At 59.5% G+C, this 113,245-nt stretch carries 106 protein-coding genes, 1 tRNA gene and 3 pseudogenes (1 of these 110 only partly in view); 49 read left to right on the forward strand and 61 right to left on the reverse strand.

Annotation, left to right across the window (positions count from 1 at the left end; genetic code table 11):
- Positions 1-451: 451 nt before the first annotated feature.
- The 5 genes from ACIPL2_RS12895 to ACIPL2_RS12915 form a co-directional block, all read right to left on the reverse strand.
- Positions 452-1,294, reverse strand: a complete 843-nt coding sequence (locus ACIPL2_RS12895; RefSeq protein WP_401356735.1) for an oxidoreductase — start codon at positions 1,292-1,294, stop codon at positions 452-454.
- 66 nt (positions 1,295-1,360) lie between these two features.
- The gene (locus tag ACIPL2_RS12900; protein WP_059406390.1) at positions 1,361-2,071 is read right to left on the reverse strand and encodes an SDR family NAD(P)-dependent oxidoreductase; all 711 of its coding nucleotides are present in this window, start codon (positions 2,069-2,071) and stop codon (positions 1,361-1,363) included.
- A 43-nt stretch (positions 2,072-2,114) separates the two neighbouring features.
- A complete protein-coding gene (locus ACIPL2_RS12905) occupies positions 2,115-2,771 on the reverse strand; it encodes a DsbA family oxidoreductase (RefSeq protein ID WP_401356738.1) in 657 nt (218 codons plus the stop codon).
- A complete protein-coding gene (locus tag ACIPL2_RS12910; protein ID WP_401356740.1) occupies positions 2,768-2,989 on the reverse strand; it encodes a 4-oxalocrotonate tautomerase family protein in 222 nt (73 codons plus the stop codon). Before ACIPL2_RS12910 ends, ACIPL2_RS12905 begins: the two co-directional genes overlap by 4 nt.
- A 369-nt stretch (positions 2,990-3,358) precedes the next feature.
- Positions 3,359-3,943 carry a PBECR2 nuclease fold domain-containing protein gene (locus tag ACIPL2_RS12915; RefSeq protein WP_401356742.1) on the reverse strand — a complete coding sequence of 195 codons (585 nt, stop codon included), beginning with the start codon at positions 3,941-3,943 and terminating at the stop codon, positions 3,359-3,361.
- A 182-nt stretch (positions 3,944-4,125) separates the two neighbouring features.
- Between ACIPL2_RS12915 and ACIPL2_RS12920 the strand changes: the two genes are divergently transcribed.
- Positions 4,126-4,449 (forward strand): helix-turn-helix domain-containing protein, encoded by a 324-nt coding sequence (locus tag ACIPL2_RS12920; RefSeq protein ID WP_401357041.1) that lies wholly within the window; start codon positions 4,126-4,128, stop codon positions 4,447-4,449.
- 372 nt (positions 4,450-4,821) lie between these two features.
- Here ACIPL2_RS12920 and ACIPL2_RS12925 read toward each other — a convergent pair whose 3' ends face one another.
- The 5 genes from ACIPL2_RS12925 to ACIPL2_RS12945 all read right to left on the reverse strand — a co-directional run bounded on the left by ACIPL2_RS12925 (position 4,822) and on the right by ACIPL2_RS12945 (position 10,529).
- Entirely contained in the window at positions 4,822-5,595 is a 774-nt protein-coding gene (locus ACIPL2_RS12925) for a DeoR/GlpR family DNA-binding transcription regulator (protein ID WP_401356744.1), read from the reverse strand.
- Positions 5,596-5,650: 55 nt separating this feature from the next.
- Entirely contained in the window at positions 5,651-6,652 is a 1,002-nt protein-coding gene (gene pdxA / locus ACIPL2_RS12930) for a 4-hydroxythreonine-4-phosphate dehydrogenase PdxA (RefSeq protein ID WP_401357043.1), read from the reverse strand.
- 5 nt (positions 6,653-6,657) lie between these two features.
- Entirely contained in the window at positions 6,658-7,938 is a 1,281-nt protein-coding gene (locus ACIPL2_RS12935) for a four-carbon acid sugar kinase family protein (protein WP_401356747.1), read from the reverse strand.
- The gene (locus ACIPL2_RS12940; RefSeq protein WP_401356749.1) at positions 7,935-8,948 is read right to left on the reverse strand and encodes a 2-keto-3-deoxygluconate permease; all 1,014 of its coding nucleotides are present in this window, start codon (positions 8,946-8,948) and stop codon (positions 7,935-7,937) included. The genes ACIPL2_RS12935 and ACIPL2_RS12940 overlap by 4 nt, the downstream gene beginning before the upstream one ends.
- A gap of 294 nt (positions 8,949-9,242) precedes the next feature.
- Entirely contained in the window at positions 9,243-10,529 is a 1,287-nt protein-coding gene (locus tag ACIPL2_RS12945; RefSeq protein WP_401356751.1) for an OprD family porin, read from the reverse strand.
- 421 nt (positions 10,530-10,950) lie between these two features.
- Between ACIPL2_RS12945 and ACIPL2_RS12950 the strand changes: the two genes are divergently transcribed.
- Positions 10,951-13,044 carry a TonB-dependent receptor gene (locus ACIPL2_RS12950; protein ID WP_401356753.1) on the forward strand — a complete coding sequence of 698 codons (2,094 nt, stop codon included), beginning with the start codon at positions 10,951-10,953 and terminating at the stop codon, positions 13,042-13,044.
- Between the two features lie 194 nt (positions 13,045-13,238).
- Here the strand turns inward: ACIPL2_RS12950 and ACIPL2_RS12955 are convergent, their stop codons facing one another.
- From ACIPL2_RS12955 to ACIPL2_RS12970, 4 genes are all read right to left on the reverse strand, one after another.
- Positions 13,239-13,451, reverse strand: coding sequence for a hypothetical protein (locus tag ACIPL2_RS12955; protein WP_401356755.1), 213 nt, complete (start codon positions 13,449-13,451; stop codon positions 13,239-13,241).
- A 244-nt stretch (positions 13,452-13,695) separates the two neighbouring features.
- Entirely contained in the window at positions 13,696-14,802 is a 1,107-nt protein-coding gene (aguA, locus tag ACIPL2_RS12960) for an agmatine deiminase (RefSeq protein WP_401356758.1), read from the reverse strand.
- Positions 14,803-14,807: 5 nt separating this feature from the next.
- Positions 14,808-15,686, reverse strand: a complete 879-nt coding sequence (gene aguB / locus ACIPL2_RS12965; RefSeq protein ID WP_401356760.1) for an N-carbamoylputrescine amidase — start codon at positions 15,684-15,686, stop codon at positions 14,808-14,810.
- Between the two features lie 296 nt (positions 15,687-15,982).
- Positions 15,983-18,895, reverse strand: a complete 2,913-nt coding sequence (locus tag ACIPL2_RS12970; RefSeq protein WP_401356763.1) for an aminotransferase — start codon at positions 18,893-18,895, stop codon at positions 15,983-15,985.
- A 284-nt stretch (positions 18,896-19,179) separates the two neighbouring features.
- Between ACIPL2_RS12970 and rfbC the strand changes: the two genes are divergently transcribed.
- From rfbC to ACIPL2_RS12990, 4 genes are all read left to right on the forward strand, one after another.
- Positions 19,180-19,725, forward strand: coding sequence for a dTDP-4-dehydrorhamnose 3,5-epimerase (gene rfbC / locus ACIPL2_RS12975; RefSeq protein ID WP_401356765.1), 546 nt, complete (start codon positions 19,180-19,182; stop codon positions 19,723-19,725).
- A 104-nt stretch (positions 19,726-19,829) separates the two neighbouring features.
- Positions 19,830-21,638 (forward strand): ATP-binding protein, encoded by a 1,809-nt coding sequence (locus tag ACIPL2_RS12980; protein WP_401356767.1) that lies wholly within the window; start codon positions 19,830-19,832, stop codon positions 21,636-21,638.
- Positions 21,635-23,029 carry a sigma-54-dependent transcriptional regulator gene (locus ACIPL2_RS12985; RefSeq protein WP_401356769.1) on the forward strand — a complete coding sequence of 465 codons (1,395 nt, stop codon included), beginning with the start codon at positions 21,635-21,637 and terminating at the stop codon, positions 23,027-23,029. Before ACIPL2_RS12980 ends, ACIPL2_RS12985 begins: the two co-directional genes overlap by 4 nt.
- A gap of 40 nt (positions 23,030-23,069) precedes the next feature.
- Complete coding sequence (locus ACIPL2_RS12990) at positions 23,070-23,525, forward strand: YiiD C-terminal domain-containing protein (RefSeq protein WP_401356771.1); 456 nt, start codon at positions 23,070-23,072, stop codon at positions 23,523-23,525.
- A gap of 26 nt (positions 23,526-23,551) precedes the next feature.
- Here ACIPL2_RS12990 and cysQ read toward each other — a convergent pair whose 3' ends face one another.
- Both cysQ and nudE read right to left on the reverse strand, forming a co-directional pair.
- Positions 23,552-24,379, reverse strand: coding sequence for a 3'(2'),5'-bisphosphate nucleotidase CysQ (gene cysQ, locus ACIPL2_RS12995; protein WP_401356774.1), 828 nt, complete (start codon positions 24,377-24,379; stop codon positions 23,552-23,554).
- The gene (gene nudE / locus ACIPL2_RS13000; RefSeq protein WP_401356776.1) at positions 24,376-24,942 is read right to left on the reverse strand and encodes an ADP compounds hydrolase NudE; all 567 of its coding nucleotides are present in this window, start codon (positions 24,940-24,942) and stop codon (positions 24,376-24,378) included. The genes cysQ and nudE overlap by 4 nt, the downstream gene beginning before the upstream one ends.
- Before the next feature lie 90 nt (positions 24,943-25,032).
- Here nudE and yrfG point away from each other — a divergent pair, with 90 nt between their 5' ends.
- Positions 25,033-25,695, forward strand: a complete 663-nt coding sequence (yrfG, locus tag ACIPL2_RS13005) for a GMP/IMP nucleotidase (RefSeq protein ID WP_401356779.1) — start codon at positions 25,033-25,035, stop codon at positions 25,693-25,695.
- A gap of 110 nt (positions 25,696-25,805) precedes the next feature.
- Here the strand turns inward: yrfG and lysM are convergent, their stop codons facing one another.
- Positions 25,806-26,246: a peptidoglycan-binding protein LysM gene (lysM, locus tag ACIPL2_RS13010; protein WP_401356781.1), complete on the reverse strand. Its 441-nt coding sequence runs from the start codon at positions 26,244-26,246 to the stop codon at positions 25,806-25,808.
- Between the two features lie 136 nt (positions 26,247-26,382).
- Between lysM and ACIPL2_RS13015 the strand changes: the two genes are divergently transcribed.
- The 4 genes from ACIPL2_RS13015 to ACIPL2_RS13030 all read left to right on the forward strand — a co-directional run bounded on the left by ACIPL2_RS13015 (position 26,383) and on the right by ACIPL2_RS13030 (position 31,390).
- The gene (locus ACIPL2_RS13015; RefSeq protein ID WP_401356784.1) at positions 26,383-27,270 is read left to right on the forward strand and encodes a LysR family transcriptional regulator; all 888 of its coding nucleotides are present in this window, start codon (positions 26,383-26,385) and stop codon (positions 27,268-27,270) included.
- 92 nt (positions 27,271-27,362) lie between these two features.
- Positions 27,363-28,202 (forward strand): formate dehydrogenase accessory sulfurtransferase FdhD, encoded by an 840-nt coding sequence (gene fdhD, locus ACIPL2_RS13020; RefSeq protein ID WP_401356787.1) that lies wholly within the window; start codon positions 27,363-27,365, stop codon positions 28,200-28,202.
- Positions 28,199-30,547, forward strand: a complete 2,349-nt coding sequence (locus ACIPL2_RS13025; RefSeq protein WP_401356790.1) for an FdhF/YdeP family oxidoreductase — start codon at positions 28,199-28,201, stop codon at positions 30,545-30,547. Before fdhD ends, ACIPL2_RS13025 begins: the two co-directional genes overlap by 4 nt.
- 357 nt (positions 30,548-30,904) lie before the next feature.
- Positions 30,905-31,390 carry a glycine zipper domain-containing protein gene (locus tag ACIPL2_RS13030; RefSeq protein ID WP_401356792.1) on the forward strand — a complete coding sequence of 162 codons (486 nt, stop codon included), beginning with the start codon at positions 30,905-30,907 and terminating at the stop codon, positions 31,388-31,390.
- Between the two features lie 68 nt (positions 31,391-31,458).
- On the opposite strand, the gene ACIPL2_RS13035 is transcribed toward ACIPL2_RS13030, so the two are convergent.
- The 3 genes from ACIPL2_RS13035 to ACIPL2_RS13045 all read right to left on the reverse strand — a co-directional run bounded on the left by ACIPL2_RS13035 (position 31,459) and on the right by ACIPL2_RS13045 (position 35,458).
- On the reverse strand, positions 31,459-31,890 hold the full coding sequence (locus ACIPL2_RS13035; RefSeq protein ID WP_401356793.1) for an acyl-CoA thioesterase: 432 nt from the start codon (positions 31,888-31,890) through the stop codon (positions 31,459-31,461).
- A 175-nt stretch (positions 31,891-32,065) separates the two neighbouring features.
- Entirely contained in the window at positions 32,066-33,292 is a 1,227-nt protein-coding gene (locus tag ACIPL2_RS13040) for a 3-hydroxyacyl-CoA dehydrogenase NAD-binding domain-containing protein (RefSeq protein WP_401356795.1), read from the reverse strand.
- Between the two features lie 231 nt (positions 33,293-33,523).
- Positions 33,524-35,458 carry an ATP-dependent DNA helicase RecQ gene (locus tag ACIPL2_RS13045; protein WP_401356797.1) on the reverse strand — a complete coding sequence of 645 codons (1,935 nt, stop codon included), beginning with the start codon at positions 35,456-35,458 and terminating at the stop codon, positions 33,524-33,526.
- 548 nt (positions 35,459-36,006) lie between these two features.
- Here ACIPL2_RS13045 and ACIPL2_RS13050 point away from each other — a divergent pair.
- The 4 genes and pseudogenes from ACIPL2_RS13050 to ACIPL2_RS13065 all read left to right on the forward strand — a co-directional run bounded on the left by ACIPL2_RS13050 (position 36,007) and on the right by ACIPL2_RS13065 (position 37,510).
- The gene (locus ACIPL2_RS13050; RefSeq protein ID WP_401356799.1) at positions 36,007-36,300 is read left to right on the forward strand and encodes a hypothetical protein; all 294 of its coding nucleotides are present in this window, start codon (positions 36,007-36,009) and stop codon (positions 36,298-36,300) included.
- 31 nt (positions 36,301-36,331) lie between these two features.
- Entirely contained in the window at positions 36,332-36,532 is a 201-nt protein-coding gene (locus ACIPL2_RS13055; RefSeq protein ID WP_059406355.1) for a hypothetical protein, read from the forward strand.
- A 333-nt stretch (positions 36,533-36,865) separates the two neighbouring features.
- Positions 36,866-37,162 (forward strand): hypothetical protein, encoded by a 297-nt coding sequence (locus ACIPL2_RS13060; protein WP_401356803.1) that lies wholly within the window; start codon positions 36,866-36,868, stop codon positions 37,160-37,162.
- A gap of 56 nt (positions 37,163-37,218) precedes the next feature.
- Positions 37,219-37,510, forward strand: a pseudogene (locus tag ACIPL2_RS13065) (transcriptional regulator).
- 8 nt (positions 37,511-37,518) lie between these two features.
- Here ACIPL2_RS13065 and ACIPL2_RS13070 read toward each other — a convergent pair.
- Genes ACIPL2_RS13070 through ACIPL2_RS13085 form a run of 4 tightly spaced genes read right to left on the reverse strand, consistent with a single transcriptional unit; the run spans position 37,519 to position 39,465 of the window.
- Positions 37,519-37,749, reverse strand: a complete 231-nt coding sequence (locus ACIPL2_RS13070; RefSeq protein ID WP_401356805.1) for a hypothetical protein — start codon at positions 37,747-37,749, stop codon at positions 37,519-37,521.
- Entirely contained in the window at positions 37,746-37,973 is a 228-nt protein-coding gene (locus tag ACIPL2_RS13075) for a pyocin S6 family toxin immunity protein (protein ID WP_401356808.1), read from the reverse strand. The genes ACIPL2_RS13070 and ACIPL2_RS13075 overlap by 4 nt, the downstream gene beginning before the upstream one ends.
- Before the next feature lie 22 nt (positions 37,974-37,995).
- Positions 37,996-38,235 (reverse strand): pyocin S6 family toxin immunity protein, encoded by a 240-nt coding sequence (locus ACIPL2_RS13080; protein WP_401356811.1) that lies wholly within the window; start codon positions 38,233-38,235, stop codon positions 37,996-37,998.
- Positions 38,236-38,250: 15 nt separating this feature from the next.
- Entirely contained in the window at positions 38,251-39,465 is a 1,215-nt protein-coding gene (locus ACIPL2_RS13085; RefSeq protein WP_401356813.1) for an S-type pyocin domain-containing protein, read from the reverse strand.
- A 202-nt stretch (positions 39,466-39,667) separates the two neighbouring features.
- Here ACIPL2_RS13085 and ACIPL2_RS13090 point away from each other — a divergent pair, with 202 nt between their 5' ends.
- The 4 genes and pseudogenes from ACIPL2_RS13090 to ACIPL2_RS13105 all read left to right on the forward strand — a co-directional run bounded on the left by ACIPL2_RS13090 (position 39,668) and on the right by ACIPL2_RS13105 (position 41,697).
- Complete coding sequence (locus ACIPL2_RS13090) at positions 39,668-40,021, forward strand: DUF1493 family protein (protein WP_401356815.1); 354 nt, start codon at positions 39,668-39,670, stop codon at positions 40,019-40,021.
- Between the two features lie 83 nt (positions 40,022-40,104).
- A pseudogene (locus ACIPL2_RS13095) lies at positions 40,105-40,393 on the forward strand (helix-turn-helix domain-containing protein); the annotation flags it as partial.
- A gap of 220 nt (positions 40,394-40,613) precedes the next feature.
- Positions 40,614-40,799 (forward strand): annotated as a pseudogene (locus tag ACIPL2_RS13100) (hypothetical protein); the annotation flags it as partial.
- 43 nt (positions 40,800-40,842) lie between these two features.
- Positions 40,843-41,697 (forward strand): EamA family transporter, encoded by an 855-nt coding sequence (locus ACIPL2_RS13105; RefSeq protein WP_401357046.1) that lies wholly within the window; start codon positions 40,843-40,845, stop codon positions 41,695-41,697.
- Positions 41,698-41,758: 61 nt separating this feature from the next.
- Here the strand turns inward: ACIPL2_RS13105 and ACIPL2_RS13110 are convergent, their stop codons facing one another.
- Positions 41,759-43,300, reverse strand: coding sequence for a phosphoenolpyruvate carboxykinase (locus tag ACIPL2_RS13110; RefSeq protein WP_059404060.1), 1,542 nt, complete (start codon positions 43,298-43,300; stop codon positions 41,759-41,761).
- A 182-nt stretch (positions 43,301-43,482) separates the two neighbouring features.
- Positions 43,483-44,385, reverse strand: a complete 903-nt coding sequence (gene hslO / locus ACIPL2_RS13115) for an Hsp33 family molecular chaperone HslO (protein ID WP_401356818.1) — start codon at positions 44,383-44,385, stop codon at positions 43,483-43,485.
- A 100-nt stretch (positions 44,386-44,485) separates the two neighbouring features.
- Between hslO and ACIPL2_RS13120 the strand changes: the two genes are divergently transcribed.
- Positions 44,486-45,286 carry a phosphatase PAP2 family protein gene (locus ACIPL2_RS13120; RefSeq protein WP_401356821.1) on the forward strand — a complete coding sequence of 267 codons (801 nt, stop codon included), beginning with the start codon at positions 44,486-44,488 and terminating at the stop codon, positions 45,284-45,286.
- 131 nt (positions 45,287-45,417) lie between these two features.
- On the opposite strand, the gene ACIPL2_RS13125 is transcribed toward ACIPL2_RS13120, so the two are convergent.
- A complete protein-coding gene (locus tag ACIPL2_RS13125; protein ID WP_401356824.1) occupies positions 45,418-45,825 on the reverse strand; it encodes an RNA-binding S4 domain-containing protein in 408 nt (135 codons plus the stop codon).
- A 232-nt stretch (positions 45,826-46,057) separates the two neighbouring features.
- Here ACIPL2_RS13125 and ACIPL2_RS13130 point away from each other — a divergent pair, with 232 nt between their 5' ends.
- Both ACIPL2_RS13130 and rimK read left to right on the forward strand, forming a co-directional pair.
- Positions 46,058-46,519, forward strand: a complete 462-nt coding sequence (locus ACIPL2_RS13130; RefSeq protein WP_177333643.1) for an ATP-dependent zinc protease — start codon at positions 46,058-46,060, stop codon at positions 46,517-46,519.
- Complete coding sequence (gene rimK / locus ACIPL2_RS13135) at positions 46,516-47,421, forward strand: 30S ribosomal protein S6--L-glutamate ligase (protein ID WP_020795792.1); 906 nt, start codon at positions 46,516-46,518, stop codon at positions 47,419-47,421. Before ACIPL2_RS13130 ends, rimK begins: the two co-directional genes overlap by 4 nt.
- Before the next feature lie 130 nt (positions 47,422-47,551).
- Here the strand turns inward: rimK and ACIPL2_RS13140 are convergent, their stop codons facing one another.
- Positions 47,552-48,865 (reverse strand): ATP-binding protein, encoded by a 1,314-nt coding sequence (locus ACIPL2_RS13140; protein WP_401356827.1) that lies wholly within the window; start codon positions 48,863-48,865, stop codon positions 47,552-47,554.
- A 103-nt stretch (positions 48,866-48,968) separates the two neighbouring features.
- On the reverse strand, positions 48,969-49,709 hold the full coding sequence (gene ompR, locus ACIPL2_RS13145; RefSeq protein ID WP_059404068.1) for a two-component system response regulator OmpR: 741 nt from the start codon (positions 49,707-49,709) through the stop codon (positions 48,969-48,971).
- Positions 49,710-50,070: 361 nt separating this feature from the next.
- Between ompR and ACIPL2_RS13150 the strand changes: the two genes are divergently transcribed.
- The 7 genes from ACIPL2_RS13150 to tauD all read left to right on the forward strand — a co-directional run bounded on the left by ACIPL2_RS13150 (position 50,071) and on the right by tauD (position 58,499).
- A complete protein-coding gene (locus ACIPL2_RS13150; protein WP_401356830.1) occupies positions 50,071-52,395 on the forward strand; it encodes a Tex family protein in 2,325 nt (774 codons plus the stop codon).
- Positions 52,395-52,778 carry a PaaI family thioesterase gene (locus ACIPL2_RS13155; protein ID WP_401356833.1) on the forward strand — a complete coding sequence of 128 codons (384 nt, stop codon included), beginning with the start codon at positions 52,395-52,397 and terminating at the stop codon, positions 52,776-52,778. The genes ACIPL2_RS13150 and ACIPL2_RS13155 overlap by 1 nt, the downstream gene beginning before the upstream one ends.
- Before the next feature lie 259 nt (positions 52,779-53,037).
- Positions 53,038-54,621 carry a glutamate--cysteine ligase gene (gene gshA / locus ACIPL2_RS13160; RefSeq protein WP_401356836.1) on the forward strand — a complete coding sequence of 528 codons (1,584 nt, stop codon included), beginning with the start codon at positions 53,038-53,040 and terminating at the stop codon, positions 54,619-54,621.
- Positions 54,622-54,868: 247 nt separating this feature from the next.
- Positions 54,869-55,846, forward strand: coding sequence for a taurine ABC transporter substrate-binding protein (gene tauA, locus ACIPL2_RS13165; RefSeq protein WP_401356837.1), 978 nt, complete (start codon positions 54,869-54,871; stop codon positions 55,844-55,846).
- A 15-nt stretch (positions 55,847-55,861) separates the two neighbouring features.
- Entirely contained in the window at positions 55,862-56,656 is a 795-nt protein-coding gene (gene tauB, locus ACIPL2_RS13170) for a taurine ABC transporter ATP-binding subunit (RefSeq protein ID WP_008032266.1), read from the forward strand.
- The gene (gene tauC, locus ACIPL2_RS13175) at positions 56,653-57,486 is read left to right on the forward strand and encodes a taurine ABC transporter permease TauC (RefSeq protein ID WP_401356840.1); all 834 of its coding nucleotides are present in this window, start codon (positions 56,653-56,655) and stop codon (positions 57,484-57,486) included. Before tauB ends, tauC begins: the two co-directional genes overlap by 4 nt.
- 170 nt (positions 57,487-57,656) lie before the next feature.
- Positions 57,657-58,499, forward strand: a complete 843-nt coding sequence (gene tauD, locus ACIPL2_RS13180; RefSeq protein ID WP_401356842.1) for a taurine dioxygenase — start codon at positions 57,657-57,659, stop codon at positions 58,497-58,499.
- 153 nt (positions 58,500-58,652) lie between these two features.
- On the opposite strand, the gene mgrA is transcribed toward tauD, so the two are convergent.
- Both mgrA and ACIPL2_RS13190 read right to left on the reverse strand, forming a co-directional pair.
- Positions 58,653-59,690, reverse strand: a complete 1,038-nt coding sequence (gene mgrA / locus ACIPL2_RS13185; RefSeq protein ID WP_401356844.1) for an L-glyceraldehyde 3-phosphate reductase — start codon at positions 59,688-59,690, stop codon at positions 58,653-58,655.
- 179 nt (positions 59,691-59,869) lie between these two features.
- Positions 59,870-60,760 (reverse strand): LysR family transcriptional regulator, encoded by an 891-nt coding sequence (locus tag ACIPL2_RS13190; protein ID WP_401356846.1) that lies wholly within the window; start codon positions 60,758-60,760, stop codon positions 59,870-59,872.
- Between the two features lie 129 nt (positions 60,761-60,889).
- On the opposite strand from ACIPL2_RS13190, the gene ACIPL2_RS13195 reads away from it, so the two are divergent.
- Together ACIPL2_RS13195 and ACIPL2_RS13200 are read left to right on the forward strand one after the other, a co-directional pair.
- Entirely contained in the window at positions 60,890-61,630 is a 741-nt protein-coding gene (locus tag ACIPL2_RS13195; protein ID WP_401356847.1) for an SDR family oxidoreductase, read from the forward strand.
- 166 nt (positions 61,631-61,796) lie between these two features.
- Complete coding sequence (locus tag ACIPL2_RS13200) at positions 61,797-62,057, forward strand: hypothetical protein (protein WP_059404078.1); 261 nt, start codon at positions 61,797-61,799, stop codon at positions 62,055-62,057.
- 8 nt (positions 62,058-62,065) lie between these two features.
- Here ACIPL2_RS13200 and betT read toward each other — a convergent pair whose 3' ends face one another.
- Together betT and epsC are read right to left on the reverse strand one after the other, a co-directional pair.
- Positions 62,066-64,060, reverse strand: coding sequence for a choline transporter BetT (gene betT, locus ACIPL2_RS13205; RefSeq protein WP_401356849.1), 1,995 nt, complete (start codon positions 64,058-64,060; stop codon positions 62,066-62,068).
- 387 nt (positions 64,061-64,447) lie between these two features.
- Complete coding sequence (gene epsC / locus ACIPL2_RS13210; RefSeq protein WP_401356851.1) at positions 64,448-65,374, reverse strand: serine O-acetyltransferase EpsC; 927 nt, start codon at positions 65,372-65,374, stop codon at positions 64,448-64,450.
- A 190-nt stretch (positions 65,375-65,564) separates the two neighbouring features.
- On the opposite strand from epsC, the gene ACIPL2_RS13215 reads away from it, so the two are divergent.
- The 12 genes from ACIPL2_RS13215 (at position 65,565) to ACIPL2_RS13270 (ending at position 77,931) form a co-directional block, all read left to right on the forward strand.
- The gene (locus tag ACIPL2_RS13215; RefSeq protein WP_401356853.1) at positions 65,565-66,557 is read left to right on the forward strand and encodes a D-cysteine desulfhydrase; all 993 of its coding nucleotides are present in this window, start codon (positions 65,565-65,567) and stop codon (positions 66,555-66,557) included.
- 308 nt (positions 66,558-66,865) lie between these two features.
- The gene (tcyJ, locus tag ACIPL2_RS13220) at positions 66,866-67,660 is read left to right on the forward strand and encodes a cystine ABC transporter substrate-binding protein (RefSeq protein WP_401356856.1); all 795 of its coding nucleotides are present in this window, start codon (positions 66,866-66,868) and stop codon (positions 67,658-67,660) included.
- Positions 67,660-68,325, forward strand: coding sequence for a cystine ABC transporter permease (gene tcyL, locus ACIPL2_RS13225; RefSeq protein WP_401356859.1), 666 nt, complete (start codon positions 67,660-67,662; stop codon positions 68,323-68,325). Before tcyJ ends, tcyL begins: the two co-directional genes overlap by 1 nt.
- 4 nt (positions 68,326-68,329) lie before the next feature.
- Positions 68,330-69,085 carry an L-cystine ABC transporter ATP-binding protein TcyN gene (tcyN, locus tag ACIPL2_RS13230; RefSeq protein ID WP_401356862.1) on the forward strand — a complete coding sequence of 252 codons (756 nt, stop codon included), beginning with the start codon at positions 68,330-68,332 and terminating at the stop codon, positions 69,083-69,085.
- A gap of 471 nt (positions 69,086-69,556) precedes the next feature.
- Positions 69,557-70,303, forward strand: coding sequence for a hypothetical protein (locus ACIPL2_RS13235; protein WP_401356864.1), 747 nt, complete (start codon positions 69,557-69,559; stop codon positions 70,301-70,303).
- 321 nt (positions 70,304-70,624) lie between these two features.
- A complete protein-coding gene (locus ACIPL2_RS13240; protein WP_401356866.1) occupies positions 70,625-71,866 on the forward strand; it encodes an SfnB family sulfur acquisition oxidoreductase in 1,242 nt (413 codons plus the stop codon).
- Positions 71,867-71,904: 38 nt separating this feature from the next.
- Complete coding sequence (locus tag ACIPL2_RS13245) at positions 71,905-73,098, forward strand: SfnB family sulfur acquisition oxidoreductase (protein WP_401356868.1); 1,194 nt, start codon at positions 71,905-71,907, stop codon at positions 73,096-73,098.
- A complete protein-coding gene (locus ACIPL2_RS13250; protein WP_401356871.1) occupies positions 73,098-74,456 on the forward strand; it encodes an LLM class flavin-dependent oxidoreductase in 1,359 nt (452 codons plus the stop codon). Before ACIPL2_RS13245 ends, ACIPL2_RS13250 begins: the two co-directional genes overlap by 1 nt.
- Before the next feature lie 118 nt (positions 74,457-74,574).
- Positions 74,575-75,384, forward strand: a complete 810-nt coding sequence (locus ACIPL2_RS13255; protein WP_401356874.1) for a MetQ/NlpA family ABC transporter substrate-binding protein — start codon at positions 74,575-74,577, stop codon at positions 75,382-75,384.
- 2 nt (positions 75,385-75,386) lie between these two features.
- On the forward strand, positions 75,387-76,508 hold the full coding sequence (locus ACIPL2_RS13260) for a methionine ABC transporter ATP-binding protein (RefSeq protein ID WP_401356877.1): 1,122 nt from the start codon (positions 75,387-75,389) through the stop codon (positions 76,506-76,508).
- Positions 76,498-77,142 carry a methionine ABC transporter permease gene (locus ACIPL2_RS13265; RefSeq protein WP_157709931.1) on the forward strand — a complete coding sequence of 215 codons (645 nt, stop codon included), beginning with the start codon at positions 76,498-76,500 and terminating at the stop codon, positions 77,140-77,142. The genes ACIPL2_RS13260 and ACIPL2_RS13265 overlap by 11 nt, the downstream gene beginning before the upstream one ends.
- A 159-nt stretch (positions 77,143-77,301) precedes the next feature.
- Positions 77,302-77,931, forward strand: a complete 630-nt coding sequence (locus ACIPL2_RS13270; RefSeq protein ID WP_401356880.1) for a class I SAM-dependent methyltransferase — start codon at positions 77,302-77,304, stop codon at positions 77,929-77,931.
- A 173-nt stretch (positions 77,932-78,104) separates the two neighbouring features.
- Here ACIPL2_RS13270 and ACIPL2_RS13275 read toward each other — a convergent pair whose 3' ends face one another.
- The 3 genes from ACIPL2_RS13275 to ACIPL2_RS13285 are packed head-to-tail and all read right to left on the reverse strand — an operon-like array spanning position 78,105 to position 83,322.
- Complete coding sequence (locus ACIPL2_RS13275; RefSeq protein WP_401356881.1) at positions 78,105-81,158, reverse strand: efflux RND transporter permease subunit; 3,054 nt, start codon at positions 81,156-81,158, stop codon at positions 78,105-78,107.
- On the reverse strand, positions 81,155-82,222 hold the full coding sequence (locus ACIPL2_RS13280) for an efflux RND transporter periplasmic adaptor subunit (protein WP_401356883.1): 1,068 nt from the start codon (positions 82,220-82,222) through the stop codon (positions 81,155-81,157). The genes ACIPL2_RS13275 and ACIPL2_RS13280 overlap by 4 nt, the downstream gene beginning before the upstream one ends.
- Positions 82,219-83,322 (reverse strand): efflux RND transporter periplasmic adaptor subunit, encoded by a 1,104-nt coding sequence (locus tag ACIPL2_RS13285; RefSeq protein WP_401356885.1) that lies wholly within the window; start codon positions 83,320-83,322, stop codon positions 82,219-82,221. The genes ACIPL2_RS13280 and ACIPL2_RS13285 overlap by 4 nt, the downstream gene beginning before the upstream one ends.
- 345 nt (positions 83,323-83,667) lie before the next feature.
- On the opposite strand from ACIPL2_RS13285, the gene ACIPL2_RS13290 reads away from it, so the two are divergent.
- Positions 83,668-84,864, forward strand: a complete 1,197-nt coding sequence (locus ACIPL2_RS13290; protein WP_401356887.1) for an AAA family ATPase — start codon at positions 83,668-83,670, stop codon at positions 84,862-84,864.
- 135 nt (positions 84,865-84,999) lie between these two features.
- Here the strand turns inward: ACIPL2_RS13290 and ACIPL2_RS13295 are convergent, their stop codons facing one another.
- The 8 genes from ACIPL2_RS13295 to ACIPL2_RS13330 all read right to left on the reverse strand — a co-directional run bounded on the left by ACIPL2_RS13295 (position 85,000) and on the right by ACIPL2_RS13330 (position 92,659).
- Entirely contained in the window at positions 85,000-85,881 is an 882-nt protein-coding gene (locus tag ACIPL2_RS13295; RefSeq protein WP_401356890.1) for a transporter substrate-binding domain-containing protein, read from the reverse strand.
- Positions 85,878-86,660, reverse strand: coding sequence for an amino acid ABC transporter ATP-binding protein (locus ACIPL2_RS13300; RefSeq protein ID WP_401356893.1), 783 nt, complete (start codon positions 86,658-86,660; stop codon positions 85,878-85,880). The genes ACIPL2_RS13295 and ACIPL2_RS13300 overlap by 4 nt, the downstream gene beginning before the upstream one ends.
- On the reverse strand, positions 86,657-87,316 hold the full coding sequence (locus ACIPL2_RS13305) for an amino acid ABC transporter permease (protein ID WP_046047295.1): 660 nt from the start codon (positions 87,314-87,316) through the stop codon (positions 86,657-86,659). Before ACIPL2_RS13305 ends, ACIPL2_RS13300 begins: the two co-directional genes overlap by 4 nt.
- Positions 87,297-87,962, reverse strand: a complete 666-nt coding sequence (locus ACIPL2_RS13310; protein WP_008148239.1) for an amino acid ABC transporter permease — start codon at positions 87,960-87,962, stop codon at positions 87,297-87,299. Before ACIPL2_RS13310 ends, ACIPL2_RS13305 begins: the two co-directional genes overlap by 20 nt.
- Before the next feature lie 553 nt (positions 87,963-88,515).
- Positions 88,516-89,298: a MetQ/NlpA family ABC transporter substrate-binding protein gene (locus ACIPL2_RS13315; RefSeq protein ID WP_027922262.1), complete on the reverse strand. Its 783-nt coding sequence runs from the start codon at positions 89,296-89,298 to the stop codon at positions 88,516-88,518.
- Between the two features lie 253 nt (positions 89,299-89,551).
- A complete protein-coding gene (locus tag ACIPL2_RS13320) occupies positions 89,552-90,481 on the reverse strand; it encodes a sigma 54-interacting transcriptional regulator (RefSeq protein WP_401356897.1) in 930 nt (309 codons plus the stop codon).
- 59 nt (positions 90,482-90,540) lie between these two features.
- Entirely contained in the window at positions 90,541-91,122 is a 582-nt protein-coding gene (locus ACIPL2_RS13325; protein WP_401356899.1) for an alpha/beta hydrolase, read from the reverse strand.
- A 463-nt stretch (positions 91,123-91,585) separates the two neighbouring features.
- Positions 91,586-92,659, reverse strand: a complete 1,074-nt coding sequence (locus tag ACIPL2_RS13330; protein WP_401356900.1) for a fatty acid desaturase — start codon at positions 92,657-92,659, stop codon at positions 91,586-91,588.
- Positions 92,660-92,759: 100 nt separating this feature from the next.
- Between ACIPL2_RS13330 and ACIPL2_RS13335 the strand changes: the two genes are divergently transcribed.
- Positions 92,760-93,764, forward strand: coding sequence for an AraC family transcriptional regulator (locus ACIPL2_RS13335; RefSeq protein WP_401356903.1), 1,005 nt, complete (start codon positions 92,760-92,762; stop codon positions 93,762-93,764).
- Here ACIPL2_RS13335 and ACIPL2_RS13340 read toward each other — a convergent pair whose 3' ends face one another.
- From ACIPL2_RS13340 to ACIPL2_RS13355, 4 genes are all read right to left on the reverse strand, one after another.
- Positions 93,765-94,997 (reverse strand): type II toxin-antitoxin system HipA family toxin, encoded by a 1,233-nt coding sequence (locus ACIPL2_RS13340; RefSeq protein WP_401356905.1) that lies wholly within the window; start codon positions 94,995-94,997, stop codon positions 93,765-93,767. It lies immediately after the preceding gene.
- On the reverse strand, positions 94,990-95,238 hold the full coding sequence (locus tag ACIPL2_RS13345) for a helix-turn-helix domain-containing protein (protein ID WP_401356906.1): 249 nt from the start codon (positions 95,236-95,238) through the stop codon (positions 94,990-94,992). Before ACIPL2_RS13345 ends, ACIPL2_RS13340 begins: the two co-directional genes overlap by 8 nt.
- A 113-nt stretch (positions 95,239-95,351) precedes the next feature.
- Positions 95,352-95,717 carry a response regulator gene (locus ACIPL2_RS13350; protein WP_401356908.1) on the reverse strand — a complete coding sequence of 122 codons (366 nt, stop codon included), beginning with the start codon at positions 95,715-95,717 and terminating at the stop codon, positions 95,352-95,354.
- An 80-nt stretch (positions 95,718-95,797) separates the two neighbouring features.
- Positions 95,798-96,484: a Crp/Fnr family transcriptional regulator gene (locus tag ACIPL2_RS13355; protein ID WP_401356910.1), complete on the reverse strand. Its 687-nt coding sequence runs from the start codon at positions 96,482-96,484 to the stop codon at positions 95,798-95,800.
- A gap of 84 nt (positions 96,485-96,568) precedes the next feature.
- Here ACIPL2_RS13355 and ACIPL2_RS13360 point away from each other — a divergent pair, with 84 nt between their 5' ends.
- Complete coding sequence (locus ACIPL2_RS13360; protein ID WP_401356913.1) at positions 96,569-97,090, forward strand: DUF962 domain-containing protein; 522 nt, start codon at positions 96,569-96,571, stop codon at positions 97,088-97,090.
- Between the two features lie 92 nt (positions 97,091-97,182).
- Here ACIPL2_RS13360 and ACIPL2_RS13365 read toward each other — a convergent pair whose 3' ends face one another.
- From ACIPL2_RS13365 to dibA, 6 genes are all read right to left on the reverse strand, one after another.
- Positions 97,183-98,172 carry a sulfate/molybdate ABC transporter ATP-binding protein gene (locus ACIPL2_RS13365; RefSeq protein WP_401356915.1) on the reverse strand — a complete coding sequence of 330 codons (990 nt, stop codon included), beginning with the start codon at positions 98,170-98,172 and terminating at the stop codon, positions 97,183-97,185.
- Between the two features lie 3 nt (positions 98,173-98,175).
- Positions 98,176-99,048 (reverse strand): sulfate ABC transporter permease subunit CysW, encoded by an 873-nt coding sequence (gene cysW, locus ACIPL2_RS13370; RefSeq protein WP_133840051.1) that lies wholly within the window; start codon positions 99,046-99,048, stop codon positions 98,176-98,178.
- 13 nt (positions 99,049-99,061) lie between these two features.
- A complete protein-coding gene (gene cysT, locus ACIPL2_RS13375; protein ID WP_401356917.1) occupies positions 99,062-99,880 on the reverse strand; it encodes a sulfate ABC transporter permease subunit CysT in 819 nt (272 codons plus the stop codon).
- 177 nt (positions 99,881-100,057) lie between these two features.
- Positions 100,058-101,071: a sulfate ABC transporter substrate-binding protein gene (locus ACIPL2_RS13380; RefSeq protein ID WP_401356919.1), complete on the reverse strand. Its 1,014-nt coding sequence runs from the start codon at positions 101,069-101,071 to the stop codon at positions 100,058-100,060.
- A gap of 82 nt (positions 101,072-101,153) precedes the next feature.
- A complete protein-coding gene (gene oscA, locus ACIPL2_RS13385) occupies positions 101,154-101,336 on the reverse strand; it encodes a sulfur starvation response protein OscA (RefSeq protein ID WP_059404116.1) in 183 nt (60 codons plus the stop codon).
- A gap of 243 nt (positions 101,337-101,579) precedes the next feature.
- On the reverse strand, positions 101,580-103,499 hold the full coding sequence (gene dibA, locus ACIPL2_RS13390) for a phosphodiesterase DibA (protein ID WP_401356921.1): 1,920 nt from the start codon (positions 103,497-103,499) through the stop codon (positions 101,580-101,582).
- 147 nt (positions 103,500-103,646) lie between these two features.
- On the opposite strand from dibA, the gene desA reads away from it, so the two are divergent.
- Both desA and ACIPL2_RS13400 read left to right on the forward strand, forming a co-directional pair.
- The gene (desA, locus tag ACIPL2_RS13395; protein ID WP_123367102.1) at positions 103,647-104,831 is read left to right on the forward strand and encodes a delta-9 fatty acid desaturase DesA; all 1,185 of its coding nucleotides are present in this window, start codon (positions 103,647-103,649) and stop codon (positions 104,829-104,831) included.
- A gap of 225 nt (positions 104,832-105,056) precedes the next feature.
- The gene (locus ACIPL2_RS13400) at positions 105,057-106,046 is read left to right on the forward strand and encodes a GGDEF domain-containing protein (RefSeq protein WP_401356924.1); all 990 of its coding nucleotides are present in this window, start codon (positions 105,057-105,059) and stop codon (positions 106,044-106,046) included.
- A 114-nt stretch (positions 106,047-106,160) separates the two neighbouring features.
- Here the strand turns inward: ACIPL2_RS13400 and ACIPL2_RS13405 are convergent, their stop codons facing one another.
- The 3 genes from ACIPL2_RS13405 to gabD all read right to left on the reverse strand — a co-directional run bounded on the left by ACIPL2_RS13405 (position 106,161) and on the right by gabD (position 110,421).
- Positions 106,161-107,375, reverse strand: a complete 1,215-nt coding sequence (locus tag ACIPL2_RS13405) for an HDOD domain-containing protein (RefSeq protein WP_401356926.1) — start codon at positions 107,373-107,375, stop codon at positions 106,161-106,163.
- 140 nt (positions 107,376-107,515) lie between these two features.
- Positions 107,516-108,793 carry a 4-aminobutyrate--2-oxoglutarate transaminase gene (gene gabT / locus ACIPL2_RS13410; protein WP_008148205.1) on the reverse strand — a complete coding sequence of 426 codons (1,278 nt, stop codon included), beginning with the start codon at positions 108,791-108,793 and terminating at the stop codon, positions 107,516-107,518.
- Positions 108,794-108,978: 185 nt separating this feature from the next.
- Positions 108,979-110,421, reverse strand: a complete 1,443-nt coding sequence (gabD, locus tag ACIPL2_RS13415; RefSeq protein ID WP_008148203.1) for an NADP-dependent succinate-semialdehyde dehydrogenase — start codon at positions 110,419-110,421, stop codon at positions 108,979-108,981.
- A gap of 349 nt (positions 110,422-110,770) precedes the next feature.
- Here gabD and ACIPL2_RS13420 point away from each other — a divergent pair.
- Positions 110,771-110,847 (forward strand) — tRNA-Arg (locus ACIPL2_RS13420).
- A 166-nt stretch (positions 110,848-111,013) separates the two neighbouring features.
- Here ACIPL2_RS13420 and ACIPL2_RS13425 read toward each other — a convergent pair.
- The 4 genes in view from ACIPL2_RS13425 to ACIPL2_RS13440 are tightly spaced (at most 20 nt apart) and all read right to left on the reverse strand, a layout consistent with a single transcriptional unit that may run on beyond the window.
- Positions 111,014-111,283 carry a hypothetical protein gene (locus tag ACIPL2_RS13425; protein WP_401356930.1) on the reverse strand — a complete coding sequence of 90 codons (270 nt, stop codon included), beginning with the start codon at positions 111,281-111,283 and terminating at the stop codon, positions 111,014-111,016.
- 20 nt (positions 111,284-111,303) lie between these two features.
- Positions 111,304-111,906 (reverse strand): hypothetical protein, encoded by a 603-nt coding sequence (locus ACIPL2_RS13430; protein ID WP_401356933.1) that lies wholly within the window; start codon positions 111,904-111,906, stop codon positions 111,304-111,306.
- Positions 111,903-112,469, reverse strand: a complete 567-nt coding sequence (locus ACIPL2_RS13435) for an RNA polymerase sigma factor (protein WP_401356935.1) — start codon at positions 112,467-112,469, stop codon at positions 111,903-111,905. Before ACIPL2_RS13435 ends, ACIPL2_RS13430 begins: the two co-directional genes overlap by 4 nt.
- Position 112,470: 1 nt before the next feature.
- Positions 112,471-113,245: the 3' portion of a von Willebrand factor type A domain-containing protein gene (locus tag ACIPL2_RS13440; RefSeq protein WP_401356938.1), read on the reverse strand. 914 nt of this gene lie beyond the right edge of the window; only the last 775 of its 1,689 coding nucleotides appear in the window; its start codon lies off the right edge, out of view; its stop codon occupies positions 112,471-112,473.

The raw sequence follows: 113,245 nt of genomic DNA on the forward strand, positions 1-113,245 counted from the left end.
TGTAGAGTTAGGCATCACTGTCGGAATCGTATTCGCCATGCTGCTTTTGAATATTATCTACATGACGTATTTGATGTTCTACAAGTTGGAAACGGCAGAACACTACTTGATCAAATCCGACTGGATACGCAACAACAAAGCGAACCTTAAGAAAACCGGATGGATAGGAGCTATTTATAGACTTAACGCCATAGCAATAGTGTTATTAATGCCAAAACTCAGCCAAAAAAGAAAATTAATTTCTCTTCCTGAAGTCCAGGCATTCCCGAAAAATATTAAGATAATGATACTGAGCAATTACTTTTTTTTGATTTTATTGTTGCTCTGTCTAATGACTCTTGTAACGTTATCAAAAATTTAGTGTGCTGCCCGCCTGACAGAACAAAGCCCTCGGAGATACGAAGGCTTTGTTGTTTCTCGGGTTTGAGTTTCTATACGGCGAGCATGTCGATCAATCGAACTCCGTCGACCCCGAAAGATGCTCCCAAGCATCAATCTCCGCCTGAAGGCCGGCAATCTTTTCGCGCACCAACCTCACCGCATCCTTACCCAGCAACAGATGAACCGGTGGCTTCTCAGCAGCGACCAACGCCAACAATGCCAGCGCCGCTTTATGCGGATCGCCAGCCTGCTTGCCACTCTTCTCTTCACGTGCCTTGCGGACCGGATCGAACACCGGGTCGTAGTCACTCAAGGTGCGGCCCGAACGGACCATCGAGCGACCTGCCCATTCGGTTCGAAATGAGCCCGGCGCCACGGCTGTCACGTGAATCCCCAGACTCTCCACTTCTTTGGCTAGCGCTTCACTGACACCTTCGAGGGCGAATTTGCTGCCGCTGTAGTAGGCGATGCCCGGCAAGGTGATGAAGCCGGCCATGGAGGTGATGTTGATGATGTGCCCGCTACGCCGCTCGCGCATGCCGGGCAGAACCGCCTTGATCATGGCCACTGCGCCAAAGACGTTGACGTCGAACTGGCGCTGCATCTCCATCAGCGCTGACTCTTCGAGAATGCCTTCATGACCATAACCGGCGTTGTTCACTAATACGTCGATCTGGCCCACCTCGCGCAGGATTTCGGCCACCAGCGGTTCGATCGCCGGGTAATCGGTGACGTCGAGCACGAACGCTTTGGCGCGATCGGCGTCCAGTGCTTCGAACGCGGCTCGCTCGGATTCGCGCCGCACCGTGCCCACCACTGTGTGCCCCGCCGCCAGCGCGGCTTGCGAAAAAGCCAGGCCGAAGCCTGAACTGACGCCAGTAATCAGGAAAACCTTGTGAACGTGGTTGGTCATGGTGCGCTCTCCAAATGAAAACGCCGTCGACAGGTCGACGGCGTTGTGGACAGGTCAAGTCAGGTCTTAGTGACCAGCGCTCTGACCACCATCGACGTGCAGGATTTCGCCGGTGACGAAGTTGGCGTTGTCCAGGTACACGACCGCTTGCGCGATGTCGCTGATTTCGCCCATGTGCCCGACCGGATGCAGGTTCCCCAGTGCTTCATGGGTTTCTTCGCCGTGCATCGGCGTCTTGATGATGCCTGGGGACACCGCGTTTACGCGGATGCCGCGCTTGGCGTATTCGATGGCCAGGGATTTGGTCGCGGCGTTCAGGCCACCTTTGGTCAGCGAAGCCAGTACCGACGGCACGCCATCGATCGCGTGGTCCACCAGGCTGGTGGTGATGTTGACGACGTGGCCACTGCCTTGTTTTTCCATCTCGGCGATGGCGAGTTGGGTGATGTAGAAGAAGCCATTCAGGTTGACCGACAGCACGGCGGCGTAGTCTTCCTGGGTGTAAGCGGTGAATGGTTTGGCGACGAAGATCCCGGCGTTGTTGACCAGGGAATCGATGCGGCCGAAACGGGCGATGGTTTCACGGATCACTTGCTGGGCGACCGCCGGGTCGCCGATGTCGCCGGCCACGGTGAGGATGTCCGGGTCGGTGGACGGTTTGATCGAACGCGACGTGGCGACAACTTTGTAATCCAGGTCACGGAAAGCCTTGACCATGCCTGCGCCGAGACCTTGGGATGCGCCGGTGATAACGATGACTTTTTTCGAATTGCTCATGATGAACCTCTACTAATAAATGATGGTTTAAAAAAGTAAGTAATCAGGCTTCGGCGGGGGCCGTCGCCATTTGTCTCAACATCTGTTCGTAGTACGCGACCGACTGCGAACCGGACACCAGGTGACGACCGTTCAGGACCATGGCCGGTACCGAGTTGATGCCGTGCTGGCGGTAAAACGCTTCAAGCTCACGCACTTCCTTGGCAAACGCTCCGGACGCCAAGACCTCTTGAGCAGCTTCCGCATTCAGTCCCGCGTCAGCAGCCAGACGAACCAGCGTCTCGCGATCGCTCGGGTTCTGGCCTTCGCTGAAGTAAGTCCGCAGCAGGATCTTCTTCAGCTCGACTTGCCGACCTTCCTGCAGTGCCCACAACAACAGCCGGTGAGCATCGAAGGTGTTGTAGAAGTGAGTGCGCTTCTCCAGATCAAACGTGAAACCGAGGGCTGCGCCGCGCTCGATCTGCATGGCTTTGCCGGCAGCGACGTCCTCGGCTGTGCGTCCATACTTGCGCATCAAATGCTCGACCGCTTTTTCGCCGACTGCCGGCATGTCCGGGTTCAATTCGAAGGGCTTGTAGGTCAGCTCCACCGACACTTCACCGGCTACGTTCGCTATCGCTTGCTCCAACGCCGTCGCGCCCAACGCGCACCACGGGCACACCACATCGGAAACAAAATCGATGGTGACGGTGGAAGTCATGACTTCCCCTCCGCCTCAGCCAGCTGCTTGCGGTACTGGGTGGTGCTGATGCCCGCGTAGCCCCAGTTATCGGTGTCGACTTCTTCGATCACGATGTGGGTCAGGTGCGGATCCTTTTTGAGGACGCGTTCCAGTGTTTCAGTGATTTCGGCGATCACCTGAGCTTTCTGCTCAGAGGTAACGCCATCGCGGGTAATGCGTACGCTTACGAAAGGCATGAGGAATCTCCAGTGACCTTCCCTTCGGAATGAATGGGTCGGCGTTGGAGCTCAATGTAGGGAGTTAGGTAGAGGGGATAAAGGTGGGGGCGGGAACATCATTAGTTACGTTGTGTAATGAGTGCTTAGCGGCAGGCAAAACAAACGCTGTTTCAACTCAATGTCGACGCGAGCTGAACGGTCGGGTTGACATATAAGTCATTGGTAACAGAGAATCGGCCCAAGAGCGCGAAACCGACTGCCTTCAGGTGGCGATAGTCGGCGTTAGGAACCCCGTTGATGACCTGAATATCAGCGTTCGGGTGAGACCTCTTCTCCCCCGCTTGAGGGAGCACAATATCAAGCAACCTTTTCAAGAAAGCAGCCTAATCAAGGCTGCTTTTTTTGTTTTGGCCCCTCGCAACGTTGATAGACCAACTCGCCATGTCGGTGCTTGTTTAGTGCCTTTTTCTCACAATTCATGAAATTCCAAAGCAAGTTTCCATGGTCAACATGGATGACTACTAGCATCTGGTATTTCGTGTTGTACAACCCAATGAATGCCAGACGATGGGAACCGTCGCTGTAGGAAACTCGCCAGATTTCCAAGGGATTGCGGACCGTGTCCACAGCGAAATCGGTAAAGCGTTCTCGGGCGTTTGGACGTTTTTCTACGATGTGAAAAAGATGATGGCGCCAAATGGTGATCGGTACGTACGGCGTTTCAATCAGCACGGCGTCAATTCCTTGCTGTAATCCAAAACCCAGCGCGACCTGCTCGACGGCGGAGTGGAAATCGGCTGCACCTGGTAGCTCGCGTAATGCGGGAGTCGAAAGCGTTACAGAAATATCCCGCAGATCAGGCAAGCCTAGATCCTTCCAGTTTTCTTGATCCGGAGCCTCCTTTACCCTTGGAACACACATTCGAAAATCTCTTTCGGCATCAACCGCTATTTCAGCCAGTTGAAGCGTCATGAGAAATCAGGTGGATCCCGTTTTCCCCTCGGAGATTTCTGACAATCTTGCAGGTTATCGCCATCGCAAAAGGGGTAGATTTAATTTTGACCGGCACAAAAAACAATTGCATCAAAAACGGCCAATCGTCTAATCTGCATTTATCGTAAATTTTAGATAATTACTAAAAAAGGTGAATGCTCATCGCCATTCAATTCTTTGATAGCCCGTTCCATGTCACACACGACGAGGAAGTCGCCAGCAAAATGGCACTAAAAATGGAGCTATCAATCTTCATCTCCGACTGCATCAAAAAGCTGGGGCTCAAACAAAGTGAAGCCGCCGCCAGGCTGAACGTGACCCAATCGCGCGTCTCAGAGCTCACCACTGGCAAGATCGAGAAATTTACGATCGATGCAATGGTGGACATGCTGGACAGACTTGGCTTTCGCGCCAACTTTACTTTGCCGTCTGACGATGCGGGTGCGTTGCCGCAGATTGTCATTTCACAAGCACGTGCCTGCTAGACGTTGAAACCCAACTTTCGAATCTCTCTTTTCCGCTCCTTCAACCAATCTTCCGCAACCACCATTGCGTGACGATCGGTTCGTCGTTTTGATGAACGAATGAAGGACAAAAAATGGTTTTCGCATACTTCGCGATGTAGATGCATCGGTATGCCGGGCCGCCATTGATGATCAACTCAATAACGCCCGCCCCCACTGTGCTCGGCTGCTCTACGCATCAAAAGCCCCACAATCAATCGATGACATCTAGGAGCGAGCCTGCTCGCGATGGTCTCAAGAGCGCCGCGTTTCGCCAGTAGGCACGCGTTATCGTTAACGACCATCGCGAGCAAGCTCGCTCCTACAGCGGGCTGTATCTTGAGGGAAACGCAATCAGCCAACGTCCACCGTTTCTACGGTGATTTGCTTGAGGGCATAAAACGGCGCAAGCGCCGCCTCATCCGCCGTTGCACCGGTGATCAACCGCCACTCCCGCTCAATCGGCGTCCAGTGCTGTTGCCTTGCACGACCCAGTTTATCGGTGTCAGCCAGTACGACAATCTGCGCCGCCCGCTTGATGATGCATTCCTTCAAATACGCCTGCTGCGCACTCGCCTCGCACAATCCAAACTCCGCGACCACACCGTCCGCGCCGAGGAAGGCTTTGTCGACGCTCAACCGGCTCAATGTCAGCTCCGCCAACGGTCCCAACGTGCTCATGCTCGAACCGCGCAGGTCGCCGCCGATCAAGGTCAGCCGCACGCCCGGCGCGTTGGCCAGGGTCATCACCGCGAGCAGGTTGTTGGTGACCACGTGCACGTCTTGTCGCGAGCACAAATGATGGGCCAGTGCGGCGCAGGTGGTGCCGCCGTCGAGCAGTACGGTGTCGCCGTCCTGGACGTGGGCCGCCGCCGCTTGGGCGATGGCATCTTTCTGCTCCCACTGCGAGGTCTTGCGTTCTTCCAGTGAAGCTTCCGGCTCATGGACCCCGACCACGGCAGTCGCGCCGCCGTAGGTGCGTACCAGGTGCCGCTGTTTGGCGAGCATGGTCAGGTCGCGTCGCACCGTGGCTTCCGAGACCCCGAGCGCCGCGCTCAATTGCTCGACGTTGGCATCGCCAATGCGTACGAGATCGAGGATGGCGCGGTGGCGTTCGGAGGCTTTCATGGCGGGTCTCGGGCTGTGGGCGGTGGTCGATCTTACACGACAGCGCCCGTGCGCCTCATCCCCGTCGCGTGGCAAGCTCCGCACCCTGGCGCAGCGCTTCGAGCAGGCTGCGTTCATCGGCGATGCCCTTGCCGGCGATGTCGAACGCGGTGCCGTGGTCGACCGAGGTGCGGATCACGTCCAGGCCGACGGTCACGTTTACGCCCGCTTCAAGTCCCAACACTTTGACCGGGCCGTGGCCCTGGTCGTGGTACATCGCGACCACCAGATCGAAGTCGCCACGACCTGCGCGGAAAAACAGCGTATCAGCAGGCAACGGACCCGTGACATCGAGGCCGCGTTCCTGCAACAGCTTCACCGCAGGAATGATTTTTTCTTCCTCTTCGCCATACCCGAACAAACCGTTTTCACCAGCATGCGGATTGATCCCGCACACGCCAATGCGTGGCTTGGCGATACCAGCCTTGATCAGTGTCGCGTTACCACGTTCGATGGTGCGCTGGACCAGGCCCGGTTCGATCTTGCGGATCGCGTCGATGATGCCGATGTGGGTCGTGACGTGGATCACCCGCAGTTGCGGCGCCACCAGCATCATCGACACTTCGTCGACGTTGGTCAGGTGCGCGAGCATTTCGGTATGGCCAGGGTATTTGTGGCCACCGGCGTGCAACGCTTCCTTATTCAGCGGCGCGGTGCAGATCGCGTCGATCTGGCTGGCCTCGGCAAGTTGCACGGCACGGGCGATGTATTGATAAGCCGCGTCACCGGCGATGGGTGACAACTCGCCGAACGGCAGGTCCTCGGGAATCAAATCGAGGTCGATGCAATCTATGGTGCCGGCCTCGTATTGCGCCTCGGAGGCGTCCTTGATGCGGCGCACTTTGGCGCTACCACCGACGATGACATTGGCCTGCTCAAGACGACGGGCATCGCCGATCACCAGTGGCCGACATTGTTGATAGACGACGTCGTGAGTCAGGCTCTTGACGATGATTTCCGGACCGACACCTGTAGCGTCGCCCATGGTGATGCCGATGATGGGGAGGTAGTTGCTCATAATGTTCATTCGAGTCCTTGGATTCGTGTGCGTTTGGGCTGGGAGCGATCGGCGCTGTCGCTCAAGTGTTGCCATGCCGCATACAACGCGTGATCGGTGCCGAACGCGCCTGCCTTGGTAACAATGCCGGGTCGATGGCCCTGGCGGGAAACGGTCGGGCGGGCGTAGGCCACGCCGGCTTCGATTTCCGTCAGCAGTTGCAGGCTGTCGATGCCGACGGTGGTCAATATGGCCCGCGCCGTCTCGCCGCCCGTGGCGATCAGACCGCCGACCTTGGCGAAGTGTGGTTCCACCAGCGCGGCCAGCAGGGTCGAAAGTTGCGCGCCCTCCTGCGGATCGAACGCCTCGTCGCGGCCGATGCGCAGCAGCAGGTCACTCCAGCCGTCCAGTTGCTCGCCGATGCGCGCTTGCCAGAGCGGCCAATCGCTATGGGTTGTGCCTTGGCGCAGGACTTCTGGCGGGATGACCAATTCGCTGACCCCGCCACGTTCCTTGAGCAGAGCGCACTGACGCTCGCAGACACCGGACAGGCTGCCCACAAGGATCAGAATCGGCGCCTGACTTTTTTCGATGGCCTCGGAATCGAGGTTCGCGAAACGTGCTTCGGAGAAATCAGGAAGACCGGCAATTTCTCGCGCAAGGCCACCGGAACCGATCCAGAACAATGGCTGATCCATCGACGCGGTCATCCGCGCCAGCGTCAGCAAGTCATCTTCAGTTTGCGCGTCGACGATCAATGCTTGCGTGCCGCTGCGGGCGACCTCGGCAATGCGGTTTGCGAGTGCGTTTTCATTGCCGCGCAAGGTGTCGAGGTCGAGCTTCGCGGTACTCAGGCCAGCGTCGATGAGCATCGCTTCGACGTCGGCCGGGCGGTCGGCGTTTTCCAGTTTCCAGGTGTCGGTGGTTTCCAGCGGCTGGCCGTTCACGAACACTCGACCGCCGCGTAGCGTGCGCCCGGTGGCAGGGAACGCCGGGGCGACGATGGCCAGGCCGGCCAACGGTTGCAGGGCAGCGACTTCCGCCGCCCAGTTGCCGCGCAAAGTCGAATCGATTTTCTTGTACAGCCGCTGCCCGGGTTGATGCAGCGCCTTGAACGCGGCGACGGTGCGCTCGGCGGCATGCGCCGGTGACAGGCGCCGGGTGTCTGTATCGGCGGCGATCACTTGCGCGTCAGCCTTGTCATTCAACGGGTCGAGCGTGACCACCGTTTGCAGGCCAGCGCTCGCGAAGCCGATGGCGCAATCCGCCGCGCCCGACAGGTCGTCTGCGATGATCAGAATCCTCATCGCAAGGCCTCCTGCTTTTGCGGCTCGATCTCCGGGTCCGGGATGACGACGGAATTACGCTGCTGCACACGCTTGGCGACGGCGGCGGTGAGCAGCGGTGCGAGGATCGCAGTCACTACGACGCACGCTGCTACCAGAATGGTCGCGCTCTTGGCGGCTTCGGCGTACACCGGATTGGCCGCCGCGATCAACGCAGGCACGGCTGCGGCATTCCCCGCGGTAGTGGCCGCAGCAACACCGGCGACGCCAGTGCCACCGGTCAAACGATCGGCGAAGAACAGCGGGATACCGGTCAGCACAACCACCGCAACGCCCATGCCGAGACCCAGCAAACCGGCTTGCCAGACGTTATGCAAATCCAGGCTGGCGCCGAGTGCCAGGGCGAAGAACGGGATCATCACCGGAACGGCCTTGGCCAGAAAGTCGCGCATGTCACGGTCGAGATTACCCAGCAGCATGCCGAGCGCCAGCGGCAGAATGCTGCCCACCAGCGTTGGCCATGGGAATGCCGACAGGCCGGCGATGCCCAGCGTCACCATCGTCAGAAACGGACCCGACTCCAGCGACATGACCGAGTACGCGCCGACATCTTCAGAGCGACCGTATTGCCCCATCAGCGCCATGTACAAGCCGCCGTTGGTGTCGTTCATTGCAGCGACCACCGCCAGCGTTGAAATGCCGGCGAAAAGACCCGACGAAATCGGCTGCTCGCCCAGAAAGTGCCCAAGCACAATCCCGATAAGCACCGCGATGCCGACCTTGGTCGCCAGCAGCGTTCCGCCCTTTTTCAGCAGGTAAGGCGTGGATTTGATGTTGATGCTCGCGCCCATGCAGACGTAGAACACCGCGAGGATAGGTAACGCCCCGGTGAACAGTGCATTGGTGAATGAGCCGAAAAACTTCGGCGTGTCAGGCAGGAATGTTGCCACCAGCGAACCAATCAGCAGGGGCACGATCATCATGCCGCCCGGAATGCGTTCAATGGTGCGCTTGATAGGGATCTGGGCCACGAGGGTCTCCTTTTATAATTGTTGGGTAAGACGTGCTTCACCTCGAAACTGACTGAACCGATCACTCAATGATTATTTCAGTCAAATTTATCTTAGGGTATCGGTTTAATTTGCGCAAACCAATCATTCAAATGATCGTTTCGATCATTCTGGGTGGATAATTTGCGACGTGGTACGCGACTCGAATCGTTCGGTGACGCAGGCTAGAGCCTTGCAGCGCGCATAAAAAAGCCCCAAACCAGTCGGGGCTTTTTTTCTCAGCCTTGAATCAGGCCTCGATGCTTTAACCGATCATCAGAAAATATTGATCGGGTAATCCACGAACACGCGCACTTCGTTACCGCTGACGTTGTACTCGCTCGACTTCTGCGACACGCGCAGGATCGAGCTGCGCAGTTTCACGCTGAGGTCTTTGGCCGGGCCGCTTTGCACGACGTATTTGAACTGGTTGAAGATTTCGCGCTCGGTACCGCCTTCGCTGGTGGACGTGGTGATGTTGTCACCGCGTACGTAGGCGAAGTTGTAGCTCAGGCCTGGCACACCGAAGGTGCTGAAGTCGAGGCCGTAGCCCAGCTGCCAGCTGCGTTCGTCTTCGGCGTTGAAGTCGGACCAGTAGGAGTTGGCCAGGTAGATGGTGTTGCCGCCGTCGCCGACGCGGTTTTGGTCTTTCTGGTAGCCGCCGTACGGGTAGCCCAGGTTGCTATCGCCGGTGCTGCGCTGGTGGGCGAGCGTGAACGAGTGCGGGCCGGTGGCGAAAGTGGCCGCCAGGCTCCAGATCTTGTTGTCGTCGCCGGTGATACCGTTGTCGCGGACGTAGGAATCGTCCAGCTTGGTACGGTAGCCGTTGAAGTCCAGGGACAGGGATTGATCCTTGTCGATCGGGAATACGTAGTTGGCGTTCACGTATTGTTTCTTCAACACGTCTTCGACATCGGACGCGTAAATGGCAGCCTTGAACTGTTCGGTGAACTGGTAGCTACCGCCCAAGACGTTGATCGACTTCAAGCCACCGCTGTCACGGCCTTCAGCGCTTTTGCGCGATTCGGCGGTGAAGCGACCGGCGTTCAGTTCCAGGCCTTTGATCTCCTTGGAGGTGATCAGGGTGCCGGTGTAGCTTTCCGGCAGCAGTCGCACGTTGTCGTAGCTCAATACTGGCAGGACCGGCATCTGGTCGCCGTAGGTCAGCGTGGTGCTGGACAGGCGGAATTTGACTGCCGCGCCAGCCTTGGCCAAGTCATCTGCCGGTTCGCCGCTCGCGCCTTTCTTGAAAAAGTCGATGCCTTGCGCGCCGCTACGGTCTTCACTGCGCTCCAGATTGAGTGCGTACAAACCGAAAGCATCCACACCCACACCCACGGTGCCCTGGGTGAAGCCGGACGAGAACGTACCGATGGCCGCTTGGCCCCACTCGGATTTATCCGGGTTGCCGTCTTTGAAGTCACGGTTCATGTAGGCATTGCGCAGCAGCACTTTGAGGCTGCTGTCTTCAACAAATCCCTTGGATTCGGCCTGGTCGTTAGCCATGGCCTGTGTAGCGCTCAATATCCCCAGAGCGATCAGACTGATTCGCTTGTTCAACATTTTGTTTTTTTCCTTATTTCCGGTTGATACGCGCTGTGTCGAACGGCTGAAACGGCGCTATCGCACTCTTTTTTCACCCCAAACAAAAAGGCCCGCCCACGAGGAAATCGTGGCGGGCCTTTTTCTTATTTTATGAGTCATGGCGGTTAGCCACAGGCGTAGGACGGAATCGTAGCCGCGCCTTTAACGATGTGTCAATTTCATGAATCGTCTGTAAATAGGTGAAAATCGTCTAAGAAATGACTTGTTCAGTGGAATCGATTGACGAATCGGTCGAAGGACCTTCCGCTCTTCTGTAACAACCTAGACATAATTGGAAACACTCCAATCGTGGAACTTCTCAAGAATAATTAACGAAAGTAAATAGTAAGCATTATCATTCGCGCCCTCGAACTTCTCCACCCTTTCGGATGCGCTTCAGATGCCTGCCCCCTTCCGCCTTACGCCCGTTACCCTTGGGCTTTCTGCATTTCTGTCTGCCGGTTTTTCCTACGCTGCACCCACCACGTTACCGGCCACGTCCGTCAGCGCCGAAGCCGAAGCCGATGACCCACGCGTCAAGGAAACCAGCACCGCGACGCGCACCGCCACGCCCGTGCGCTACGTGCCACAAGCCATCGACTCGATCAAAATCGCGAACGTCATGGATTACGGCACCAACGATCTGGGCACCGCGCTGAGCGGGATCCCCAACGTCAGCAGCGGCGCCGACACTCGCTTCGACAGCTTGCGCATCCGTGGCTTCGACGCCAGCAACGACTTCTACCTCGATGGCATTCGTGACGACAGCCAATACGTACGCGACCTGCACAACATCGAACGCATCGAAGTCCTCAAGGGCCCGGCCGCTGTGCTGTACGGTCGTGGCAGCCAGGGCGGGATCGTCAATCGGGTCAGCAAACTGCCGGAGTTCGGCCGCCGCTCGACCATCGAAGCCCAAGGCGGCAGCGAAGATTTGCGCAGCCTTTACGCTGACCTGAGCACCGACCCGAGCGAAAACATCAGCCTGCGTCTGAACATGGGCAACATGGATGAGAACAGTTTCCGCGATGGCGTAAGCGGCAATCGCCAACTGTTCGCACCGTCGATGAGCTGGCAACTGACGCCGGACCTGAACTGGCTGGTGCAGTACGAATACAGCCGTTACAACCGCACGCCGGATCGTGGCGTTCCTGGGGTCAACGGACGCCCCGCAGACGTAGGACGCGATACCACCTACGGCAGCGAGCACGATTTCATCGACGACAAGTCGCAATCCCTGCGCTCGAAACTCAGCTACGAACTCAGCGACAACTGGCAGCTGCGCCATACCCTCGGCGTGTTCAAGCTCGACAGCGATTTCGACAACACCTACCAGACCGGCTACACCCCGGCGACCAACCAGGTTACGCGCCAGCACTGGCAGCAGGACCTGACCACCCGCAACGTCTACAACAACGTTGAGCTGGAAGGTGGTTTCGACACCTTCGGCCTTGAGCATCGTCTGTTGACCGGCATCGAAATCGGTAGCCAGCGTCGCGATCCCACGTTGTACAACGCCGCCACGTCCGGCCCGGGCAGCTCACCGGTGCCGTCGCTGGACCTGAACAACCCGAATCGTGATTTGCGCCACACCGGACGCATGCAGGTGTCCAGCGACAACCGCACCGAAGTCGAAAGCCGTGCGGTGTATGTGCAGGACCAACTGCGCCTGAACGATCAATGGCAACTGTTGGCCGGCCTGCGTTACGACACGTTCGATATCGAGTCGACCAACAAGCTGCGGGGCATTTCCGAAGACCGCGACAGCCACAGCACCAGCCCACGTGTAGGACTGGTCTGGACACCGCTGCAGAATCATTCCTTCTACGCCTCCTGGACCAAGACCTTTTCCCCGGTCGGTGGCGGCTTGATCGGCATCACCCCGGGCGCTGCCGGCAACAGCAACGACCTGAGTCCAGAGCTGACCAAGCAGAAAGAAATCGGCGTGAAGAGCGACTGGCTGGATGATCGCCTGAGCACCACGCTGGCGATCTACGAACTGGAACTCTACAACCGCCGCACCAGTGATCCGAACGATCCCACCGTGACCTTGCTCAGTGGCCTGCAACGTTCCCGCGGGATTGAGTTGACCGGCACCGGCAAGATTGCCGGCAACTGGTACGTGCGCGGTGGCGTGGGTGTGCAGGACGCAACCGTGGAAAAGGACAACAACGGCTTTGAAGGCAAACGCATCAGCGACGTGGCCAAGCACAACGGCAGCCTGTTCCTGACCTGGAAACCGGAGATGGGCTGGTATGCAGAAACTGGTTTGACCCTGGTGGGCCAGCGTTACGCCGATAACCTCAACACCACGGTCCTGCCGGGTTATGGCCGTTGGGATGCGTTGGCCGGGTTCCGGCAAAAGGATTGGGATTTGCGCGCGGCGCTGAACAACATCAGCGACAAAACCTATTACTCTTCGGCCACCAGTGCGGCGCAGATTCAACCGGGTGCGCCACGAAGCCTGGTCGTGACGGGAACCTACAGCTTCTAAATTCACTGCGATTTAGTGTGGGAGCGGGCTTGCTCGCGAAGGCGGTCGATCATTCAACATTAATGTCGACTGACACACCGCCTTCGCGAGCAAGCCCGCTCCCACATTTGATCTCCAGTGATCAGGAAAACACTCGTGCATAAAAAAAGCGCCGCCATCCCGGCAGCGCTTTTATCAATCCGTTGTTTTTCTTCTTATCCTTCCATCACATCCCACAACGCTTCCAGCTCCGCCTCGCTGAATAGACCAGCGGGGTAACGCTCGATCATCGTCCGGCGCGGATCACTCTCTGTGATCTGACGCGTTCCTTTGGACTTCAACCAGTGCGCCAGGACCTGGAGCGATTCGCTATTTACTGCCAGGGGATGCAACGCCCGCTCGCTCACTGCATTCATTTCGGCGTTCATTTCCGCGCTCTCTCCTGGTACGTGAGCGGCTAACTTATCCAAGGTTTATGACAGAACATCGCAGTTCTCCCCTCCCTGTTTTACACCATGAGAGATACAAGAGCTGTGCCAAGGTGTCTGAACCGTCGACGAGTGGATACAAAAAAGCCCGCAGTCCTGACGGGCTGCGGGCTTCTCGAGAGGCGAGGAGGGAAAACTTTTGCCTGATCGATTTTGCAATCAACTCAAGCTGTTACAACCTCACTCACTCCTTGTGCGGTGCTGGCTGTTGTTGGGTAAGGCAGTGGATGTTGCCGCCGCCCAGTAACAGTTCGCGGCCCGGCACCATCACCACTTCATGCTGCGGGAACAGCGCCTGCAGAATCTCTTTGGCCGGACCGTCCAGCGGATCGTCGAAGCTCGGCGCGATGATGCCGCCATTGACGATCAGAAAGTTCACGTAGGAACCGGCCAGACGCACGGTCGGATTTCGTTCCTGAGTGCCGTCCACCGGATCAACACCGGCGCATTCCTCTTCGGTGGCATACAGCGGCCCCGGAATCGGCATCTTGTGCACCGTGAATGGGCGACCTTTAGCGTCGGTGCTGCTTTCGAGCACTTTCATCGCCGCCTGGCAGCGCGGGTAGTTCGGGTCTTGCGGATCATCGGTCCAGGCCAACAGCACTTCACCCGGACGCACGTAGCAACAGAAGTTATCCACATGGCCGTCGGTTTCGTCGTTGAACAAACCGTCCGGCAGCCAGATGATTTTATCCACAGCCAAGTGGGCGCTGAGCACCGCTTCGATCTCCGCACGGCTCATGTGTGGATTGCGATTGCGGTTGAGCAGGCATTCCTCGGTGGTGATCAGCGTGCCTTCGCCATCGACGTGGATCGAACCGCCTTCGAGCACGAAACCTTCGGTGCGATAGCGCTGGCTGCGCTCGATCTCAAGGATCTTGCCGCCCACCTGCGAGTCACGGTTCCACGGCGAATACAGGCCGCCGTCGAAACCGCCCCATGCGTTGAAATCCCAGTTCACACCACGGACTTCGCCACTGTTATTGATGACGAACGTCGGGCCGGTGTCCCGGACCCAGGCGTCATCGCTGGACATCTCGACGACGCGAATATTCGGCACATCGAGACGCGCACGGGCGTTCTCGTACTGGCCAGCGGAAACAGCCACGGTTACCGGCTCAAAACGGGCGATGGCCTTGGCCACCGCCACGTGCGCGGCTTGCGCCGGTTTGCCACCCAGGCGCCAGTTGTCCGGGCGCTCGGGCCAGATCATCCAGGCTTGCGTTTGGGGTGCCCACTCGGCTGGCATGTAGAAGCCATCGGCGCGAGGGGTGCTGTTCAAAGTGGTCATAGCAATCAGGACTCCAGGGAACCGTCGAGGGTTTTCAGCGCGCCGTACAGGTTCGGGCGTCGATCACGGAACGAGCCCCACGCGCTGCGAATATGCTCCAGCTCGTCAAGGTCGAAACTGTGCACCAGAATACCTTCTTCGGTTTTATCGAGCTCCTGAACTTTGTCACCAAACTGGTTGGCGATGAACGACGAGCCGTAGAAGGTGATGTCGTAGCCGTCCTGTTCCTCGTTGCCGATGCGGTTGCTGGCGATCAGCGGCATCAGGTTGGCGCCGGCATGGCCTTGTTGCACGCGCTGCCAGTGGTCACGGGAAGAAATGGTTTTGTCGTGTGGCTCGCTGCCGATGGCGGTCGGGTAGAACAGGATTTCCGCGCCGAGCAACGCCATGCTGCGCGCGCACTCAGGGAACCACTGATCCCAGCAGATGCCCACGCCGATTTTCGCGTAACGGGTTTTCCACACTTTGAAACCAGTGTCGCCCGGGTTGAAGTAGTACTTTTCGTGGTAGCCAGGGCCGTCCGGGATGTGGCTTTTACGATAAATCCCGAGGTTGGAGCCGTCGGCATCGATGATCGCGATGCTGTTGAAACGCGCGCGGCCTGCCAGTTCATAGAAGCTGATCGGCAGTACGACCTGCAGTTCTTTGGCGACTTTCTGGAAGTGCTTGATGGCGACGTTGTCTTCAACCGTCGTGGCCAGTTGCAGGTAATCCGGGTTCGGCTTCTGGCAGAAGTACGGCGCCTCGAACAATTCCTGGATCAGAATGATCTGCGCGCCTTTGGCTGCGGCCTCACGGACCAGCTTTTCAGCGGTCTCGATGTTGGCTTCAAGGTCCCAGGAACAGGCCATCTGGGTCGCGGCGACGGTAACGATACGGCTCATGAATCATCTCCGGGTAAACGCTGTGGGTCGAGTGTGGCCTCGACCGATGACAGAAAGAGGAAGCGCCGGGCGTGGTGAGACACGCCGTGGGTATGGGCGACTTTATAGCCGATAAAAATCGGCTTTTAAAGCTGAAAATATTCTTTCCGTCGGAAATAGTGCGATTAAACCCGATAACAATCGATATTTTTCGATGTGTTTGATGGCGCCTTCGCGGGCAAGCCTCGCTCCTACAGGTGCGAGGAACGACCCGGATTTGTAGGAGCGAGGCTTGCCCGCGAAGGCGATATCAAATTTTATAAACCTTCGTGCAACACCTTCGAAAGCATGTCGACAAAGAAATCCACACTCCGGCGCGAGGTGACCATCGGCGGTTTGATCTTGAGGACGTTCAGGTAATCGCCGGTCGGCTGCATGAAAATCCCCAGCTCACGGAGGCGATCACACAGCGCCGTGGTTTCTTCGGTCGCCGGCTCCAGGGTTTCGCGGTTGCGGATCAGCTCGACGCCCAGGTAGAAACCGGACCCGTGCACCGCGCCCACCAGCGGATGACTATCGATCAGCGCTTCCAGCCGTTCCTTGAAATACCCGCCCACCACCTGGGCGTTTTCCCAGAGCTTTTCTTCTTCCATCACATCCAGCACGGCCATGCCGATCTGGCAGCTGACCGGGCTGCCGCCCGCCGACGAGAAGAAGTAACCCTCGGCCTCCAGCGCTTCGGCTATTTCCCGGCGCGTGATCACCGCGCCCAGCGGCTGACCGTTGCCCATGCCCTTGGCCATGGTGATGATGTCCGGCACCACGCCCTGCTCTTCAAAGCCCCAGAAGAAATGGCCCATGCGCCCGTAACCGACCTGCACTTCGTCGGCGATGCACACGCCGCCCTGGGCGCGGACCAGCGCATACACCTGCTTCAAATAGCCCGGCGGCAGCGAGATACCGCCGGCATTGCCGTACACCGGCTCGCAGATGAAACCGGCCAGTTGGCGTTTCTGCTCGGCGATTTTCGCCAGGTGGTGTTCGACGCTGCGCACGTAGTACGGCGCGCTGTCCAGACCACGGAATTCGCCGCGATAGGTGTTCGGCGCGATGACCGGATGCACCCAATCGGGACGGCTGCTCAAGGCCTTGGGATTGTCGGCGATCGAGGTCGATACCGCGTCCGCGCCCACCGTCCAGCCGTGGTAGGCCTCGAGCACACTGAGCATGTCGCGCCCGCCGCTGTAGGCCCACGCCAGACGGATTGCCAGATCGTTGGCCTCGCTGCCGCTGTTGACCAGGAAGACCCGGTCCATGGAGTCCGGTGCCAGCTTCAGCAAGCGCTCGGAGAACTCGGCCACGGCGGCGTAGTTGAACCGCGAATTGGTGTTGAGCAGCGACCACTGGCGGCTGGCGACTGCGGCCATGCGCGGGTGACCGTGACCGAGCACCGCGACGTTGTTGAGCATGTCGAGGAAGGAGCGGCCCTGCATGTCGATCAGGTGGTTGCGCCAGCCGCGCTCGATGCGCGGCGGGTCGACGTAATAGTGTTTTTGCGTACGGGCGAAACTGGCGTCGCGACGAGCCAGCAAGGTTTGTGAATCGAGTTCCTCTTCAGCATCGCAGGCCAGCCCCAGCAGCATCGCCGGTGACGGACACAACGCTTGCCAGGCGGCCGCACGGGAAGGCGTGCAAAACAGCGGCGCATTCAACGATGCGCCGCGACTCAGCTGCACGATCAGCGGCCCGCTGACCGAACCCAATACCTGGCCTTTGACCAGCGCCGCGCCGGTATGCAGCGACGGCGTCACGCCCCACAGCCGCACGCTCAATTGCGGGCCATCCAGTTGCAGCACGCCAGGCGCCGGCTGGTGGACAACGCCGGCAAACGGCGACTCAACCGCCGTGCCGTGGGGCACGCGCAACTCGACGTGCAATGGGCAAGTGTCGGGTTCGGTGGCGATGTCGGGCCGGGTGCGAGACAAGCGATATTGACCATAACGACTGGCGGCCAACCCATGAGCCGCCGCAGCCTCGGTCAGCAGACGCTGATCGACGCCCTCCTGCTCCCAGTTACCGGCCTCGAAATGCGGACTGAGCACGCCCAGATCGATCAAGGCAAACTCACGGCCGACCAGGCTCGGCAACAGCGGCGCAAAACCTTCGCTACCGATGCTCGGCAGGCTCTGGCCGACGGCGGTCAGAATCGCCGCCTCCATCAACTCCAACGGCACCGAGGTGGCCACGCGGAAAATTTCCCACTCGTGGGTGAGGTTGTCGCGGCTGTATTCGTTACCCGGATCGATGCTGACCTGCTGCTCGCCGCTGAGCACCAGCACCGCCGCACGGGCGACGATCAGCGGCCACAGCGCCAGCAGTTCTGCATGCGTCAGCGGGTTGACCGCGTGGTAGGCCTGGACCGCCGGCAAAATGTAGAAAGGATCGCCATCGGCATGATGCAGCAGCGCCGCGCACGTCACCGACAGATCGGTGATGCGCCAGGTGCGGACCAGATCGCCGAAATCGATCACGCCCTGCAATTGCCATTGACGTTGCGAATCCCGCTGCCACACCACGTTGTCGTCGGTGATGTCCATGTGAATGGCCTGCACCGGCAGCTTATCCACCAGCGGCTGCAAATGGCGCTCGGCGCGTTCCGCCGCATCGGCGATCAACCGGCGTTGCTGATCGTCCTTGATCACCGGCAGCAAATGCGCGATCAACGCGTAGGCATGGCGCGCATCCCATTGCAGCGTTCGCTCCAATCCTGGGTGGTCGAAACGGGCCAGGGCCAGGTCCATTTCGCCACAGAGGCGACCGAAGCCAGCCACCACGGCCCCCGGCAGATGATCGAGGTGCGTGAGCGACGTGCCTTCGATGTAATCGAGCAGGCGCACATGCACCGCTTGGCCGTCGACGTCCAGGGTCAGCAGGTCTGCGCCGTTCTTCGCGGGAATCACTCGCGGCACCTGCACGCCGGCATGTTCGCCCAAATGCTTGAGCCCGGCATGCTGGGCCAGCAGTTCCAGCGCCGAGTAATCGCCACGGCAGATTTTCAGGACAAAACGGCCCTGGTCGCTGTCGACGCGATAGTTGAGATCCTGCTGGCTGCCGAGGGCCTGCAAGCGTCCGCTCAACCCGTAATGCGCTTCGAGCAGCTCTAGTGCTTGCTTCGCAGACACCTGCGGGCTGGGCAAACTGGCGCGATGAATCAACGTGGCGAGCGGCATACAACGACCCCTGAAATTTTATTAGGCGCTTATATCGCCACTGCTGGGGGCGATACGCAACCCCTCTTCCACAGCTGGCGACGATCAAATGTGGGAGCGGGCTTGCTCGCGAAGGCGCCGGGTCAGTCGCCATTAATGTTGAATGACACACCGCTTTCGCGAGCAAGCCCGCTCCCACAAGGGATTTGTGGTGTTGCTGCGAGGGCATTCAACGTTACAAACCGTTATGCTCTTGCCAACACAATTGCCATGCGCATCCTCAACACCCCTTGCTGGAGACAAGCATGAATGTAGTGACCACCGAACTGCCCGGTGTCCTGATCTTCGAACCCGAGGTATTTGGTGACGAGCGCGGTTTTTTGTACGAGAGCTTTAACGCCAAGGCGTTTGAAGAAGCGACGGGCCTGAACACGACGTTCGTCCAAGACAACCATTCCCGCTCGCAAAAAGGCGTGCTGCGCGGCCTGCATTACCAACTGCAAAACACCCAAGGCAAACTGGTTCGCGTCGCGGTCGGCGAGGTGCTCGATGTGGCCGTGGACATCCGCCGCAGCTCGCCGCACTTCGGCCAATGGGTGGCGGTGCGTCTGTCTGCCGACAACCGGCGCCAACTCTGGGTACCGGAAGGTTTTGCCCATGGTTACCGGGTAGTGAGCGATGTCGCCGAGGTCCTCTACAAAACCACTGACTATTACACCCCGGCCGCCGAGCGCAGCCTTCGTTGGGACGACCCGGACCTGGCGATCGATTGGCAACTGGACAAGGCGCCGCACATATCGGCCAAGGATCAAGCGGCCCGCTTTTTGAAAGATGCCGACGTCTTTTCCTGAAGCGCGGTGTGAAGCGTCAGCGCAAAACGCGCCCGCTTCAGGGTCGCAGACTGCGCCCGCAAGCCTAGGCATAATGCGCCTGTACCCACAGGCGCCCGATGCTCATGACTCCGACCCTCCCACGCAGACCCCGCTGGCGCAGCCTGGCCCTGCTTGCACTGTGCCTGGCGCCGTTGTTGTGGCCGCTGGAGCATCTGGCCGAGCGGTATTACCGCAGCGAACTGGCCGGGCAAAACCGGCAGACCCTCGACCTCTACGTCGCCAACCTGCTGGGCACCCTGCACCGGTATGAAGTGTTGCCGCAAATTCTCGGCGACCTGCCGGCCCTGCGCGCCGACCTGACCGCGCCGGACGACGGTGTGACGCAAGGAAACGCCAATCGCCTGCTGAAGAACATCAGCGCCCAGACCGGCGCCGAAGTCATGTACCTGATGGACACCACGGGCAAGACGCTGGCGGCATCCAACTGGGACAAACACGACAGCTTCGTCGGCCGAAATTTTGCCTTTCGTCCTTATTTCAGTGAAGCCATGGAGGGGCGTCTGGGGCGCTTCTTCGGCCTCGGTACCACCTCGGCCAAACGCGGTTATTTCTTTGCGGCGGCGGTACGTGATCGCGAAAAAATCATCGGCGTGTTGGTGGTCAAGGTCGACCTTGACCACACCGAAAGCCTCTGGGGTAAAACCCCGGAACAACTGTTGGTCACCGACCACAACGGCGTCGTCATTCTCACCTCGCGGCCGGAGTGGCGATTCCGCTCGACCCGTCCTTTGAGCGATGCAGAGAGCCAGGCCATCACCGCGATTCAACCCTACCCGACCCGCGACCCAAAACCGCTGAATCTCGATACAGATGCCTGGCTGACCCAGACCCGGCAGATCGACGAAACCGGTTGGAGTGTCAGCATTCTTGCGCCGCGCACGCTGATCGATCGCCCGGTGCGCACAGTCGTTGCCATCGGTGGCGCGACACTGCTGGTGTTGATGCTGTTGCTCGGCCTGATGATGCAGCGTCGCCGGCATTACCTCGAACGGATCGCCTTCGAAGCCAAGGCCCGTCGCGAACTCGAAGGTCGGGTGGCCGAGCGCACCAGTGATCTCGAAGGCCTCAACCGTCGCCTCAAACAGGAAGTGCTGGAGCGCGAGCATGCCCAACAGGAACTGGTGCGCGCCCAGGATGATCTGGTGCAGGCCGGCAAACTGTCGGCGTTGGGCACCATGTCGGCGAGCATCAGCCACGAGCTGAATCAACCGCTGGCGGCGATCCGTAGTTACGCGGAAAACGCCGAAGTGCTGCTCGATCATCAGCGCACTGACGATGCGCGGGGCAACCTCAAGTTGATCAGCGAACTGACCGGACGCATGGCGTCGATCATTGCGCACCTGCGCGCCTTTGCCCGCCGTGATCGCCACGCCCCGGAAAGCGTCGCGCTGCAACCGGCACTGGACGATGCCCTGGCCTTGCTGGCCAAGCGTCGGCGCAGCATGGAAGTCGAGCTGATCCGCGATTTGCCGGCCGCCACCTTATGGGTCGAGGCCGGGGAAACCCGTCTGCGTCAGGTGCTGGGCAATCTGCTGGCCAACGCCCTGGATGCCCTGACGGAAAAAGGCCCGCCGCGTAAACTCTGGTTGAGTGCCCAATCCACCGCCGACGGCGTCACTCTGTACATTCGCGACAATGGCCCAGGCTTTTGCATGGAAGCCCTTGGCCGCGCCAGCGAGCCCTTCTACACCACCAAGACCCGCACGCAGGGCCTTGGTTTGGGATTGGCCATCTGCGAAACCCTGATGCGCGCCTTCGGTGGTGAACTGTCGTTCTCCAACCACAAGGAAGGTGGCGCCCTGATTACCCTGAAGCTGCGCGCAGGCGCACCGGGTGTGAGCCTGCAACCGTCCGAGGACCGAAGTGCATGACCATCGATAACCGTGTTCAGGTCGTGTTGATCGACGATGATCCCCACCTGCGTCAGGCCCTGAGCCAGACGCTCGACCTCGCCGGCCTGAAAATCCTCCCGCTGGCTGAAGCCAAGGGTCTGGCCGGGCAACTGGAGCGCGACTGGCCGGGCGTGGTGGTCAGCGACATCCGCATGCCGGGCATGGACGGCCTCGAACTGCTGACCGAACTGCACGCCCAGGACCCGGAGCTGCCGGTGCTGCTGATCACCGGTCACGGCGACGTGCCGCTGGCGGTGCAAGCCATGCGCGCCGGCGCGTATGACTTCCTGGAAAAACCCTTCGCCAGCGACGCCCTGCTCGACAGCGTGCGCCGCGCGTTGGCCTTGCGCCGACTGGTGCTGGACAACCGCAGCCTGCGTCTGGCCCTGAGCGATCGCAATGAGCTGAGCACGCGCCTGGTCGGGCAATCGGCGCCGATGCTGCGCCTGCGCGAACAGATCGGTGCATTGGCGGCGACCAAGGCCGACGTGCTGATCCTCGGCGAAACCGGTGCCGGCAAAGAAGTGGTGGCCCGGGCGCTGCACGATTTGTCGAGTCGGCGTAACGGTCCGTTCGTGGCGATCAATGCCGGCGCCCTGGCCGAATCGGTGGTGGAAAGCGAACTGTTCGGTCACGAGCCGGGCGCCTTTACCGGCGCGCAGAAACGCCGCATCGGCAAGTTCGAATTCGCCAACGGCGGCACGTTGTTCCTTGATGAAATCGAAAGCATGAGCCTGGATGTGCAGGTGAAACTGCTGCGCTTGCTGCAAGAGCGGGTGGTCGAGCGGTTGGGCGGAAATCAGCTGATCCCGCTGGACATCCGCATCATCGCCGCGACCAAGGAAGACCTGCGCCAGGCCGCCGATCAAGGGCGCTTCCGCGCCGACTTGTATTACCGCCTGAACGTCGCGCCGCTGCGCATTCCGCCACTGCGCGAGCGCGGTGAAGATGCGCTGATGCTGTTCCAGCATTTCGCCGACGAAGCCAGCGCTCGCCACGGTTTGCCGCCCCACGAGTTGCAACCGGGGCAACGCGCCCTGCTGCTGCGCCACACCTGGCCCGGCAACGTGCGCGAACTGCAGAACGCCGCCGAGCGCTTTGCGTTGGGCCTGGAGCTGGCCCTGGACAACAACGCGCCGGACGGCGCAAGCGGAACATTGGTCGAGATGGTGTCCGGCGGGCTCAGCGAGCAAGTGGAAAACTTCGAAAAGACCTTGATCGCCGCCGAACTGGCGCGCGCTCACAGCTCCGTGCGCAGCCTCGCCGAAGCCTTGGGCATTCCGCGCAAGACCTTGCACGACAAACTGCGCAAGCACGGGCTGAACTTCGCCGACAGCAGCGCCCACCACCCCACCGATGAACTCGATTGAGCTACCGTCAACTTATCATCTGCATGCAAGAGGCCCGTGAATGAACCGCGACAGTCGTCACCTGGAATCCGTCCTCCATCGCGACATTCCTCTCACGAAGGACATGGGCGTCAAGGTGCTCGACTGGCACGACCAGCAACTGCGCCTGTACTTGCCGCTGGAAGCCAACGTCAATCACAAGAGCACCATGTTCGGCGGCAGCCTGTATTGCGGCGCGGTACTCGCCGGTTGGGGCTGGTTGCATTTGCGTTTGCGCGAGGAAGGTATCGAGGACGGACACATCGTGATTCACGAAGGGCACATCAGCTATCCGCTGCCGGTGACCATGGATGCAACCGCGATGTGCCAGGCACCGAGTGCGGCGGTGTGGAAGAAGTTTTTGGCGACGTATGAGCGGTACGGCAGGGCGCGTTTGACGTTGCATACGCGGGTGGTGAACGCGGGAAGTGAGGAAGATGCGGCGAAGTTTACCGGGCAGTATGTGCTGCACCGATAACCGGCACGCCACAAAACCTGTGGGAGCTACTTGCGCGCGAGCTCCAACAACTTCTCCCGCCACGCCGCCTTCGCCGGCAGCGCCAGAAAAAACTCATTCAGCAGCGATTCCCGCGCCGGATAACAAAACGGCTGACCGCTCAAATCCAGCACCTCACCACCGGCGCCTTCCAGCACGCCTTGCGCAGCCGCCGTGTCCCACTGCGAAGTCGGCGCCAGCCGCGGATAACAATCCGCCGCCCCTTCCGCCAGCAAACAAAACTTCAGCGAACTGCCGATGTTGGCCAAATGCAGCTCACCCAGACTGTCACTCAGCCCGGCCAACAAACGCTCCTGCTCAGGACTGCTATGCCGACGACTGGCAACCACCGTGAACGCCTCGCCCGCTGCCGGCACGTCGCGCACCTGAATCGGCAACGGCGCTACGTCTTTATCGCCACGCCACGCACCCAGACCGGCGCCACCGACGTAGAAACGCCCGTTGGTCGGCATCGACACCACGCCAAACACCACGCGCCCCTGCTCGATCAGCGCAATGTTGACGGTGAATTCTTCACTGCCAGAGATGAACTCCTTCGTCCCGTCCAGCGGGTCCACCAGCCACCAACGCTGCCACCCGGCGCGCACGCTCTGGGGAATATTGGCGTCTTCTTCGGAAAGCACCGGAATGCTTGGGTCCAGCGCCGTCAGCCCGGCCAGAATCAAGTGGTGAGCGGCCAGGTCTGCGGCGGTCACCGGCGAATCATCCGCCTTGGCGGTCACCGCTGTGCCGGTGCGCCAGAACGGCAGGATCGCGTCGCCAGCCTGCAAGGCCAGTTCAACCACTGGCGCCATCAATGGATGAGGGAAATTCATGGCAGGAACACTCCACGCTGCGTCAGCAGGTCACGGGCCAGGTACAGCGCCGCCAAGGCACGGCCCTCGGTGAATCGCGGGTTCTGGGCCAGGGCCGACAGCTCACGCAGGTTGATCTTGTCGACGCCCATCGGCTCCGGCTCGTCGCCTTCAAGGCGCTCCTCGTACAGGTCGGTGGCCAGCACCACCTGGATCTTCTGGCTCATGTAACCTGGGGACAACGACAACTCGGTCAGATGCTCCAATTGCCGCGCGCCATACCCGGCCTCTTCCTTGAGCTCACGCTCGGCCGCCGCCAACACGTCTTCGCCCGGTTCGATCAGGCCTTTGGGCAGGGACAGTTCGTATTCATCGGTGCCGCCGCAATACTCTTCGACCAGCACCGCGTGGTCGGCGTCGAGCATCGCCACGATCATCACCGCGCCATACCCGGCGCCTTTGCCGACCAATCGCTCGTAAGTGCGCTCGACGCCATTGGAAAAGCGCAGCTTCAGCTCTTCGACGCAGAACAAACGGCTGGTGGCGACGATCTCGCGGGCGAGTATGGTGGGTTTCTGGCGCATGAGCGGCTCCTTGGCGATAGCGGGTTACTATACCCGGCCTATCCTGATTGTTGACCTCGGATATCTTTTTTACCGCTGGAGAAGTTATTTATGTCCCTGCTGCCCTGGCGCGACATCGACACCGTTTTGCTGGACATGGACGGCACGCTGCTGGACCTGCACTACGACAATCATTTCTGGATGGAGCACCTGCCCCAGCGTTACGCCGAGTTGCACGGGGTGAGTCGGGCGATGGCCGAGCTGGAGTTGCAGCCGCTGTTCGAACGCAATGCGGGCCAGTTGCAGTGGTATTGCCTGGACTTCTGGAGCGCCGAGTTGAAATTGCCGGTACGTGAATTGAAGCTGGAAACCGCGCACCTGATCGCCCTGCGCCCGGACGCCGATACCTTTCTGGCGGCGATCAAACAGGCCGGCAAGCGCGTGGTGCTGATCACCAATGCCCATCGTGATTCGCTGTCATTGAAGCTGGAAAGAATCGAACTGGCGCCGTACTTCGAGCGCTTGATCAGCTCGCATGATTACGGGTTCGCCAAGGAGAATCCGCAATTCTGGGATGCCTTGCAGGCGGATATCGGTTTTGACCCGGCGCGCAGCCTGTTTATCGACGATACGCTGCCGATTCTGCGCAGTGCGCGGGATTTTGGCGTGGCGCATTTGTTGGCGGTGAGCGAGCCGGACAGCCGTAAAGGGCCGAAGGACACGGCGGAGTTTGCGGCGGTTGGCGATTACCGGGAATTGATTGCAGGGCTTTAGACCGAGGTGCCTGTTTCGCGAGCAAGCCCGCTCCCACATTTGACCGTGTTGCGACTGAAGAACGCGATCAAATGTGGGAGCGGGCTTGCTCGCGAAAGCGGTCTCAAACCTTACTCAGGAATCCGCAACGACTGCCCCGGATAAATCTTGTTCACATCCTTGAGCATCGGCTTGTTCGCCTCGAAGATCTTCTGGTACTTGTTGGCATCGCCATACACACGCAGGGAAATCGCGCTAAGCGTGTCACCCTTCACCACCGTCACAAACACCGCCGCCTTCGCAACCGGTCCGGTCACCGTCATCTGGTCATCCACGCTACCGACACCGGCGATATTGCCCACGGCCAACAGGATTTTTTCCTTCTCTTCCTGACTTGCCACTTCACCGGTCACAGTGACCTTGTCGCCATCCACCGTGGCCTGCACATTCGGGTTACCCAGGCCGACCTTGCTGATGTGTTCCTTCAACTGCTCGCTGGCATTGGCATTGCCCGGCGTCAGCAGATCGATAAGCTTTTCGCCTGCTTCTTTCACAAAGCTAAAAATACTCATGGTGCACTCTCCTTGGGATTTGGGTTCCAGACGCAAAAGCCTAGACCAAGGCTGTCACTTGCGGCTCCCACCCGACCAATGACGCCGCCTATCCCCAAGCGCTAGAATTCGGGCCTTCACGCGCCCTGGAGCGAAGATGGACATCAAGCAGCTGAAATTCCTCATCGCGCTCGACGAAACCCGACATTTCGGCCAGGCCGCCGCGCGCTGTCACATCACCCAACCGACCCTGTCCATGCGCCTGCGCAGCCTCGAAGAAGAACTCGAACTGCCTTTGGTCAACCGTGGTCAGCGTTTCGAGGGTTTCACCGCGCCCGGCGAACGGGTGTTGGCCTGGGCCCGCACCGTGCTGGCCGCTTATGACGGTTTATACGCCGAGGCGGCCGCCTGCCGGGGCAATCTGGTCGGTACGCTGCGCCTGGGCGTGGTGCCGCTGTCGAGTTTCGATCCGCTGCCGCTGATGCAACGCCTGCACGCCGAGCACCCGAACTTGCGCTTCGAACTCTCGGCCCTCAGTTCCGAGCAGATCCTCGAGCAACTGGCCAACAATCGCCTGGACCTCGGCGTGTCGTACCTCGAGCGTCTGGACGGCGAGCGTTTCGATTCCCTGTCCTTCAGCGAAACCCGCATGGGCCTGCTCTACGATCAGCGCTTTTTCAGTTTCGGCGACGCGCCGCTCAGTTGGGAGTCGTTGATCGAACTGCCGCTGGGCATGCTCACCAGCGGCATGCATTTCCGTCAGTCCATCGACCACAACTTCCACAGCCGTGGCCTCATCCCGCAGCCGTTGTTGCAGACCGATGCCGTCCACCAATTGTTACAAGCGGTACATGGCGGACTCTGCTGCGCGGTGATGCCGCTCAACGGCGGCCTCGAAAACCTCACCGATCATTTACGCCTGCAACCCATCGAAAATGCCCAGACCCTCGCCCGGCTGGGGCTGATCATGCGGCGCAGCGCTCCGCGTTCAGCGCTCGCGGAAGCCTGTTTTGCGATTTTCCAGCAATCGCTGCCGGAGTCTTGATCGACGGCATCTATCGGCAGATCAGTAATAGCGATTAGACGCGACATGTTGACGCGCCTAGGCTTAGAGCTAATCAAACCGTCGGTGATGCCATGAACGCCAAGCGCCCAGCCTGCGCGGCGCCTGCCCTCCAAACGCCAGCGCCCGCCGCCAGCCAAACGTACCGCTACAGCAACCTCCAACACAGCGAATCGGACAGCACCGCGCTGGCCGAGGAAGTTGCGTTGGCGATTGCCTATAACGGCATCAGCCAAGCGGTGATGCTGGTGACACCGTCGGACCTGGAAGACTTCATTGTCGGTTTCAGCCTCGGCAGCGGCATCATCGAAGACGCCGCCGACATCTATGACCTGCAACTCAGCGGCTCGGGGTCGGCGCAGTACGCGCAAGTGACCATCGCCAACCGCGCCTTCTGGAACCTCAAGCAGCAACGTCGGCAAATGGCCGGCACCAGCGGTTGCGGGCTCTGCGGCGTGGAAGCGGTGGAACAGGCGTTGCCCGACCTCAAAGTATTACCCGGCGCCCCCTTGCCGCCCGCCGAATGGCTGGAGGGCCTGCGCCAGCGCATCGGTGCGTTCCAGCCACTTGGCCAATACTCCGGCGCGGTGCACGCGGCGGTGTTCATGAACGCTCAGGGCGAATTGCTCCTGGGTCGCGAAGACATCGGTCGACACAACGCGCTCGACAAACTGATTGGCGGGTTGATCCGGCAAAAGATCCCGATGACCGGCGGATTGGTGATTGTCACCAGCCGTTGCAGCCTCGAATTGATCCAGAAAGTGTTGCGCGCAGGCATCCAGACCCTCGTCAGCCTGTCGTCGCCCACGGGCCTTGCCGTGCAATGGGCCCGTCGTCACAACCTCAACCTCATCCATCTGCCTCAGAAAAATGCGCCGCGGGTCTACAGCCCAACGTTGGAGAATCAAGCGTGAGTCAACACCGTCAAGCCGACCAGACACCCGTCCCTCGCTATAAGCCCTACAAAGGCCCAGCCGGTGGCTGGGGCGCACTGATCAGCGTCGCCCAGGCGTGGCTGACCAGCGACAACGCGCTGAAAAACCTGCGCATGATGCTCAAGACCAACAAGAACGGCGGCTTCGACTGCCCGGGTTGCGCCTGGGGCGATTCCAATGAAGCCGGCATGGTGGCGTTCTGCGAGAACGGCGCCAAAGCGGTGAACTGGGAAGCGACCAAGCGCCGTGTCGACGGCAAGTTTTTTGCCAAACACAGCGTCACTCAGTTGCTGGAGCAGAGTGACTATTGGCTTGAATATCAGGGTCGCCTGACCGAGCCATTGAAGTACAACGCCGAAACCGATCGTTATCAACCGATCAGCTGGGACGATGCGTTTACTCTGATCGCCAAGCATCTGCGCGGCTTGTCGAGCCCTGATCAGGCCGAGTTCTACACCTCGGGACGGGCCAGCAACGAAGCGGCGTTTCTTTATCAATTGTTCGTGCGCGCCTATGGCACCAATAATTTCCCCGATTGCTCGAACATGTGCCACGAGGCCAGCGGCGTGGCGTTGGCGCAAAGCGTCGGCGTCGGCAAAGGCACCGTGACCTTCGATGACTTCGAACATGCGGATGCGATTTTCGTCTGGGGCCAGAACCCCGGCACCAACCACCCACGGATGCTCGAACCGTTGCGCGAAGCGGTGAAACGCGGCGCGCAGGTGGTGTGCATCAACCCGCTGAAAGAGCGCGGTCTGGAACGTTTCCAGCACCCGCAACACCCGATCGAAATGCTCACCAACGGCGACAAGCCGACCAACACTGCGTATTTCCGTCCGGCATTGGGCGGCGACATGGCGATCATGCGCGGCATGGCCAAGTTCCTGCTGCAATGGGAGCGCGATGCGCAGAAGGCGGGTGAGCCGGCCGTGTTCGACCACGACTTCCTCAATGAACACAGCGTCAACGTGCTGGAATACTTGGGCATCGTCGATGACACCTCGTGGGAGCAGATCGTCGAGCAATCCGGCCTGCCCCTGGTCGAGATCGAGCAAGCCGCGCGGATGTATGCCAAAGGCAAGAACGTAATCATGTGCTGGGCGATGGGCATCACCCAGCATCGTCATTCGGTGGCGACCATCCAGGAAATCGCCAACCTGATGCTGCTGCGCGGCAACATCGGCCGCCCAGGCGCAGGCCTGTGCCCGGTGCGCGGCCACAGTAACGTGCAGGGCGACCGCACAATGGGCATCAACGAGCGTCCGCCAGTGGCGTTCCTCGATGCCCTGGAGCGTCGCTTCCAGTTCAAGGTGCCGCGCGAAAACGGCCACAACGTGGTCGAGGCCATCCATGCCATGGCCGAAGGACGGGCAAAAGTGTTCATCGCCCTGGGCGGCAACTTCGCCCAGGCCACGCCGGACAGTCCGCGTACCTTCCAGGCCTTGAGTAATTGCGACCTGACCGTACAGATCAGCACCAAGCTCAACCGCAGCCACCTGGCACACGGTAAAGACGCGCTGATCCTGCCGTGCCTGGGCCGGACCGACATCGACCGGCAAACCGAAGGCCCTCAAGCCGTGACCGTTGAAGACTCGTTCAGCATGGTCCATGCCTCCAACGGCCAGTTGGAGCCGCTGTCGAACCAGATGCGCTCGGAGCCAGCGATTATTGCCGGCATCGCCGCCGCCACGCTGGGCAGCCATCCGGTGGATTGGAACTGGCTGGTGGCCGACTATCGCCGTATCCGCGAGCTGATTGCCGACACGATTCCCAACTTCAAGGACTTCAACGAGAAGATCAAGAATCCGGGTGGCTTTTACCTCGGCAACAGCGCCGGCGCGCGCAAGTGGAACACCCCGTCAGGCCGGGCCAATTTCCGTCCGAACACATTACCCAAGCACCTGGTGCACGAACGCACTCGCGCCACGGGCGTATTGCCAGACCTGATCATGCAATCGATGCGTTCCCACGATCAGTACAACACCACGATCTATGGCCTCAATGACCGCTATCGCGGCGTAAAAGGTCAGCGTGATGTGCTGTTCGTCAACGAGGCGGACATCATTCGCCTGGGCTTCAAGCCTGGGCAGAAGGCCGACATCGTGTCGATCTGGGACGATGGCGTAGAGCGTCGGGTGAAAGGCTTCACGCTGCTGGCGTTTGATATTCCTGCGGGGCAAGCGGCGGCATACTATCCCGAGGTGAATCCGCTGGTGCCGCTTGAGAGCACTGGGGATGGCAGCCATACGCCGACGTCGAAGTTTGTGGCGATTCGGTTGGAAATGGCCAGTGCGACTGGACTGATTATGGCGAAGTCGGCTTAACGCGCGGCAGCACGTCTGGCCTCTTCGCGAGCAAGCCCGCTCCCACATTAGATCTCGGTGGAACACAAATCCTGTATTCGCCGAAGATCTAATGTGGGAGCGGGCTTGCTCGCGAAAGCGGTGGATCATTCAACGATTCTTTTGAATCCAGAACTTTCCAATCGCCCACAAAAAAGGCCGTTTTCTAACAAAAACGGCCTATCCGAAGTAGCTAAAGACCGGCGAAAAACACTTAAGTTCCGCCCAAAAAACAGCAACTTATAGAATTGTGCTCAAGTCGTGTTACTCGTCGGATTTCGATTGTCAGCACCCCGACACAGCCTCAGGATCGCGCCGTCATCCCCTTGAGGTTCCTCTATGAAGTTCTCCTCGATTCTCTTGTTGTCCCTTGGCCTGGTCAGTGGCTTCGCTTCTGCCGGCGGCACCACCGAAGCAGGTGTGGGCGGCGCATTGGGCGGGGTTCTGGGCTCGGTCGTCGGTCAGTCACTAGGCGGCAATACAGGTTCCACCATTGGCGCGGCCCTGGGCGGCGCGGGTGGTAGTGCCGTCGGCGCAGACAAACGCAGCCGTGGCGAAGCCGCCATTGGCGGTGCGTTGGGCGCAGCGGGCGGTAACGTGGTTGGCCGCAGCGTGGGCGGCACCACCGGCAGCCTGATCGGCTCCGCAGCAGGCGGCGGCGCCGGTGGCGCGCTGGGTAACTACATGGGCAACAAGAGCGATGACGACGATGATCGTCGCTCCTATCGTGGTGGCCGTGATGATCGTCGCTACTACCGTGACGGCCATCCAGGCCGTGGCCATGCCTATGGCCACCGCAAGCATAAACATCGCTATCACGACTGAGGCTTGATTGCCTCGTGTACCGGTAGATCAAAAAATCGCAGCCCCAGGGCTGCGATTTTTTTTGCCTGTCAAACCACCAACCGCTCCAACGCCCCGCGTAGCCCGGCAGGAATGGCCACCGGCTGATTCGATAAACGATCCACAAACACATGGACGAAACGCCCCGCAGCGCAGGCTTCGTCATCCCCTTGCTTAAACACGGCCAGTTCATATTGAACGGAGCTGTTACCCAACTTGCCCACCCGCAGTCCAATCTCGATGCGATCCGGGAAAGCGATCGACGCAAAGTAATCGCAGGCCGAACTCACCACGAAACCCACGACTTCACCGTCATGAATATCCAGCCCGCCCACTTCGATCAGGTAGGTGTTCACCGCTGTGTCAAAAAAGCTGTAGTAGGTGACGTTGTTGACGTGTCCGTAGGTATCGTTGTCGTGCCAGCGGGTGGTGATGGGCTGGAAATGCGGATAGTCGGTGCGTTGGGGCATCGGGTTGGACATCAGTGTCGATTCCTGGAGTTGGATTGCCAGTCTAAGGTTAAAACCGCGTTATCGTTCTTCGCGGGCAAGCCCGCTCCCACATTTGATCTTCAATGAACACAAATTTTGTGTACGACCGAGACCTAATGTGGGAGCGGGCTTGCTCGCGAAGAGGCCCTCAAAGCCGCCACTTCAATCAGCGATCAGCAAACCCCTTCCCCACCGCCGCCAACTCGCCAATCAACCGCGCTGGTTTCCACTGATCACCCTGCCTCGTCTCCAGCGCCAGCAAACGCTGATGAATATCCGCCAGCCCCTGCTGATCCGCCCAGGCCATCGGCCCGCCTTTATCCGCCGGAAAGCCATAACCATTTAGATAAACCAGATCAATGTCATGCGCCGACCCGGCAATCCCTTCTTCAAGGATCTTCGCCCCTTCATTGACCAGCGCCAGCAAACAACGCTCCAGAATCTCCTCAGGCCCGATCTCGCGACGCTGGAAGCCCAACCCTTCGCTGACCTGCAGCACCAGCGCATCGACCTCTACATCGTGCTCAGCCTGGCGACTGCCCGGTTCATAGTGGTAATAGCCGTTGCCACTCTTCTGGCCGAAGCGCCCCAGTTCGCACAGACGGTTATCCACCTGCACTTGCGGCGCATCCTGACCTTTGCCGGCCAACTCCCGAGCACGCCATCCCAGATCGACGCCGACCACGTCGTACATACGGAATGGCCCCATGGCAAAGCCAAAACCTTGCAGCGCCGCATCAACCTGATAGGGATAAGCGCCTTCAAGCAGCATCTTGCGCGCTTCGAGCACGTACGGTTCGAGCATGCGGTTGCCGATAAAACCGTGACAGTTGCCCGCCACCACACTGACCTTGCCCATGCGCTTGCCCAGTTCCAGCGCCGCATTGAGCACCGCCGGAGCGGTTTGCGCACCGCGAACGATTTCCAGCAGTTTCATGATGTGCGCCGGGCTGAAAAAGTGCAGGCCCAGCACCTGCTGTGGACGGCGAGTGGCCGCAGCGATGGCGTCGATATCCAGCGCCGAGGTATTGCTGGCCAGAATCGCCTCAGGCTTAAGGAGACCATCCAGTTCACGGAAGATTTTCTGCTTGAGTTCAAGGTTTTCGTACACCGCTTCAATCACCAGATCGACCTCGCGGATCGCCGCGTAGTCGGCAGCCGCCGTTACCCGCGCAACACGCGCATCGGCCTCGGCCTGATCGATCCGCCCCTGCTTTACGTTGTGGGCATAAGTCTCGGCCACGCTGGCCAATGCCTGCTCAAGCATCTGCGGATTGTTATCGACCCATTGCACCGGCACCCCGGCGTTGGCCAGACACATGACAATGCCACGGCCCATGGTGCCCGCGCCGATCACGGCGGCGCGCTGAATGTTGAACGGTGTCTGGCTCATGGTGTTTTCTCTTGTTGGCGATCCAAAGACAGCCCTCACCATAGTCAGCCACCGGGCTTTTTTGAAATTTATTCCTGTGATGAGCGACATTCAGCGGATGGATGCGCCTCAACCTATACACCGAAACCAATGTGGGAGCGGGCTTGCTCGCGAAGGCGGTTAATCATTCAACATGGATGGCGACTGACACGCCGCCTTCGCGAGCAAGCCCGCTCCCACATTGACGGTGTTTCAGCTGGGTAGATGCGCCGCCGCCCATGCCCGGACTTCGCCATACGGATACTGCTCCAACGCCGCAAACCCCGGAATCGACCGCGCCTTGAGCTTGGTGAACAGCGGCACACTGATCCCGCACAAAAACCGTGTCACGCGCTCAGTCGAAGGAACGCTGCCGGTGTGCTGCTCGTGCCTGTGGATAAAGTCACTGCACAACGCTTCGAAGTTTTTATCCACAAGCGCCGGCAGTTCCGGTGGTGCTGGCAATCGCGCCACATCCCCATAACACACCGAACAATGCCCACACTGCTGCGGCGCGTTTTCATCGCCGAAGTACGCCGCCAGGCGATAACCCAGGCACTGCTCGGTGGCGAACAGATCGAGCATGGCGTGTATCCGTGCGATTTCGGTTTGCTCGTGGCGGGTGAAGTAGGCGTGAAGTTCTTCGCTCAAGGCTTGGGCGTCAAAGTCGGTTTGCAGCAGGCTGTAGACCTCGGTCATCAGCTTGCTTTCAAGTTCGACCCAACCCTTCTCCTGGAAGTAATCCAGCGCCTTGACCACCCGATCACGCTCGGCTTGGTGCTGCTCGTACAGCGCGTCGAAATTCACCGTGGCCCAGGTCCGCGCGCGGCTGGACGTCTGGATGATGGCCGCGACGAAGTCCTTTCGCTCGCCTTCGAAACGGGCCAGCAAGGCTTCGGGCTCCTGCAAATATTTGAAGCGGTACTCGGCGTAATAGGCGTAACGCGGCGCGATGATCCCGCGCAGTTCCAGTTGCACCAGCAAGGTCTTGAGCGGTAACAGGCGGATGTTGCTCTGGTCCGCCAGCGGCCCCAATAGAAACTCCCACTGCCCGTCGGGCGCAGCGGCTTGCAACTCGTCGAGCACGCAACGGATGCCGTCCTGTTCCGGCGTGTCGCCGTAGACGAAGTTTTCCAGCACGTTGAGGCTGTCGCGGTTGGCCAGTACCAGGCAGTCGGACGGCTGCCCGTCACGCCCGGCGCGACCGATTTCCTGGCTGTAGTTTTCGATGGATTTGGGCAGGTCGAAATGCACCACGTTGCGGATGTCACTCTTGTCGATGCCCATGCCAAACGCGATGGTGGCGACGATGCAATTGGACTCTCCGACCATGAAGCGCTTCTGGATTGCTTCGCGTTGTTCGTGGGGCAAACCGGCGTGGTAGGCCTCGGCTTGAATGCCGTTTCGGCCCAGGTGTTCGGCAATGTGCTCGGCGGTTTTTTGCAGGGTGACGTAGACGATGCTTGGCTGATTGGGGCGCTGACTCATCCATTCGACAAGGCGTCGGCGCTTGTCCTGACCGCGTACCGGCTCCACCAACAGATTGAGGTTCGGCCGATAGAAACCAGTGGTGACCACGTCCTCAGGAGCGATGGCGAACTTGGCCTCCATGTCGGCGATCACCTTCGGCGTCGCGGTAGCGGTCAGCAGCAAGGCCTGTGGAATGTTGAACTGGCGCTGATAGTCGGGGAGCTTGAGGTAGTCGGGGCGAAAGTTGTGGCCCCACTCTGAAATACAGTGCGCCTCGTCCACCACCAGCAGCGAGATCGGCACCTGCTGCAAGAAATTACGGAAGCGCTCGTTCTTCAGACGCTCCACGGAAATCATCAAGATCTTCAGCTCACCGGACTTTGCACGCGCCATCACGTCGCTGGCGTCATCGCGGCTCTGGGCCGAATCGATGCTGCCCGCCGAGATGCCGTGGCGCTGCAAGAACAGCAACTGATCCTGCATCAACGCCAACAACGGCGAGACCACCAGCGTCAGGTGCGGCAGCAACAGGGCCGACAGTTGATAGCAAAGGGACTTGCCCGAACCGGTGGGGAAAATCGCCGCCGCCGAGCGCCCGGCCAACACCGCGCTGACCGCTGCCTCCTGGCCGGGCCGAAACTGTGAAAAACCAAAAACCTGTTCCAGGGTGTTGTGCATAAGCTGTCACTCCGTTGACCGCTGCGAAGCCCAAAGCCTAGCTGGCGATCGCAGCGAGTCGAGAAAAGGTCGGGGGCAAAAACGATACGGGATGATACAGCGGATGGCTTCAGGGGAATTGTAGGGCTTGAAAAATGCGTTGCCTGTAAGACCTCTTCGCGAGCAAGCCCGCTCCCACACTCAATCTCGGTCGTACACAAATCCTGTGCCCACTGAAGATCAAATGTGGGAGCGGGCTTGCTCGCGAAGAGGCCAGCACAACCACCGCAAAACTCGAAACGCCCTACACATTCTGACGCGCCCCCTACCGAAATTCGCCGCGCAACACCTGACAACCCCGTAGGCCTTTTTACCCATAGCCATTCCCGAGCAAAAAACCTCCGCCTACGCGTAGGCCCATTCCCAAAATGATCGTAATCCCCCTACAAAACCTGTCCATCACAGCCGTCTTGTCGCACAACAACCCACCCTTCTATAGTTTCCGGCGCGGCTGAAACAGTGTGTCGGCCTGCCGGCGAGACTGCCGATCCCCCAAAGGACTGACCTCGATGAACAACCCCGATCCATCAAACGACCGCTATCGCCCACTCAAATCCCGCTACAGCGAAACCCCGGTGCTGCTCATCGACACCGAAGCCGACCCCTTCGAAATCCTCGACGCCGCCCGCCAACGCATCCGCGCCGCCAGCGACCTGCTCGAAACGCTGTATTGCCTGTGCTTCAAACAGTCCGACGTCAGCGACATCCCCAACATCGTCAGCGCGCTGTACCTGCTGACCCAGGACGGCAACGAACTGCTCGAAATCGCCCGGCAACGCCTGCCAAAACCCACCGCGATCTAAAGCCGCACCACACCCCCTGTAGGAGCGAGGCTTGCCCGCGAAGAACGATAACGCGATCCACATGAAGAAAACCAAAATGCCCGACGATCAAAAACAACTCGAAAAAGCCGCCTACGACGCATGGTTCAGAGCACAAGTACAAGCCAGCATCGACGACCCTCGCCCCAGCATTCCAGATGAAGAAGCCAAACGCCTGATGGCAATCAAACGCGAAAAATTGCGGAAGCGATAAGTCTGTCAGCAACGCCCTATCAAAGCTTCGGCACGGTCCTACAAGAGACGACTCTTTGTCGACTATCGACAACCCGCGACGGTACCTATAGTCGGACTGTCGCTGCCAATTCAGCGACTCGGGCTTGGTCACCCGAATGGCTCATATACATGCGTCCGTTGTATGCTGCCGGCACTTCAAATGCCTGCACGCTATATGGTGGCTGTGTTTGGGACGCCCTCGGGCGTGCCGGAATTGTGAGCCTCACTGGTTGACCAACCCGAACACAGTCCGCCTCCCATCGCTTGGTCACGATGGAGCGGTTTATCACTGTTGCATTTGAGGCTACAAACAATGAATAAGTTGAACCCGTTCCCTGATCGCTACCGCCCACTCAAAACCAACCTCACCGATTCCCCGCCCCTGATCATCGATACTGAAGCAGACCCCCAAGACATCCTCGAAGCCGCCCTCCAGCGCATCCGAGCCTCCAGCGAGCTGCTCCGAACCCTGCACTGCCAAAGCTTCCTCGACGGTGACATCGAAGACATCCCCCACATCACCCACGCGCTCTACCTGCTGACCCAAGACGGCTGCGACCTGCTCAAAGTCGCCCAGCAACGCCTGATGGGCTGGAAAGCCCCAGTCTGACACCGACGGAAGATCGTTCCTTCTGCGAGGGAACGATCACGACACTGGATATAAGCATGAGTAAATTTTTTGATGACCTGATGGAAAGCGTCCAAGAGATGAACGAAATTTTGCGAGGTGAACGCCAGCCCACTCGCGAATTCACTGTAGACGCGCTACAAGTCAAAGAAACCCGCAAGGCTACCGGTCTCGCTCAAGCCAAATTCGCTGCCTTGACCTCGTGCAACTCGACCCTCTGCGCAACGCCGGGACCTGACGGGGTCGGCCAAGGCCCTGCTGAAAGCCATTCATAATGATCCTGTCGATATATTGAATGCGTTAGTTGGTTTAACAGTGGCGTACCGTTAGCCTCCGTGTCAGATATTGACTGTTAACTGGAAGTTATACGATGACGCGTCGAAAGTTCTTCCAGAAAGATCTCCCAGCTTGATCAAGTGAGCAGCACTCAGTTCATATCCCTCCCACCCCTGTTGTGGCGCCATCCAACCCATTATTTCTTTCAGACGCTGATCGCAGCCGGAAGGTAGCTCTACGTCAAAGACAAGAAGTTCAGTGGCTTTATCAAAAGCCTCGACCAGATACCTCATACCGAAGAAGCCATATAAAGATCCAGCCCTTTAGGAAAAGCCACCGAAGCCAAGCGCTCAATCTCAAGCGCTTGTGTCGCTGTGAGTTGAAAATCCACACCAATGCAATCGTTACTGCTCGTCCATTGCATAACGGGCATCAAGTCCTCCACTGACAAACCAATATTCTGCTCAAATACCAGTTCATCCTTATCCGAATGAAAACCCATCACTGAAAAATTCATGGTTCCACCTTCAGTATCGAGACTACGAGTAACTCCCGATGAACAGACTTAGCCTTTCTATGGAAGGCTCCCCAAGAACTTCAGCCATGCGCTTCACCTGCCCGGGCGTTAGTTCTGACTGCCCACCCAAACCATCTTCAAGTGAAGACCAGTTCATTACCTCAAATACTGATGGCTCTAACTCTTTTTGTATAACTCGTTTGTACTGCAAAGAGTCATCATCGTCCGGTTCTGGAAAAAAGCCTGTTATGCGTAAGTACATACGTGACCTCTCATTTCATTTTGGTGTGGTTCTTCCGGGTTTTGCTGGCTTGCTTTGCTCGCCCGTATCAGCGTTGAACTCACCTAAGTGCTTCCCTTGCCTGTCATAGATCTCAACCGCTCCGTGCTGAAAGTCCCATTCATAAATCCTACCTTTCCGATCTTTCCAACGATCCCGTTTTTTCCCACCGCCTTGAACTGTCGACTTTGGACGAACACTCACAGCATCTGGAAAAGCGGGTAGCAAATCAGGTGCGGTGTGATAGTCAAATCCCCTCGGAACATTGAGCACAATGTACAGCGGCCGAACCCCCGAATCCGCTGGAAACACCAGAATGAAATCCTGATATTCCGGCGGATACACCGGACTGACAATGATGCTGTCAGCCTTATCGGTAGGCGGAAAAATCCACACTTGAGGCGCTTGCGGTGCTGCTTCCAGCGCCGGGATACCCAACGTATCTGCCGGGTTCGCTGCGGGTGTCCAGATCAACTCGACCCCGCCGCCAAAGTCAGCCACTTGTTGTGAGCCACGAGCCTTGAACGTCACAACGGGAATCATCTCCCAATCACGACGGCTCTGAGTGTTGTACCCGTAACCTTTGAGCGTACCGTCAGCCTGCGCCTCCACGCGTAGCCGAACTCGCGTCCGCGCTTGTTTGAGTGACCTGAGTTGTTCATCGGTATACAACGCGCCGTCGCCCAGGCTCGAGGGAGCCAGCAAGGCGACCAAACCAACCAATGCACCGGCAGCAACGCCAGCCGTGACGACACCGGCGCTGGCACCTGCAACAGCAGTGGTTGTCGGCGCAATCGCTGCACCACCCAACGCCAAAGAGCCGATGCCTGCCGGCAAAACACCGCTTATTTTCTTGAGCGGTAAACACCCGGAATCATCAGTGTGGCGACCTCCCAATAAAGTGAATTCGCCATAGTCTTTAACGCTGTCCGTGGGCAGAAATCCGGATGGGCTGGCGTAGTCGATGATGGAGTCCGGTAACTTGCAAGACTTGGCAAATACGCAACCGGCGAGCGCCTGGCGCTCTTTCTGAGACGTCACCACCCGACTCTGTTCGTATGCCTCCTGTCTCGCCAGCATGGCTTCATACGCGTTTTGCCTGGCATCCCTTTCCGCCATTTCGCTAGCGGTCATGTCACGTAGATAGCGGTAACCTCCTCCATCGGTGTCGTAGTGCTCCCACACTTGCGGGGTGTCCTTGCTCCTGCTCATCCGTCTCCCTCTCGGTCGCCACTGAAAACTCCCAGCTGAAAGCTGTAGCCGGTGACGTTACCGAGTGTTTGACGATGCGGTTGTAGGGTGAATCTGAACCTGCCGTACGATCCCTCCTCATCACTATTTGCAGCTGACTGCGCTCAAAACTTGCCGCAAAATCAGGCTGCCGCCTCAGCATGCCCCTTACGGACGACGCATCATGAACCTCGCCCCCAACTTCCCCGACGACCACACCATGCACCTGCTCATGCAGTTGCTACACGAAGAACTCGGCCTGCCCGAACGCAAAATCATCCGCCTCAGCACCTCGATCAATTTCGACCTGGGCTGCGATGGCGCTGATGCGCGAAACCTGATGGAAGAATTGGAAGAACAGTTCGCCATCGACTTCATCGATTACGACGCCTATCGCTACTTTCAGCCGGAAGGGTTTGATGTGTTTCTCAAGCGCAGGGCGAAGGGGCGCGGCGATAAAGTCCCGCTGACTATCGGAATGCTTTACAAAGCGGTCAAATCGCAGCGGTGGGAAACACTGCAATTGGAAAACCAATAAAAGCAAATGCCGCGTCTAAATCTGCACGTTCAACTGCAATTATTCTGGCGCTATCACCTAAGAAGTGAAGGAATATTAGCTACATGGCTAGAAAAACGGCACCGCTGCTCCCATCGATTGCACGACTGCTTACCGACCTTAGCGAACGCCTCAAACTGGCTCGCTTGCGTAGACGGCTAACGGCTAAACAAGTGGCTGAGCGAGCCGGGATGTCAGTCATGACGTTGCGTTCTCTGGAGTCTGGTAGTGCGGGAGTGACGATGGGGGCTTATCTGTCGGTGATGCATGTATTAGGTCTGGAGCAAGATTTGAACAAGGTCGGCTCTGCCGATGAAATGGGACGTCAATTGCAGGATGCTCAACTAACCCGCATCACGAGTCCGAAGGCTAAAAGAACCGGATATAAACGAAACTTGAGCTCCACTGTAGCAAGCGAACCAACCAACTCAAGAACAAAGGACGTCATTAGCAAGCCGAATCTGAGCACGAGCATCATTGACTCGTTCCCTCTGAATACCTATTCGTTATCCGCGCTCCTGGTCAGAGAAAAAAAAAGACCGAGCCAAGCACATAACGAGCGGATGTTAACGCTGAAGACAAGTTCGCCATCGACTTCATCGACTACGACGCCTATCGCTACTTCCAACCGGAAGGCTACGATGTCTTCCTCAAACGCAGAGCCAAAGGACGTGGCGATAAAGTGCCGCTGACGATCGGAATGCTCTACCAGGCCATCAAGGCCCAACGCTGGGACACTCAGACGCTGGAAGGCCTCTAACGTCCGCAGCGAACACCTATAAGGACATAGCGTGGACGTACTGATGGGTTTGCTCGCTGCCTTACTGTGGGGCGGTACGGATTTTCTGGTGGGGTTGAATGCCCGTGCGGTGGGCGTCAAACGTGCCGTGTATTTCGGCCAGGCACTCGGTTTTATCATCATGAGCCTGCTGCTGATGGCCTTCCCCATCTTCATTCTCAGGTCCATGGCCGCTCCGTTCGAAACGTGGTTGATCGGCATCGCCGCCGCTGTGTTGACCGTGTCGGGCGCCTTAGCCCTTTCCAAAGCCTTTGCCCTCGGCAAAGCCTCCATCGTTGCGCCGCTGGTGACCTCTTATGGCGTGGTGACTACGCTGTTGTCCTGGGCGGGCGGCGAACAGATCAGTCTGATTCAACTGCTGTGCATCGCCGTCTGTGTGATCGGCGTCGTTTTTTCCAGCATTCACTCCGATCCGAACATCCCACACACCACCCAGGCCAGTGGCTCCATTGCTTACGCGCTACTGGCAGCCGTGTTTTATGGCACCAGCTTCTGGCTGCAGGGCCACTTCGTCCTGCCGGTGCTTGGACCGGTGACGATGCTCTGGCTGGCTTATTTTGTGGGGCTGATCGTGTTGATAGTGATGGTGTTGAAGATCAAGGACGGTTTGAAAATTCCGCCGTTGAAAAACTGCATGACGCTAACGGGCGCCAGCCTGATGAACCTTGGCGGGTTCTCATCATTCGCTTGGGGCGCGGTGGCGGGGTCGGTTTCGGTGGTGACGGTGATCAGCACGCTGTCTGGAGGAATCGCCGCGATTCTGGGGTATGTGTTTTTCAAGGAACGGCTGGGGAAGATACAGGTGCTGGGTGTCGTTTTGGTGTTGCTCGGCGCGTTCGTTTTACACCTGAAAACGTAAACCAGACGCCCACAAAAAAGCCGCCCCTGGAGGCGGCTTTTTCATTACATCAAACCAAATCTTACAACTTAGGCCCAGCAGCCTTGATCGCGTCGCTCACTTCGAACTTCTTGAAGTTCTCGACAAACAACCCGGCCAGTGCTTTAGCCGCTTCATCGTAAGCAGCCTTGTCAGCCCAGGTGTTACGTGGGTTCAACAGGCCGGTTTCAACGCCCGGTACGGCCAATGGCACGTCGAGGTTGATGGTGTCGAGGTGTTCGGTTTCAGCACCGATCAACGCGCCGCTCTGGATCGCTGCGATGACGCCGCGAGTGGTCGGGATGTTGAAGCGTTTGCCGACGCCGTAGCCGCCGCCGGTCCAGCCGGTGTTGACCAGGTAGACTTTGGAGCCGAAGCCGCGGATGCGCTTGATCAGCAGTTCTGCGTATTCGCCGGCCGGACGCGGGAAGAACGGTGCGCCGAAGCAGGTGGAGAAGGTCGACTTGATGCCGCTGCCGGAACCCATTTCGGTCGAGCCCACCAGTGCGGTGTAGCCGGACAGGAAGTGGTAGGCCGCTTGTTCTTCGCTGAGGATCGACACGGGCGGCAGAACGCCGGTCAGGTCGCAGGTCAGGAAGATCACAGCGTTTGGCTCGCCACCGAGGTTCTTCTCGGAGCGCTTGGCAACGTGCTCCAGCGGGTAGGCGGCACGGCTGTTCTGGGTCAGGCTGACATCGGTGTAGTCGGCGTGCTTGGCATCGTCGATGACGACGTTTTCCAGGACGGCGCCGTGCTTGATGGCTTTCCAGATGACCGGCTCGTTCTTCTCGGACAGGTCGATGCACTTGGCATAGCAACCGCCTTCGATGTTGAACACCACGCCCTCGCCCCAGCCGTGTTCGTCGTCACCGATCAGGTAACGGCTTTCGTCAGCCGACAGGGTGGTTTTACCGGTGCCCGACAGACCGAAGAACAGGGTCACGTCGCCTGCTTCACCGATGTTGGCGGCGCAGTGCATTGGCAGCACGTCAGCGGCCGGCAGCAGGTAATTCTGCACGGAGAACATGGCTTTCTTCATTTCGCCGGCGTAACGCATGCCAGCGATCAGCACTTTCTTCTGTGCGAAGTTGAGGATCACGCAACCGTCGGAGTTGGTGCCGTCACGCTCTGGCACGCACTCGAAGTTGGCTACGTTGAGGACTTGCCACTCGTCACGGCCAGCCGGGTTGTACTGAGCCGGGTTGATGAACAGGCAACGGCCGAACAGGTTCTGCCAGGCCGTCTGGGTGGTCATCTTCACGGGCAGGTAGTGGTCGGCGGACGCACCTACATGCACGTGGGAAACGAAGTGCTCTTGCGCGTTGTTGAACGCTTCAACGCGGTCCCACAGGGCATCGAACTTGTCGGCCGGGAACTTGCGGTTGATCGGGCCCCAGGCGATGGAGGCCGAAGTGGACGGCTCGTCAACGATGAAACGATCGACTGGCGAGCGGCCAGTGCGGTGACCGGTGCGAACAGTCAGCGCGCCGGTATCGGCAAGCTCGCCCTCACCGCGACTCAGAGCTTCTTTTACCAGATCATCAACACTCAGATCGGTGTACACGGCGTTATTGGCTTGCGTCATGAGATTCCCCGTCGGCCAGTGGCCGAGTGTGCTCCAAACGTTTTGTAGTAGAAAGTCGTGCACTACTACCGCGACAAAAAGTGGGCCGGATTATGCCAGAAACGCCCAAAAATAGTAGGGCCCTCCCGTCGTAACGGCGTTATTCCGGCGCTAAGCAGTGAATTTACCTGCGCTGAACCGTTTTAGTGACGGGTATCTGACGGTGTCTCAACACCCGCTCCAGCGAATAATTGGACGATATCGGCAGCGTCAAACAGGTAGCGCTGGTTGCAAAACTGGCAGTCGATTTCGATGTTTCCACCGTGCTCGATGACCAAATTCTGCGCATCTTCAAGTCCCAAACTGACCAGCGCATTGGCAGAACGTTCGCGCGAGCAGCTGCAACGGAAACGCAGTTTCTGCACATCGAAAAGACGAACCTGCTCTTCATGATAAAGCCGATGAAGCACGGTTTCATTGTCCAGGCTCAGCAATTCGTCCGCGGTCAGGGTGCTGGCCAGCGCAGTGACGTGCTGCCAACTGGCGGCGCGTTCTTCTTCGTCTTTCAGACGGTCGGCGGGCAATTGCTGCAGCAACAGGCCACGGGCGCGACGACCATCGGCGTACAACCAGAAGCGCGTACCGACCTGCTGGGACATGACGAAGTAGTTAGTGAAGCACTCCGACAGCGTTTCGCCATCGAGGTCGACGATGCCTTGATAACGCTGGCCTTGAGTCGGGTCTACAGTCAGTGCCAGGACACCGTTCGGCATCAGGTCGGCGAGGGTCGCGTCCGGGGCGATCTGGTCAGCCTCGTAACGGGCCAGGCCACGGATTTCGCGCTCGCTGGAGCACTCGATCATCAACAGCGGCACCGGACCATCGGAACGGGCCTGGAGAATCAGCAGACCATCGAACTTCAAGGTGCCGACCAGCAACGACGCGGCGGCCATCAGTTCACCGAGCAGTTGTTTGACCGGCTCTGGATAGGCGTGCTTGGCAAGGACTTCAGCGTAGCTACGCTCCAACGAAACCAGCTCGCCGCGGGTGTCGCTGTCATCGAAGATGAAGCGTTGGGTGTAGTCGGTATCCGTTAGATCGGTCATAGATTTGGGTATCTGAAGTAATGACAAAAAGGTTACTAATGTTAAAAATTGTCTTGCAGTTCCATCCTGGTGCGCAAGGTTCAGCCATGGGAGGCATTTTATGAACAATCCGGGTTTGTTCCAAGCAAGGTGGAACCTGCGCCGGTTGGCTTTGTGCAATGTTGTGCCGCTGATGCTGCTGGCCTTCTGGTTATGGCCTACCGGTCAGATGGTGTGTGTGATTTTCGACGAGTGGTTTTTCCACCAACTCAACGCACCCCTGGCGACGGACCCGATATGGCTGCACTTCTGGGCAATTGCAAGTCTGCGCCCCTTCGATGCGGTGGTTGGGGTGATTTTGCTGACACTTTTGATCAAGGGCGACTGGGTGTTCGAGGCCGCTGAAGTGCGGCAGGCGTTTTTCGGCTTTCTCTCGATTCTGCTGATGCTGCTGTTTATCCGCCTGCTGTTTTCCCAGTTCGCCGTCTACATGGACTGGCAACACAGCAGTCCGTCGATGACGCTCGATAGCGCCGTCCGAATGCGCCACTACCTTCCAGGGTTTGAGAAGGCTTGGGAATTGAAGGATCGATCGAGCCAGAGCTTCCCGGGCGACCATGCTTCGGTGTTGCTGGTCTGGGCGATGTTCATGACCGTGTTCAGCCGCACGTCCTGGCAGGCCATTGTGATCTGGGGCCTGGCGCTGCTGTTCATGATGCCGCGCCTGGTGGCCGGCGCAAACTGGGCGCAGGACGATTACATTGGCGGCGTGCTGCTGGCGGTGTGGGCGTTGGGGTGGGGTTATTACACGCCGTTTGCCTATTATGTTTCGGGATTTTTCATGCGGGTGACGACGCCGCTGTTTGAGTGGCTGGGGAGATTGCCGGTGGTTTCGCGGATGAGTGTGGTGCGGGACGACTGAAATCGGGGGACGATTGGCGAGTGCTGCGCACTCGTTCGCGAGCAAGCCCGCTCCCACAATTGACCGCGATTCAATGTGGGAGCGGGCTTGCTCGCGAAGACGGCCTGACAGGCAACACAGAAACAACGGTCTCACTCGTCGTTACTGCTCCCACGAAACTTAAACAGATCCCGCCGCTGCTTCTTGCTCGGCTTGCCATCGGTGCTCATCCCCAGCGAACCGGCCTTGCGCATGGCCGCTGCCGCTTCGCGCTTGGCGATGCTGGCGTCGGTTTCGGCGTACAGCGTCTGCGCTTCCGGCGCGCCACGACGCACTATCGATAGCGCCTGCACCACCACCGTGCGTTCCTCGAAGCCCATGCGAATCTGAAACTCGTCGCCGATCCTCGGTTCCTTGCCTGGCTTGCAGCGCTCGCCCCGGCAATGCACCTTGCCACTCTCGATAGCCGCCTTGGCCAAGGCACGTGTTTTGTAAAAACGCGCAGCCCACAACCACTTATCGAGACGGACCTTGTCGTCCTCTTCCTGTTTTTGTGCCATGGGATTTCCTCATTCTGAAATATTGGTGAACTGTACTACCGTTTCTGTCGTGCCAAGAATTCCACCGTCTCGGATTACAATGCACACATTCCAGCGCCTGCTGTCGGGCTGGAAAATCGGGCCGTAGATATCTGTCGCCTTTTAACCATTATTCTGCGTGAATACCGCGAATCCGGCCGTGTTCGGCCCCAGCGGTTTCGCCGGCTGAGTACCTTTGAAGACATTTGACCATTTGACCGTTGTCGGTCTGCGCGAGTGGGTGGCGCTCCCTGATTTGGGAGTCGCGGGCCTGCGGGCAAAAATCGACACCGGTGCCAGCACCTCCAGCCTGCATGCCACCGACATCGAGACGTTCGAGCGCGACGGTGAGCAGTGGGTGCGCTTTACTGCTCACTTGGGCACGGTGGTGCAATTGCGCCATCGACGCTGCGAAGCACCGCTGGTGACGCGCAAAACCATTAAAAGCTCCAACGGCCACGCGCAGATGCGCTACGTGGTCAGCACCACCCTGGCCCTCGGTGATCGGGTCTGGCGGGTCGAGTTCACGCTCGCCTGCCGCAAATCCATGCGTTATCGCCTGTTACTCGGTTCCAAAGCCCTGATCGACGGCCAGTTGGTGGTCAATCCGGGCATTAAATACATACAAGACAAGCCGGTGTTCCCGGTATCTACCTCCTCCACAGGTGTTGCATGAAGATCGCTGTGCTGTCGCGGAACCCGCGTCTGTATTCCACTCGTCGTCTGGTTGAAGCCGGTACCGAGCGTGGCCATGAAATGGTGGTGGTCGATACCCTGCGCGCCTACATGAACATCGCCAGCCACAAGCCGCAGATCCACTACCGCGGCAAGCCGCTGGAAGGCTTCGATGCAGTGATCCCGCGGATCGGTGCGTCGGTGACGTTTTATGGCTGCGCGGTGTTGCGTCAATTCGAAATGATGGGCGTATTTCCGCTCAATGAATCGGTGGCCATCGCCCGTTCGCGGGACAAATTGCGCTCGTTGCAATTGCTCTCGCGCCGCGGGATCGGCTTGCCGGTCACCGGTTTTGCCCACTCTCCGGACGACATTCCCGACTTGATCGAAATGGTCAACGGCGCGCCGCTGGTGATCAAGGTACTGGAAGGCACCCAGGGCATTGGCGTGGTGCTGTGTGAAACGGCGACGGCGGCGGAGTCGGTGATCGAGGCGTTCATGGGCCTCAAGCAAAACATCATGGTGCAGGAATACATCAAGGAAGCCGGCGGTGCCGACATTCGCTGCTTCGTGGTCGGCGACAAGGTGATTGCGGCGATGAAGCGCCAGGCCAAGCCTGGGGAGTTTCGCTCCAACCTGCATCGGGGCGGCAGTGCCAGCCTGATCAAGATCACTCCGGAAGAACGCATGACCGCCTTGCGTGCGGCGAAGGTCATGGGGTTGGCGGTGGCCGGTGTGGATATCCTGCGTTCCAATCATGGGCCGCTGGTGATGGAAGTGAACTCGTCGCCGGGGCTGGAAGGGATCGAAACCACCACCAGCAAGAACGTGGCGGGGATCATCATTGAGCATCTTGAGAAAAATGGTGGGCCGAATATGACTCGGACCAAGGGTAAGGGTTAAGGCCTGAGGTTGATGGCGGTCGCGAGGCCGCCTTCGCGGGCAAGCCTCGCTCCTACAGGGATTTTTGATCACCTGTAGGAGCGAGGCTTGCCCGCGAAGAGGCCATCAGCCCCAACGAAAATGCCAGTTCTTAAACCGCATCCCGCGGCAGCATCAACCCCAACGGCAACCGCACCCGCGCTTCCAGTCCACCACCGGAGCGGTTACGCAGCTCAACATTGCCGCCATGCATCGAAGCAATCCGCTTGACGATCGCCAAGCCCAACCCGGTGCCCTTGCCACCCCGTGCCCGATCGCCACGGGTGAACGGGTTGAAGATCGCCTCCAGCTCCGACGGATCAATCCCCGCCCCACGGTCCATCACACTCAGCACCACATACGGCGCGCTGGTGTCCCCGGACACATAAGCCGCCACCTCGACACCGCTGCCGGCATGGTTCAAGGCGTTGCCGATCAGGTTGTTCAGCAACCGCTTCATCGACACCCGACGCAACGGAAAGGGCTGGATCGGTTCCAGGCGCAGGCGCACTTTCTCTTCGTTCTGGTTGTACGGCGCGGCGACTTCACGCACCAGATCGCTCAGATCGACCTCTTCAACCGACTCATCACGACCATCGCGAATGAACGCCAGGAACTGGTCGAGAATCGCGTCCATGTCCTCAATGTCGCGCACCATGTCGTCGGTCAGGTCGTTGTGGTCGCCCATCAGCTCCAGTGACAGGCGCAAACGGGTCAACGGCGTGCGCAAGTCATGGGACACCCCGGCCAGCATCAGCTCACGCTCACGGCCGGCCTGTTCGACGTCTTCGGCCATCTGGTTGAAGGCCCGGTACACCTCGGTCATCTCACTCGGCGTGTCGCTGATCGGCAGGCGCACGCTACGGCCCTGCCCCAATTGCCTGGCGGCATAGACCAGGCGCTTCAACGGTTGATTGAGCTGGCTGACGAAGATCCACGCCGACGCGGTGGACAGCAAACCAATGGCGAGGAACCAACCGAGCACGTTCCAGATTTTCTGGCCACGCAACGGGTGTGGATACAGCGGCACTTTCAGCCAGCCATCGCCCAGGCTTGGCGCCCGCACCCACAGTGCCGGCGGCGAGTGCATGCGCAATCGGACTTCGGTGTCGGCGCCCAGCTCCGCTTGCATCTGCCGCTGGTAGATCTCGCTGTACGGCCAGTGTTGTTCGCCTTCCGGCACCCCGGCGCCCACGACCCGGATCAACGTGGCTGCTTCGGCAATCTTGTCGCGATTGTTTTCATCGGCCGCCCAATAGGCGCGCAGCGTCAGGGCCACGCCGTGGCTGTATTGGCGGTCCACCAGCACGTCTTCGTTCATCAGCAGATAAACCAGGGTCAGTGCCTTGGAGAACAGGACGACGATCAGCACCAGCCACAGGGTGCGGGAGAAGAAACTCTGGGGGAACCAAACGGGGGTTTTCATGGATAACCGCTACACACTTGCAGGAGCGAGCGATGCTCGCATATTGCGGATCGCGAGTCTGCGGACAACCTCATCCGCATGACCCGCTCCTACAAATCGCCGATCACTTGGTGGCGGCGCCATCCGGAACGAACACGTAACCCACGCCCCAAACGGTCTGGATGTAACGCGGCTTGGACGGATCGGGTTCGATCATCCGGCGCAGACGGGAAATCTGCACGTCGATGGAACGCTCCAGGGCGTCCCACTCGCGGCCACGGGCCAGGTTCATCAGCTTGTCGCGGGTCAATGGCTGACGCGCGTTCATCACCAGGGCCTTGAGTACCGCGAACTCACCGGTGGTGAGCATGTGCACTTCGTCGCCGCGCTTGAGTTCGCGGGTGGCCAGGGACAGTTCGTAGTCACCGAAGGTCACACTTTCGTCTTCGCTGCCCGGTGCGCCCGGCACGGGTGCCGACTGGCGACGCAGGACCGCTTTGACGCGAGCCATCAGCTCGTCCGGGTTGAACGGCTTGGCCAGGTAATCGTCGGCGCCCAGTTCCAGGCCCTTGATACGGCTGAGCTCGTCACCCTTGGCGGTGAGCATGATGATCGGAATCTGATTGTTCGCAGTACGCAGGCGACGGCAAGCGGTCAGACCGTCTTCGCCGGGCAGCATCAGGTCGAGGACGACCAGGTTGAACACTTCACGCGCCAGCAGGCGGTCCATTTGTTCAGTGTTCGGTACGGCGCGGGCACGGTAGCCCTTGCTGACGAAAAAACGTTCCAGCAGGCTGCTGAGCCCCGGATCGTCGTCAACAATAAGAATTTTTTCGCCTTCAGCAGTGTTTGCAGTGCTGCTCATTGGATGCTCCTTTGATCTCGGCGCGCATTATGGCGTAGCTGCCGTTATACGCACCGTGTGCATTGTTAGCAGATTTTTCCTTGATCGCCAGGAAACCGGTGATTGTGCCTACAGCCTGCGATGCCCCCGAAAGACCGAACGCTGGTTATAATGCGCGGCCTTTTGTGTCAGGCAACGTCTGATCATTACGCCGGGCAGCCGCTTTTTATTTTCATGGCGCCGGCAGTCATTGTTCGATTTCACGGGTCAACGGGATGCCTGTTGATCCAGGTAGCGGCGCAGGCCAGGCCGCTCAACCAGACTCGTCGAGGCCTTATCCCTGCGCCTGCGAGCCTGCTTTCACAATTTGTCAGGTGGTTTTATGGACAGCATCAACAGCCGCATCGCCGAGGAACTCGGTGTACGCCCACAACAGGTCGAAGCGGCCGTCGCGCTACTCGATGAAGGCTCCACGGTGCCCTTCATCGCCCGTTACCGGAAAGAAGTGACCGGCAGCCTCGATGACATCCAGTTGCGTCATCTGGAAGAGCGTCTGCGCTACCTGCGAGAACTCGACGAACGGCGCATCAGCATCCTCGCCAGCATCCAGGAACAAGGCAAGCTGACCCCGCAATTGGAGCGCGACATCAAGCTCGCCGACACCAAGACCCGCCTCGAAGACTTGTACCTGCCGTACAAGCAGAAACGCCGCACCAAGGGCCAGATCGCCCTGGAAGCCGGCCTCGGCGACCTGGCCGACGGCTTGTTCAACGACCCGAGCCTGACGCCGGACGTCGAAGCCGTGCGCTTCGTCGATGCCGAAAAAGGTGTGGCCGACGTGAAGGCGGCCCTCGAAGGCGCCAAGTACATCCTCATGGAACGCTTCGCCGAAGACGCCGGCCTGCTGGACAAGCTGCGCAGCTACCTCAAGCAGGAAGCCACCCTCAGTGCCCGCGTGATCGCCGGCAAGGAAGAGGAAGGCGCCAAGTTCCGCGACTATTTCGAACACGATGAACCGCTGAAAAGCATGCCGTCGCACCGCGCGCTGGCGATTTTCCGTGGCCGCAACGAAGGCATTCTGAGTTCGGCGCTGAAAGTCGGCGATGAACTGCCGGGCACCATGCACCCGTGCGAAGGCATGATCGGCCAGCAATTCGGCATCCAGAACCAGAACCGCGCCGCCGACAAATGGCTGGGCGAAGTGGTGCGCTGGACCTGGAAGGTCAAGCTCTACACCCACCTCGAAACCGACCTGCTGGGCGAACTGCGCGATGGCGCGGAAACCGAAGCGATCAACGTCTTCGCCCACAACCTGCACGATTTGCTGCTGTCGGCCCCGGCCGGCCCGCGCGCCACCCTGGGTCTCGACCCGGGCCTGCGCACCGGTTGCAAGGTCGCCGTGGTCGATGCCACCGGCAAGCTGCTGGATCACGCCACGGTTTACCCGCACGTGCCGCACAACAAGTGGGACCAGACCATCGCGATCCTCGCCGCCCTGTGCGCCAAGCACGCGGTGGACCTGATCGCCATCGGCAACGGCACCGCCAGCCGCGAAACCGACAAGCTGGCCGCTGAGCTGATCAAAAAATACCCAGCGATGAAGATGACCAAAGTCATGGTCTCCGAGGCCGGCGCATCGGTTTACTCGGCGTCGGAACTGGCGTCCAAGGAGTTCCCGGACCTCGACGTGTCGATCCGTGGCGCGGTGTCCATCGCTCGTCGCCTGCAAGATCCACTGGCCGAACTGGTGAAGATCGATCCGAAATCGATCGGTGTCGGCCAGTACCAGCACGACGTGTCGCAGCTGAAACTGGCGCGCGGTCTGGACGCTGTGGTTGAAGACTGCGTGAACGCCGTGGGCGTGGACGTAAACACCGCCTCCGTGGCGCTGCTGGCCCGCATCTCCGGCCTCAACGCGACCCTGGCACAGAACATCGTCAGCCACCGCGACGAACACGGCGCGTTCAAAACCCGCGCGGCGTTGAAGAAAGTTGCCCGTCTGGGCGAAAAAACCTTCGAACAGGCCGCCGGTTTCCTGCGCGTCATGAACGGCGACAACCCGCTGGACTCTTCGGCAGTTCACCCGGAAGCCTATCCGCTGGTGCAGCGCATTGCCGCTGAAACCGACCGCGATATCCGTTCGCTGATCGGCGACGCGAGCTTCCTCAAGCGCCTCGATCCGAAGAAGTACACCGACGAAACCTTCGGTCTGCCGACGGTCACCGACATCCTGCAAGAACTGGAAAAACCCGGTCGCGACCCGCGTCCCGAGTTCAAGACCGCCGAGTTCCAGGAAGGCGTCGAAGACCTCAAGGACCTGCAACTGGGGATGATCCTCGAAGGCGTGGTGACCAACGTGACCAACTTCGGCGCGTTCGTCGACATCGGTGTGCATCAGGACGGTTTGGTGCACATCTCAGCGCTTTCGGAGAAGTTCATCAAGGATCCGCGTGAAGCGGTGAAAGCCGGTGACGTGGTGAAAGTGAAGGTCATGGAAGTCGACATCCCGCGCAAACGCGTTGGCCTGTCGATGCGCATGAGCGACACCCCGGGCGAGAAAATCGACGGTGCCCGTGGTGCGCGTCCGGGGTCGGCCCCGCGCCAGTCCCAGAACAGCGCACCGCGCAAGGAAACCACGGCGCCGGCCCCGGCCAACAACGCCATGGCTTCGCTGTTCGCCAACGCCAAGCAGTTGAAGAAACGCTGATGGACATTCCTGCCGGGCTGACCGAAAGCGCGTTTTTCAAGCTGCTGGGGTGCCGCTTGCACAGCCTGGAGACCGGGGTGGCGCAAGTCGCCCTCGGGCTGTCGCCAGAGCTGCGCAATCGCGGCGGCAAGCTGCACGGCGGGGCCTTGTTCAGTCTGGTGGACATTGCCATGGGGCTGGCCTGTTCCAGCACCCACGGCTTTGACCAGCAGAGTGCGACCATCGAGTGCAAGATCAACTACATTCGCGCCGTCGCCGACGGTGAGGTGATGTGCACGGCGCGGGTGATCCACCCGGGCCGCCGCACGCTGGTGGTCGAAGCGGATGTGATGCAGGGCGACAAACTCGTCGCAAAAGCACAAGGCACGTTCGCTGTCCTGTAGCTAGATGTCCCCGATTTGAGTTAATTTCAGCGCTGTGACCGCAGCGCCGAAATCCCCCTGTGGGAGCGGGCTTGCTCGCGAATGCGGTGTATCAGGCAATTTATTGGTTGACTGACACGCCCTCTTCGCGAGCAAGCCCGCTCCCACATTGATTGCGGCTCGTTCCAAAACCAGGCGAAAACGCCAGTTTTAACTTCACCCTTGTAGACCGTCTTGCCCACCCCCATATTGGGGCGACTGACGCGTGAAGGAATCCAACTTGAGCGAACTTCTCAACCGCCGCCTGGCTCTGCTCGGCGAGCGCGCTAACCTCTCTCTGCTCGAACAGTGCCTTCACGGCATCGAACGTGAATGCCTGCGCGTGACCGGCGAAGGTCGCCTGGCGCAAACGCCGCACCCGGAAGAATTGGGTTCCGCGCTGACCAACGAACAAATCACCACCGACTATTCCGAGTCGCTGCTGGAGTTCATCACGCCCGCCCTGCCCGATCCGGCCGAGACGCTGGCGAGCCTGGACAAGATTCACCGTTTTGCCTACAGCAAACTCGGCAACGAGTTTCTGTGGAGTCCGTCGATGCCGTGTCCGTTGCCGGCCGAGGAAGATATCCCGATCGCCTATTACGGCACGTCCAACATCGGTCAGCTCAAGTACGTCTATCGCAAGGGCCTGGCCCTGCGCTACGGCAAGACCATGCAGTGCATCGCCGGGATTCACTACAACTTTTCCCTGCCGGAAAAACTCTGGCCGCTGCTGAAAGAGGCCGAAGGCTTTGTCGGCACCGACCGTGATTATCAGTCGTCAGCCTACATCGCGCTGATCCGTAACTTCCGCCGCTACAGCTGGCTGCTGATGTACCTCTTTGGTGCCTCACCAGCGCTGGACGCCGGTTTCCTGCGCGGTCGCTCCCATCAACTGGAGCAACTGGACCCGGACACGTTGTACCTGCCGTACGCCACCAGCCTGCGCATGAGCGATCTGGGTTACCAGAGCAATGCCCAGGCCGGTTTGACGCCGTGCTACAACGACCTGGCCAGCTACACCGACAGCCTGCGTAAAGCGGTCGCCACGCCGTATCCGCCGTATGTCGAAATCGGTACGCATCAGGACGGTGAGTGGGTTCAGCTCAACACCAACATCCTGCAGATCGAAAACGAGTACTACTCCAACATCCGCCCGAAACGCGTGACCTACACCGGCGAGCGGCCGATCCAGGCGCTGGTCGCCCGTGGCATTCAGTACGTTGAAGTGCGTTGCCTGGACATCAACCCGTTCCTGCCGATGGGTATCGACCTTACCGAGTCGCGATTCCTCGACGCGTTCCTGCTGTACTGCGCGCTGAACGACAGCCCGCTGCTGACCAACACTTCTTGCGGCAACGCGACGTCGAACTTCCTCAGTGTGGTCAAGGAAGGTCGTCGTCCAGGCCTGCAACTGCAGCGTGACGGCCAACCGGTGGACCTGAAGGAATGGGCCAGCGAGCTGCTGGAAAAAATTGCGCCGTTGGCAGCAATGCTCGATGAGAGCCATGGCGGCGATGTCCACAGCAAGGCACTGGATGCGCAACTGGCCAAGGTCAAGGACCCGTCCCTGACGCCTTCGGCCCAGGTGCTGGCGGCCATGGCCGAGCACAAGGAGAGCTTCAGCCAGTTCTCCCTGCGTCAGAGCCGGGCGCATGCGGAGTATTTCCGCAGCGAGCCGCTTTCGATCGAAGATCAGGCGAAGTTTGAAGAGCGGGCGCGTTCGTCGCTGGCTGAACAGGTGGAGCTTGAGCAGAACGAAGTCGGCGATTTCGATGTGTTTGTCGGTTCGTATCAGGCGAGCATTCTGGCGATCAGCAACTAGTATCCGAAGGTCCTTCGGACCTTATCGCTAGCAGGCTAGCTCCCACAGTGGATTTTCAGTGTTGGCACAATTGTGTGAACACCCTTGACCTCTATGGGAGCTAGCCTGCTGGCGATCGACCGCGGAGCGGGCGTCCTTAGAATTTTCCGCTCATAAGCTCATTCGAAAAAGTTATTTATTTTCGGATTCTTAGATCATTTAGTCTCCTTTCACGCCGACACTCGGTCGCCTGACAAGGAGCTTCCCAATGAAACTGAATTTCCCTCTTCGCCTGCTGGCGGCCGCGTCGCTGGCTGCGGCGAGTGTCTTTGCCCAGGCCGCCGACGTGACGGTCGCCTACCAAACCACCGTTGACCCGGCGAAAGTCGCCCAGGCCGACGGCGCGTACGAAAAAGCCACCAACGCCAAGATCGACTGGCGCAAATTCGACAACGGTGCCGACATCATCGCCGCCATCGCCTCCGGTGACGTGCAGATCGGCTACCTCGGTTCCAGCCCCCTGACCGCTGCAATCACCCGCAAAGTCCCGGTTGAAACCTTCCTCATCGCCACGCAGATCGGCGCCGCCGAAGCCCTGGTCGCTCGCGACGGTTCCGGGATCAAGACGCCGCAAGACCTGATCGGCAAGAAAATCGCTGTGCCGTTTGTTTCCACCGGCCACTACAGCCTGCTGGCCGCGCTGAAGCACTGGAACATCGATCCCTCGAAAGTCACCGTCCTCAACCTCGCCCCGCCCGCCATCATTGCCGCGTGGAAACGCGGTGACATCGACGCCACGTACGTGTGGGACCCAGCCCTCGGCGTGGCCAAGGAAAACGGCAAAGTGCTGATCACCTCCGGCGAACTGGCCAAGTTCGGCGCGCCGACCTTCGATGCCTGGATCGTGCGCAAAGACTTCGCCGAGAAGCACCCGGAAATCGTCACCGCGTTCGCCAAAGTGACCCTGGATGCCTACGCCGATTACCGCAAAGACCCGAAAGCCTGGCTCGCCGACCAAAGCAACGTCGACAAGCTGGTGAAGTTGTCCGGTGCCAAGGCCAGCGACATCCCGCTGCTGCTGCAAGGCAACGTCTACCCGCTGGCGGCTGATCAAGTGATCACCCTCGGCGCGCCGACCACCAAGGCCATCACCGACACCGCCGCGTTCTTGAAAGAACAAGGCAAGGTCGAAGCGGTGCTGCCGGACTACGCCCCGTATGTCAGCGCTAAATACATTACCCACTGATCGGAGTTAATTGCGATGGCTTTGCTACAGCTGGAGCGCATCAGCGCACAGTACCCAGGCAGCCCGGAACCGGTGCTGGCGGATATTTCCTTGAGCCTTGGGCCCCAGCAATTGCTGGTGGCCCTCGGCCCGTCCGGCAGTGGCAAGACTTCGCTGTTGAACCTGATTGCCGGTTTCGTCGAGCCCAGCGCCGGGCGCATCACCCTTGACGGCGTGCCAGTCAAAGGCCCGAGCGCCGAGCGCGGCGTGGTGTTCCAGGATGACGCGCTGCTGCCTTGGCAGGACGTGCTGGCCAACGTCGGATTCGGTCTGGAACTGGCCGGTGTTTCCCGGGAAAAACGGGAAATTCGTGCTCGGGAAATGCTCGCGTTGGTGGACCTTTCCGGTTTCGAAAACCGTCGCATCTGGCAGCTCTCGGGCGGCCAGAAGCAACGCGTCGGCCTGGCCCGCGCCCTCGCTGCCGACCCTCGGGTTTTGCTCATGGACGAGCCCTTCGGCGCCCTCGATGCCTTCACCCGCGAACAGATGCAGGAGCTGCTGCTGCAAGTCTGGCAGCGCACCGCCAAACCGGTATTCCTGATTACCCACGACATCGAAGAAGCGGTGTTCCTCGCCACGGACCTGATTCTGTTGGCACCGAACCCTGGGCAAATCGTCGAGCGCTTGAGCCTGGACTTCGGTCAGCGTTACGCCGCCGGCGAGTCGGCACGGGCGATCAAGTCCGACCCGCGCTTTATCGAAACCCGCGAACACGTGCTCGCCAAAGTGTTCTCCCAACGCAGCGCCGCCACGCGGCAGGAGCGCGCATGAGCAGTTATGAAATTCCGGCCGTGACGGTGAAACCGGGTTCAACGGTGATCCCGCTGCGTCGCAGCCTCAGTACTCGCTGGATCAGCGTGCTGACGCTGGTCGCACTCGTGGCCATTTGGTGGGCTGTCACCGCCACGGGGATGATCGAACCGCTGTTCCTGCCGCCGCCGTCCGCCGTGTTGCAGAAAGGCTGGCTGCTGGTGACCACTGGCTACATGGATTCGACCTTGTGGCAGCACTTGGGCGCGAGTCTCAGCCGTATCGGCCTGGGCCTCGGTTTCGCGGTGCTGACGGCCGTGCCGGTCGGCATCGCCATCGGCCATAACCGCATCGCGCGGGGCATTCTCGACCCGCTGATCGAGTTCTACCGGCCGATTCCACCGCTGGCTTATCTGCCGCTGATCGTGATCTGGTGCGGCATCGGTGAGTTGTCGAAAGTCTTGCTGATCTACCTGGCGATTTTCGCCCCGATCGCCATCGCCACCGCGACCGGCGTGCGCACCGTCGACCCGGCCAAATTGCGTGCGGCGCAGTCGTTGGGCGCGACCCGGGCGCAGTTGATTCGTCATGTCATTCTGCCGAGCGCGTTGCCGGACATTTTGACTGGCGTACGGATTGGTCTGGGTGTGGGTTGGTCGACGCTGGTCGCTGCCGAGTTGATCGCCGCCACCAGCGGTTTGGGTTTCATGGTGCAGTCGGCCGCGCAGTTCCTGGTCACCGATGTGGTGGTGCTGGGGATTCTGGTGATCGCGCTGATCGCCTTCGCCATGGAAATGGGCCTGCGCGCACTGCAACGCAAACTGGTGCCGTGGCACGGCCAGGCTCACTAAAACATTCGAATTACCCCTTTGGATCACCCCTGTAGGAGCTGTCGAGTAAAACGAGGCTGCGATCTTTTGACTTTGATTTTTAAAAACAAGATCAAAAGATCGCAGCCTCGTTTTACTCGACAGCTCCTACAGGTGCGGTGTCACGGCCCCCAGGATTGAAGAGAAAGACCATGAGCAACCTGACAATCGTCCCTTTAAGCTCGGCACTCGGCGCGCAAATCAACGGCATCGACATCAGCCAGCCGCTGAACCTGGAACAACGCGACGCTATCGAACAAGAGCTGCTCAAGCATCAGGTGCTGTTCTTCCGCGACCAACCGATCGAGCCGCCACAACAGGCACGTTTCGCCGCCAATTTTGGCGACCTGCACATTCACCCGATCTACCCCAATGTGCCGGAACAACCGGAAGTGCTGATCCTCGACACCGCCGTCACCGACGTGCGCGACAACGCGATCTGGCACACCGACGTGACCTTCCTGCCGACCCCGGCCATGGGCGCGGTGCTGAGTGCCAAGCTGCTGCCGGAGTTCGGCGGTGACACGTTGTGGGCCAGCGGCATCGCGGCGTATGAAGCGTTGTCGGCGCCGATGAAAACCTTGCTCGAAGGGCTGACGGCCACTCACGATTTCACCCGCTCGTTTCCTCTGGAGCGTTATGGCAATACGCCGGAAGCGCTGGCCCAGTGGGAAGAGACACGCCGGAAAAACCCACCGCTGTCGCACCCGGTGATCCGTACGCACCCGGTCAGCGGACGCCGGTCGTTGTTCGTCAATGAAGGCTTCACGTCGAAGATCAACGAGCTGTCGGAGACGGAAAGCGAGGTGATTCTGAAGTTTCTGTTTGCCCACGCGACGCGGCCGGAATTCACCATTCGCTGGCGTTGGCAGAAGGATGACGTGGCGTTCTGGGATAACCGCGTGACCCAGCATTACGCGGTGGATGATTACCGCCCGGCGCGGCGGGTGATGCAGCGGGCGACGGTGTTGGGGGATGTGCCGTTTTTTCGCTGAGCCCGGAGTTTCTTTATTGGATTTGATGGCCCCTTCGCGAGCAAGCCCGCTCCCACATTCGACCGCGTTCTCATGTTGGATACGGTCGAATGTGGGAGCGGGCTTGCTCGCGAAGGCGATCTGACAGGCGCCAAAGGTTCTGGCGCCGAACACTCACTCAGCCGTCGAAGGCTTCTCCCAAAGATTGATCCCGCCCTCTTGGGCAAACCGGTCAATCTCCGCCAGTTCCTCTGCGCTAAAGCTCAGATTCTTCAACGCCCCGACGTTCTCGATAATCTGCTCCGGCCGGCTCGCGCCGATCAGCGCCGAGGTCACCCGCGGATCGCGCAACGTCCAGGCCAACGCCAACTGCGCCAGGCTCTGGCCACGACGCTTGGCGATCTCATTGAGCCCGCGCACATGGGCGATGTTGGCTTCGGACAAGTGCGAGGACTGCAACGAACCACCGCCCGGACGATTGACCCGCGCGTCCTTCGGAATGCCGTTGAGGTATTTGTCGGTCAACAGACCCTGCGCCAATGGCGTAAAGGCAATCACGCCGGTGCCGAGTTCGTCGGTGACATCCAGCAGGTCCTTTTCCACCCAACGGTTGAGCAGGTTGTACGCCGGTTGGTGAATCAGCAACGGCACTTTCCACTCTTTCAACAGCGCGGCCATTTCACGGGTTTTCACCCCGGAATAGGACGAGATGCCGATGTACAGCGCTTTGCCCTGCTGCACGGCGGTGGCCAGTGCGCCGGCGGTTTCTTCCAGCGGCGTGTCCGGGTCGAAGCGGTGCGAGTAGAAGATATCCACATAGTCCAGGCCCAGGCGCTGCAGGCTCTGATCCAGGCTGGCCAGCACGTATTTGCGCGAACCGCCGCCCTGACCGTAAGGGCCGGGCCACATGTCCCAACCGGCTTTGCTGGAGATGATCAGTTCATCGCGATACTGCTTGAAGTCTTCACGCAGCAAACGCCCGAAATTGATCTCGGCGCTGCCGTACGGTGGGCCGTAGTTATTGGCCAGGTCGAAGTGGTTGATGCCCAGGTCGAACGCGGTGCGCAGCAACGAGCGCTGAGTGTCGATCGGCGTGCTGTCGCCGAAGTTGTGCCACAGGCCCAGCGACAGCGCCGGCAGCACCAGACCGCTGCGACCGACGCGGCGGTAAGGGATAGAGTCGTAGCGGTTTTCGGCAGCGGTGTAAGTCATCGAATCCTCTCTTGTCTGTCTTGAAGGTGGTGTCGACTGCTTCGCAAGTCGCCCAGCATACGCCCAGACAAACGCCGATAAACCCCGGATTCGAGAAAATGCTGAAACGTTTCACAAATGGATGGGACGCGGAGCGTCCCGGGCTGCATTCCCACGCAGAGCGTGGGAACGATCGACCCTCAAACAGCCCCCGCAAACACTTCCCCCAACCAATCCACAAACACCCGAACCCGTGGCGACATGTGGCGGTTGTGTGGGTACAGCACTGAAACCGGCATCGGCGGTGGTGGGGTGTCGATGAGGATTTCCTGCACCAGGCCTTGGGATATCTGCGTTTCCATTCGGTAATGCGGGCACTGGATCAGTCCTAGCCCGGCGATCGCCGATGCTGCATAAATCTCTGCGCCGAACACTGAGAGCGCGCCTTCGATGGCCACTTCCTTCAGCTCGCCATCGACCACGAATTCAAACGGAAACTGCTTGGCGGTGGTGCGTGAGACGTAGTTCACCGCGCGGTGGTGTTTCAGGTCGTCGAGGGTTTTGGGTTCGCCATATCGGCGCAGGTAGGCGGGGCTGGCGCAGGTGATTTGGCGCAGGTTGGCGACGCGACGGCCGATCAGCGCGGAGTCACCCAGTGTGCCGGCGCGCAGCACGCAGTCGACGCCTTCGGTAATCAGGTCGACAAAGCGGTCGGCTTCGCTGATGGACAGTTCGATGTCCGGGTAGCGCGCCATGAATGGCGGCAACGCCGGGATCACGAAATGCCTGGCCAGCGTGCCGTGCAAGTCCACGCGCAATCGGCCCTTCGGTGCCACGCCGCGAAACGCCAGTTCGGCTTCTTCCAGTTCTGCCAGCAATTGCACGCAACGCTGGTAGTACGCCTCGCCGTCCAGCGTAGGGCGCACCTTACGCGTACTGCGCTCGAGTAAACGCGTGCCAAGCCAGGCTTCGAATTGATTCAGCGTATGGGTCAGCGTCGCGCGCGGGAGGTTCAGGTCATCCGCCGCCAGGGTAAAGCTGCTGCGCTCGTAGATCCGCACGAAGACCTTCATCGCTTTGACTTGATCCACGCGGCACTCCTGGCACTCGATTGTTGGCGATTATTGAACAGTCAAGGCAACTCTCGTGCATTTATCGACCGGAGTAAACATGTGAAATTGACTTCACCCCAAGCAAACACCTTCAAAGGAATCACCGCCATGACCACTCAACATTCGAAAGTTGCCATCGTCACCGGCGCCTCCCGCGGCATCGGCGCGGTCATTGCCAAACAACTGGCCAGCGAAGGTTTCGCCGTTGCCATCAATTATGCGAGCAGCGCCACTGAAGCGTCGGCTCTGGTTGTGCAGTTGCGCCAGGCCGGCCATCAAGCCATAGCGATCAAGGCGGATGTGGCGAATGCCGACGATGTACGCCGGATGTTCGACGAGACCGAAACTCAGCTGGGCAAGGTCGATGTGCTGGTGAACAACGCCGGCATCCTCAAGGTGCTGCCGCTGGCACAACACACCGATGAGCTGTTCGACCAGAACTTCAACATCCACGCACGCGGCACTTTCAATACCCTGCGTGAAGCGGCCACGCGCCTGAACGCTGGCGGGCGGATCATCAACTTTTCCAGCAGCACCGTCGGCATGAATCTGCCGGGCTACGCCGTGTACATCGCCAGCAAAGCGGCGGTGGAATCCCTGACTCAGGTGTTCGCCAAGGAAATGCGCGGTCGCAACATCACCGTCAACGCCGTCGCCCCCGGCCCGGTTGCCACTGACTTGTTCCTGCACGGCAAAAGCGAAGAGCAGATCCAGAACTTCGCCAAGATGGCCCCGCTGGAACGGCTCGGGCAGCCGGAAGACATCTCCCGCGTCGTATCCTTTTTGGTCGGACCGGACTCGGGTTGGGTCAACGGGCAGATTTTGCGGGTGAATGGCGGGTTGGTCTGAGGACGACGCTATGCTCGGTATAACGGGGTGAATCAATGAGGCCGCCTTCGCGGGCAAGCCTCGCTCCTACAGGTTTTGTGTCGTTCGCGACGTAACCTGTAGGAGCGAGGCTTGCCCGCGAAGGCGTCCTCAAAAGCACCACCCAACTGAAGGGAGGCAATGCACCATGCACACCACCATCATCATCACCTTCGGCCTGATCCTCCTGGCGCTGATGCTGTTCATCGGCGAGAAGATCGGCTTCAGCCGCCAGACCCTGACCTACAGCTTCATCGTGCTGTGGCTGGCACTGACGATGATCAACGGCGCCATCGGCGTGGTCACCGCCGGCCAGTCCGTCACGACGGAGCTGGTGGTCGGCAGCGTGGTGTTCGGTGTGCCGGTGGCGGCGCTGGTGTTGTTCATGGCGCTGACCACCGAGACGTGAGTGCTCGATCAACGCACCAGATGCAAAAACTGCATGTGCCGCTCGTACTGATCAAGGATGTCGTTGATCACCTGTTCCTTGGTGTAGCCCACCAGATCGTAGTCCTGGCTGCCCTCGCTCAAATGCACTTCAGCCCGATAATAACGGCGGTTGTTGAGTTCCTTGGAACCCATGCCGCCACGGGCGAATGACGGCGTGAAGTAACCGCGCATCTGCACCTGATAGATGAACGGATGCTGCTCGCCATGCCCAATTTCCAGGCTGACGCTGTCATTCGCCGGATCGGGCTGCGCGACCACATGCAACCCCTTCTCGACAAACACCGCCGTCACTTCTTCAATCGCCGGGCGCACCGTCGTTTCGAGGAAGCGATAGACCTCATCGCGCGACGGGAAATGCACGGCCTGGCTCAAGCGCTGACGCCAGCCACCGCGACGCGATCCGGACACCGGCGCCAGGGAATGCATCTGCGCAATCTGCTTCTGCGACTCCAGGTAAAACGCCTTGTGCAGGCCCCACATCATCAGCAGCAAAATCATCGAGAACGGCAACGAGGTCAGCACCACCGCTGACTTCAACGCATCGATGCTGCCGGAGAACAGCAACGCGCTGGTCACCAGCGCGGTCATCGCGCCCCAGAACACCCGCAGCCATTTCGGCCCGTCTTCATCCGGGTTGCCACCTTTGGCGGACAGGGTCGACAGCACCACGGTGCCCGAGTCAGCGGACGTGACGAAGAACACGAAGCTGATAAACACCGTGACCGCGATCACGGTTTTGCTCCACGGGTAGGTCTCCAGCAGCAAGTACAGGGTCATCGACGGGTTGTCGATGGCCGACATGCCGAGCGCCGACATGCCGTGATTGAGCACCTGGTCGATGGCGCTGTTGCCGAAGATCGACATCCACGCCAGGGTGAAACCGAGCGGAATCAGCAGCACGCCGAAGACGAATTCGCGGATGGTCCGGCCACGGGAAATCCGCGCGATGAACAGGCCCACGAACGGCGACCATGCGATCCACCAGGCCCAATAGAACACCGTCCAGCCGCCCAGCCAGTCGCTGGGTTTGTCATAGGCGTAGAGGTCGAAACTCTTCATCGGCAAGGCGCCGAGGTAGTCGCCGATGTTCTGGATCAAGGTATTGAGCAAGTGCTGCGTCGGGCCGGCGAACAGCACGAACAGCAGCAGCGCACAGGCCAGCAGCATGTTGATGTCGGACATCACCCGCACGCCTTTGTCTACGCCGGACACCGCGACGATGATCGCCGCGCCCATCATCAGCGTGATCAGGCCAACCTGAACCCACTGGGTATGAGCGATGCCGAACAGGTAGTCGAGCCCTGAGTTGAGGTGCAACACGCCGAAGCCCATGTCGGCGCCGAGGCCGAACACCGTGGCGATGATGCCGAAACCGTCCACCGCATAACCGATGGGGCCGTTGATGCGCTTGCCGATCAGCGGGTACAGCGCCGAACGCAGCGCCAGCGGCAGGTTATGTCGATAAGCGAAGTAGGCCAGCGCCATGCCGACGAAAGCGAACACGCCCCAGCCGTGCAGGCCCCAGTGCAGAAACAGAATCTGCATCGCCTGACGCGCCGCATCCGCCGTGCCGGCCTCGCCTTGCGGCGGTTGTGCCAAGTGGGTCAGCGGTTCGGACACGCAAAAGAAAAACAGCGTGATGCTGATCCCGGCGGCGAACAGCATGCCGGCCCACGACAGGTAACTGAATTCGGGCTCGTCGTGGTCGGCACCGAGCTTGATCTTGCCGTAGCCGGACAAGGCGGTGACCACCACGAAGACCAGATACAGGGTCATCGCGAGCATGTAATACCAGCCGACCGTATTGGCCGCCCAGTTTTGCGCCGCCAGCAACCAGGCGCCGGCCTGCTCGGGCATGGCGATAACGACAACGCCGAACAGCAGAATGAAACTGGCCGAGAAGTAAAACACCGGCGGGTTCATGCGGACCTGGCCGCTGGCGGAGGTGGACGGCGCACTCATGAAAGGTGCACCTCAAGGGGGTGAAACGGGGCAATCAATAACGGACTCGGCAAGGGCAAGCCTCCTGTTGTGAGCGGGCAGCAAACCGGCGGTTTAACTTGAATGAGCGTTCAAGTTAAACATGAATAGGGTGCTAAGGACTAATCGCAAGGCTCGGCGGTACTGTTCGTACGCTAGCTCAAGGATGGGTATGACGCGGGGTTGGGGGGATTCGTTCAGCGGGAAATTAGCGAAATGCCATTATCTTCGTTCGCCTGAAGATCCTTCGCGGGCAAGCCTCGCTCCTACAGGTTTTGTGTCGAACAGTCATTCCGTGAACGATACAAAATCCGTAGGAGCGAGGCTTGCCCGCGAAGGCGTCAGCATGACCTCTAGAGATGTCGAGACTTACTTCTGCGTCCCATCATCATGCTGCAAATTCGCCTGCGTCAGGTTGCACCCCGCTGGCACGCTGCGGGTCAGCCAGACGTTGCCGCCGATGGTCGAGCCCTTGCCGATGGTGATCCGCCCGAGAATCGTCGCCCCGGCGTAGATCACCACATCATCCTCAACGATCGGATGCCGTGGATGGCCCTTCTGCAACTGGCCGTCCTCGTCCGACGGGAAGCGTTTGGCCCCCAGCGTCACCGCCTGATAAATCCGCACACGTTCACCAATGATCGCCGTCTCGCCGATCACCACACCCGTCCCGTGATCGATGAAGAAACTACGGCCGATCTGCGCCCCGGGATGGATGTCGATACCCGTGGCCGAATGAGCGATTTCCGCGCTGATCCGCGCCAGCAGCGGCAACCCGGCGCGGTATAAATGGTGGGCCAGGCGATGGTGGATCACCGCCAGAATGCCCGGATAGCACAGCAGCACTTCATCAACGCTGCGCGCCGCCGGATCGCCGTGATAAGCCGCCAGCACGTCGGTGTCCAACAGGCTGCGCAGCCCCGGAAGGGCGAGGGCGAAGTCCTGAATGATCTGAATGGTCCTGGCCTCGACTTCGGAATCAGCCTGGGCACTGTGGCGGGCGGCGTAACGAAGTTCGAGACGGGCCTGGGCCAGCAACGCGTTCAGTGCCACGTCCAGTGTGTGGCCGACGTAGAAATCTTCACTCTCTTCGCGCAAATCCACTGGGCCCAGGCGCATCGGGAACAGCGCACCGCACAACGCTTCGAGGATTTCCGCCATGGCCGCGCGGGACGGCAACTCACGACCACCCTGCTCGGTACTGGCGCGGCCGTTTTCTGCACGCCACTGGTCACGCGCCGTGCGCAACTGGCTGACGATGGTCTGCAATTGCCAATGGCTGGAACGCTCGCTCACGGTAAAAACTCCTCACGGGCGGCCGGACTGTCTGGCCGCGCTGACGGCGATTACTTTACGGCAAGGTCTGGAAGCCGAATTAAGAACCAATTGTGCTGTGTTCAGATCCTTTGGGTATAAGCGATTGGCGGTTGCCCCGCTAAATGGGCGTGCCTATAGTCCTGACATCTTCCTCCGCCAGTACGGAACCATGATCAAACAACAGCTCGCCCGTTTTGACCGCCTCGATCTGCTCGGCCACCCGACCCCTCTGGAAAAACTCGAACGCCTGTCGACCTGGCTGGGCCGCGACGTGTACGTCAAACGCGATGACCTGACGCCGCTGGCGATGGGCGGCAACAAACTGCGCAAACTCGAATACCTGGCCGCCGATGCCCTGGCCCAAGGCGCCGACACGCTGATCACCGCCGGTGCGCTGCAATCCAACCACGTGCGCCAGACTGCCGCCATTGCGGCCAAGCTCGGCCTGGGTTGTGTCGCGCTGCTGGAAAACCCATTGGGCACCGACGACGCCAACTACGTCGGTAACGGCAATCGGCTGTTGCTCGACCTGTTCGATGCCAAAGTTGAATTAGTCGAAAACCTCGACAACGCCGACGAACAATTGCAGTCCCTGGCTGATCGCCTGCGCAACAACGGCAAGAAGCCGTATCTGGTGCCGATTGGTGGCTCCAACGCCTTGGGTGCTTTGGGTTACGTGCGTGCCGGGCTGGAACTGGCCGAACAGATCAAGGACACCGGCCTGCAATTCGCCGCCGTCGTTCTCGCTTCCGGCAGCGCCGGCACGCACAGCGGCCTGGCGTTGGCATTGAGCGAAGTACTCGCGGATTTGCCAGTGATTGGCGTCACGGTGTCCCGTAGCGAAGAAGATCAGCGGCCGAAGGTTCAAGGCCTGGCTGAGCGCACTGCCGAGTTGTTGGGCGTGAGCCTGCCGGCGAGTTTCAAAGTCGATTTGTGGGATGAGTACTTTGGCCCGCGTTATGGCGAACCGAATGCCGGGACCCTTTCAGCGGTGAAGCTGCTGGCGAGTCAGGAAGGGTTGTTGCTCGATCCGGTATACACCGGCAAGGCCATGGCCGGGTTGCTGGATGGCATTGGTCGCGGGCGTTTTGATGAAGGCCCGATCATCTTCCTGCATACCGGCGGGGCACCGGCATTGTTTGCGTATAACACAGCGTTCTGAGAGCTCTATGCGCTTCGCGGGTAAGCCTCGCGCCTGCAGGTTTTTGCGTCGATCAAGGAATTATCGTCCGGCCCAATCCCTGTAGGAGCGAGGCTTGCCCGCGAAGGCGACCCTGCATATTCAATAAAAGAATAACAAACGCAATATTAATTATTTTCCAATCTAAAAACACCGTCATATAGTCACGCCGCAGGCGAATTTGCTGCGAGACGCATACGCTGCTTTAGGGCAGGATATCGCTGTCGTCCAAATCCCGATTTTGCCAACTTTCCTAAAAGCGTCTTCATAAGAAAACACAGGGGCTTGTCATGAATTTTTCCGCACTACGTCGAAATCTGCTCGTCGGTTCGCTGGGCCTGGCACTCAGCGCCGGCCTGTTGGGGCAAGCGGTTGCCGGTGAGCAACTGCAAAAAATCAAAGACGCTGGCGTGATCAACGTCGGCCTGGAAGGCACTTACCCACCGTTCAGTTTCGTCGACGCCGACGGCAAACTGGCCGGCTTCGAAGTTGAATTCTCCGAAGCCCTGGCCAAAGAGCTGGGCGTGAAGGTCAAACTGCAACCGACCAAATGGGACGGCATCCTCGCCGCCCTGGAATCCAAGCGTCTGGACGCCGTGATCAACCAGGTGACCATCTCCGAAGAACGCAAAAAGAAGTATGACTTCTCCGAGCCGTACACCGTTTCCGGGATTCAGGCGCTGGTTCTGACCAAGAACAAAGACACCATCAAGACCGCCGCCGATCTGGCCGGCAAGAAAGTCGGCGTCGGCCTGGGCACCAACTACGAACAATGGCTCAAGGACAATCAACCGAAAGCCATTATCAAGACCTATGACGATGATCCGACCAAGTTCCAGGACCTGCGCGTTGGCCGCATCGACGCCATTCTGATCGACCGCCTCGCCGCACTGGAATACGCCAAGAAGGCCAAGGACACGGTCGCCGCCGGCGAAGCGTTCTCCCGTCAGGAAGCCGGTATTGCCCTGCGCAAAGGCGAGCCTGAGTTGCTGGCTGCGGTGAACAAAGCCATCGACAAGCTGCGTGCCGACGGTACGCTGAAAAAGCTTTCGGAAAAATACTTCAGCGCTGACGTCACTCAATAATGGAAGAAGCTTTCCAACTCGCACTGGACTCCCTGCCCTTCCTGCTCAAGGGGGCCTACTACACGGTCATCTTGAGCCTGGGCGGGATGTTCTTCGGCCTCATGCTGGGCTTCGGCCTGGCATTGATGCGCCTGTCGCGCTTCAAGCTCGTGAGCTGGATCGCCCGCATCTACGTGTCGTTCTTTCGCGGCACGCCGTTGCTGGTGCAACTGTTCGTGATCTATTACGGCTTGCCGCAATTGGGCATGGAACTCGATCCGCTGCCGGCGGCCCTGATCGGCTTCTCGCTGAACATGGCGGCTTACGCCTGTGAAATCCTGCGTTCCGCGATCAGCTCCATCGAGCGCGGCCAGTGGGAAGCGGCGGCCAGTATCGGCATGACCCGCGCGCAGACCCTGCGCCGGGCCATCATCCCGCAAGCGATGCGCACCGCATTGCCGCCGCTGGGCAACAGCTTCATTTCGCTGGTCAAGGACACCGCGCTGGCCGCCACCATCCAGGTGCCGGAACTGTTCCGCCAGGCGCAGCTGATCACGGCCCGCACCTTCGAAGTGTTTACCATGTACCTTGCCGCCGCACTGATCTACTGGGTTCTGGCCACGGTGCTCTCGCACCTGCAGAACAAGTTGGAAGAGCGGGTCAATCGGCACGATCAGGAGAACTGACCCCATGATTGTCGTGGAAAAACTGACAAAGCAGTTCAAGGGTCAAGTCGTGCTCAACGGCATCGATCTGGTGGTAAAGGAAGGTGAGGTCGTGGCGATCATCGGGCCCAGCGGCTCGGGTAAAACCACGTTCCTGCGTTGCCTGAACTTTCTGGAAGAACCCACCAGCGGCCGGATCAAGGTCGGTGACATCGAAATCGATGGCAGCCGCCCGCTGAACCAGCAACAGAGCCTGGTGCGACGCTTGCGCCAACACGTGGGCTTCGTGTTCCAGAGCTTCAACCTGTTCCCGCATCGCACGGCCCTGGAAAATGTGATCGAAGGCCCGATCGTGGTGAAGAAAATCCCGCGTGACCAAGCCGTTGCCCTGGGTAAAAAGCTGTTGGCCAGGGTTGGCCTGGCGGGCAAGGAAGACGCTTACCCGCGACGCCTTTCCGGCGGCCAGCAACAGCGTGTGGCGATTGCCCGTGCGTTGGCAATGGAGCCGGAAGTGATCCTGTTCGACGAACCCACCTCAGCCCTCGACCCGGAATTGGTGGGTGAAGTGCTGGCGACCATCCGCAGCCTGGCCGAAGAGAAGCGCACCATGGTGATCGTCACCCACGAAATGGGCTTTGCCCGCGACGTGGCCAACCGTGTGGTGTTTTTCGACAAAGGTGTGATCGTCGAGCAAGGTGAAGCGAAGGCGCTGTTTGCCAATCCGAAAGAAGAACGGACTAAACAGTTTCTCAGCAAGTTTTTGAATAACGCTCACAACTGAGTTAACGCTATATCAGCACCGGCTTCCATGGATGGAAGTACACTTGCCTCCCTTCTCACTCGTTAAAAACCACGTAAATCTTACAATGCCCTCTGTTGTTGCTTGCGGTACATATATATATATATGTTCTGCAACAGATCATCACTGCCTAAAATCCAAAAAGCACTCAATCAACCTTAACCAAGGCATCGCTGCCGTTGTGGCATAAAAGCCACAAAAGTCGCAGTCATAGTCGACAGGTCGGTGCAGTTTATTAACACCGCCTTGTAGGAACTTTCTGATTAAGTGAATATTCAACGCCCAACTAATAAATGCTGTTGACACAGATTCAAGCGCACTCTTATCTAGCCTCCAACAGGCGCCGATCATTATTTAAGCCGAACAAATAATTAGCCGTATTGTTACTCGGCAATTCACGCCTTTTGATCTTTCAGAAACGGACTTCACTGCAAGTTTTCAAGGAGAAACCCCATGACAAGCACGTCGAACAAACCCGAACTTGCGGCCCCGACCCTGGCGCAAACGCAAAAGACCGGTATCAACATCACCTCGGCGGCGCACTTGCTGATCGATGTGGCGCCTTATCCCGGCATGGACGAAGGCGACCTGATCGAACTGTTCTGGGACAACTGCTACGTCGCCTCCCGAACCTTGACGGCCAACGATGTCGGCCAACCCGTTCAACTGCGGGTGCCCGAGAGCTTTATCAGCAATGGCGATTCGCGTATTCACTACCGGATCATGCAAATCGGGCAAGGGCCGGCGATATCTGCCGCCACGCGCGTTCAGGTCAAGCTCGACTGCCCTGGAGGCCAGCCCTCTGCGCTGTGCGGCGATGAAAACCAAAGCCTGACGCCGGTGAGCATTCCCGAGACCATCCGCCGTCAGGGGGTCAATCCGAACCAGATCAAGCGCGGCGTCCCATTGACCATCGCGCCGTACCTGAACATGGCCGTCAACGATGAAATCACCCTGCGCTGGGGCGATGTGCGCATGGACCTGCCACGGCTCAAGGCTGGCGATGTCGGCCAGCCGATTCAGGTCTGGGTGCCACCCGCCCTCATTCTCGAAGCCGGCGAAGACCTGCGACTGGAAGTGACGTACTGCATCCTCGACCGGGTGGGTAACAACTCGCGCTGGGCACCGGTGCGCAGGCTGAAGATCGGCTGCACAAATCCATACCCTGTAGGAGCGAAGCTTGCTCGCGAAGAACGATAACGCGGTGTGACAAATCCGACGCTTTCGCGGGCAAGCCTCGCTCCTACAGAAGCCGGATGCTGCCTTGAACTGTTGCACCAGAAACAACTGTTGCTGTGCGTACAGTTCGTGGCGGCACACTTCTATCCATATTCCTAAAAGTTAGTTTATTAATTTTTTATACACGCTTAGGGTATATGCACCGGACCACCGGACATTCTTGATTTTCGTTCGCCGCACCCATCGCGGCGTTTCCATGAGATGTGAGGTAGGTATGGTCCGGAACACAATCACCCCAGTGCAGATCGCCAGGGCATTGCGTGCAGCCAAGGAGCGGCACTGATGTCCAGTCTGGCAGAAGCAACTATCCAGAGTGATCTGGACATCGCCCCATTGTTGTTGCCCGCGCAAGTCCTGCGCAACGACGCACAAGCCATCAAGGCCGCCCATGAGCTGGCGCACGCCGCCCGCCTGCAAGCGGCCAAACGCGACCAGCAGCGCAAGCTGCCGTGGTCGGAAATCGAACAGTTCACCCGCAGCGGCCTGGGCAGCATTGCCATCCCGCGCGAGTACGGCGGACCGCAGGTTTCGTTCGTCACCCTGGCCGAGGTTTTCGCGATTATTTCCGCCGCCGATCCGGCCCTCGGGCAGATCCCGCAGAACCAGTTCGGCATCCTCAACCTGGTGCTCGGCAGCGCGACTGAAGCGCAGAAAAAGCAGCTGTTCAAAAGCGTGCTCGATGGCTGGCGCATCGGTAATGCCGGGCCAGAACGCGGCACCAAAAACACCCTGGAACTCAAGGCACGCATCACCGCTGAGGGTGATGGCTACGTCATCAACGGCCAGAAGTTCTACTCCACCGGCGCACTGTTCGCCCACTGGGTCGCCGTCAAAGCGCTGAACGACGACGGCAAGCAAGTGCTGGCCTTCGTCCGTCGCGGCACGCCAGGTTTGCGCATCGTTGATGACTGGTCCGGCTTCGGCCAACGCACCACCGCCAGTGGCACCATTCTGCTCAACAACGTGCGGGTCGACGCCGAACTGGTAGTGGATAACTGGAAGATCAACGAACAGCCAAATATCCAGGGCGCCGTGTCGCAATTGATACAAGCGGCCATCGACGCCGGCATCGCTCGCGGCGCCATCGACGACGCCATCGAATTCGTCAAGACCCGCGCCCGGCCGTGGATCGACGCCAACGTCGAACGGGCCAGCGATGACCTGTACGTGATCGCCGATATCGGCAAACTGAAAATCGAAATGCACGCCGCTGAAGCGCTGCTGCGCAAGGCCGGGCAGGTGCTCGATCAGGTCAGTGCCGCGCCGCTCACCGCCGCGTCCGCTGCCCGCGCCTCGATTGCCGTGGCCGAAGCCAAAGTGCTGACCACCGAGATCTCGCTGCTGGCCAGCGAAAAGCTGTTCGAACTCGCCGGCAGCCGCGCCACCCTCGCCGAATTCAATCTCGATCGCCACTGGCGCAACGCCCGCGTGCACACCTTGCACGACCCGGTGCGCTGGAAATACCACGCCGTCGGCACTTATCACCTGAACGGCACGTTGCCCGCTCGCCATTCCTGGATTTAACGACCAGAACACTTTTGATCAAATCTCAGGAGAAACACATGACCCTTTCTCACCACGTCGCGGTCATCACCAGCGATGAGCAAGCCCTGATTGTCGCCAGTGACCTGGCCGAAGATTTCAAACGCGACAGCGCCCTGCGCGACCGTGAACGCCGTTTGCCGCACCCGGAACTGGAAGTGTTTTCCCGCTCGGGCCTTTGGGGCATCAGCGTGCCGAAGGAGTACGGTGGCGCTGGCGTTTCCAACGTCACACTGGCCAACGTCATCGCGCTGATCGCCCAGGCCGACGGCTCACTGGGACAGATTCCGCAGAACCATTTCTATGCCCTCGAAGTACTGCGAGTAAACGGCAGCGAAGAGCAAAAGAACCGTCTGTACGCCGAAGTGTTGGCCGGTCAGCGCTTCGGTAATGCGCTCGCCGAACTCGGGACAAAAACCGCCCACGACCGCGTCACCAGCCTCAAGCGCGACGGCGATGGCTATCGCATCAACGGTCGCAAGTTCTACGCCACAGGCGCGATTTACGCCCAGCGCATTCCGACCTCGGTGGTGGATGAAAACGGCGTGCAGCAACTGGCCTTCGTGCCACGGGCCAGCAAAGGCCTGACGGTCATCGACGACTGGAGCGGTTTCGGCCAGCGCACCACCGGCAGCGGTTCCGTGGTATTCGAAGACGTCTACGTCGCCGCCGAAGACGTGATCCCGTTTCAAAACGCCTTCGAGCGCCCGACGCCGGTTGGCCCGTTGGCGCAAATTCTCCATGCCGCCATCGACACCGGCATCGCCCGCGCCGCGTATGAAGATGCGCTGCACTTCGTGCGCACCAAAACCCGGCCGTGGATCGACTCGGGCAACGACCTCGCCACCGAAGACCCGCTCACCCTCAAGAGCTTCGGCCACTTGAGCATTCGCCTGCACGCCGCCGAAGCCTTGCTGGAACGCGCCGGTGAATTCCTCGACAAGGCCCAGGCTGACACCAATGCCGAGACCGTCGCTGCGGCATCGATTGCCGTCGCCGAAGCCCGCGCCATCAGCACCGAGATTTCCCTCGCGGCCGGCAGCACGCTGTTCGAACTCGCCGGCAGTCAGGCGACCCTGATCGAGCACGGTCTGGATCGCCACTGGCGCAACGCTCGGGTGCACACGCTGCACGACCCGGTGCGCTGGAAGTACCACGCAGTCGGCAATTACTACCTCAACGATGAAAACCCGCCGTTGCGGGGGACCATCTGATGCCCGACTCGAAAAAGAAAATCCTGCTCAACGCGTTCAACATGAACTGCGTCGGGCACATCAACCATGGGCTGTGGACGCATCCACGGGACACCTCCACCCAGTACAAGACCCTCGAATACTGGACCGAACTGGCGCAACTGCTGGAGCGCGGGCTGTTCGACGGTTTGTTCATCGCCGACATCGTCGGTGTGTACGACGTCTACCAGAACTCGGTGGACGTGACCCTCAAAGAGTCGATCCAACTGCCGGTCAACGACCCGTTGCTGCTGGTTTCGGCCATGGCCGGTGTGACCAAAAATCTCGGCTTCGGCCTCACTGCCAACCTGACCTACGAGCCGCCGTATCTGTTCGCCCGGCGCATGTCGACGCTCGATCATTTGAGCCGTGGCCGTGTGGGTTGGAACATCGTCACCGGTTACCTCGACAGCGCCGCCAAGGCCATGGGCCTGAGTGAACAAGTCGAGCACGACCGCCGCTACGACCAGGCCGACGAGTACCTGCAAGTGCTCTACAAACTCTGGGAAGGCAGTTGGGAAGACGGCGCGGTGATCAACGATCCCCAGCAACGGATCTACGCCTTACCTGCGAAAGTGCACAAGGTCGAGCACCACGGCGAGTTCTATCAGGTCGAGGGCTATCACCTTTGCGAGCCGTCGCCGCAACGCACGCCGGTGCTGTTCCAGGCGGGCAGTTCGGATCGCGGTTTGCAGTTCGCCGGACGCCATGCCGAGTGCGTGTTCATCAGCGGCCAGAACAAGCCGTCGACCAAGGTTCAGGTGGACAAGGTACGCGCCAGTGCCGTCGAGGCCGGGCGCAACCCCGAGGACATCAAGGTGTTCATGGGGCTGAACGTGATCGTCGGCGAAACCGAAGAACTGGCCTGGGCCAAGCATGCCGAGTACCTGAGTTATGCCAGCGCCGAGGCCGGCGTGGCGCATTTTTCTGCGTCCACGGGGATCGATTTTTCCCAGTACGAGATCGACGAACCGATCCAGTACGTGAAGAGCAACGCGATCCAGTCGGCAACCAGGAACCTGCAAAACAACGACTGGACCCGGCGCAAATTGCTCGAGCAACACGCCCTCGGTGGCCGCTACATCACGGTGGTGGGTTCGCCTGAGCAAGTGGCTGATGAGCTGGAATCGTGGATTGCGCAAACCGGACTCGATGGCTTCAACCTGACGCGGATTGTCACACCGGAAAGCTATGTGGATTTCATCGATCTGGTGATTCCGGAGTTGCAGCGTCGTGGGTCGTACAAGACGGCTTATGACAGCGGCAGCCTGCGGGAGAAGCTGTTTCATGGTGAGGCGCATTTGCCACAGCAACACACGGGGTCGGCGTTTAGACGCTAAAAGCTTCGCGGGCAAGCCTCGCTCCTACAGGGATTGCGTTGCCCTTGTAGGAGCGAGGCTTGCCCGCGAAGAGGCCCGCCCAAACACCCAATATTTCTGCACTGACTGGATAACCAACATGACCAAAAAACACCTGACCCACCCAGTCAAAGCACTGGCCCTGGCCCTCGGCCTCTTCAGCTCCGTGACCTTCGCCGCCGACGCGCCGCTAAAAGTCGGCACCACCGCCGCCTTCGCCATTCCCCTGGAAGCCGCGGTAGAAGAAGCCAGCAAACAAGGCCTGAAAGTCGAACTCGTGGAGTTCAGCGACTGGATCGCCCCTAACGTCAGCCTCGCGGCCGGCGACATCGATGTGAACTACTTCCAGCACATCCCGTTTCTGGAAAACGCCAAGGCCGCCGCCGGTTTTGACCTGGTGCCGTTCAAGCCGGGGATCATCAACAACGTCGGCCTCTACTCGAAGAAATACAAAAGCTTCGACGAACTGCCGGAAGGTGCCAGCGTCGCCATTGCCAACGATCCGATCAACAGCGGTCGTGGTTTGCAACTGCTGGCCAAAGCCGGGTTGATCACGCTCAAACCGGGCGTCGGCTACAAGGCCACCGAAGAAGACATCATCGCCAACCCGAAGAAAATCAAAATCCTTCAGGTCGAAGCCGTGCAACTGGTGCGCGCCTACGATGATGCCGATCTGGTCCAGGGCTACCCCGCCTACATCCGCCTGTCGAAGACCTTCGATGCCGGCTCTGCCCTGCTGTTCGATGGCCTCGATCACAAGGAATACGTGATTCAGTTCGTGATCCAGCCGAAAAGCAAAACCGACCCGCGCCTGATCAAATTCGTCGACATCTACCAGCATTCGCCGGTGGTTCGTGCGGCGCTGGATAAGGCGCACGGCAAGCTCTATCAAGCCGGTTGGGAAAGCTGAGAATGACGGCCGCGATCCAACGGCGACTGGAGATTCCAGAGCCACAGAAAGCCGAACAGACGGAGCTGCACCCGGACTTCAATCGCGCTCACGTGCGCTTCGTTGGCCTGGGCAAAACCTACAACGGCCAGCAAGGCCCGGTGGCGGCGCTGCACGGCATTGACCTGGCGATCCAGCGTGGTGAAGTGTTCGGCATCATCGGCCGCAGCGGCGCCGGCAAGTCGTCGCTGATCCGCACCATCAACCGCCTCGAACAACCGAGCACGGGTCGGGTGCTGATCGATCAGGTCGACATCGGTGCGTTCGATGAAGACCGTCTGGTGGCGCTGCGTCGGCGCATCGGCATGATCTTCCAGCACTTCAATCTGATGTCGGCCAAGACGGTTTGGCAGAACGTCGAATTGCCGCTGAAAGTGGCCGGTGTGCCCAAGGACAAGCGCGAGAAGAAAGTCCGTGAGTTGCTGGAGTTGGTGGGCCTGCAAGAGAAACACAAAGCCTACCCGGCACAGCTTTCCGGCGGGCAGAAACAGCGTGTCGGTATCGCCCGGGCGCTGGTGCATGACCCGGAGATTCTGCTGTGCGATGAGGCCACTTCGGCGCTTGATCCAGAGACCACCCAATCGATTCTCGGCCTGCTGCGCGAGATCAATCAGCGGCTGGGTTTGACCATCGTGCTGATCACTCACGAGATGGCGGTGATTCGCGATATCTGTGATCGCGTCGTGGTGCTGGAACATGGCCGAATCGTCGAGCAAGGGCCGGTGTGGGAAGTGTTCGGCAACCCGCAGCACGAGGTCAGCAAGACCTTGCTCGCACCGCTGCAACACGCCTTGCCGGAGGAACTGCAAAACCGTTTGCGTCCACAGCCGAACAGCGCAGAGAACGCCGTGGTGCTGCGATTGCAATTCACCGGAGCCGCCCACGAAGAACCTGACGTCGCCGCACTGTTCAGCGCCCTCGGTGGCCGCGTGCGGCTGCTGCAAGGTGGCGTGGAACGGATTCAGGGCCATGCGCTGGGACAACTGCTGCTGGCGGTGACGGGCTCGTCCCTCGGCGCCGAAGAACTGCGCCAACGCGCTGGCAACTGGGCACAACAGGTGGAGGTGCTGGGTTATGTGGTTTGATCGCTTGCTGCAGGGCTTCATCGACACCTTCCTGATGGTCGGCGTCTCGTCGCTGATCGCACTGCTGGCGGGCATTCCGCTGGCGGTGATCCTGGTCACCAGTTCCAAGGGCGGGATCTACGAAGCCCCGGCGCTGAACCGTGCGTTGGGGGCGTTCGTTAATCTGTTCCGCTCGATTCCTTTTTTGATTCTGATGGTGGCGCTGATTCCGTTCACGCGGTTGATCGTTGGCACTACGTACGGCGTTTGGGCCGCCGTGGTGCCGCTGACCATTGCTGCCACGCCGTTCTTTGCGCGTATTGCCGAGGTCAGTTTGCGCGAGGTGGATTTCGGCTTGATTGAAGCCGCGCAAGCCATGGGCTGCCGGCGCTGGCACATCGTCTGGCATGTGTTGTTGCCTGAGGCGTTGCCGGGGATTGTCGGGGGTTTCACCATTACCTTGGTGACGATGATCAACTCCTCGGCCATGGCCGGGGCGATTGGTGCCGGTGGGTTGGGCGACATTGCCTATCGGTATGGGTATCAGCGGTTTGATAGCCAGATCATGTTGACGGTGATTGTGTTGCTGGTGGTGTTGGTGGCGATTATTCAGTTGGGCGGGGATCGGTTGGCTCGGGGGTTGAACAAGCGCTGAGTCATTGGTTGTCAGTGATACCGCCTTCGCGGGCAAGCCTCGCTCCTACAGATCAACGCCGACCCCTGTAGGAGCGAGGCTTGCCCGCGAACAGCTGCGCAGCAGCTTCCAGCCTCATGGCGTATATTCGGCGAATCCCAATTGCCTGCGCAGCCGACCATGAAACAGACGCCCGACGACCTCCAGCAGATCACCGCCACCACCCTGGGCCATTACAACTCGGTGGCCGAAGGTTTTCGCGAAGGCACTCGCGATCACGATGTCAGCCAGAACATCGATGCCTTGCTGCGACACATTCAGGGTGAGGCGCCGTTCAGCATTCTCGATTTCGGCTGTGGGCCGGGGCGAGATTTGCAGACGTTCACTCGTATGGGGCACACGGCTGTCGGGCTCGATGGCTCGGAGAAGTTTGCGCAGATGGCGCGGGAGGACAGTGGTTGCGAGGTCTGGCAGCAGGACTTCTTGAAGCTCGATTTGCCGGCTGAACGCTTCGACGGGATTTTTGCCAATGCAGTGCTGTTTCACATCCCGAGCCAGGAGTTGCCTCGGGTGTTGAAGGAGTTACGTGGGGCGTTGAAGCCGGGCGGTGTGTTGTTCAGTTCCAATCCTCGTGGCGAGAATCAGGAAGGCTGGAATGGGCCACGGTATGGGGCGTATCACGATCTTCAGACGTGGCAGCAATTGCTGACCGAGGCCGGGTTTGTCGAGTTGGAGCATTACTACCGGCCAGCGGGGCTGCCGCGTGAGCAGCAGCCTTGGTTGGCGAGTGTTTGGCGCAAGCCTGTGTAGTCCGTTCGGACGTCTTCGCGGGCAAGCCTCGCTCCTACAAAGGACCGCGGTCAACCGGGCTACTCGGTCAATTGTGGGAGCGGGCTTGCTCGCGAAGGCGTTTGGTCAGACAACAGAGAGGTTGAATGTTAAACCGCTTTCGCGAGCAAGCCCGCTCCCACAGGGTTTGTGCCTCACTGCACTGCTTTCTTCGGCTCGCGGATTTTGTACCAGGCCACATACAGCGCCGGCAAAAACAGCAGCGTCAGCAACGTCGCAATAATGATCCCGCCAATCATCGCGTAGGCCATCGGCCCCCAAAACACTTCCCGGGCAATCGGGATCATCCCCAGACTCGCCGCCGCAGCCGTCAGCAGAATCGGTCGACGCCGGTGCTCAGTGGCTTGCACCACGGCGTCCCACGGTGACAGGCCGTCTTTCTCCATCGCCTCGATCTGGGTCACCAGGATCACCGAGTTGCGGATGATGATGCCGATCAGCGCGAGGATCCCGAGGATCGCCACAAAGCCCATCGGCGTGCCCGTCGGGATCAGCGCCAGCACCACGCCAATAAGCCCGAGCGGCGCGACGCTGGCCACCAGGAACAGCTTCTGCACGCTGTGCAGCTGGATCATCAGGAAGGTCGCCATCAAGAACAGCATCAGCGGCACGACCTTGGCGATTGGCCCTTGGGCCTTGCCGCTTTCCTCGACCGTACCGCCCGTGGCGACCTTGTAGCCCACCGGCAAACCCGCAGCGAATTTATCGATGGTCGGTTGCAGCTGTTTCACCAGGTCGGTCGGCTGGATCTCGTCGCGCACCGCCGCCTTGATGGTGATGGTCGGCTTGCGGTCGCGACGCCAGACCAGCGGCTGCTCGAGTTCATAACGCACCGTGGCGAAGGCCAGCAGCGGAATCGAGGTGCCGCCCGGTGTGACGATCTGCAGGTTCTGCAAGGTTTCCGGCGTGCCGCGCTCGGCGTCTTCGGCGCGACCGACGACGTTGATCAGGTAGATATCGTCGTCCACCTGAGTGATTGGCGAGCCAACAACGATGCTGTTCATCAGGTTGGCCACGTCCTCCGACGACAGCCCCAGTTGCCGTGCCTTGTCCTGGGCGATGTCGATGCGCAGGACTTTGCCCGGCTCGTTCCAGTCGTAAATGATTTCGCCGATGTGCGAGTTCTTGTCCAGCTCAGTCGCCAGCTCGATCGCATGCTTGCGCACCTGATCGATGTCCTTGCCGCTGACCCGATACTGGATCGGCCGTCCGACCGGAGGGCCCATTTCCAAGGCCTGGACGTAGCTGCCAATGCCGACGAAGTCTTTGCGCAACCGTTCACGCAAGCGCTGGCTGAGCGCGGTGCGCGATTCCAGGCCTTTGCTGACGATCACCAATTGCGCGTAGTACGGGTTCTGCAATTGCTGGTCGAGGGGCAGGTAGAAACGGATCGCACCTTCGCCGATGTAGGTGCTCCAGCGCACGATGTCCGGGTCGTCCTTGAGCGTCGCTTCGAGCTTGTCGACGGCCTTGCGCGTCTCGTCGATCGAGGCGTTTTGCGGCAGGTTGAGGTCGACGAGGATTTCCGGACGGTCCGAGGACGGGAAGAACTGGTTCTGCACGAACTGCATGGAAAATACCGACGCCACGAACAGCGCGACGGTGATGCCAATGGCCCACCAGCGATTGCGCATGGCCCAGAGCATGCTGTAGTTGAACGCACGGCCGATGCGACCCGGCTCGGCCGAGTGCGGTTTCACATTGGTGCTGAGGATGTGCACGCCAATCACCGGGGCGAACAGCACCGCGACGATCCACGACACAATCATCGCCACGGCGATCACTGCAAACAGCGTGAAGGTGTACTCACCCGCGGAGCTGGCGTTCAGGCCAATCGGCACAAAACCGGCGACCGTGACCAACGTGCCCGTGAGCATCGGGAACGCGGTCGAGGTGTAGGCGAATGTCGCCGCCTGCTCCTTGGTTTCGCCCATTTCCAGGCGCGTGACCATCATCTCGACGGTGATCATCGCATCGTCCACCAACAGGCCGAGGGCGATGATCAGCGCACCGAGGGAAATCCGCTGCATGGTGATGCCGCTGTATTCCATGAAGACGAAGACCATCGCCAGCACCAGCGGAATCGAGCACGCCACCACCAACCCGGCGCGCACGCCGAGGCTGATGAAGCTGACGATCAGCACGATCACCACCGCTTCGAACAGCGCACTGGTGAAGCCGCCAACAGCCTTTTCCACCACTTCAGCCTGGTCGGAGACGTTGTGCACGCCGACGCCCACCGGCAGGTCGGCGGTCAGGTCGGTCATGCGCTGGTGCAGGGCCTTGCCGAACTCCTGGATGTTGCCGCCCTTCTTCATCGCAATCGCCAGGCCGATGGCCGGGTGACCGTTGAAGCGGAACTGCGGGGTGGCCGGGTCGACGTAACCGCGGCTGATTTCAGCGACGTCGGCCAGGCGATAGAAGCGGTCGTTGAGCCGCAAGTTGACGTTGGCCAGGTCTTTCTCGGACGCAAACTGCCCAGAGGTGCGCACGGAAATCCGCTCCGGCCCGGCCTCGATCACCCCGGCCGGGGTCACCGCGTTCTGCGATTGCAGGCTCTGCACCACTTGACGCTGGTCGATGCCCAGCGCCGCGAGTTTGCGCGTGGAGAAATTCAGGTACAGGACTTCATCCTGCTCCCCGATCATCTCGACCTTGCCCAGCCCCGGCACGTCGCGGACCGCGGCCCGCACCTGTTCCACGTAATCGCGCAACTGGCGCATCGACAGGCCATCGGCGGTGAAGGCATACACCGAACCGAACACATCGCCGAATTCGTCGTTGAACCCCGGCCCTTGCAGGCCCTTGGGGAAGTCGCCGCGAATGTCGTTGATCTTCTTGCGCACCTGGTACCAGATTTCCGGGATGTCCTTGGCGCTGGTGGTGTCGCGCAGGTAGACAAATACCGTTGATTCGCCGGGACGCGTGTAGCTTTTCACGTAGTCGAGGGAGTCGAGTTCCTCGAGTTTTTTCTCGATGCGGTCAGTGACCTGCTTGAGGGTTTCTTCTTGGGTGGCGCCGGGCCAACGGGTCTGGATCACCATGGTCTTGATGGTGAACGAGGGGTCTTCCTCGCGGCCCAGGTTCATGTACGAGAACACGCCCATCAGCAGCGCGACGAACATCAAATACCAGACGAACGACTGATGTTTGAGGGCCCATTCGGATAAGTTGAAACTCCCTTTCATCGCGGGCTGTCCTCATCGACTTTGACTTTCTGCCCCGGCTTGAGGCTGTTGACACCGGCACTGACCACGCGCTCTCCACTCTTCACGCCGTTGGCCAGAATCACCGTTGAGTCGGTGCGACTGATCAGGCTGACGTCTCGCGGGGAAACGGTCTGGTTCTGCGGGTCGACGACCCAGATACGGGTTTTACCGTCGATTTCTTGCAGGGCGGTGGCCGGCAGTTCGAGACGCGGCTTGATCGCCGAGCTGAGGGTCACGCTGATGGCCGTGCCGAGGCGAAAGCCCGGCGGTGTTTCGGCCAGGCTCAAGCGGGCGCGACGGGTACGGGTGGCGCTTTGGGCCTGGGGTTCGATCTCGCGGATGATCGCCGTGCTGGTGATGCTCGGGTCCAATTGCGCGGCGACCTGGAACACCACGTCCGGCGGCAGCTGATCGACCAGCGTGTCGGGCAGGTCGATCACCGCCTCCTTGATGTCCGGTTGCGCCAGGGTCACCACTTGCTGACCCGCCGTGACCACTTGCCCGGCTTCGGCATTCCATGCGGTGACGACGGCTTTGTGATCGGCGCGCAATTGCACGTAATTGAGCTGGTCCTTGGCCTGATCGACCGAGGCCTTGGCCTGATCGAGGGACGCCTGGGTGGTTTTCAGATCAGTCTGGGCCGCGTCCAGTTGCGCCTGGGCGCCGACTCCGCGATCAAACAATTCCTGCTGGCGTCGGGCGCTCGCCTGGGCATTGATGAATTGCGCCTGGATCCGCGCCAGATCGCCTTCGGCTGAACGCAACTGGTTCTGCTGATCCGTCGGGTCGAGGGTGGCGAGCAAGGCGCCCTTCTCGACTTCGGCGCCGACATCGACGTTACGGCTGGCGATGCGACCCGGCACCCGGAAGCCGATATTGCTTTCGTAGCGCGCCTGGATACTGCCGGCAAAGCGCCCGAGGTCTTCCTGGCTCAATGCTTTGACTTCGATGGACAGTACCGGACGCACAGGCTCCGGCGGTGGCTCTTTTTTCGAACAGGCGACGAGCAGCAAACCCGCGCACAACAGCATCAGGCGCTTCATGGCTGGGCTCCCGGAGCCAAATCCTTGTAGGTGTTTTCGGCGATTTCCACTTTCATCCCTGGGTGCAATAACTGGCCGCCGGCGATGATGACTTTCTCACCCCCTTCCAGACCGCCATTGATGATGACTTTACCGGTCAGGTAGCGACCGACGGTGACCGCGTGCAGTTGCGCCTTGCCGTCCGCGTCCACCAGCCACACGGCCGGTTCGCTGAGGTTTTTGGTCAAGGCTGACCATGGCAATTCAACGGCAGATTTGCCGGGCGTCTTGGCGGTGGCGCTGACCACCGAACCGAGCTGCATGCCTTCGGGCAGTCCGTTGAGGGTGACTTTGACTTGCACGGTGCCGGTCTGCGCCGAGACGGCCGGGGTGATTTCCCGAACAGTGCCGGTGGTTTTGATCGACGGGTTATCGAGCAGGCTGACCACCACGGTCTTGTCCGATGGCGGCTCGGCCAGGAGTGATTCGTAGACGTTGAACACCGCGTCGCGCTCACCGTCCCGGGCCAGGCTGAAGATCGGTACCGTGGCTTGTACCACTTGGCCGACTTCGGCCTGGCGCGCGGTAATCACGCCCGGCGCGTCGGAGATCAGCGAGGTGTAGCCCAGTTGTTCGCGGGCATTGGCCAGTTGCGCCTGCGCGGCAGTGAGCGCGCTCTGGCTGCTGCGCAATGCCGCTTGGGCGGCGTCAAATTCGCTTTGGCTGGTGTAGCCCTTGGGCAGGAGTTTTTGCTGACGGACGAACGCGGCGGCGCTCTGTTTGACTCGCGCCTGTTCGGCGACGACCTGGGCCTGGGCCGAGTCGACGTTGGTTTGCAGGTCTTTCGGGTCGAGTTTGGCGAGCACCTGTTTGGCCGAAACCCGGTCACCGACATCGACCGTGCGCTGGATGATCTTGCCGCCCACGCGGAACGAGAGTTCGGTCTGCACCCGCGCCTGAACATCGCCGGTCAAGGTGACCGTGGCGCCGAAATCGGCCGCTTTGACCTCTTGCACGAAAACCCGTGGAAGGTCCTTCTCGACCTGTGCTTTTTCACCACAAGCGGTCAGCAGCACCAAGACGCTCAGGGCAACTGTTATTTTCAATCCAGGACCAACCATGCAGACTCCTTTGCGTTGTACGGGCGTGCCAGTGACGATACGACTGTGAGCGTAGAACAGGGTTCCAAGGGTGCATCCGGCCCCCTCAAATAAAGCGATCATGCCGCAACTTCATAGCCTGCGTTTGACCTGTAGCAGCTGTCGAGCTTGCGAGGCTGCGTTCGGCTGCGCAGCAGTCGTAAAACCATGCAACTCGGTGTGTCAGAGGAACCGCATACACCGGGTTTGCGAGGACTTCGTCCTCGAACGCAGCCTCGCAGGCTCGACAGCTGCTACACAGTCACAGGGTCACAGTGCCGCCGACAATAAGGCAAACTGGCCACCTATGCAGCAGGAAGCTCCCCCATGCTCAAAACCCTTGCGGTGGCCAATTACCGCTCGATCAATAAATTGGTGATTCCGCTGGGCCGATTGAACCTGATCACCGGCCCGAATGGCAGCGGCAAATCCAACCTCTACCGCGCGCTGCGCCTGTTGGCGGAAACCGCCCAGGGCGGCGTGGTCAATGCGCTGGCCCGCGAGGGTGGCCTGGATTCGACGTTCTGGGCGGGGCCGGAAAACATCACCAGACGCATGCGCAATGGTGAAGTCCCGGTTGAGGCGACGGTTCGACACGGTGCAAAACGCTTGCGCCTGGGATTCGCCGGTGAAGACTTCGGTTACTCGATCAGCCTCGGGCTGCCCGACTCCAACGGCCACTTCATGCTGCCCGAGCACAGCACACCCATTCCGTCACGGTTCAGCCTCGACCCGCAAATCAAGCGCGAATGTGTCTGGGCCGGGCCGTTCTATCGTCCGGCAAGCCTGCTGGTAGACCGCGACGGGCCGATGATCCGCGCCCGCGCCAACCGCAGCTGGGACGTGCTGGCCCAACACACGCCGAACTTCGACAGCCTGTTCGATCAGGTCGGCAGCTTGCGTACTTCGCCGGAGGTTCTGCAGATGCGCGAGTTCATCCGGCGCTGGCGCTTCTACGATCACTTTCGCAGTGACACCGATGCGCCGGTGCGCCAACCGCAACTCGGCACGCGCACGCCGGTGTTGCACCACGACGGCCGCGACCTGGCGGCAGCCTTGCAGACCATCATCGAAATCGGCGATCCCGAGGCGCTGCGGGCGGCGATCAGCGACGCCTTTCCCGGTGCGAGGCTGCACATCGAATCGCTGCCGGGCGGACGCTTTGCCATCGAGTTTTATCAGGAAGGGTTGTTGCGACCGCTGTCGGCCGCCGAGTTATCGGACGGGACGTTGCGGTATTTGCTGTTGGTGGCGGCGCTGTTGACGCCTCGGCCGCCGACGCTGATGGTGCTGAACGAGCCGGAAACCAGCTTGCATCCGGACCTGTTGCCGGCGTTGGCGCGGTTGATTATCCGGGCGTCCGAGCAGTGTCAAGTTTGGGTGGTTTCGCATGCGCGGCGGTTGATTTCGGCGTTGCAGGAAGATCCGGAGTGCAATTGCATTGTGCTGGAGAAGCCCCTTGGCCAGACCGGGATTGTCGGGCAGCGGGTGCTGGATGTGCCTTCATGGTATTGGCCGGATTAACTAGCGCCTGATAAACCGCCTTCGCGAGCAAGCCCGCTCCCACATTTGACCGTATTCCACAGTGCGAACTCGGTTGAATGTGGGAGCGGGCTTGCTCGCGAAGGCGGCCGAAAGGTCAATGCGATGGTTAAGGGATCACCCCTGCCACTTCCCACCCTCGACAATCACGCTCTCAGGCTTGGTGTCATCGCTCAGTTCCTTACGCACATATTGGTCGTAGAGCTTGAGCAAATACTTCTCTTCCCCCAGCTTCGCCAACTCGGCGTTCACCCAGTCACGCAGTTCGATGTTGCCCTTCTTCACCGCCGGCGCGATCGGCGCTTCGGCGCCCAGGGTCTGGCTCAGCACGCGGTAGCCAGGGTTCTGCTTGGCCCAGCTGAACAGCACCAGGTTGTCTTGCGCATAGGCATCACCGCGACCATTGGCCAGGGCTTGCAGGGATTCGGAGTTTTTCTCGAACTTCAGCAGCTTCCAGTCCGGGTGATTTTTTGTCAGCCAAATGTCGGCCGTGGTGCCGGTGGTCACGATGGTGGTGCGGGTCGCCAGGTCGTCCAGATTTTTCACGCTGCTGTCCTGAGGCACCAGCGCCTGCACGGCGACCTTGAGGTTCGGGTTGGTGAACTCCACCGCTTCCTTGCGCTCCGGGGTGACGGTCATGTTGGCCAGGATCAGGTCGACCTTGTCACTTTGCAGGAACGGAATGCGGCTCGCCGGTTCCACGGCAACGAACTCAACCTTGTTTTCGTCGCCCAGCAAATCCTTGGCAAATTGGCGGCCGATGTCGGTATCGAAACCGACGTAGCGCCCCGCTTCATTGACGAAACCGAAGGGAGGTTTGTCGGTGAAGACACCGACGATCAGTTTGTCCCGTGCCTTGATTTTATCCAGGTAGCTGGCAGGCGCCGTGCTTTCGCTGGCGACTTTGGGCTTCGGTGGTTCTTCGGTTTTGTTGCAGCCAGCCAAAAGCGCCAGGCCGAGCAATGGCAGTAGCAAGAGTGAAGACTTGGCAGTTTTCATAGCAGTTCCAGTTCCTTTGTTTGAGTCGTTTTGGGTAGTGCGGCGACGTAGGAGAACTTCTCCAGGAACTGCTGCGCTCGTGCGGTTTGCGGGTTCGTAAAGAAAATCTCGGGAGGGTTTTGCTCAAGGATGCGTCCGGCATCCATGAACACAATGCGGTCAGCCACGGCACGGGCGAAGGCCATTTCGTGGGTGACGATCAACAGGGTCATACCCTCGCGGGCCAGGCCCTGAATGACTTCCAGCACTTCCTTGACCATTTCCGGATCAAGGGCGGCGGTGACCTCATCGAAGAGCATGACTTTGGGGTTCATGCACAGCGACCGGACGATGGCGATGCGTTGTTGCTGGCCACCGGAAAGCTGCCTTGGATACGCATCGCGCTTGTCCAGAAGGCCCACGCGTTCGAGCAAGGCTTCAGCCTGAGCACGCGCTTCACGACGGTCGCGCTTCTGCACTTTGAGCGGGCCAAGCAGCAGGTTGTCGAGCACGCTCATGTGCGGGAACAGGTGATAACTCTGGAACACCATGCCGATCTGCTGCCGCACTTCGCGCCAGTCGGTGCCCTTGTCCAGCAGCTCGCGCCCGGCAAATTTCAAGCTGCCGCTGTGGGCGACTTCCAGTCCGTTCAAGCAACGCAACAGGGTGCTTTTGCCACAGCCGCTGGGACCGAGGATGACGATCACTTCACCCGACTCAACGTGCAGGTTGATATCGTTGAGCACCTGTTGCTCGCCGAAAAATTTGTTGAAACCCTTGAACTCGATCAGTGCGCTCATGCTTGCGTCCAGCGCCGCTCCAGCACGCGCGAGGCGGCCGACAGCGGGTAGCAGATGAAAAAGAAAAACAGGAACAGCGCGCCGTAGATCAGCACGGATTCGTAGGTGCGTTCGATGATTTGCTGGCCGACCTTGATCACGTCCACCACACCGATCAGCACCGCCAGGGAGCTGGTCTTGATGATCCGCGTGTAGACGTTAATGGTCGGCGGCGTCATGCGTTTCAGCGCTTGCGGCAGCAGCACGTAGCCGTAGAGTTGCGGGCCGTCCAGGCCAATCGACAACCCCGCTTCACGCTGCCCGCGCGGCAACGAATGCAACGCACCGCGCACCACTTCGCCGACTTCGCTGGCGCCCCACAACGACAACACCAGCACCGCGCACCAGAAGCTCGGAATGCTCAGGCCGAAGAAAATCGGCAGACCGAAGAACAGCAAGTACAACCAGACCAGCACCGGAATCGCCCGGAACAGTTCCAGGTACACCCGCAAAATCGCGTTCAGCCATTTCGAATTCAGCGTGCGCAACACGCCGTAAAGCACACCACCGACGGTGCTGATGGCGATGCTCAGGAAGGAGATCGACAAGGTTTGCGCAGCGCCCTTGCCCAGTTGCGGCAACGACACCCAGAGCAACTCAAGACCCGAACTGGCCATGCTGGAGCCTCCTTTCCAGACGGCTGAGCAACAGCGACAGCGGCAAAAACAGCAGCACGCAGATCAGCGTCAGCACGGCGAGCATTTCGTAGGTTTTGTAGTAGAGCGCGATGTAGCTTTTGGTGGTGTAGAGAATCTCCGGCACCGCCACCGCCGAGACCACGGTGGTCTCCTTGAGCAGAAAAATGAAATTGGCGAACAGCGACGGCAAGCTGAGGATGCCGGCTTGCGGCAGGATCACGTAACGCAGCAATTGGCCATGGGACAGGCCGATGGAACGGCCGGATTCCAGTTGCGCCTGGGGCACGGCATCCACGCCGGCGCGCAGCACTTCGGTGAGGTAGGCGCCGCCGAGGAAGGTCATGGTAATGATGGCCGCGGCAAACCCGGAGACCTTGATGCCCAGCGCCGGCAAGGCGAAGTAGACGAAGAACAGTTGAATCAGCAATGGCGTGTTGCGCGCCAGCTCTACATACAACCCAACGAGGCGCTGCAAGTAAGGCGTGCGGAACACCAGGATCGTCGCGTTGATCAACGCCACCAGCAACGACGTGCCGATGGCGATAAAGCCGACCTGCAGCGTCACGCCCACGGCTTTGAGAAACGCCGGCAGGGTGCTGAGGATAAAAGCGTAATCGAAGTTCATTGAACATCCTGGACGCCGCAGGGTAAGCGACGGTGGCGCAGTCCATGGGCAGTGGATAACTGCCCGGCAGGCACCGACTTTAAAGGTATAAAAAGAAGAATTTAAATACCGTTAAAGCATATTGATATCACGCAAAAAACTATCCTGCGGATTTGCCGAGAAGGAGGAAGACGACTATTTTCCTTTGCGCCGCAGCAAGGGTCTTGTTTTCAAGCAGCGCCTTCAAGGACGCACAGCTTTTGAGCAGACTCCTGCGACCGAACCCTCACAAGGAAGCGAAAAATGGCAGACGTAGAAGTGCCCCGGCGGATGAGTCCGCAGGACATCGTGAAGTGGCTGGTGGCGTTGCGCAGGGCGTTGAAGGCCAGGGTGGCCTGAAGTAAAAGATCGCAGCCTCGTTTCACTCGACAGCTCCTACATTTGGAATGCGTATCCCTGTAGGAGCTGTCGAGTAAAACGAGGCTGCGATCTTTTGATCTCGCGACCCAATAAAAAACGCCGACGCAATACCAGCCGTCGGCGTTGAAACCTTGAAGGGGTTTTACTTCGCGAATCAGAACGCCGGCAGTACCGCGCCGCTGTACTTCTTCTCGATGAAGGCTTTCACTTCTGGACTGGTCAAGGCCTTGGCCAGTTTCTGGATGGCAACGCTGTCCTTGTTGTCCGGACGAGCGACCAGGAAGTTCACGTAAGGCGAATCGGCCCCTTCGATCACCAGCGCGTCTTTAGCCGGGTTCAGACCCGCTTCCAGCGCGTAGTTGGTGTTGATCATGTCCAGGTCGACTTGATCCAGCACGCGCGGCAGCATGGCCGATTCCAGTTCCTTGAACTTGAAGTTGTGCGGGTTCTTGGCGATGTCTTTCGGCGTGGCCAGGGCGTTTTTCGGGTCTTTCAACTCGATCAGGCCAGCCTTCTGCAGCAGGATCAGGGCACGGCCGCTGTTGCTGCCTTCGTTCGGGATAGCGATGGTTGCGCCGTCTTTCAGCTCAGCCAGGGTTTTGACCTTCTTCGAGTAGCCACCGAACGGTTCGACGTGCACGCCGATTACGGTGACCAGGTTAGTGCCTTTGCCTTCGTTGAAGCTTTTCAGGTACGGCAGGGTCTGGAAGTAGTTGGCATCCAGACGCTTCTGGTCGACCTGTACGTTGGGCTGAACGTAGTCGGTGAAGACTTTGATTTCCAGGTCCACACCTTCTTTGGCGAGGGTTGGCTTGATCAGTTCGAGAATCTCGGCGTGTGGAATCGGGGTCGCCGCAACCACCAGTTTCTCGCCAGCCTGAGCCAGGCCCGCGGTCAGGGCAGCCGCCAATGCGGTGAACAACAGAACCTTTTTCATGCAGTGTCCTTATCGAAAATCACGGTCGTCATCGACGACGGCTAAGAGTACAAGTGCCAGTGAAGTGCTATCGCTGGCGTGACGCGGACAATACCGGGATTTTTTATTCCCGAACAATATCTTTTATTCACTTTCATATTCCATTTTGTTCATACAGCTGTAACTCACCAATCTTCTGGTAGGAGCGAGGCTTGCCCGCGAAGGCGTCCTGACAGACTGACCGCGTCGTCTGGTTCGCGAGCAAGCTTTGCTCCTACAGGACAGCGGCGTTTTTGAGCAGTTGCTTCAAGGCTTGTTGCTCGGCGTCGGAGCCGCTGGCGAGGATTCGCTTGAGTTGCTGTTCGATCTGCGTCAGCGAGACGTCCACCTCGGGCAAATTCAAATGCTCCGGCAAAATCTCATCGCCAGTGCTCACCAGCAGCGCAAAGTGAATGACGTTTTCCAGCTCACGGGTATTACCCGGCCAGCTATGCCGCTCCAGCACCAGCTGCGCCGCCTCGCTGATCAGCGGCACGGGCAGGTCCAGGCGCTGGCTGTAGATGCCGAGAAAGTATTCGGCCAACGACAGGATATCGCCGACCCGTTCACGCAAGGCCGGCAGTTCGAGCTGGCCTTCGCTGAGGTAGTGATAAAGCCGTTCATGGAATTTTCCGGCCGCGACCGCTTGCGCCAGATCGATGCTGGTGGCGGCCACCAGCCGCACATCCACCGGGCTTGGTTGATGTGAACCGACCCGCGTCACTTCATGGTTTTCCAGCGCCGCGAGCAATTTGATCTGGATCGGCAGCGGCAGGTCACCGATCTCGTCGAGGTAGAGCGTCCCTCCATTGGCCGAACCAAACCAGCCCGCCCGACTGCTGGCCGAACCGCTGTAACTGCCGGCGGTGTAGCCAAACAATTCAGCGTCGGCGTAGGTCGGGCTGATCGCGCCGCAATTGACCGAGACAAACAACCCGCCGCGATCACTGGCGCGATGGATGTGCCGCGCCAGCAACTCCTTGCCGCTGCCGGTTTCGCCACGGATCAACACCGAGATCGAACGTGGCGCCAGTTGCTCCAGCTCCTGGCGCAACTGCCGGGAACGCGGATCGACGAACACCAGCGCCTTGGCGCGGATGCTCAGGGGACTTTTTTCGGCGTCGGGGAAAGTCAGCAGCGGCTGACCGAAGGCTTCAAAACTCATGGCAGACTCCCGCCCAAAACCGCCAGGGGACGGGGGCGTTTTTTAAAGAAATAAAAGGTTCAAGCGCGGCGCAGGGCGTGATGTTCCATGCGGTTTTGCAGGCGATACAGATAAGCAAAACCCTGCTCCCAGCGCTGGTGGCCGGACTTCACATTGATGTGCCCGGCGCCCGACAAAATCCCCGCCTCGGCGCCCCAGTTACGTGCCAGCTCCAGCGCTCGCGGCGCACTGACGGCGCTGTCGTTGTCGGAGCTGACCACCTGGCTCGGGAACGGCAGAAGATCGGTCGGTATCGGCGCGAAATTGCGCAACGCCGGCGCACAGGCCGGGCGTTCGACATCCGCCGGCGCGACCAATAATGCACCGCGAACCTGACGCAAAAACGGCACGGGCGCCGTCGCCGCCCAATGCGCAACGGTGATGCAACCCAGGCTGTGGGCGATCAGGATCACCGGCGTGCTGTCGGCGGCAATCGCCTCGGCCAGCGCCGCGACCCAGTCTTCACGACGCGGCGTCAGCCAGTCGGCCTGCTCCACCCGTGCGCTGTTCGGCAGGCTGTTCTGCCAGTGGCTTTGCCAATGATCTTCTGGCGATCCTTGCCAGCCCGGCACAATCAGGTAGCGAATTGATTCGTTGCGCATGGGGGAGCTCTCCTGCTGCGTGTCTGTTCCCGAGCCAGTATAGGGAGGAGAGTTATATTCGTTAAGGAATAAGAAGCTATTTATTAAGACCTACATCGAATATAAGAATATCTCCTGTAGGAGCTGACGAGTGAAACGAGGCTGCGATCTTTTGACTTTGCTTTCAAAAGCAGATCAAAAGATCGCAGCCTCGTTTCACTCGTCAGCTCCTACAAGGTTGACGTTTCCCGCAAGCAAAAAAAGGGGCCGCACCCTGCCAAGGAGACGGCCCCGGAAACTCAAAATCTGTCAGCGCTGATGAAGCGCGCTGGAGGGTGATAATTGGCGAAAACGGTTATCTAATAAAGGAATATTTAATTACTTTATTAGGCCTTAATCGCATATGCCAATGGCTCCCTGGGTCACAACTTAACGTCCCTTTGGGTCAAATTGATGACCAGCGTTTGAGTTTCCGATGACAGCCTTAAACCTGAGCGGCGCGCACCTCCTGCGGCGCCGTGGCTTCCTTGCGCACAAAGCGGTTCGCCCGGCTGAATGTGCCAATATCGTTGAAGCGCACGCCCATTTCGCGCATCACTTTATGCGCTACCGGCGCGGTCATCTGGCGGATGTAAAACGGTTCCTTCACCACAAAGTGATGGATGCCGTGCGTGCTGCCGAAGTTGAAGCAGAACGCCTGCAACGGCCACAGCCACCAGGCATTCAGCACCTGTGTCTGTTGCATCACATTGCCCGGTTCCACATCGCCGTAGTAGTGCATGTTCGAGCTGACGAAATGCAGGCAGAAGGTGCGCAACACGTTCGGGCCGATGATCACCACCGCCGCGATGTCGATCACCTGCATCACCGACAGCGTGGTCGCCGACCATTCAATCGGCGCACCCAGTAAATGAGCGATGCCGTTGGCCGCGTGAAACCCGAGAAACACGTACCACGCGCCCCAATGCACCAACGCCAGAGGCGCGTAGGCCTTCAGGGTGCGTTGGATGATGCTGAATTTTAGGGCCCATGTTTTCGCCCGCAGCATGCGGATGAACGCTGACATGATGTTGTCGCCAACCATCAAAAGCCGTGCGATACCCCAAGGCTCGCCGTTGGTGATGGCGCGTTCTTCCACATCGGTCTCGGAGCCGGAGACCTTATGGTGATTGAGGTGCAGATGGCGGCGGATCCACGGGTTGATCGTGCTCGGCCGCGCCAGCCACACCAGCCCCATCATCAGGTTGTGCGGCACGCGCTGTTTGCGGAAGTACATGCTATGGATCAGGTCGTGTTCCAGCTCATGGGTCAGTGAAGCGAAAAACGCGTTGAGCAACAGGCACACCCACCACGCCATATGCCCGGTCAGGTAGAGCGCCGCCGAACCGATCATCCCGGCCAATGCGAAGGCCAGGATGCCCGCGCCGAGGGCGTCCTGATGATTGAGTATCGGGTAGCGCTGGCGCAATTCGACGCCCTTGGCCAACACCACTTCGCGAATATGCGCTGATCGTTGCGCTGCATTCAGTCGCTGGGGACTTGCAGAAGTACCGTGCATGCTTCCATCCTCTGGTTATTGATGTTCGCATCCTGCCCTGAGTACCCTGCCAGAGCGGTAGCCGTGAACGCCAACCTGTTGACCGGAAGCGCCAATCAGCATGACTGAACCGACCTCCCTCGCCAGCTGGACCCGCGCCTTGCGCAAGCAACTTGATGCGCTGGGCCTCGACAGCACCGCCCTGTGCCACCAGGCGGGGCTTGACCCGCAATTGATGGACGACCCGAACGCCCGTTACCCGTTGTCGGCCACCACGCGCCTGTGGGAAATCGCCGTGCAGGTCAGCGGCGATCCGGCGATTGGCTTGCGTGTTTCACGCTTCGTCAGCCCGACCACCTTTCACGCGCTTGGTTATGCGCTGGTGGCCAGCGGCAGCCTGCGAGAAGTTTTCGAGCGCATCGTGCGCTATCACCAGGTGGTCAGCGATGCCCTCGAACTGGAATTGACCCGCGCCGAGGATCGCTACCGCTTCAGTCTGAAAATCCCCCAGGGCAACCCGGCGCCGGCGTTCGAAGCGATCGACGCGTTCACCGCGATTTATGTCCGCACCTGCCGCAATCGCCTGGGCCGCGAATACGCGCCGATGGCGGTGTACCTGCGCCGCCCGGAACCGGCGGACGCGCACCAATGGCACAAAGTCTTTCGCTCACCGGTGTACTTTGGCGCCGCGGAAGACCGACTGGAATTCGCCCTCGTGGACTTCGACAGCCACCTCGACGACGCCAACCCGGAACTGGCCGAACACAACGAAACCGTGCTCAAACGCACCCTCGCGCAACTCAAGCCGCTGACCTGGGAACGCAAAGTGCGCGATGCCATTGAAGAACAACTGCCGGAAGGCGAGCCCAGCGCCGAACACATCGCCCAGACCTTGCACCTGAGCTTGCGCAGCCTGCAACGGCACCTGGCGGACGAAGGATGTCGGTTCGATACGCTGCTCAATGAGAGTCGCGAAAACCTGGCACTGCTGCACCTGCGAGATCCGCAATGTTCGTTGAGTGAGATCAGTTATTTGCTGGGGTTTGCCGATACCAGCAGCTTCAGCCGTGCGTTCAAACGCTGGACGGGGATGACGCCGGGGCAATTTCGGGATGGGTTGCGGTGATCAGCTTTTGACCAAGCTGCGCGCTATGCCAGATGTCCATTGTTCTATCATCGCAACCCCAACCTCGGCGAAGGCGCCGTTGGCCTTGATGTAATCAGCCATTTCCGCCATCGCTACATCCATGCCATGAGCGACTTGCGCCAGCAGCTCATTGCAGCGCCCCTCGGTCAAGTTGCAAGCCGAACGGCCAAAACGCATCAGCATTTTATGCTTAGGCCATGCCTTCGATCCGCCCAACAACAACGCCATGCTGTCAGCCTTGATATAGACCGAAGTCGTGACGATGTCATAGGCCGGAGCCAGTCTGATTTGCGCATCAGAACCGCAATGTTCGTACAGCACACCGAAGTTCTTGAGGTGTGCGTCGCCATTCTTCAAACCGGATGAGAGCGCAACGATCTTGAAAAAAGACTCAAGAGCCAGATTGAGCGATGGCGGGGAAACAAACTCCTTGATCTGCCTGGCGGCGCCTTCGTAGGAGCCATCGTACTTGGCCTTCGATGGCCAGGCATTGAGTACGCAGAAATCCTCAAAACCCAGATAACCGGTGTCATTAAGATCAAAGCGTTCGACGATCAGAAATTTACCGCGCTCACTGAGTTCGAAATTCGGAACCTCAAGACCCGAATGTAGCGCGGCCCGCATACAAAAATACTCGTTGGCCGCCAGTTCAGGGTATTCCTCTGGGCGAAATGACTTGACCAGATGGGTGGCGCCTCGATGCGTCAGTCTGTCGACGTTTGTCGCACTGTCACGGACAAGCACCTTGGGCTGCACGCCGGAAACGCCCGAGTATTGGCCATAGGTGTGCAACAGATCATCGAACAAACCTTGCGCACCGTCATGAACCAAAAGGTCCGCAAGGCTGGTTTCAGGGGGCCGGTTGCTTGCGTCTTGCGCGTTTGCAATCCCGACTCTTCCAAGCTGATGCGGGCCGACAATCGCCAGCATCGCGAAATCGTCAAACCCCCGAACTGCCTTGCTGAAACGACGAACCAATTCATCGCGCAGAGTGCCCTCTGGCAGGTTCATTTCAAAAATCGGCGGTACACCTTGCTCCCACGTGTAACTCTCGAGGCGAGCCGGCATGGTCAATGAAACTGCGTTTATCTCCAGCGCGTCTTGTGCATAGGTAAACACAGAATCAATGCGAGATTGCCCACGGCCAAGGGTGCCTACTGCTTCGCCGGAAACGCTGATATGCAGCCTGTCCTTTTCCAGCGGCTCAACCATGGAAGTTGACCTTTTTCAGGGTGTCCAGAGTCGGACGCGTCGATTGCCGAGGCACAGCAGTGAGTTCGAATCCAAAGCCGTTGAGGATCGCCTCAACCTTGCGCAGACCGATTTCAGAGAGAGTGTTGTTCTCGATGCCCGAGATCGTGGCCCGGCTCATGCCGAACTGTTTTGCCAGTTGCTCTTGAGACATCTTTCGCTCTTTACGCAACAACCTGATCAGTTTGCCAAGGCTTTCCATTGAATTAACCTGCATCGTATACAGTGCAATATTATGAAATTGATACTTATGCATTGTATTTAATGCAGATTTAAAGTGAAGTCCAGCTCATTTTTTGACCAAACCTTTAGCAATCAGCGCCCCCGATCCCGCCGCAACACCTTGCGTACCCGCTTCACCAGTTCACTCACGGCAAAAGGTTTGACCAGGTAATCATCCTCATGCAACTCCAACCCGCGCAGGCGATCTTCGATGCCGTCCCGGGTGGTGAGGAACAGCACCGGCGTTTCGCCGAGCTTGCGGATCTGTTGCAGCAACTGCCAGCCGTTGAGCCCCGGCAGCATGACGTCGAGGATGATCAGCTCGTATTCGCCGGTCTCGATGAAGCGCCGGCCGTCCATCCCGTTGACCGCCACGTCTACCGCATAGCTCGCCTCGCTCAGGCCCTTGGCCAGGAGCTTGGCGGTTTCGGGTTCGTCTTCCACTAACAGCACACGCATGGCACACCTCGATTGTCGTCTGCACAGGCTAGGCGCGTTCGCCAAGAAAGCCCAGCTATAACAACACCTGCGTTCGGTGTTTAAACGATCGCCAACGCTCGCAACCGCTCGGCGTCCAGAATTTCGATTTCGCCGTAGCTGAGGTCGAGAATGCCCTGTCCCTGTAAATCCTTGAGGATCTGGTTGGTGGTCTGGCGCGACAGTGAAAGCATCGACGCCAATTGCTCCTGGGGCAGTTGCAACACGCGGCGTGGCGGGGCGATTTCGCCGTAGCCTTCGGCGATCATCAGCAAGCGATGGGCCAATCTTGCGAGGGCCGGCATCAGGCTCAGTTGTTCGAGATTGATGAAGGTCAGGCGCAGTTTGTGGCTCATCAGCAATGCCAGTTGCCGCCAGTACACGGGATGTTCATCGAGCAACGCCAGCAGCGCGGTTTGCGGGATGTGCAGCAGCGTGCACTGGCCCAGACCGAACGCATCGTGGGTGCGCGGCTGACCATCGAACAGGCAGATTTCGCCGAACCAATGAGGTGGCTCCACAAGGCTCAGCAGCGCTTCTTTGCCCTGTTCACTCACCGCGCCAATACGCACCGAGCCTTCGAGTACTGCATACAAGCCGCACGGCGGATCGCCGCGTTTGAACAGGCGCTGGCCCGGTGACAACCGTCGCACCCTGGCGGCGGTCAGCAGACTATCCTGTAAGGAAACAGGTAAGTGGCTGAACCATTGCCCCGTCATCAGGCGCGCACGCCAGACCTGCATGTCCATGAAAACTCCTGGAGATTGTCGCCTGCCTGACAGAGCGAGAGGTGAACCCGGGGCATGATGGATCACCCTACAGGAGGAATAACAATGAAAAAAAGCCTCGTTGACCATCTCAGTCAATACGCCGCGTATCACCGTGACCCGCGCAATATTGCCACGCACTTTATCGGTATTCCGCTGATTGTGGTGGCGGTGGCGGTGTTGTTGTCTCGTCCGCAATGGGCCGGTGGCTGGCTTTCACCGGCGGTGCTGGTCGCGCTGGCGTCAGCGTGGTTTTACCTGCGCCTGGAGTTACGCCTCGGGATGCTGATGACGGTGTTGCTGGGGCTGTGTATTTGGGCGGGCCAAGTATTGGCTCAGCAAAGCACGCTGGTCTGGCTGGCCAGTGGCGTGGGGATGTTTGTGCTGGGCTGGGCAATCCAGTTTGTCGGTCATCATTACGAAGGGCGCAAACCGGCGTTTGTCGATGATGTGACGGGGTTGATTGTCGGGCCGTTGTTTGTGGTGGTTGAGTTGGCGTTTTTGCTGGGGTGGCGGCATGAGCTGAAAGAGCAGATCGAGGCGCGGGCGGGCGGGGTGCGTTTGCGTCAGAAAGGGGCTGCTGCGTAGGACGCCTTCGCGGGCAAGCCTCGCTCCTACAGGAGATGTGTGAACGACACACATCACCGTAGGAGCGAGGCTTGCCCGCGAAGCTTTTGCCTTTAGATGTTGGCGACTTTCTGCCAGACCTTCGGCTTGAAGAACAGCGTCTCGCCCTTCGCCAGTCCGATCAGGCTGTCGTGATCCTTCACCACTTCCGCTTCGATCAGTTCGCTCTGGCCTTCGACCTTCAACGTCACCCGAGTCGTCGCGCCCAACGGACGGATGTCCCGCACCTCGGCCGCATGATGATCATCCAGTTCATGCCGCGACAACGACACTTCGTGCGGACGGAACAGCACGTGATTGTCTTCACCCAGATGCAGACGGTTCGAATCACCGAGGAAGTGATAAACGAAATCGCTCGCCGGGTTTTCGTACACGTCGCCCGGTGAACCGATCTGCTCGATCACGCCCTTGTTCATCACCACGATCCGGTCGGCGACTTCCATCGCCTCTTCCTGGTCGTGGGTCACGAATACCGACGTCAGGTTGATGTCTTCGTGCAGCCGCGCCAGCCAGCGACGCAGTTCCTTGCGCACCTTGGCATCGAGTGCACCGAAGGGTTCGTCGAGCAGCAGCACTTTCGGCTCCACCGCCAAGGCGCGGGCCAACGCGATGCGCTGACGCTGGCCGCCGGAGAGTTGTTCCGGGTAGCGGTCCGACAGCCAATCCAGCTGCACCATGTTCAGCAGTTCGTGGACTTTCACCGCAATCTGGCTTTCGCTCGGGCGCTGGTTTTTCGGTTTCATGCGCAGGCCGAACGCGACGTTGTCGAACACCGTCATGTGGCGGAACAGGGCGTAGTGCTGGAACACGAAGCCGACGTTGCGATCCCGCACGTCATGCCCGGAAACGTCTTCACCGTGGAACACGATGTTGCCCTGATCCGGGGTTTCCAGGCCGGCGATGATCCGCAGCAACGTGGTCTTGCCGCAACCCGACGGGCCGAGCAGCGCCACGAGTTCGCCGCTTTGAATGTCCAGGCTGATGTTGTTCAGCGCCTTGAACGCGTTGAAATTCTTGCTGACGTTACGCACTTCGATCGACATGAATTATTCCTCCGCGGCGCTGGCGCGCAGGCGGTTAATACGGTTTTCGCTCCACTGCTTCAGCAGCAGGATGAAGAGCGCCATGATCAGCAACAGGCTCGCCACGGCGAACGCTGCCACGTGGTTGTATTCGTTGTAGAGGATCTCGACGTGCAGCGGCAAGGTGTTGGTCACCCCGCGAATGTGCCCGGAAACCACCGACACCGCACCGAACTCACCCATCGCCCGCGCGGTGCACAGCACCACGCCATAGATCAGGCCCCATTTGATATTGGGAACGGTGACGTGCCAGAACATCTGCCAGCCATTGGCGCCGAGCAGGCGCGCGGCCTCTTCTTCCTGCGTGCCTTGTTCCTGCATCAGCGGGATCAACTCACGCGCCACGAACGGCACGGTGACGAAAATCGTCGCCAGCACAATGCCCGGCAACGCGAAAACGATCTGGATGTCGTGATCCTGCAGCCACGGCCCGAACAGGCCCTGGGCGCCGAACATCAGCACGTAGACCAGGCCCGCGATCACCGGCGAGACCGAGAACGGCAAGTCGATCAGGGTCACCAGCATGCTCTTGCCACGGAACGAATACTTACTCACGCACCAGGCCGCGCTGACGCCGAACACCACGTTCAGCGGCACTGAAATCAGCACGGCAATCACCGTGAGTTTCAGGGCTGACAGCGCGTCGGGTTCGAAGATCGCGGTGAAGAACGCGCCCAAGCCGTTTTTCAAGCCCTGGGACACCACGATAAACAGCGGCAACACTAAAAACAGCGTGAAGACCAGCCAACACAGGCCGATCAGGATTCGCCGCGAAGTGGCACTGCCACGGCGGGCAGCGTTGGCCGAAGAGGCGGCAGCAATAGACGATTGGGACATGGTTCGCGCCTCCTTATGGGGTTTCGATGCGCCGCTGCAGCAAGTTGATCAGCAGCAACAGGACGAAGGAAACCACCAGCATCAGCACGCCGATGGAAGTGGCGCCGGTGTAATCGTACTGGTCGAGCTTGACCATGATCAGCAACGGCAGGATTTCGGTTTTCATCGGCATGTTGCCGGCGATGAAAATCACCGATCCGTATTCGCCGACACCGCGGGCAAACGCCAGCGCGAAGCCGGTCAGCCAGGCCGGCAGCAGCGCGGGAACCAGAATGTAGCGGAACACTTGCAACGGTTTCGCACCGAGACAGGCCGCCGCTTCTTCGACTTCACGCGGGATATCGGCCAATACTGGCTGTACGGTACGTACTACGAATGGAAGTGTCACAAAAGTCAGGGCAAGGGTGATGCCCAAAGGGGTATAGGCGATCTTGAAACCCAGATCCGCTGCGAACTGACCGACCAAACCAGTGGGGGTGTACAACGCGGTGAGTGCGATACCCGCCACGGCGGTGGGCAATGCGAAGGGCAAGTCGATCATCGCATCGATGATCTTGCGGCCCGGGAACGTATAGCGCACCAGCACCCAGGCCAGCAGTGTGCCGATGATGCCGTTGATGATCGCGGCGTACAGCGCGGTGCCGAAGCTCAGCTTCAACGCCGCCAGCACCCGTAGCGCCGAAATAATCGCCCAGAACTGATCCCAGGTGAGTTGGGCGGCATGCACGAACATCGCCGCCAGTGGTATGAGCACAATCAGGCTGAGGTACACCAAGGTGTAGCCCAGCGTCAGCCCGAAGCCGGGTATGACGGGGGAGATACGACGCGACATAAAAGTCCTTGGTTAAAAAAAAGCGGTCAGCTAAACGCATTCATGTGGGAGCGGGCTTGCTCGCGAAGAGGGAGTATCAGTCAACATTTACGTCGCCTGACACACCGCCTTCGCGAGCAAGCCCGCTCCCACATTTTACGTGCCCAGGCATCAGGCTCGGTTGATGGCTATTTAAAACTACTGCGCCTGATAAATCTGGTCGAACACGCCGCCGTCATTGAAGAATTTCGGCTGCGCGGTTTTCCAGCCGCCGAAGTCCTTGTCGATGGTCACCAGGTCCAGTGTCGGGAACTGCTTGGCGTACTTGGCGGCCACATCCTTGTCGCGTGGACGATAGAAGTTTTTCGCCGCGATTTCCTGACCGGCCGGGCTGTACAGGTGTTTGAGGTAGGCTTCGGCGATTTGCTCGTTACCCTTTTTCTCGGCGTTCTTGTCGACCACGGCCACCGGTGGCTCGGCCAGGATCGACAGCGAAGGCACGACGATCTCGAATTTGTCGGCGCCGCCGTCTTCTTTCAGGGCCAGGAAGGCTTCGTTTTCCCAGGCCAGCAACACGTCGCCCTGACCGTTGTTGACGAAAGTGATGGTCGAACCGCGCGCACCGGTGTCCAGCACCGGAACGTGTTTGAACAGGGTTTGTACGTACTCTTTGGCCTTGGCTTCGTCACCGCCGTTGGCTTTCAGGCCATAGGCCCAGGCCGCGAGGAAGTTCCAGCGCGCACCGCCGGAGGTTTTCGGGTTCGGCGTGATCACCGACACGTCATTCTTGACCAGGTCGCCCCAGTCCTTGATCCCTTTAGGGTTGCCCTTGCGCACCAGGAACACGATGGTCGAGGTGTATGGCGTGCTCGATTCCGGCAAACGCGTCTGCCAGTCGGCTGGCAGGGTTTTGCCCAGCTTGGCGATTTCGTCGATGTCACCGGCCAGCGCCAGGGTCACCACGTCGGCGCGCAGACCGTCGATCACTGCCCGGCCCTGCTTGCCCGAACCGCCGTGGGATTGCTGGATTTTCACGTTGTCGCCAGCGTGGTCTTTCTTCCAGAAGTTGACGAATTCGGCGTTGTAATCCTGGTACAGCTCACGCGTCGGGTCGTACGACACGTTGAGCAATTCGTAATCCTTGGCAACCGCGGAACCCGCAAACAGTGCACTGGCCAGGGCGGCCAAAGCGAAATGACGAATCGACGACATGGTGAAAGCTCCTGGAATTCTTTATGTGTTGGCTTTTCTTATGGGTGTGTTGGAATCGGGTTGCCTGTTCAACGATTTCGCTTCAGCTCGGCTTGTTGGCCGGGTTCTGCAAACGGAATTTCTCTTTGCGTTCGATCTGGACGACCTGGGCGTTATGGACGGTGATTTCCACGGCGCCAAAACGCAGGTCGCGCAACGCGCTCTGGATCTCGCGCAGGATGGTTGCTTCGTCTTGGCCGTCAACGCTACGTAGGGATGCGCTCATGGTGCTGCTCCTTCAACTAGAGGTTGCCTGGCAGTGGCGGCACTGCTTGCGGCGTGAGAGCAATAGTAGAGAGGCGCGGATATTCTTAAAAAGACTATTTAAGAATGTTTATATAACCAGAAACGATTATCTGATGGGACAAGGGCTTGCGCGGCGTTAACGGCCCAAAAATCAAAAGATCGCAGCCTTCGGCAGCGCTTGCAGGGGAATGCGTACCCCCTGAAGGCTGCGATCTTTTTGTGTTTAGAGAATTTTAGGGGCTCGGGTCCAATCCAGCTGATGCGCCGGCACCGGCCGTCCGAACCAGTAGCCCTGCCCCAGATCGCAGCCCTGTTCGAGCAGGAAACCCGCCTGCTCGACCTGCTCGATCCCTTCGGCATGCACCTGCATGCCCATGCTTTGCGCCAACGCAATGATCACCCGCACGATCGCCGCGTCATCCTCATCCCACGGCAGCCCCGCGACAAAGCCCTGGTCGATCTTGAGCTTCTGCACCGGCAAACGCTTGAGTCGCAGCAACGACGAATAGCCGGTGCCGAAGTCATCGATGGCCAGGCGTACGCCCAGTTCGCGCAGCCGGTGCATCTGTTCCAGCGCGACCTCCGGATCGTCCATCACCGCGCTTTCGGTGACTTCCAGTTCCAGACAGGCCGGGTCCAGCCCGGTTTCGCGCAGCACCTTGGCCACCTGCTGAAACAGCTCACGGCGAGCGAACAATCGCGAAGACACATTCACCGCGACAAACGACAGCAGCACCCCGACCTGCTGCCATTGGCACATCTGCTCACACGCCTGGCGCATGACCCAGGCATCAATTTCGGCGATCAGTCCGGTGCGTTCGGCAATGGGAATAAACTCTGCCGGCGACACCAACCCACGCTGCGGATGCTCCCAGCGCACCAAAGCCTCGACCCCTATCAAGCGACGGGTCTCGAGGTCGTGAACCGGCTGGTAATAAACCCGCAACTCCTGCTGCTCCAGCGCTCGGCGTAATTCGAACGCCGTCTCGACCCGTTGCTGGGCATGGGCGGTCAACTCTTCGGTATAGAGGGCGTAGCCGTTGCGGCCGGCACTCTTGGCCTTGAACAGCGCCGAATCGGAGTTGCGCAACAACTGTTCAGCGCTCAAGGCATCGCTTGGGAACAGGCTGATACCGACACTGGTGTTGATGAACAATTGATGCCCGTCGATCTGAAACGGCTCTTTGAGGCCATCGATGACCCGCTGAGCCAGCGCGGCGGCATGCACTAATTGCGGACAGCTTTCAGCCAGCACGGCGAACTCGTCGCCGCCGAGACGCGCCAGCGTGATCCCCGGACCAAACATCGCCTTCAAACGCTCGGCGACGGCTTTGAGCAACTGGTCCCCAATGGCATGCCCAAGGCTGTCGTTGATCATCTTGAAGTGATCCAGATCGATCATCAGCAACGCGCAGCCGCGCTTGTGGATCTGCGCCGAAGCCAGGGTCTGCTCGGTGCGATCGGTGAACAGCAAGCGGTTGGGCAGGTCGGTCAGCGGATCGTAGTGAGCCAGGTGCGTCAGCTTATGCTCGGAGTTCTTGATTGCGCTGATGTCGGAAAACACCGCCACGTAATGGCTGCGGCGACCCAAATCGTCGTCGATGATGCGGATGGTCTGCCATTGCGGGTAGATTTCGCCGCTTTTTCGACGGTTCCAGATTTCCCCGCTCCACTCGCCGATGCTGTTGAGCGTGGCGAACATCGCTTGGTAGAAATCGGGCGAGTGACGGCCGGACTTGAACAGACTGGGGCGCTGACCGAGCACTTCTTGACTCTGGTAGCCGGTGATTGCCATGAAGGCTCGATTCACATGGACGATCAGGCCATCGCTGTCGGTGACCAGCACGCCTTCACGGGTGCAATCGAACACTGCAGCCGCCTGGCGCAACCGCTCGCGATCTTCATGGCGTTCGCGCAGTTTGGCGCCGATACCCAGGCAACGAAACAATCGCGCCCGAGCGAGGAAGATCAACCCGGCACTGAGCACCACCCAGGCGTAACCGTTGATCAGTTGCCACTGCAGCCGCTCGGGTGAGCTATCGAAGAAACTGTTCAATAAATAGCCACTGATCTCCAGCCAGACGACGGAAAGCAACAGGTAGAGCAGCGCTGCGCGCAAGGCATCGCGATAGGTGGCAGACATTCGGCCGTCCATGTCCCTTCAAAAAGGATGGAATTATAGTTTAAAGAAACATTCAGCCACTCTTATCTGAAAGGGCGACTGGTTTTATCTGTGGGCATGGTGATAATGCAGTGGCTGTTTATTTCTTTATCGAGGGCCCAATAGCCTATGTGGTACGAAGGTTTTCTCGGCTTGTCGCCCTGGTCACTGGTGGCAGTCACCCTGCTGATGACCCACGTTACGATCATCGGCGTCACGGTCTATCTGCATCGTTATTCAGCCCATCGCTCGCTTGAGCTCAATGCTGGCCTGAAACATTTCTTCCGCTTCTGGCTGTGGTTGACCACGGCGCAGAACACGCGTGAGTGGACTGCTATTCACCGCAAGCACCACGCCAAATGCGAAACCGTCGATGACCCGCACAGCCCGGTCATCAAGGGCTTGTCCACCGTTCTGCGCAAAGGCGCCGAGCTGTACCGCGCCGAAGCGGAAAACCCCGAGACGCTGCGCATCTACGGCAAGAACTGCCCCGAAGACTGGATCGAACGCAATCTGTACAGCCGCTTCCCATTGCTGGGCGTGGCGATCATGGGCGTCATCGACCTGCTGCTGTTCGGCACCATCGGTATCACCATCTGGGCGATCCAGATGATGTGGATCCCGGTCTGGGCCGCCGGCGTGGTCAATGGCCTGGGCCATGCCATCGGCTACCGCAACTTCGAATGCCGTGATGCCGCGACCAACCTGGTGCCCTGGGGCATTCTGATCGGTGGCGAAGAACTGCATAACAACCATCACACCTACCCGAATTCGGCAAAACTGTCGGTGAAGAAGTGGGAATTCGATCTCGGCTGGGCCTGGATACAAGTCTTCAGTTTCTTGCGCCTGGCCAAGGTCCAGCGGGTTGCACCGATTGCCCACCGGGTCGAAGGCAAAGGCAACCTGGACATGGACACCGCCATGGCCATCCTCAACAACCGCTTCCAGATCATGGCCCAGTACCGCAAGCTGGTGATCGCGCCACTGGTCAAGCAAGAGCTGGAGAAGGTCGATCATTCGGTCCGCCACCAGTTCCACCGTGCCAAACGCTTGCTCTCGCGGGAAACCAGCCTGCTGGATGACAAACACCACGTTCGCATCCAGACCATGCTCGAGCACAGTCAGGCGCTGAAGGTAATTTACGAGAAACGCCTGGCCTTGCAGCAGATCTGGGTCAAGACCAGCTCAAATGGTCACGACATGCTGGCGGCCATCAAGGATTGGGTACACGAAGCCGAAGCCAGCGGGATTCAATCCCTGCGCGACTTCGCCGACCAGCTGAAAACCTACTCCCTGCGCCCCGCCGCCGTCTGACGCCGTTGATCGGTGCGCCCCGTTCGTGGGCGCACCCTCAGGAACTAAGCTTCAAATCCCTTATCTCAAAGACACTTCGCCACCCCGGCGGGCCGGGGCCTGTCATCAACTATTTCCTGCACCTGCCCCATCGCTTCCTCTGGAGCGCATGCAGGAAATAATTGATGAAAGGCCCACGTTGCGACCGCTGTCGAACACGCGGCACGCCCTTTGAGATTTGTGTCGATGGTCAATAAAAACCTCCAGGACTCATCCCTTCCGCAGTGGCCCGAGGCCGCGCAAACCCTGATGGCGCTGATGCACGCCCAAGGCGAGGTCGCACGCCTGAGCGAGCGCGAACAGCTGTTCAGCTCGCTGCTGGTGAGCGTTAACGCGGTGCTGTGGGCATTCAACTGGGAAACCCGCCAGGTGCTCTACGTCAGCCCGGCCTATGAACGGATTTTCGGCCGATCTGCCGGCCTGTTGCTGTCCGACTACAACCAATGGCGCGACAGCATCTACCCCGACGACCTGGAATATGCCGAACGCAGCCTGGCCGACGTGCTGGTCAAAGGCGCCGTCGAAGACCGCGAGTACCGCATCATTGCCGCCGACGGCCAGGTGCGCTGGCTCAGCGACAAGTGCTTTATCAACCGTCAGGCCGAGCCGGGGCAGCCGGTGATCATCGTCGGCATTGCCGAGGACATCACCGAAAAGAAGCAGATGGAGACCGAACTGCAACGCCTGGCCACCACCGACGGGCTGACCCAGAGCAGCAATCGCCGGCATTTCTTCGACTGCGCCCACCGCGAGTTCGAACAGGCACGGCAACAAGGCGCGCCGCTGGCGTTCCTGCTGCTGGACATCGATGACTTCAAACTGATCAACGACACTTACGGCCACCAGGAAGGTGACAATGTGCTGCAACGGATCGCCGAGTGCGGACGCGGGGCCTTGCGTCGCGGCGATGTGTTCGGGCGGATCGGCGGAGAGGAATTCGCCGCAGTGTTTCCCGGCTGCGCGCCCGACATGGCCATGCAAGTGGCCGAGCGCCTGCAACGAGAGATTCAGCGGTTGAGCTTTAGCCATGGCGACCAGACCTTCGGTATCACCGTCAGCCAGGGCCTGACCAGCCTCACTGGCGAGGATGAAAGCATCGACAACCTGTTTGCCCGGGCGGATGCAGCGATGTATGAAGCCAAGCGCCAGGGCAAGAACCGCATCATCTCCGCCTGATTTGATTGGTAGGAGCGAGGCTTGCCCGCGAAGGCGGCGTATCAGTTAACAACAATGTTGACTGATACGCCGCCTTCGCGGGCAAGCCTCGCTCCTACAGGTTTTGCGTGAAGCCTACTTTTTGCGCAGGCGCATCAACTCCGGCAAGCCAATCTTGAGCAACCGCGCGGTTCGGCTCTTCGCCAGTTCCTCAATGCCGTCATGCTCGGTCAGCCGCGCCATGTGCGCGGCCATGTTCATCACCAGCGCTTCACGGGAGTAAACCCCGCCACCGAGCTGGTAGACGGCGGCAATCAGCTCCCGCAGCTCCAGCGGCAAACGCCAGCGGGTGCGAAGCGCTGAACCATAGGCCGCGCCGAATTGGGCCAGGGCATCACCGACCTCTTCCCATTCATCCAGCGCACCGCCGGCCTGTTTCCATTCCTGCAAACACCGCAACAACGCCAGGTCGCCGAGGCGATGCAGCATGCCGGCGCAATAGCAGCGCTCCTGATCCAGATCGAGCAAGCGCGCCAGCGTCCGCGCGTATTCGGCGGTGTGCAGCGACAGGTCCCAGTAACGCTCGGCGTAGTCCGCCAGGAACGGATCGCTGAGCCGGGCACTGCGCTTGAGCGCCAGCCCCAGAATCAGGTTCATGCTTTGCCCGGTACCGAGACGGTGAAACGCCTGGGACAGGGTCTGCACCGTGGCACCCAAGTGATGGGCCGCGCTATTGGCTGCGGCGATCAACACGGCAGTGACCTGCGGATCGGTACGAATCTCGTCTTCCAGTGCCGTCAAATCGAGACCGTTGGGGTTGAGGCTGCGTTTGACCGCCAACTGCACGTCGGTCATCAGCGGTGCGCCGTCCGCCAGTTCTCGACGCCGTTCCAGGTACACCGACAAGGTCATGCCCGGCGCCAGTGACGGCGCCTCGCACGACACTTCTTCACCGGCGTTCAGCAGCAATTCCTGCAAGCGGTGGGTCAGGCTTTCCATGTTCAGGGGTTTGGTCAGGTAGGCGCTGGGCGCCATAGGCAACATTTCGCGCACGCTGGCACTGTCGTTGCGGCTGCTCATCAAAATGAACGGCAGCGGCGGATTGCGTTTGCGCTGACGGACACTGCGCAAGACATTCAAGCCATCGACGCCGTGCAACTCCCAGTCAACGATCACCAGGTCGTACGGGTTCTCCGCCAACAAGTGCAACGCTTCCTGGCCATCGGCACACAGATCCAGTCGCGCGTCACAGCGCACACTCAACAGCACCTGTTTGAGCAAGTCGCGAGACCAGGGGTCAGCCTCGGCAATCAGCACACGCGGTACAGCAGGTAAAACCACTGCGGTCATCTGCACCCTCCATTGGCAATGCCTGCACCTTAGTCAATGCTGGCCATTCGAAACAGTGGGATGTGTTCCGGGGACACAAAAAAACCCGCCGAAGCGGGTTTATTTGTCGATCAAGTCACAAATCGATCAGCGCCTGGAGATCACAGCTCCGAGAAGCACTCTTCGATGATGGCCAGGCCTTTGTCCAGTTGCTCGTCCGGCGAGGTCAGCGGTACCAGGACGCGCAGAACGTTGCCGTAAGTGCCGCAGGACAGCAGGATCAGGCCCTTGTCGCGCGCCTTGGCCACAACGGCGGCCACGGCTGGAGCGTTCGGCTTGTGGCTGTCGCCATCAACGAACAGCTCGACCGCGATCATCGCGCCCAGGGCACGGACTTCGCCGATCACCGGGTACTTGGCTTGAATGGCTTTCAGGCCAGTCACCAGACGCTCGCCGACTGCCTTGCAGCGGTCCAGCAGGTGTTCTTCTTCAAACACTTCCATCACGGCCAGTGCCGCGGCGCAAGCGATCGGGCTACCGGCGTAGGTGCCGCCCAGGCCGCCTGGAGCAATGGCGTCCATGTATTCGGCTTTACCGCACACACCGGCCAACGGGAAGCCGCCAGCGATGGATTTGGCGAAGGTGGTCAGGTCGGCAGCAACGCCCATCTGTTCCATGGCGAAGAAAGTACCGGTACGGCCAGCGCCCGTCTGTACTTCGTCAGCGATCAGCAGAATGCCGTGCTGGTCGCACAGTGCACGCAGACGCTTCATGAATTCTTTAGGCGCGACGTAGAAACCGCCTTCGCCCTGAACCGGCTCGATGATGATGGCCGCGATGTCACGCGGCTCGGCGTCGTTCTTGAAGATGCGTTCGATGCTGGCGATCGAATCGTCGATGCTCACACCGTGCAGTTCGTTCGGGTACAGCGCGCGGAAGATGCCGCCTGGCATCAGACCCATGCCGGCCGAGTAAGGCACGACTTTACCGGTCAGGCCCAGGGTCATCATGGTGCGACCGTGGTAGGCGCCAGTGAACGCGATCACGCCGGCACGGCCAGTGGCGGCACGGGCGATCTTGATCGAGTTTTCCACGGCTTCGGAGCCGGTGGTCACCAGCAGGGTTTTCTTGTCGAAATCACCCGGCACCTTGGCGTTGATTTTTTCGCACACTTCTACGTACGGTTCGTAAGCCAGTACCTGGAAGCACGTGTGGGTCAGCTTGTTCAGTTGCTCGGTCACGGCGGCGATGATTTTCGGGTGCACGTGGCCGGTGTTCAGCACGGCGATACCGCCGGCGAAGTCGATGAACTCGCGACCTTCAACGTCGGTCACGGTGGCGTTCTTCGCGGACTCGGCGAAGATCGGGTGAATCTGGCCAACACCGCGTGGTACTGCGGCTTCGCGGCGTTTCATCAGGGATGCGTTAGTCTTGCTCATAAAGTCCTCATTCACCGCTCATCGGGCGGCGTGGTTCAAGGAGAATGCGGCGGGGAGGCAACTACGGCAGCATGCGATGATCGACTGCCACAGCTTTCCCAACCACAGAGAAAATTCCGTTTGAAGCGCAGAAAGGGACAGCGCTCTCGTGCCCTTTCTGCTTGAAGCAAAACGCTTTGCCGAGCTTAGATGCCCAGGCAGAGGTATTTGATTTCCAGGTAATCTTCGATGCCGTACTTGGAGCCTTCACGGCCCAGGCCCGAGGCCTTGATGCCGCCGAACGGCGCGACTTCGTTGGAGATCAGCCCGGTGTTGACGCCAACCATGCCGTATTCCAGGGCTTCTGCCACACGGAACACACGGCCCAGGTCGCGAGCATAGAAGTAAGAGGCCAGACCGAACTCGGTGTCGTTGGACATCGCGATCACTTCGGCTTCGTCTTTGAAGCGGAACAGCGGCGCCAATGGACCGAAGGTTTCTTCCTTGGCCACGGCAGCGTTTTTCGGCACGTTGGTCAGGATGGTCGGCTCGAAGAAGTTGCCTTCCATCACCTTGCCGCCCGCCAGAACGGTCGCGCCTTTGCTGATCGCGTCAGCAATGTGTTCTTGAACCTTGGCCACGGCTTTTTCGTCGATCAGCGGGCCAGTGGTAGTGCCTTCTTCCAGACCGTTGCCGATCTTGAGTTTGGCTACAGCCACTTTCAGCTTCTCGGCAAACGCGTCGTAGACCGAATCCTGAATGTACAGGCGGTTGGCGCAGACGCAGGTCTGGCCGTTGTTGCGGTACTTGGAAATGATCGCGCCTTCGACGGCCTTATCCAGGTCCGCGTCGTCGAACACGATGAACGGCGCGTTGCCGCCCAGCTCCAGGGAGACTTTCTTGATGTCCTTGGCGCATTCAGCCATCAGCTGACGACCGATTTCGGTCGAGCCCGTGAAGGACAATTTACGCACGATCGGGTTGCTGGTCAGCTCGCTGCCGATGTCGCCGGCGCTGCCGGACACAACACTGAACACGCCCGCAGGAATACCGGCACGCTGGGCCAGCTCAGCCAATGCGAATGCCGAGAACGGGGTTTGCGAAGCAGGCTTGAGCACCATGGTGCAACCGGCGGCCAGGGCCGGGCCGGCTTTACGGGTGATCATCGCGGCCGGGAAGTTCCACGGAGTAATGGCTGCGGTCACGCCGATTGGCTGCTTGATCACGATCAGGCGCTTGTCTGGCTGGTGGCCCGGAATCACGTCACCGTAGACGCGCTTGGCTTCTTCGGCGAACCACTCGATAAAGGAAGCGGCGTAAACGATTTCGCCCTTGGCTTCGGCCAATGGCTTGCCTTGCTCCAGCGTCATCAGGCGAGCCAGGTCGTCCTGGTTCTCGATGATCAGCTCGAACCAGCGACGCAGCTTGTTCGCGCGGTCCTTGGCGGTCAGTGCACGCCAGGCCGGCAGCGCTTTGTCAGCGGCTTCGATGGCACGGCGGGTTTCGGCAGCGCCCATTTTCGGCACGGTGCCCAGAATTTCGCCCGTTGCCGGGTTGTTGACCTTGATCGTCTGACCATTGTCCGCATCGACCCAAGCGCCATCGATAAAGGCTTGCTGGCGGAACAACTGGGTGTCTTTAAGCTGCATGTCGGCTTTCCTTAACAGCACCGCGGCCAGCGCGGAGCGAATTATGATTGTAGAAAGGCGCCTCAAAGGCTGCCGTCAGGGAAATCATTCACCGGGCTGAAGCACATAAATAGCGCACGGATTGGACTCGTGCGGTTCAGCACCCAGACAAGAGCGTTTGAAATCTCAAACGAATCCTAGGATCAAAGGGGGTAAAGGACAATAGCCTGTTCGAAAAAAAGAACGAAAACGCCGCATTTGCCCAAATTTTCTGATCAACGTAGCAAACGCAGGTTACGCTTTGGAAAAACACAGACGATTCAGCAGCATGGACGCCCGCGACGCATATGAGTATCATGGCGCCCGCATTGCACCAGTAGCTCAGCTGGATAGAGTACTGCCCTCCGAAGGCAGTGGTCGTGGGTTCGAATCCCGCCTGGTGCACCATACGCAATACCGAAAAGCCTCAGATCTTAGGGTCTGGGGCTTTTTTGTGGGTGCTCGATTCTCCAAACCCACTGGGCGAAGCCGGTGAAATGTTCAGTTGTTCGGTTTTTCCGAACACCTGCCACTGAATAGACGGCCCACAAAAAAACCGCCGAAGCGGTTTTTTTCACTCAGTCGTCCAATCAAACTCATCGTATTCATCATCATCTTCTTCGTCCTCGATCAACTCATCATCAAGCACGTCTTCCTCCAGAGCTTCTTCTGCCTGCTTGGCCAGCAGAAACTCCTTGCGACTCTCGGTCACTGCTCGCCGTAGTTCTTCGCCCTTCACAGGGCAGTTGAGCATTTGGGCGATGCGGTCGATTTTTTTTGCCACGGCATCCTCCAACGCATCGGCTATAGGCTGATAGTGCGCGCTTTCGGGCATTGATGCCAAATGACTGACTGCCTTGTCTCTCAGTTTTTCTGCAAATCCTTGAGTCTGGCCGTGAGATTTTCCTTGGGAAAGCGTTTGTGCAATGTCGCCATCAGGTCAGCGGCCGCTTGAGCCTGACCAGCCTTTTGCAGGCGGATCACTTCCCTTAATTGATCGTCGATAAACTTTGCCGGAGCTATCGCCGGGCGTTTGCTGACCTTCGTTTCGTCAGCCATTTCAACGCTGATCGATTCGCTCTGCGCTGGGGCCGCAGGCGCGGGGGCGGACATCGCGCCGGCCGGGGCAGCCAGAGAGCGCGCAACCGATGACGGTGCTTCTTTTTTCGCGACCGGCGCAGACACTTTGGGTGCAGGCGCGAAGTCGTCACTCGGCGGTTGCTCCTCCGTGCGTTGCACCAGCGCCAGCATCAGGGCCACGCCGACAAGGCTGGCAAATGCGACCTGCCAACGGGGTTTCTGGCAAGCCTGGACCCAGCGTTGCCACAGGCTTGGCTTGCGCGCAGGGACTTCGCGGTGCGCGGTGGCGAGGATGAAGGCGTCGAGATGGGCCGGTGGTTCGCCGGTCGCGTGTTCACGAAAGTGCTTCAGCACTTCCTCTTCCGGTGTAGGACGGGCGTCAGTCATGTCAGTACCTCCTCGGCCAGCAGCCGACGCAGTTTTTGCTGGGCGTAACGCAAGCGGCTTTTGACGGTTTCCAGCGGTGTCTCGGTGAGGGTGGCGATCTGCGGCAGGTCGAGATCGCCGTGAGCGCGCAGCAGGAACACTTCGCGCTGGTCGGTGGGCAAGGTTTGCAGGGCGGTTTCGAGGCGCTGGGTGTCGCGGCTCAGGCTTAGGAGTTGCGCCGGATCTGCCGCGTCATCGCTCAGGGCATGGATCTGTTCGTCATAGCTGTCGTGCAAGGGATTATGAATTCCGTGTTTGCGCCAGTGATCGATCAGGCGGTTGCGGGCAATCTGGTAAAGCCAGGTACGAAAATTCGCCCGGCCTTGTGGCTGGCTGGTGCTGCGGATCAGGCTCAGCCAGGTTTCCTGGTAAACCTCTTCGGCCAGTTCGGACTTGCCGCTGAGGCCCAGCAGGAATCGATAAAGTCCCTGGCGATGGCGGGCGTACAAGATCTCGAACGCCGGTCCGTCGCCCGAGCGATAGCGCGCCAGCAGCGATTCGTCGCTCAGTTCAGGAGCTGACATGTCAGTTGTAGCCTCCTTTAGGCGGCTCATTATTCGACGCGGTCGTGGTTCGCAGGCTCTGCGCCAACTCCACCAATTGCACGAACTCAGCTCGCAGACCGAATCGATCGTCACCCCGCGCACCGCGAGCCAACGCCTCGGTGTCATTGAGGCTGAACTCACCGGTATAACGCCCGTCCTTGAGCTGCTGGGAAAACGCTGCCACGGCCGCCGCAAATCGCAGGTCATCGCTGGCTTTTCCGACATCACTGCTGACGATAGGCCGTTCGATCAAGCGACTATTCCCACCTTCCGGCAACTGATATCGCACGCGCAGCATGGCCAATTCACCCGTACTCCCGGAAACAACCGCCCCGGAATTGCCATAACGCAGCGGCTCCAGCCAGCCCTTCTCACCCTTGGGCACAATTTCGTACAACGCCGTCACCGTATGTCCTGCTCCAATTTCACCGGCATCGACTTTGTCGTTGCTGAAGTCCTCACGTTTCAACGCCCGATTCTCATACCCCAACAGCCGATATTCGCTGACCTGCGCCGGGTTGAACTCCACTTGCAGCTTCACGTTCTTCGCCACCACCGCGAGGGTCGAGCCAAGTTGGTCCACCAGCACCTTGCGCGCCTCGCGCAGGTTGTCGATGTAGGCATAGTTGCCGTCGCCAGCGTCGGCGAGTTGTTCCATCAGGTGTTCATTGTAGTTATCCACACCGAAACCCAGGGTGGTCAGGGAAACGCCGGTCTTGCGTTTATCCACCGCCATTTGCTTGAGGCTGTCGAAG

The sequence above is a fragment of the Pseudomonas sp. NPDC086251 genome, from assembly GCF_044746405.1.
Classification (GTDB): domain Bacteria; phylum Pseudomonadota; class Gammaproteobacteria; order Pseudomonadales; family Pseudomonadaceae; genus Aquipseudomonas.

Bases quoted from the DNA above. Each gene is read 5' to 3' on its own strand.
- ACIPL2_RS13090 (WP_401356815.1), top strand. From the start codon at position 39,668: ATGAACCTCGCCCCCAACTTCCCCGACGACCACACCATGCACCTGCTC.
- ACIPL2_RS12970 (WP_401356763.1), bottom strand. From the start codon at position 18,895: ATGCCGCTCGCCACGTTGATTCATCGCGCCAGTTTGCCCAGCCCGCAG.
- gabT (WP_008148205.1), bottom strand. From the start codon at position 108,793: ATGAGCAAGACTAACGCATCCCTGATGAAACGCCGCGAAGCCGCAGTA.
- ACIPL2_RS13400 (WP_401356924.1), top strand. From the start codon at position 105,057: ATGGTCAATAAAAACCTCCAGGACTCATCCCTTCCGCAGTGGCCCGAG.
- ACIPL2_RS13315 (WP_027922262.1), bottom strand. From the start codon at position 89,298: ATGAAAAAGGTTCTGTTGTTCACCGCATTGGCGGCTGCCCTGACCGCG.
- tauD (WP_401356842.1), top strand. From the start codon at position 57,657: ATGAGCAACCTGACAATCGTCCCTTTAAGCTCGGCACTCGGCGCGCAA.
- ACIPL2_RS13275 (WP_401356881.1), bottom strand. From the start codon at position 81,158: ATGAAAGGGAGTTTCAACTTATCCGAATGGGCCCTCAAACATCAGTCG.
- ACIPL2_RS13105 (WP_401357046.1), top strand. From the start codon at position 40,843: ATGGGTTTGCTCGCTGCCTTACTGTGGGGCGGTACGGATTTTCTGGTG.
- nudE (WP_401356776.1), bottom strand. From the start codon at position 24,942: ATGCGCCAGAAACCCACCATACTCGCCCGCGAGATCGTCGCCACCAGC.
- pdxA (WP_401357043.1), bottom strand. From the start codon at position 6,652: ATGAGCAACTACCTCCCCATCATCGGCATCACCATGGGCGACGCTACA.
- ACIPL2_RS13355 (WP_401356910.1), bottom strand. From the start codon at position 96,484: ATGGACATGCAGGTCTGGCGTGCGCGCCTGATGACGGGGCAATGGTTC.
- ACIPL2_RS13260 (WP_401356877.1), top strand. From the start codon at position 75,387: ATGACGGCCGCGATCCAACGGCGACTGGAGATTCCAGAGCCACAGAAA.
- cysQ (WP_401356774.1), bottom strand. From the start codon at position 24,379: ATGAATTTCCCTCATCCATTGATGGCGCCAGTGGTTGAACTGGCCTTG.
- tauA (WP_401356837.1), top strand. From the start codon at position 54,869: ATGAAACTGAATTTCCCTCTTCGCCTGCTGGCGGCCGCGTCGCTGGCT.
- yrfG (WP_401356779.1), top strand. From the start codon at position 25,033: ATGTCCCTGCTGCCCTGGCGCGACATCGACACCGTTTTGCTGGACATG.
- ACIPL2_RS13270 (WP_401356880.1), top strand. From the start codon at position 77,302: ATGAAACAGACGCCCGACGACCTCCAGCAGATCACCGCCACCACCCTG.
- ACIPL2_RS13280 (WP_401356883.1), bottom strand. From the start codon at position 82,222: ATGAAGCGCCTGATGCTGTTGTGCGCGGGTTTGCTGCTCGTCGCCTGT.
- rimK (WP_020795792.1), top strand. From the start codon at position 46,516: ATGAAGATCGCTGTGCTGTCGCGGAACCCGCGTCTGTATTCCACTCGT.
- ACIPL2_RS13110 (WP_059404060.1), bottom strand. From the start codon at position 43,300: ATGACGCAAGCCAATAACGCCGTGTACACCGATCTGAGTGTTGATGAT.
- ACIPL2_RS13070 (WP_401356805.1), bottom strand. From the start codon at position 37,749: ATGAGGTATCTGGTCGAGGCTTTTGATAAAGCCACTGAACTTCTTGTC.
- ACIPL2_RS13435 (WP_401356935.1), bottom strand. From the start codon at position 112,469: ATGTCAGCTCCTGAACTGAGCGACGAATCGCTGCTGGCGCGCTATCGC.
- ACIPL2_RS13125 (WP_401356824.1), bottom strand. From the start codon at position 45,825: ATGGCACAAAAACAGGAAGAGGACGACAAGGTCCGTCTCGATAAGTGG.
- aguB (WP_401356760.1), bottom strand. From the start codon at position 15,686: ATGAGCCGTATCGTTACCGTCGCCGCGACCCAGATGGCCTGTTCCTGG.
- ACIPL2_RS13295 (WP_401356890.1), bottom strand. From the start codon at position 85,881: ATGAAAACTGCCAAGTCTTCACTCTTGCTACTGCCATTGCTCGGCCTG.
- ACIPL2_RS13335 (WP_401356903.1), top strand. From the start codon at position 92,760: ATGACTGAACCGACCTCCCTCGCCAGCTGGACCCGCGCCTTGCGCAAG.
- gabD (WP_008148203.1), bottom strand. From the start codon at position 110,421: ATGCAGCTTAAAGACACCCAGTTGTTCCGCCAGCAAGCCTTTATCGAT.
- tcyN (WP_401356862.1), top strand. From the start codon at position 68,330: ATGATTGTCGTGGAAAAACTGACAAAGCAGTTCAAGGGTCAAGTCGTG.
- ACIPL2_RS13430 (WP_401356933.1), bottom strand. From the start codon at position 111,906: ATGACTGACGCCCGTCCTACACCGGAAGAGGAAGTGCTGAAGCACTTT.
- ACIPL2_RS13040 (WP_401356795.1), bottom strand. From the start codon at position 33,292: ATGAGCCAGACACCGTTCAACATTCAGCGCGCCGCCGTGATCGGCGCG.
- ACIPL2_RS13140 (WP_401356827.1), bottom strand. From the start codon at position 48,865: ATGAAAACCCCCGTTTGGTTCCCCCAGAGTTTCTTCTCCCGCACCCTG.
- ACIPL2_RS12945 (WP_401356751.1), bottom strand. From the start codon at position 10,529: ATGTTGAACAAGCGAATCAGTCTGATCGCTCTGGGGATATTGAGCGCT.
- ACIPL2_RS12990 (WP_401356771.1), top strand. From the start codon at position 23,070: ATGAACCGCGACAGTCGTCACCTGGAATCCGTCCTCCATCGCGACATT.
- oscA (WP_059404116.1), bottom strand. From the start codon at position 101,336: ATGAGCGCATCCCTACGTAGCGTTGACGGCCAAGACGAAGCAACCATC.
- ACIPL2_RS13045 (WP_401356797.1), bottom strand. From the start codon at position 35,458: ATGCACAACACCCTGGAACAGGTTTTTGGTTTTTCACAGTTTCGGCCC.
- ACIPL2_RS13015 (WP_401356784.1), top strand. From the start codon at position 26,383: ATGGACATCAAGCAGCTGAAATTCCTCATCGCGCTCGACGAAACCCGA.
- ACIPL2_RS13060 (WP_401356803.1), top strand. From the start codon at position 36,866: ATGAATAAGTTGAACCCGTTCCCTGATCGCTACCGCCCACTCAAAACC.
- cysW (WP_133840051.1), bottom strand. From the start codon at position 99,048: ATGTCCCAATCGTCTATTGCTGCCGCCTCTTCGGCCAACGCTGCCCGC.
- ACIPL2_RS13320 (WP_401356897.1), bottom strand. From the start codon at position 90,481: ATGAGTTTTGAAGCCTTCGGTCAGCCGCTGCTGACTTTCCCCGACGCC.
- ACIPL2_RS13195 (WP_401356847.1), top strand. From the start codon at position 60,890: ATGACCACTCAACATTCGAAAGTTGCCATCGTCACCGGCGCCTCCCGC.
- ACIPL2_RS13035 (WP_401356793.1), bottom strand. From the start codon at position 31,890: ATGTCCAACCCGATGCCCCAACGCACCGACTATCCGCATTTCCAGCCC.
- ACIPL2_RS13285 (WP_401356885.1), bottom strand. From the start codon at position 83,322: ATGGTTGGTCCTGGATTGAAAATAACAGTTGCCCTGAGCGTCTTGGTG.
- aguA (WP_401356758.1), bottom strand. From the start codon at position 14,802: ATGACCACTTTGAACAGCACCCCTCGCGCCGATGGCTTCTACATGCCA.
- ACIPL2_RS13150 (WP_401356830.1), top strand. From the start codon at position 50,071: ATGGACAGCATCAACAGCCGCATCGCCGAGGAACTCGGTGTACGCCCA.
- tauB (WP_008032266.1), top strand. From the start codon at position 55,862: ATGGCTTTGCTACAGCTGGAGCGCATCAGCGCACAGTACCCAGGCAGC.
- ACIPL2_RS13305 (WP_046047295.1), bottom strand. From the start codon at position 87,316: ATGGCCAGTTCGGGTCTTGAGTTGCTCTGGGTGTCGTTGCCGCAACTG.
- ACIPL2_RS13155 (WP_401356833.1), top strand. From the start codon at position 52,395: ATGGACATTCCTGCCGGGCTGACCGAAAGCGCGTTTTTCAAGCTGCTG.
- ACIPL2_RS13265 (WP_157709931.1), top strand. From the start codon at position 76,498: ATGTGGTTTGATCGCTTGCTGCAGGGCTTCATCGACACCTTCCTGATG.
- ACIPL2_RS13300 (WP_401356893.1), bottom strand. From the start codon at position 86,660: ATGAGCGCACTGATCGAGTTCAAGGGTTTCAACAAATTTTTCGGCGAG.
- ACIPL2_RS13030 (WP_401356792.1), top strand. From the start codon at position 30,905: ATGAAGTTCTCCTCGATTCTCTTGTTGTCCCTTGGCCTGGTCAGTGGC.
- ACIPL2_RS12955 (WP_401356755.1), bottom strand. From the start codon at position 13,451: ATGAACGCCGAAATGAATGCAGTGAGCGAGCGGGCGTTGCATCCCCTG.
- ACIPL2_RS13350 (WP_401356908.1), bottom strand. From the start codon at position 95,717: ATGCGTGTGCTGTTAGTGGAAGACGAACCCGAAACCGCCAAGCTCCTG.
- ACIPL2_RS13330 (WP_401356900.1), bottom strand. From the start codon at position 92,659: ATGCACGGTACTTCTGCAAGTCCCCAGCGACTGAATGCAGCGCAACGA.
- tcyJ (WP_401356856.1), top strand. From the start codon at position 66,866: ATGAATTTTTCCGCACTACGTCGAAATCTGCTCGTCGGTTCGCTGGGC.
- ACIPL2_RS12925 (WP_401356744.1), bottom strand. From the start codon at position 5,595: ATGAAAGCCTCCGAACGCCACCGCGCCATCCTCGATCTCGTACGCATT.
- ACIPL2_RS12980 (WP_401356767.1), top strand. From the start codon at position 19,830: ATGACTCCGACCCTCCCACGCAGACCCCGCTGGCGCAGCCTGGCCCTG.
- ACIPL2_RS12935 (WP_401356747.1), bottom strand. From the start codon at position 7,938: ATGAGGATTCTGATCATCGCAGACGACCTGTCGGGCGCGGCGGATTGC.
- ompR (WP_059404068.1), bottom strand. From the start codon at position 49,709: ATGAGCAGCACTGCAAACACTGCTGAAGGCGAAAAAATTCTTATTGTT.
- ACIPL2_RS13360 (WP_401356913.1), top strand. From the start codon at position 96,569: ATGAAAAAAAGCCTCGTTGACCATCTCAGTCAATACGCCGCGTATCAC.
- ACIPL2_RS13255 (WP_401356874.1), top strand. From the start codon at position 74,575: ATGACCAAAAAACACCTGACCCACCCAGTCAAAGCACTGGCCCTGGCC.
- ACIPL2_RS13080 (WP_401356811.1), bottom strand. From the start codon at position 38,235: ATGTACTTACGCATAACAGGCTTTTTTCCAGAACCGGACGATGATGAC.
- tcyL (WP_401356859.1), top strand. From the start codon at position 67,660: ATGGAAGAAGCTTTCCAACTCGCACTGGACTCCCTGCCCTTCCTGCTC.
- mgrA (WP_401356844.1), bottom strand. From the start codon at position 59,690: ATGACTTACACCGCTGCCGAAAACCGCTACGACTCTATCCCTTACCGC.
- ACIPL2_RS13050 (WP_401356799.1), top strand. From the start codon at position 36,007: ATGAACAACCCCGATCCATCAAACGACCGCTATCGCCCACTCAAATCC.
- ACIPL2_RS13200 (WP_059404078.1), top strand. From the start codon at position 61,797: ATGCACACCACCATCATCATCACCTTCGGCCTGATCCTCCTGGCGCTG.
- lysM (WP_401356781.1), bottom strand. From the start codon at position 26,246: ATGAGTATTTTTAGCTTTGTGAAAGAAGCAGGCGAAAAGCTTATCGAT.
- betT (WP_401356849.1), bottom strand. From the start codon at position 64,060: ATGAGTGCGCCGTCCACCTCCGCCAGCGGCCAGGTCCGCATGAACCCG.
- ACIPL2_RS13085 (WP_401356813.1), bottom strand. From the start codon at position 39,465: ATGAGCAGGAGCAAGGACACCCCGCAAGTGTGGGAGCACTACGACACC.
- ACIPL2_RS12910 (WP_401356740.1), bottom strand. From the start codon at position 2,989: ATGCCTTTCGTAAGCGTACGCATTACCCGCGATGGCGTTACCTCTGAG.
- ACIPL2_RS13290 (WP_401356887.1), top strand. From the start codon at position 83,668: ATGCTCAAAACCCTTGCGGTGGCCAATTACCGCTCGATCAATAAATTG.
- ACIPL2_RS13380 (WP_401356919.1), bottom strand. From the start codon at position 101,071: ATGTCGTCGATTCGTCATTTCGCTTTGGCCGCCCTGGCCAGTGCACTG.
- ACIPL2_RS12915 (WP_401356742.1), bottom strand. From the start codon at position 3,943: ATGACGCTTCAACTGGCTGAAATAGCGGTTGATGCCGAAAGAGATTTT.
- fdhD (WP_401356787.1), top strand. From the start codon at position 27,363: ATGAACGCCAAGCGCCCAGCCTGCGCGGCGCCTGCCCTCCAAACGCCA.
- ACIPL2_RS13405 (WP_401356926.1), bottom strand. From the start codon at position 107,375: ATGACCGCAGTGGTTTTACCTGCTGTACCGCGTGTGCTGATTGCCGAG.
- ACIPL2_RS13310 (WP_008148239.1), bottom strand. From the start codon at position 87,962: ATGAACTTCGATTACGCTTTTATCCTCAGCACCCTGCCGGCGTTTCTC.
- desA (WP_123367102.1), top strand. From the start codon at position 103,647: ATGTGGTACGAAGGTTTTCTCGGCTTGTCGCCCTGGTCACTGGTGGCA.
- dibA (WP_401356921.1), bottom strand. From the start codon at position 103,499: ATGTCTGCCACCTATCGCGATGCCTTGCGCGCAGCGCTGCTCTACCTG.
- ACIPL2_RS13345 (WP_401356906.1), bottom strand. From the start codon at position 95,238: ATGGAAAGCCTTGGCAAACTGATCAGGTTGTTGCGTAAAGAGCGAAAG.
- ACIPL2_RS13075 (WP_401356808.1), bottom strand. From the start codon at position 37,973: ATGAATTTTTCAGTGATGGGTTTTCATTCGGATAAGGATGAACTGGTA.
- rfbC (WP_401356765.1), top strand. From the start codon at position 19,180: ATGAATGTAGTGACCACCGAACTGCCCGGTGTCCTGATCTTCGAACCC.
- ACIPL2_RS13365 (WP_401356915.1), bottom strand. From the start codon at position 98,172: ATGTCGATCGAAGTGCGTAACGTCAGCAAGAATTTCAACGCGTTCAAG.
- ACIPL2_RS13215 (WP_401356853.1), top strand. From the start codon at position 65,565: ATGATCAAACAACAGCTCGCCCGTTTTGACCGCCTCGATCTGCTCGGC.
- ACIPL2_RS12950 (WP_401356753.1), top strand. From the start codon at position 10,951: ATGCCTGCCCCCTTCCGCCTTACGCCCGTTACCCTTGGGCTTTCTGCA.
- ACIPL2_RS12900 (WP_059406390.1), bottom strand. From the start codon at position 2,071: ATGAGCAATTCGAAAAAAGTCATCGTTATCACCGGCGCATCCCAAGGT.
- ACIPL2_RS13340 (WP_401356905.1), bottom strand. From the start codon at position 94,997: ATGGTTGAGCCGCTGGAAAAGGACAGGCTGCATATCAGCGTTTCCGGC.
- ACIPL2_RS13325 (WP_401356899.1), bottom strand. From the start codon at position 91,122: ATGCGCAACGAATCAATTCGCTACCTGATTGTGCCGGGCTGGCAAGGA.
- ACIPL2_RS13235 (WP_401356864.1), top strand. From the start codon at position 69,557: ATGACAAGCACGTCGAACAAACCCGAACTTGCGGCCCCGACCCTGGCG.
- ACIPL2_RS13245 (WP_401356868.1), top strand. From the start codon at position 71,905: ATGACCCTTTCTCACCACGTCGCGGTCATCACCAGCGATGAGCAAGCC.
- tauC (WP_401356840.1), top strand. From the start codon at position 56,653: ATGAGCAGTTATGAAATTCCGGCCGTGACGGTGAAACCGGGTTCAACG.
- hslO (WP_401356818.1), bottom strand. From the start codon at position 44,385: ATGACCGATCTAACGGATACCGACTACACCCAACGCTTCATCTTCGAT.
- ACIPL2_RS12905 (WP_401356738.1), bottom strand. From the start codon at position 2,771: ATGACTTCCACCGTCACCATCGATTTTGTTTCCGATGTGGTGTGCCCG.
- ACIPL2_RS12985 (WP_401356769.1), top strand. From the start codon at position 21,635: ATGACCATCGATAACCGTGTTCAGGTCGTGTTGATCGACGATGATCCC.
- ACIPL2_RS13240 (WP_401356866.1), top strand. From the start codon at position 70,625: ATGTCCAGTCTGGCAGAAGCAACTATCCAGAGTGATCTGGACATCGCC.
- cysT (WP_401356917.1), bottom strand. From the start codon at position 99,880: ATGTCGCGTCGTATCTCCCCCGTCATACCCGGCTTCGGGCTGACGCTG.
- ACIPL2_RS13120 (WP_401356821.1), top strand. From the start codon at position 44,486: ATGAACAATCCGGGTTTGTTCCAAGCAAGGTGGAACCTGCGCCGGTTG.
- ACIPL2_RS12895 (WP_401356735.1), bottom strand. From the start codon at position 1,294: ATGACCAACCACGTTCACAAGGTTTTCCTGATTACTGGCGTCAGTTCA.
- ACIPL2_RS13250 (WP_401356871.1), top strand. From the start codon at position 73,098: ATGCCCGACTCGAAAAAGAAAATCCTGCTCAACGCGTTCAACATGAAC.